At 59.5% G+C, this 113,243-nt stretch carries 109 protein-coding genes and 2 riboswitches (1 of these 111 running past the window's edge); of the genes, 46 read left to right on the forward strand and 63 right to left on the reverse strand.

Annotated elements, in window-relative coordinates; genetic code table 11:
- Window positions 1–575: 575 nt before the first annotated feature.
- Window positions 576–1,892 carry a peptidoglycan DD-metalloendopeptidase family protein gene (locus tag ABJ076_RS09330; protein WP_348187883.1) on the forward strand — a complete coding sequence of 439 codons (1,317 nt, stop codon included), beginning with the start codon at window positions 576–578 and terminating at the stop codon, window positions 1,890–1,892.
- A 48-nt stretch (window positions 1,893–1,940) separates the two neighbouring features.
- Here the strand turns inward: ABJ076_RS09330 and ABJ076_RS09335 are convergent, their stop codons facing one another.
- The gene (locus ABJ076_RS09335; RefSeq protein ID WP_348187885.1) at window positions 1,941–3,143 is read right to left on the reverse strand and encodes a hypothetical protein; all 1,203 of its coding nucleotides are present in this window, start codon (window positions 3,141–3,143) and stop codon (window positions 1,941–1,943) included.
- Window positions 3,144–3,437: 294 nt separating this feature from the next.
- Here ABJ076_RS09335 and ABJ076_RS09340 point away from each other — a divergent pair, with 294 nt between their 5' ends.
- From ABJ076_RS09340 to ABJ076_RS09350, 3 genes are read left to right on the forward strand one after another with little or no spacing between them, the layout of a single operon-like run.
- The gene (locus ABJ076_RS09340; RefSeq protein ID WP_348187887.1) at window positions 3,438–4,361 is read left to right on the forward strand and encodes a methylenetetrahydrofolate reductase; all 924 of its coding nucleotides are present in this window, start codon (window positions 3,438–3,440) and stop codon (window positions 4,359–4,361) included.
- A 37-nt stretch (window positions 4,362–4,398) separates the two neighbouring features.
- Window positions 4,399–5,304 (forward strand): methyltetrahydrofolate cobalamin methyltransferase, encoded by a 906-nt coding sequence (locus ABJ076_RS09345; RefSeq protein ID WP_348187890.1) that lies wholly within the window; start codon window positions 4,399–4,401, stop codon window positions 5,302–5,304.
- Between the two features lie 32 nt (window positions 5,305–5,336).
- Window positions 5,337–7,397, forward strand: coding sequence for an ASKHA domain-containing protein (locus tag ABJ076_RS09350; RefSeq protein ID WP_348187892.1), 2,061 nt, complete (start codon window positions 5,337–5,339; stop codon window positions 7,395–7,397).
- A gap of 192 nt (window positions 7,398–7,589) precedes the next feature.
- Here ABJ076_RS09350 and ABJ076_RS09355 read toward each other — a convergent pair whose 3' ends face one another.
- Complete coding sequence (locus ABJ076_RS09355) at window positions 7,590–8,474, reverse strand: DUF4238 domain-containing protein (protein WP_348187895.1); 885 nt, start codon at window positions 8,472–8,474, stop codon at window positions 7,590–7,592.
- A 245-nt stretch (window positions 8,475–8,719) separates the two neighbouring features.
- On the opposite strand from ABJ076_RS09355, the gene ABJ076_RS09360 reads away from it, so the two are divergent.
- Both ABJ076_RS09360 and ABJ076_RS09365 read left to right on the forward strand, forming a co-directional pair.
- Window positions 8,720–9,592, forward strand: a complete 873-nt coding sequence (locus ABJ076_RS09360) for a hypothetical protein (RefSeq protein WP_348187898.1) — start codon at window positions 8,720–8,722, stop codon at window positions 9,590–9,592.
- Between the two features lie 335 nt (window positions 9,593–9,927).
- Window positions 9,928–11,061: a M20/M25/M40 family metallo-hydrolase gene (locus ABJ076_RS09365; protein WP_348187901.1), complete on the forward strand. Its 1,134-nt coding sequence runs from the start codon at window positions 9,928–9,930 to the stop codon at window positions 11,059–11,061.
- 213 nt (window positions 11,062–11,274) lie between these two features.
- Here ABJ076_RS09365 and ABJ076_RS09370 read toward each other — a convergent pair whose 3' ends face one another.
- The 3 genes from ABJ076_RS09370 to ABJ076_RS09380 all read right to left on the reverse strand — a co-directional run bounded on the left by ABJ076_RS09370 (window position 11,275) and on the right by ABJ076_RS09380 (window position 14,120).
- A complete protein-coding gene (locus ABJ076_RS09370) occupies window positions 11,275–12,579 on the reverse strand; it encodes a Gfo/Idh/MocA family oxidoreductase (RefSeq protein WP_348187903.1) in 1,305 nt (434 codons plus the stop codon).
- Between the two features lie 6 nt (window positions 12,580–12,585).
- Window positions 12,586–13,386: a phytanoyl-CoA dioxygenase family protein gene (locus ABJ076_RS09375; protein WP_348187905.1), complete on the reverse strand. Its 801-nt coding sequence runs from the start codon at window positions 13,384–13,386 to the stop codon at window positions 12,586–12,588.
- A 71-nt stretch (window positions 13,387–13,457) separates the two neighbouring features.
- Entirely contained in the window at window positions 13,458–14,120 is a 663-nt protein-coding gene (locus ABJ076_RS09380; protein WP_348187908.1) for a GntR family transcriptional regulator, read from the reverse strand.
- 210 nt (window positions 14,121–14,330) lie between these two features.
- Between ABJ076_RS09380 and ABJ076_RS09385 the strand changes: the two genes are divergently transcribed.
- Complete coding sequence (locus ABJ076_RS09385) at window positions 14,331–15,188, forward strand: hypothetical protein (protein WP_348187910.1); 858 nt, start codon at window positions 14,331–14,333, stop codon at window positions 15,186–15,188.
- A gap of 134 nt (window positions 15,189–15,322) precedes the next feature.
- On the opposite strand, the gene ABJ076_RS09390 is transcribed toward ABJ076_RS09385, so the two are convergent.
- The 3 genes from ABJ076_RS09390 to ABJ076_RS09400 form a co-directional block, all read right to left on the reverse strand.
- Complete coding sequence (locus ABJ076_RS09390; protein ID WP_348187913.1) at window positions 15,323–16,597, reverse strand: Hsp70 family protein; 1,275 nt, start codon at window positions 16,595–16,597, stop codon at window positions 15,323–15,325.
- Between the two features lie 161 nt (window positions 16,598–16,758).
- Window positions 16,759–18,177: a serine hydrolase gene (locus tag ABJ076_RS09395; RefSeq protein ID WP_348187915.1), complete on the reverse strand. Its 1,419-nt coding sequence runs from the start codon at window positions 18,175–18,177 to the stop codon at window positions 16,759–16,761.
- A 133-nt stretch (window positions 18,178–18,310) separates the two neighbouring features.
- The gene (locus tag ABJ076_RS09400; RefSeq protein WP_348187918.1) at window positions 18,311–19,099 is read right to left on the reverse strand and encodes an amidohydrolase family protein; all 789 of its coding nucleotides are present in this window, start codon (window positions 19,097–19,099) and stop codon (window positions 18,311–18,313) included.
- Window positions 19,100–19,160: 61 nt separating this feature from the next.
- Here ABJ076_RS09400 and ABJ076_RS09405 point away from each other — a divergent pair, with 61 nt between their 5' ends.
- The 4 genes from ABJ076_RS09405 to ABJ076_RS09420 are packed head-to-tail and all read left to right on the forward strand — an operon-like array spanning window position 19,161 to window position 22,687.
- Window positions 19,161–19,898 (forward strand): GntR family transcriptional regulator, encoded by a 738-nt coding sequence (locus tag ABJ076_RS09405; protein ID WP_348187921.1) that lies wholly within the window; start codon window positions 19,161–19,163, stop codon window positions 19,896–19,898.
- 22 nt (window positions 19,899–19,920) lie between these two features.
- Entirely contained in the window at window positions 19,921–20,898 is a 978-nt protein-coding gene (locus ABJ076_RS09410) for a TRAP transporter substrate-binding protein (protein ID WP_348187923.1), read from the forward strand.
- A complete protein-coding gene (locus tag ABJ076_RS09415; RefSeq protein WP_348187926.1) occupies window positions 20,898–21,428 on the forward strand; it encodes a TRAP transporter small permease in 531 nt (176 codons plus the stop codon). Before ABJ076_RS09410 ends, ABJ076_RS09415 begins: the two co-directional genes overlap by 1 nt.
- A complete protein-coding gene (locus ABJ076_RS09420) occupies window positions 21,428–22,687 on the forward strand; it encodes a TRAP transporter large permease (protein WP_348187928.1) in 1,260 nt (419 codons plus the stop codon). Before ABJ076_RS09415 ends, ABJ076_RS09420 begins: the two co-directional genes overlap by 1 nt.
- A 224-nt stretch (window positions 22,688–22,911) precedes the next feature.
- Here the strand turns inward: ABJ076_RS09420 and ABJ076_RS09425 are convergent, their stop codons facing one another.
- Window positions 22,912–23,517 carry a peroxidase-related enzyme gene (locus ABJ076_RS09425; protein WP_348187931.1) on the reverse strand — a complete coding sequence of 202 codons (606 nt, stop codon included), beginning with the start codon at window positions 23,515–23,517 and terminating at the stop codon, window positions 22,912–22,914.
- A 163-nt stretch (window positions 23,518–23,680) separates the two neighbouring features.
- Between ABJ076_RS09425 and ABJ076_RS09430 the strand changes: the two genes are divergently transcribed.
- Complete coding sequence (locus ABJ076_RS09430; RefSeq protein ID WP_348187934.1) at window positions 23,681–24,289, forward strand: DUF1684 domain-containing protein; 609 nt, start codon at window positions 23,681–23,683, stop codon at window positions 24,287–24,289.
- 113 nt (window positions 24,290–24,402) lie between these two features.
- Here the strand turns inward: ABJ076_RS09430 and ABJ076_RS09435 are convergent, their stop codons facing one another.
- The 4 genes from ABJ076_RS09435 to ABJ076_RS09450 all read right to left on the reverse strand — a co-directional run bounded on the left by ABJ076_RS09435 (window position 24,403) and on the right by ABJ076_RS09450 (window position 27,133).
- Window positions 24,403–25,230: a metallophosphoesterase gene (locus tag ABJ076_RS09435; RefSeq protein ID WP_348187937.1), complete on the reverse strand. Its 828-nt coding sequence runs from the start codon at window positions 25,228–25,230 to the stop codon at window positions 24,403–24,405.
- A 233-nt stretch (window positions 25,231–25,463) separates the two neighbouring features.
- Window positions 25,464–25,772: a virulence factor gene (locus ABJ076_RS09440; protein WP_348187939.1), complete on the reverse strand. Its 309-nt coding sequence runs from the start codon at window positions 25,770–25,772 to the stop codon at window positions 25,464–25,466.
- Between the two features lie 12 nt (window positions 25,773–25,784).
- Window positions 25,785–26,408, reverse strand: coding sequence for a DUF1638 domain-containing protein (locus tag ABJ076_RS09445; RefSeq protein WP_348187942.1), 624 nt, complete (start codon window positions 26,406–26,408; stop codon window positions 25,785–25,787).
- Between the two features lie 11 nt (window positions 26,409–26,419).
- Complete coding sequence (locus ABJ076_RS09450; protein WP_348187945.1) at window positions 26,420–27,133, reverse strand: B12-binding domain-containing protein; 714 nt, start codon at window positions 27,131–27,133, stop codon at window positions 26,420–26,422.
- Between the two features lie 196 nt (window positions 27,134–27,329).
- Here ABJ076_RS09450 and ABJ076_RS09455 point away from each other — a divergent pair, with 196 nt between their 5' ends.
- Window positions 27,330–28,496, forward strand: a complete 1,167-nt coding sequence (locus ABJ076_RS09455) for a hypothetical protein (RefSeq protein WP_348187947.1) — start codon at window positions 27,330–27,332, stop codon at window positions 28,494–28,496.
- On the opposite strand, the gene ABJ076_RS09460 is transcribed toward ABJ076_RS09455, so the two are convergent.
- The 17 genes from ABJ076_RS09460 to ABJ076_RS09540 all read right to left on the reverse strand — a co-directional run bounded on the left by ABJ076_RS09460 (window position 28,493) and on the right by ABJ076_RS09540 (window position 45,233).
- Window positions 28,493–29,212: a DNA helicase gene (locus ABJ076_RS09460; RefSeq protein ID WP_348187949.1), complete on the reverse strand. Its 720-nt coding sequence runs from the start codon at window positions 29,210–29,212 to the stop codon at window positions 28,493–28,495. The genes ABJ076_RS09455 and ABJ076_RS09460 overlap by 4 nt on opposite strands.
- A gap of 174 nt (window positions 29,213–29,386) precedes the next feature.
- Window positions 29,387–30,190, reverse strand: a complete 804-nt coding sequence (gene thiD, locus ABJ076_RS09465; RefSeq protein WP_348187965.1) for a bifunctional hydroxymethylpyrimidine kinase/phosphomethylpyrimidine kinase — start codon at window positions 30,188–30,190, stop codon at window positions 29,387–29,389.
- A 28-nt stretch (window positions 30,191–30,218) separates the two neighbouring features.
- Entirely contained in the window at window positions 30,219–31,583 is a 1,365-nt protein-coding gene (gene glmM / locus ABJ076_RS09470) for a phosphoglucosamine mutase (RefSeq protein WP_348187952.1), read from the reverse strand.
- A gap of 44 nt (window positions 31,584–31,627) precedes the next feature.
- Window positions 31,628–32,761 (reverse strand): dihydropteroate synthase, encoded by a 1,134-nt coding sequence (gene folP / locus ABJ076_RS09475; protein WP_348187955.1) that lies wholly within the window; start codon window positions 32,759–32,761, stop codon window positions 31,628–31,630.
- A gap of 3 nt (window positions 32,762–32,764) precedes the next feature.
- Window positions 32,765–34,699: an ATP-dependent zinc metalloprotease FtsH gene (gene ftsH, locus ABJ076_RS09480; RefSeq protein WP_348187958.1), complete on the reverse strand. Its 1,935-nt coding sequence runs from the start codon at window positions 34,697–34,699 to the stop codon at window positions 32,765–32,767.
- A 46-nt stretch (window positions 34,700–34,745) separates the two neighbouring features.
- Window positions 34,746–36,131 carry a tRNA lysidine(34) synthetase TilS gene (tilS, locus tag ABJ076_RS09485; RefSeq protein ID WP_348187960.1) on the reverse strand — a complete coding sequence of 462 codons (1,386 nt, stop codon included), beginning with the start codon at window positions 36,129–36,131 and terminating at the stop codon, window positions 34,746–34,748.
- A 7-nt stretch (window positions 36,132–36,138) separates the two neighbouring features.
- Complete coding sequence (gene ybgF / locus ABJ076_RS09490) at window positions 36,139–37,224, reverse strand: tol-pal system protein YbgF (RefSeq protein WP_348198415.1); 1,086 nt, start codon at window positions 37,222–37,224, stop codon at window positions 36,139–36,141.
- A gap of 190 nt (window positions 37,225–37,414) precedes the next feature.
- Entirely contained in the window at window positions 37,415–37,933 is a 519-nt protein-coding gene (gene pal, locus ABJ076_RS09495) for a peptidoglycan-associated lipoprotein Pal (RefSeq protein ID WP_348193949.1), read from the reverse strand.
- Window positions 37,934–38,098: 165 nt separating this feature from the next.
- Window positions 38,099–39,421 (reverse strand): Tol-Pal system beta propeller repeat protein TolB, encoded by a 1,323-nt coding sequence (gene tolB, locus ABJ076_RS09500; protein ID WP_348193955.1) that lies wholly within the window; start codon window positions 39,419–39,421, stop codon window positions 38,099–38,101.
- A gap of 92 nt (window positions 39,422–39,513) precedes the next feature.
- Window positions 39,514–40,470, reverse strand: a complete 957-nt coding sequence (locus tag ABJ076_RS09505) for a cell envelope integrity protein TolA (RefSeq protein WP_348193947.1) — start codon at window positions 40,468–40,470, stop codon at window positions 39,514–39,516.
- A 4-nt stretch (window positions 40,471–40,474) separates the two neighbouring features.
- A complete protein-coding gene (tolR, locus tag ABJ076_RS09510) occupies window positions 40,475–40,918 on the reverse strand; it encodes a protein TolR (protein WP_348193945.1) in 444 nt (147 codons plus the stop codon).
- Between the two features lie 3 nt (window positions 40,919–40,921).
- Window positions 40,922–41,653, reverse strand: coding sequence for a protein TolQ (gene tolQ, locus ABJ076_RS09515; RefSeq protein ID WP_348193943.1), 732 nt, complete (start codon window positions 41,651–41,653; stop codon window positions 40,922–40,924).
- A 47-nt stretch (window positions 41,654–41,700) separates the two neighbouring features.
- A complete protein-coding gene (gene ybgC / locus ABJ076_RS09520; RefSeq protein ID WP_348193941.1) occupies window positions 41,701–42,165 on the reverse strand; it encodes a tol-pal system-associated acyl-CoA thioesterase in 465 nt (154 codons plus the stop codon).
- Entirely contained in the window at window positions 42,158–43,237 is a 1,080-nt protein-coding gene (gene ruvB, locus ABJ076_RS09525) for a Holliday junction branch migration DNA helicase RuvB (RefSeq protein ID WP_348193939.1), read from the reverse strand. Before ruvB ends, ybgC begins: the two co-directional genes overlap by 8 nt.
- Window positions 43,234–43,857, reverse strand: coding sequence for a Holliday junction branch migration protein RuvA (ruvA, locus tag ABJ076_RS09530; RefSeq protein ID WP_348193937.1), 624 nt, complete (start codon window positions 43,855–43,857; stop codon window positions 43,234–43,236). The genes ruvB and ruvA overlap by 4 nt, the downstream gene beginning before the upstream one ends.
- Window positions 43,854–44,432, reverse strand: a complete 579-nt coding sequence (gene ruvC, locus ABJ076_RS09535) for a crossover junction endodeoxyribonuclease RuvC (RefSeq protein ID WP_348193935.1) — start codon at window positions 44,430–44,432, stop codon at window positions 43,854–43,856. Before ruvC ends, ruvA begins: the two co-directional genes overlap by 4 nt.
- Window positions 44,433–44,480: 48 nt before the next feature.
- Window positions 44,481–45,233 carry a YebC/PmpR family DNA-binding transcriptional regulator gene (locus ABJ076_RS09540; protein WP_348193933.1) on the reverse strand — a complete coding sequence of 251 codons (753 nt, stop codon included), beginning with the start codon at window positions 45,231–45,233 and terminating at the stop codon, window positions 44,481–44,483.
- A 423-nt stretch (window positions 45,234–45,656) separates the two neighbouring features.
- Between ABJ076_RS09540 and ABJ076_RS09545 the strand changes: the two genes are divergently transcribed.
- Complete coding sequence (locus tag ABJ076_RS09545; protein ID WP_348193932.1) at window positions 45,657–46,187, forward strand: response regulator; 531 nt, start codon at window positions 45,657–45,659, stop codon at window positions 46,185–46,187.
- 49 nt (window positions 46,188–46,236) lie between these two features.
- On the forward strand, window positions 46,237–46,737 hold the full coding sequence (locus ABJ076_RS09550) for a hypothetical protein (RefSeq protein WP_348193930.1): 501 nt from the start codon (window positions 46,237–46,239) through the stop codon (window positions 46,735–46,737).
- Between the two features lie 22 nt (window positions 46,738–46,759).
- Here ABJ076_RS09550 and ABJ076_RS09555 read toward each other — a convergent pair whose 3' ends face one another.
- From ABJ076_RS09555 to ABJ076_RS09570, 4 genes are all read right to left on the reverse strand, one after another.
- On the reverse strand, window positions 46,760–47,200 hold the full coding sequence (locus ABJ076_RS09555) for a thioesterase family protein (RefSeq protein WP_348193928.1): 441 nt from the start codon (window positions 47,198–47,200) through the stop codon (window positions 46,760–46,762).
- Window positions 47,197–47,997, reverse strand: coding sequence for an alpha/beta hydrolase (locus ABJ076_RS09560; RefSeq protein WP_348193927.1), 801 nt, complete (start codon window positions 47,995–47,997; stop codon window positions 47,197–47,199). Before ABJ076_RS09560 ends, ABJ076_RS09555 begins: the two co-directional genes overlap by 4 nt.
- Before the next feature lie 2 nt (window positions 47,998–47,999).
- Complete coding sequence (locus ABJ076_RS09565; RefSeq protein WP_348193925.1) at window positions 48,000–49,307, reverse strand: O-acetylhomoserine aminocarboxypropyltransferase; 1,308 nt, start codon at window positions 49,305–49,307, stop codon at window positions 48,000–48,002.
- A gap of 815 nt (window positions 49,308–50,122) precedes the next feature.
- On the reverse strand, window positions 50,123–50,719 hold the full coding sequence (locus ABJ076_RS09570; protein ID WP_348193923.1) for a UbiX family flavin prenyltransferase: 597 nt from the start codon (window positions 50,717–50,719) through the stop codon (window positions 50,123–50,125).
- A 158-nt stretch (window positions 50,720–50,877) separates the two neighbouring features.
- On the opposite strand from ABJ076_RS09570, the gene ABJ076_RS09575 reads away from it, so the two are divergent.
- A complete protein-coding gene (locus tag ABJ076_RS09575; protein ID WP_348193922.1) occupies window positions 50,878–51,042 on the forward strand; it encodes a DUF465 domain-containing protein in 165 nt (54 codons plus the stop codon).
- 98 nt (window positions 51,043–51,140) lie between these two features.
- Here ABJ076_RS09575 and ABJ076_RS09580 read toward each other — a convergent pair whose 3' ends face one another.
- The 3 genes from ABJ076_RS09580 to ABJ076_RS09590 form a co-directional block, all read right to left on the reverse strand.
- Window positions 51,141–51,920, reverse strand: a complete 780-nt coding sequence (locus tag ABJ076_RS09580) for a 3-hydroxybutyrate dehydrogenase (protein ID WP_348193920.1) — start codon at window positions 51,918–51,920, stop codon at window positions 51,141–51,143.
- 108 nt (window positions 51,921–52,028) lie between these two features.
- The gene (locus tag ABJ076_RS09585) at window positions 52,029–52,808 is read right to left on the reverse strand and encodes a 3-hydroxybutyrate dehydrogenase (RefSeq protein ID WP_348193918.1); all 780 of its coding nucleotides are present in this window, start codon (window positions 52,806–52,808) and stop codon (window positions 52,029–52,031) included.
- Between the two features lie 85 nt (window positions 52,809–52,893).
- Window positions 52,894–53,076, reverse strand: coding sequence for a DUF1192 domain-containing protein (locus ABJ076_RS09590; RefSeq protein WP_348193917.1), 183 nt, complete (start codon window positions 53,074–53,076; stop codon window positions 52,894–52,896).
- A 189-nt stretch (window positions 53,077–53,265) separates the two neighbouring features.
- On the opposite strand from ABJ076_RS09590, the gene ABJ076_RS09595 reads away from it, so the two are divergent.
- Window positions 53,266–53,832, forward strand: coding sequence for a cell cycle transcriptional regulator TrcR (locus ABJ076_RS09595; RefSeq protein WP_348193915.1), 567 nt, complete (start codon window positions 53,266–53,268; stop codon window positions 53,830–53,832).
- Window positions 53,833–53,882: 50 nt separating this feature from the next.
- Here ABJ076_RS09595 and ABJ076_RS09600 read toward each other — a convergent pair whose 3' ends face one another.
- On the reverse strand, window positions 53,883–54,425 hold the full coding sequence (locus tag ABJ076_RS09600) for a TetR/AcrR family transcriptional regulator (RefSeq protein ID WP_348193914.1): 543 nt from the start codon (window positions 54,423–54,425) through the stop codon (window positions 53,883–53,885).
- 301 nt (window positions 54,426–54,726) lie between these two features.
- On the opposite strand from ABJ076_RS09600, the gene ABJ076_RS09605 reads away from it, so the two are divergent.
- Window positions 54,727–55,359 carry a YdhR family protein gene (locus tag ABJ076_RS09605; RefSeq protein ID WP_348193912.1) on the forward strand — a complete coding sequence of 211 codons (633 nt, stop codon included), beginning with the start codon at window positions 54,727–54,729 and terminating at the stop codon, window positions 55,357–55,359.
- 16 nt (window positions 55,360–55,375) lie between these two features.
- Here ABJ076_RS09605 and ABJ076_RS09610 read toward each other — a convergent pair whose 3' ends face one another.
- Complete coding sequence (locus ABJ076_RS09610) at window positions 55,376–56,032, reverse strand: ferredoxin (protein ID WP_348193910.1); 657 nt, start codon at window positions 56,030–56,032, stop codon at window positions 55,376–55,378.
- Window positions 56,033–56,249: 217 nt separating this feature from the next.
- Between ABJ076_RS09610 and ABJ076_RS09615 the strand changes: the two genes are divergently transcribed.
- The 8 genes from ABJ076_RS09615 (at window position 56,250) to ABJ076_RS09650 (ending at window position 65,886) form a co-directional block, all read left to right on the forward strand.
- Window positions 56,250–57,251, forward strand: coding sequence for a GlxA family transcriptional regulator (locus tag ABJ076_RS09615; protein ID WP_348193908.1), 1,002 nt, complete (start codon window positions 56,250–56,252; stop codon window positions 57,249–57,251).
- Between the two features lie 99 nt (window positions 57,252–57,350).
- Window positions 57,351–58,037, forward strand: a complete 687-nt coding sequence (locus ABJ076_RS09620) for an AzlC family ABC transporter permease (protein ID WP_348193906.1) — start codon at window positions 57,351–57,353, stop codon at window positions 58,035–58,037.
- Window positions 58,027–58,356: an AzlD domain-containing protein gene (locus ABJ076_RS09625; protein ID WP_348193904.1), complete on the forward strand. Its 330-nt coding sequence runs from the start codon at window positions 58,027–58,029 to the stop codon at window positions 58,354–58,356. The genes ABJ076_RS09620 and ABJ076_RS09625 overlap by 11 nt, the downstream gene beginning before the upstream one ends.
- 74 nt (window positions 58,357–58,430) lie before the next feature.
- Complete coding sequence (locus tag ABJ076_RS09630; protein WP_348193902.1) at window positions 58,431–59,657, forward strand: hypothetical protein; 1,227 nt, start codon at window positions 58,431–58,433, stop codon at window positions 59,655–59,657.
- A 120-nt stretch (window positions 59,658–59,777) separates the two neighbouring features.
- Window positions 59,778–61,670: a propionyl-CoA synthetase gene (locus tag ABJ076_RS09635; protein ID WP_348193900.1), complete on the forward strand. Its 1,893-nt coding sequence runs from the start codon at window positions 59,778–59,780 to the stop codon at window positions 61,668–61,670.
- A gap of 158 nt (window positions 61,671–61,828) precedes the next feature.
- Complete coding sequence (locus ABJ076_RS09640) at window positions 61,829–62,395, forward strand: RNA polymerase sigma factor (RefSeq protein WP_348198419.1); 567 nt, start codon at window positions 61,829–61,831, stop codon at window positions 62,393–62,395.
- 72 nt (window positions 62,396–62,467) lie between these two features.
- Entirely contained in the window at window positions 62,468–63,454 is a 987-nt protein-coding gene (locus ABJ076_RS09645) for a FecR family protein (protein ID WP_348193897.1), read from the forward strand.
- A gap of 143 nt (window positions 63,455–63,597) precedes the next feature.
- On the forward strand, window positions 63,598–65,886 hold the full coding sequence (locus ABJ076_RS09650; protein WP_348193895.1) for a TonB-dependent receptor: 2,289 nt from the start codon (window positions 63,598–63,600) through the stop codon (window positions 65,884–65,886).
- Window positions 65,887–65,993: 107 nt separating this feature from the next.
- On the opposite strand, the gene ABJ076_RS09655 is transcribed toward ABJ076_RS09650, so the two are convergent.
- The 5 genes from ABJ076_RS09655 to ABJ076_RS09675 form a co-directional block, all read right to left on the reverse strand.
- Window positions 65,994–67,094, reverse strand: coding sequence for an oligopeptide/dipeptide ABC transporter ATP-binding protein (locus ABJ076_RS09655; protein WP_348193893.1), 1,101 nt, complete (start codon window positions 67,092–67,094; stop codon window positions 65,994–65,996).
- Window positions 67,087–68,067 carry an ABC transporter ATP-binding protein gene (locus ABJ076_RS09660; protein WP_348193891.1) on the reverse strand — a complete coding sequence of 327 codons (981 nt, stop codon included), beginning with the start codon at window positions 68,065–68,067 and terminating at the stop codon, window positions 67,087–67,089. Before ABJ076_RS09660 ends, ABJ076_RS09655 begins: the two co-directional genes overlap by 8 nt.
- Window positions 68,067–69,020 (reverse strand): ABC transporter permease, encoded by a 954-nt coding sequence (locus ABJ076_RS09665; RefSeq protein WP_348193889.1) that lies wholly within the window; start codon window positions 69,018–69,020, stop codon window positions 68,067–68,069. The genes ABJ076_RS09660 and ABJ076_RS09665 overlap by 1 nt, the downstream gene beginning before the upstream one ends.
- Before the next feature lie 7 nt (window positions 69,021–69,027).
- Window positions 69,028–70,014, reverse strand: a complete 987-nt coding sequence (locus tag ABJ076_RS09670) for an ABC transporter permease (RefSeq protein ID WP_348193887.1) — start codon at window positions 70,012–70,014, stop codon at window positions 69,028–69,030.
- 86 nt (window positions 70,015–70,100) lie between these two features.
- Window positions 70,101–71,684 carry an ABC transporter substrate-binding protein gene (locus ABJ076_RS09675; protein ID WP_348193885.1) on the reverse strand — a complete coding sequence of 528 codons (1,584 nt, stop codon included), beginning with the start codon at window positions 71,682–71,684 and terminating at the stop codon, window positions 70,101–70,103.
- Window positions 71,685–72,051: 367 nt separating this feature from the next.
- Between ABJ076_RS09675 and ABJ076_RS09680 the strand changes: the two genes are divergently transcribed.
- The 8 genes from ABJ076_RS09680 (at window position 72,052) to ABJ076_RS09715 (ending at window position 82,364) form a co-directional block, all read left to right on the forward strand.
- The gene (locus ABJ076_RS09680) at window positions 72,052–73,440 is read left to right on the forward strand and encodes an aspartate aminotransferase family protein (RefSeq protein ID WP_348193883.1); all 1,389 of its coding nucleotides are present in this window, start codon (window positions 72,052–72,054) and stop codon (window positions 73,438–73,440) included.
- A 260-nt stretch (window positions 73,441–73,700) separates the two neighbouring features.
- On the forward strand, window positions 73,701–75,596 hold the full coding sequence (locus ABJ076_RS09685) for a hypothetical protein (protein ID WP_348193881.1): 1,896 nt from the start codon (window positions 73,701–73,703) through the stop codon (window positions 75,594–75,596).
- Window positions 75,597–75,603: 7 nt separating this feature from the next.
- The gene (locus ABJ076_RS09690) at window positions 75,604–76,158 is read left to right on the forward strand and encodes a hypothetical protein (RefSeq protein WP_348193879.1); all 555 of its coding nucleotides are present in this window, start codon (window positions 75,604–75,606) and stop codon (window positions 76,156–76,158) included.
- 164 nt (window positions 76,159–76,322) lie between these two features.
- Window positions 76,323–77,594 carry a sarcosine oxidase subunit beta family protein gene (locus ABJ076_RS09695; RefSeq protein WP_348193953.1) on the forward strand — a complete coding sequence of 424 codons (1,272 nt, stop codon included), beginning with the start codon at window positions 76,323–76,325 and terminating at the stop codon, window positions 77,592–77,594.
- Window positions 77,595–77,605: 11 nt separating this feature from the next.
- Window positions 77,606–77,962: a sarcosine oxidase subunit delta gene (locus ABJ076_RS09700; RefSeq protein WP_348193877.1), complete on the forward strand. Its 357-nt coding sequence runs from the start codon at window positions 77,606–77,608 to the stop codon at window positions 77,960–77,962.
- Entirely contained in the window at window positions 77,959–80,970 is a 3,012-nt protein-coding gene (locus tag ABJ076_RS09705) for a sarcosine oxidase subunit alpha (protein WP_348202557.1), read from the forward strand. Before ABJ076_RS09700 ends, ABJ076_RS09705 begins: the two co-directional genes overlap by 4 nt.
- Window positions 80,963–81,565, forward strand: a complete 603-nt coding sequence (locus ABJ076_RS09710) for a sarcosine oxidase subunit gamma family protein (RefSeq protein WP_348193873.1) — start codon at window positions 80,963–80,965, stop codon at window positions 81,563–81,565. Before ABJ076_RS09705 ends, ABJ076_RS09710 begins: the two co-directional genes overlap by 8 nt.
- A gap of 28 nt (window positions 81,566–81,593) precedes the next feature.
- Window positions 81,594–82,364 (forward strand): metallophosphoesterase family protein, encoded by a 771-nt coding sequence (locus tag ABJ076_RS09715; RefSeq protein WP_348193871.1) that lies wholly within the window; start codon window positions 81,594–81,596, stop codon window positions 82,362–82,364.
- A gap of 46 nt (window positions 82,365–82,410) precedes the next feature.
- Here ABJ076_RS09715 and ABJ076_RS09720 read toward each other — a convergent pair whose 3' ends face one another.
- From ABJ076_RS09720 to ABJ076_RS09730, 3 genes are all read right to left on the reverse strand, one after another.
- On the reverse strand, window positions 82,411–83,190 hold the full coding sequence (locus tag ABJ076_RS09720; protein ID WP_348193869.1) for a potassium channel family protein: 780 nt from the start codon (window positions 83,188–83,190) through the stop codon (window positions 82,411–82,413).
- 270 nt (window positions 83,191–83,460) lie between these two features.
- Window positions 83,461–84,081: a glutathione transferase GstA gene (gstA, locus tag ABJ076_RS09725; protein ID WP_348193867.1), complete on the reverse strand. Its 621-nt coding sequence runs from the start codon at window positions 84,079–84,081 to the stop codon at window positions 83,461–83,463.
- A 95-nt stretch (window positions 84,082–84,176) separates the two neighbouring features.
- Entirely contained in the window at window positions 84,177–85,253 is a 1,077-nt protein-coding gene (locus ABJ076_RS09730; protein ID WP_348193865.1) for a nitronate monooxygenase, read from the reverse strand.
- Window positions 85,254–85,384: 131 nt separating this feature from the next.
- On the opposite strand from ABJ076_RS09730, the gene ABJ076_RS09735 reads away from it, so the two are divergent.
- Together ABJ076_RS09735 and ABJ076_RS09740 are read left to right on the forward strand one after the other, a co-directional pair.
- The gene (locus ABJ076_RS09735) at window positions 85,385–85,744 is read left to right on the forward strand and encodes a helix-turn-helix domain-containing protein (RefSeq protein ID WP_348193863.1); all 360 of its coding nucleotides are present in this window, start codon (window positions 85,385–85,387) and stop codon (window positions 85,742–85,744) included.
- 66 nt (window positions 85,745–85,810) lie between these two features.
- Complete coding sequence (locus ABJ076_RS09740; protein ID WP_348193861.1) at window positions 85,811–86,956, forward strand: alanine racemase; 1,146 nt, start codon at window positions 85,811–85,813, stop codon at window positions 86,954–86,956.
- An 83-nt stretch (window positions 86,957–87,039) separates the two neighbouring features.
- On the opposite strand, the gene ABJ076_RS09745 is transcribed toward ABJ076_RS09740, so the two are convergent.
- Complete coding sequence (locus ABJ076_RS09745) at window positions 87,040–88,275, reverse strand: DNA cytosine methyltransferase (protein WP_348193859.1); 1,236 nt, start codon at window positions 88,273–88,275, stop codon at window positions 87,040–87,042.
- 358 nt (window positions 88,276–88,633) lie between these two features.
- Here ABJ076_RS09745 and ABJ076_RS09750 point away from each other — a divergent pair, with 358 nt between their 5' ends.
- A complete protein-coding gene (locus tag ABJ076_RS09750; protein ID WP_348193857.1) occupies window positions 88,634–89,389 on the forward strand; it encodes a type II restriction endonuclease in 756 nt (251 codons plus the stop codon).
- 110 nt (window positions 89,390–89,499) lie between these two features.
- Here ABJ076_RS09750 and ABJ076_RS09755 read toward each other — a convergent pair whose 3' ends face one another.
- Window positions 89,500–91,098, reverse strand: coding sequence for a trimethylamine methyltransferase family protein (locus ABJ076_RS09755; protein ID WP_348193855.1), 1,599 nt, complete (start codon window positions 91,096–91,098; stop codon window positions 89,500–89,502).
- A gap of 299 nt (window positions 91,099–91,397) precedes the next feature.
- Between ABJ076_RS09755 and ABJ076_RS09760 the strand changes: the two genes are divergently transcribed.
- On the forward strand, window positions 91,398–92,234 hold the full coding sequence (locus tag ABJ076_RS09760; protein WP_348193853.1) for a hypothetical protein: 837 nt from the start codon (window positions 91,398–91,400) through the stop codon (window positions 92,232–92,234).
- A 133-nt stretch (window positions 92,235–92,367) separates the two neighbouring features.
- Here ABJ076_RS09760 and ABJ076_RS09765 read toward each other — a convergent pair whose 3' ends face one another.
- The 3 genes from ABJ076_RS09765 to ABJ076_RS09775 form a co-directional block, all read right to left on the reverse strand.
- On the reverse strand, window positions 92,368–92,874 hold the full coding sequence (locus tag ABJ076_RS09765; protein WP_348193851.1) for an isoprenylcysteine carboxylmethyltransferase family protein: 507 nt from the start codon (window positions 92,872–92,874) through the stop codon (window positions 92,368–92,370).
- 5 nt (window positions 92,875–92,879) lie between these two features.
- On the reverse strand, window positions 92,880–93,929 hold the full coding sequence (locus ABJ076_RS09770) for a type III polyketide synthase (RefSeq protein WP_348193849.1): 1,050 nt from the start codon (window positions 93,927–93,929) through the stop codon (window positions 92,880–92,882).
- A gap of 105 nt (window positions 93,930–94,034) precedes the next feature.
- Window positions 94,035–94,889 (reverse strand): NAD(P)H-binding protein, encoded by an 855-nt coding sequence (locus ABJ076_RS09775; protein WP_348193847.1) that lies wholly within the window; start codon window positions 94,887–94,889, stop codon window positions 94,035–94,037.
- A gap of 110 nt (window positions 94,890–94,999) precedes the next feature.
- Between ABJ076_RS09775 and ABJ076_RS09780 the strand changes: the two genes are divergently transcribed.
- Window positions 95,000–95,662 carry a TetR/AcrR family transcriptional regulator gene (locus tag ABJ076_RS09780; protein WP_348193845.1) on the forward strand — a complete coding sequence of 221 codons (663 nt, stop codon included), beginning with the start codon at window positions 95,000–95,002 and terminating at the stop codon, window positions 95,660–95,662.
- A gap of 73 nt (window positions 95,663–95,735) precedes the next feature.
- Window positions 95,736–96,356 (forward strand): class I SAM-dependent methyltransferase, encoded by a 621-nt coding sequence (locus ABJ076_RS09785; protein WP_348193844.1) that lies wholly within the window; start codon window positions 95,736–95,738, stop codon window positions 96,354–96,356.
- A 10-nt stretch (window positions 96,357–96,366) separates the two neighbouring features.
- On the opposite strand, the gene ABJ076_RS09790 is transcribed toward ABJ076_RS09785, so the two are convergent.
- From ABJ076_RS09790 to ABJ076_RS09810, 5 genes are all read right to left on the reverse strand, one after another.
- Window positions 96,367–97,026, reverse strand: coding sequence for an RraA family protein (locus ABJ076_RS09790; protein ID WP_348193843.1), 660 nt, complete (start codon window positions 97,024–97,026; stop codon window positions 96,367–96,369).
- A 31-nt stretch (window positions 97,027–97,057) separates the two neighbouring features.
- A complete protein-coding gene (locus ABJ076_RS09795; RefSeq protein ID WP_348193841.1) occupies window positions 97,058–98,260 on the reverse strand; it encodes a UxaA family hydrolase in 1,203 nt (400 codons plus the stop codon).
- Window positions 98,257–98,553, reverse strand: a complete 297-nt coding sequence (locus ABJ076_RS09800; RefSeq protein ID WP_348193839.1) for a UxaA family hydrolase — start codon at window positions 98,551–98,553, stop codon at window positions 98,257–98,259. The genes ABJ076_RS09795 and ABJ076_RS09800 overlap by 4 nt, the downstream gene beginning before the upstream one ends.
- 117 nt (window positions 98,554–98,670) lie before the next feature.
- Window positions 98,671–99,474 carry a glucose 1-dehydrogenase gene (locus ABJ076_RS09805; RefSeq protein WP_348193837.1) on the reverse strand — a complete coding sequence of 268 codons (804 nt, stop codon included), beginning with the start codon at window positions 99,472–99,474 and terminating at the stop codon, window positions 98,671–98,673.
- 75 nt (window positions 99,475–99,549) lie between these two features.
- Entirely contained in the window at window positions 99,550–101,964 is a 2,415-nt protein-coding gene (locus ABJ076_RS09810) for an FAD-dependent oxidoreductase (protein ID WP_348193835.1), read from the reverse strand.
- Between the two features lie 281 nt (window positions 101,965–102,245).
- On the opposite strand from ABJ076_RS09810, the gene ABJ076_RS09815 reads away from it, so the two are divergent.
- Complete coding sequence (locus ABJ076_RS09815) at window positions 102,246–102,662, forward strand: SRPBCC family protein (protein WP_348198474.1); 417 nt, start codon at window positions 102,246–102,248, stop codon at window positions 102,660–102,662.
- On the opposite strand, the gene ABJ076_RS09820 is transcribed toward ABJ076_RS09815, so the two are convergent.
- The 4 genes from ABJ076_RS09820 to ispH are packed head-to-tail and all read right to left on the reverse strand — an operon-like array spanning window position 102,659 to window position 106,209.
- The gene (locus tag ABJ076_RS09820) at window positions 102,659–103,873 is read right to left on the reverse strand and encodes an MFS transporter (protein ID WP_348198478.1); all 1,215 of its coding nucleotides are present in this window, start codon (window positions 103,871–103,873) and stop codon (window positions 102,659–102,661) included. The two genes, ABJ076_RS09815 and ABJ076_RS09820, sit on opposite strands and share 4 nt — an antisense overlap.
- Window positions 103,870–104,301 (reverse strand): ribonuclease HI, encoded by a 432-nt coding sequence (gene rnhA, locus ABJ076_RS09825; protein ID WP_348193829.1) that lies wholly within the window; start codon window positions 104,299–104,301, stop codon window positions 103,870–103,872. The genes ABJ076_RS09820 and rnhA overlap by 4 nt, the downstream gene beginning before the upstream one ends.
- Entirely contained in the window at window positions 104,301–105,260 is a 960-nt protein-coding gene (gene thrB / locus ABJ076_RS09830) for a homoserine kinase (RefSeq protein ID WP_348193827.1), read from the reverse strand. The genes rnhA and thrB overlap by 1 nt, the downstream gene beginning before the upstream one ends.
- Window positions 105,261–105,264: 4 nt before the next feature.
- Window positions 105,265–106,209, reverse strand: coding sequence for a 4-hydroxy-3-methylbut-2-enyl diphosphate reductase (gene ispH, locus ABJ076_RS09835; RefSeq protein WP_348193825.1), 945 nt, complete (start codon window positions 106,207–106,209; stop codon window positions 105,265–105,267).
- 123 nt (window positions 106,210–106,332) lie between these two features.
- Here ispH and ABJ076_RS09840 point away from each other — a divergent pair, with 123 nt between their 5' ends.
- Complete coding sequence (locus ABJ076_RS09840; protein WP_348193823.1) at window positions 106,333–106,875, forward strand: hypothetical protein; 543 nt, start codon at window positions 106,333–106,335, stop codon at window positions 106,873–106,875.
- Here the strand turns inward: ABJ076_RS09840 and ABJ076_RS09845 are convergent.
- Window positions 106,872–107,759 carry a LysR substrate-binding domain-containing protein gene (locus ABJ076_RS09845; RefSeq protein ID WP_348193821.1) on the reverse strand — a complete coding sequence of 296 codons (888 nt, stop codon included), beginning with the start codon at window positions 107,757–107,759 and terminating at the stop codon, window positions 106,872–106,874. The two genes, ABJ076_RS09840 and ABJ076_RS09845, sit on opposite strands and share 4 nt — an antisense overlap.
- 145 nt (window positions 107,760–107,904) lie before the next feature.
- Window positions 107,905–109,125: a serine hydrolase gene (locus ABJ076_RS09850; protein ID WP_348193819.1), complete on the reverse strand. Its 1,221-nt coding sequence runs from the start codon at window positions 109,123–109,125 to the stop codon at window positions 107,905–107,907.
- Window positions 109,126–109,480: 355 nt separating this feature from the next.
- Between ABJ076_RS09850 and ABJ076_RS09855 the strand changes: the two genes are divergently transcribed.
- The 4 genes from ABJ076_RS09855 to gcvP all read left to right on the forward strand — a co-directional run.
- The gene (locus tag ABJ076_RS09855; RefSeq protein WP_348193817.1) at window positions 109,481–110,350 is read left to right on the forward strand and encodes a DMT family transporter; all 870 of its coding nucleotides are present in this window, start codon (window positions 109,481–109,483) and stop codon (window positions 110,348–110,350) included.
- A gap of 55 nt (window positions 110,351–110,405) precedes the next feature.
- Window positions 110,406–110,496: riboswitch (glycine riboswitch) on the forward strand.
- 2 nt (window positions 110,497–110,498) lie between these two features.
- Window positions 110,499–110,588, forward strand: a riboswitch (glycine riboswitch).
- 52 nt (window positions 110,589–110,640) lie between these two features.
- Window positions 110,641–111,738, forward strand: coding sequence for a glycine cleavage system aminomethyltransferase GcvT (gene gcvT, locus ABJ076_RS09860; protein ID WP_348193815.1), 1,098 nt, complete (start codon window positions 110,641–110,643; stop codon window positions 111,736–111,738).
- A 25-nt stretch (window positions 111,739–111,763) separates the two neighbouring features.
- Window positions 111,764–112,135 carry a glycine cleavage system protein GcvH gene (gene gcvH / locus ABJ076_RS09865; RefSeq protein ID WP_348193813.1) on the forward strand — a complete coding sequence of 124 codons (372 nt, stop codon included), beginning with the start codon at window positions 111,764–111,766 and terminating at the stop codon, window positions 112,133–112,135.
- A gap of 89 nt (window positions 112,136–112,224) precedes the next feature.
- On the forward strand, window positions 112,225–113,243 hold the beginning of the coding sequence (gcvP, locus tag ABJ076_RS09870; RefSeq protein WP_348193811.1) for an aminomethyl-transferring glycine dehydrogenase. 1,867 nt of this gene lie beyond the right edge of the window; the window shows 1,019 of its 2,886 coding nt (coding positions 1–1,019); its start codon is at window positions 112,225–112,227; its stop codon lies beyond the right edge, outside the window.

Consider the following 113,243-nt stretch of genomic DNA (forward strand, 5'->3'; position numbering starts at 1 on the left):
AACCATTCCAGAGACTTCGGCCCCCGCCGCCGCGCCCCACTCAGTGGTCCGCTCCGCAACGGGAGGCGCCTTATACGACCCACCCCAACAAACCGTCAAACACTTATTTGCAAAAAAATGACGATCATAAAAAAATAATCCAAAAACTCCCGCATTTCCGCCATTCCCCCTGTCCAGATTATCTGAGAGAGCGTTCAAGCTCGTCTTAACAGCCCGAATGGCAACCGATTAGAACAGCGACTCCCAAAAGTGCTCCCTGGCGGTAGACCATCCTGACTCCGGAGTCAGCCTTCCGGGTGCCCGGTTGGATGGACCACAAGCTCCTTGGGGACACTTAAAGAGAACCCAACATGGAAGAGCACTATATAGGGGACGCAAAACACGTGATGACGCCCCCCAGTTATACCGGCGAGCCCCCTGCAGCCTATCCGGGATTTCCCAGAGCCATGCTCACGGTTTAATTTTCCGCTTTAAGTTTGCGCATCAGGACACTGATTCAATTGTGGTTAGCCTTGACTTCGCGAACTATGCGCAACAGAATCACGCGAAACATCGTATATTTCGGGATCGCATACATGACACAGCGGGTTCGCACTCGTTCTGCCTTAGCTGCCGGCGTACTTGGCTCCCTACTCCTGGCAGGCATCGGCGGCTTCGCCATGTTTGGGACTGTCGGTGCGCCCGACACCGATCCGACAACGGCCGAGGCATCAAGCGCGAACAGTTTCGCCATTGCCTCACCCGAAGGCAGCACGCCAACGCTCGAGACCCGCGCGGTCAAAGTTGAGCGAGGCGACACACTGATGAAGCTGCTGACTAAAAACCAAGTCGACAAGCGCGAAGCGCATGCCGCCATTGAGGCTCTTAGCGAGGTTTACGACCCGCGCCGGATGCAGATCGGCCAATTGTTTGAGCTGTCTCTTGAAGATCCGGCGGACACGAAAACGTCCCCCAGTCTGGTCTCACTCTCTTTCAAGGCCGATCCGGTCCGCACCATTCAGGTGCGCTATACAGATGACGGCGCCTATACGGCCGACGTCAAGGAAAAGGCCCTGCAGCGCGGCGATGCGTTCGGCGCAGGTACAATCCGCTCCAGTCTTTATGTCGCTGCAGTCGATGCCGGTATTCCTGTCGCAGTGCTGCATGACATGATCCGAATTTTTAGCTTCGATGTCGATTTCCAGCGTGACATCCAGAAGGGCGACCGGTTTGAAGTCCTCTACGACGAGCAACGTACTGGTGACGGCACGCTTGTCAGGACCGGCGACATCACTTACGCGGCGATGACCCTCTCCGGAAAAGCACTCGCCTATTTCCGCTACACACCCAAAAACGGCGTGACAGATTACTTCGACCGCAAAGGCCAGTCCGTGCGCAAGACGCTGATGCGCACACCAGTGAACGGCGCCCGGCTGTCATCCGGCTTCGGCAAGCGCAAGCATCCGATCCTCGGCTACACCAAGATGCATCGCGGCACCGATTTCGCGGCACCGACGGGAACCCCCATCATGGCAGCCGGCGACGGCGTCATTGATTACATCGGCCGCAATGGCAGTTACGGTAAATACATCCGCATTCGCCACAACAGCACCTACAAGACGGCCTATGCCCACATGTCCGGCTACAAGCGCGGATTGACGAAGGGCTCCCGGGTGAAGCAGGGCCAGACCATCGGCTATATCGGTTCGACCGGACGCTCCACTGGCCCACACCTTCACTACGAAGTGCTGGAGAATGGCCGCCAGCGGAACCCGATGAGCGTGAAACTCCCGGCGGGCGAAAAGCTCAAAGGTAATGAGTTGAAGCGTTTCGCCGCCTTACTGCCGGCGCTGGAGCAACGCATTGCCGTTTCCCGGGACGACAACACCCTGGTTGCAGCACAAAGCGATTGATCGCCGCCGCATCTTAGAACAAACCCCATACGGAATCAGGCATCCCCGCTATTCGGCGGGAATGCCGAAGACGGCCACACCGGCGCAGAGCAGGGTGAGAAGTATCCGTCCTGCAATAGCAGAACGATCTCCGCCAGCTTTCGCCGTGACAATGGCCGCAATCGCGCATTGCAGCATGTAATAAACGGCGAATGCCCGGCTCGCGAGAGCGATCACTTCGTAGATATCGGTCTCCCACAGCACCAGCGCTGAGACGAAAACCAGCACCGGGTAGACCTGATGCCCGGTCAGCCGCCGGGTGGCGCCATGCGCGAGCCCCGCGCCTCCGATGGCATCGGCGACAGCTGCACTGAATTGACTGGCAACGGCGCCGAGCGTCAGCGCCAGCGGCAACAGCGGAGAGACCAGCAAAGCCGCATCCATCACCGCCGTCTCGCCCCTCCCTTCCATCGCCGCACTTATCAAAGGCGACAGCAGCGCGAAGAAAGCGACATAGATCCCGGTCGCGGCAAACTGAGCGTAGCGCATGGTCCGGACACGCATTTCACGGCCGAATTCCTCGCCCAGGAAGCGTGAGGTTTCGAAGCCCTGCACCATGATCAGCATACCGAGCAATACCGGCACACTACCCCAGTCCCCGCGCGGCTCCGGCGGCATGACTGACGCTCCCTCCCAGAGAAGCCCGCAGCCATAGGCGGCAAGCGCGGCCAGGAAACCGCCGATGACCGCTAGTTTCAGGGCGACCACACCGGATTCAATCTGAATCACTTTCCTGATGCCACCGGACCAACCGAGCCAGCCAATCAGGCCCAGCAATGCTGTCGCGATTAATTTCGCCATTACCGGGTCGGCGGCGCCGGTCGCCTCTTTCACGACAAAAGCGCCGAGGAGCGCTAGGTAGTAGGCAACCGAGATCACATAGGCGAAAAACAGGGTGAAAGCGCTCAGCCGTTCCAGCACCGCAACATTGCGGGGCGGCAATGCCTGCTCCAGCAGCGGCTCGACATGCAAGATATTGTAGCGGACAGCGCCGCCGATGGCCCAAGCGAAGGCGCAGAGACCGGCAATGCCCAGGATCGCAAAGCCGCCAAGCTCCCGCCCCAGCAGAGGCGCCGATACAAGAAAGCCGCTTCCGATGATTGATGCCAAAGGCGCCACCATCGCCCGCCAGACCTCTGACCGGCCGATCCGGGTGAACAGGATGGCCGTGAAGACGGCCAGGGCGGAAATCGAGAAGAAGGCTTCGATCATGACTGGTAAAGCACCGGGCAGCTGAACAGGACTGCGTAGATAATATCTGTAGGTATAAGCGCATGTTTCGTGGAGCACAAAAGTCTCGCCCGCGTGCCCCCGGTCGGGGCGTCAGGGCGGCACCCGCGGCGTGCCCGTTTACGGATATACCTCCCTGCCTCAAATGAGAGCAATTTGCGGTGCGTGTCGCAATTGGGAGAAGTTGTGACGCGGGACAGCCATTGAATTCACACATCTGCCCTTAAATCCCAAGAACAGCGCGATCAGGCGCCAAAGATATCTGAGGAGACGGCGATGACCGCGAGCATGACGGATATCCAGACTCTGGTGCGGGGCTTCTCGGTTGAGACCACGCCCGGTTCCGCCACCAAGGTGGACGATTTCGGCGCATTGTTGCCGGCCGGAACCACAGTCAATGTGACCCAGCTCCCAGGCTCCTCCATTTCGGACACGGTAGCGGTTTGCCGTAGGCTTCGAGCCGAGGGTATGGAACCCGTTCCACATATCGCAGCGCGCAACATTCAGAGCGAAGCTGAGCTTGCGGCTTACCTCGAAGGCCTGACCGACGAGGCCGGCGTGACCGACGTCCTCGTCATCGGTGGCGGAGTCAGCACCCCGGCCGGCCCCTATGCCGAGACGATGGACGTTCTGCGGAGCGGCCGTCTGGAAGCGACAGGCATCCGCAAGGTCGGCGTTGCCGGCCATCCCGAAGGCTCCCCCGACATTTCCGACGACGGTCTCGCCACCGCCCTCACCGCCAAAAACGACTGGGCTACGAAGACCGGGATCGACACATATATCGAGACCCAGTTCTGCTTTGATGCGGGCGCGATCCTGAAATGGGAAAAAAGCATCCGCGATGCAGGCAATGCGCTGCCGATCCATATTGGTGTGCCTGGCCTCGCCAGCCTGAAGACCCTGCTGAAATTCGCCCAGGTCTCCGGTATCGGCCCGTCCATGCGGGTGCTGACACGGCAGACACGGAATATTGCCCGCCTGCTCACCGTGCAGGCTCCGGACAAGCTGTTGGTCGGCCTCGCGGACGGCATCCAGGCCGATCCGGACTGCCTGATCCGGCATCTGCATTTCTATCCGTTCGGCGGCCTCGCCAAGACCGTTTCCTGGGTCGATCAGGTCGCGGCAGGCGATTTCAGCCTCAACAACAAGGGGGGCTTCGAAACGGCCCCTTTGGCCGGAAAGACGGCCGCGGCTTCCTGACCCGTCTCGTCAGCCGCATCAAGGGAGAAAAACCGGAATGACCGATACCGTCATCAGCTCGGCAACCAAGGAAATCGTGATCGGTTTCGAGCGTCCGTTCTGCGTCATCGGCGAGCGCATCAACCCGACAGGCCGCAAACTGCTGGCGGCGGAAATGGCGGCTGGCGACTATAGCCGGGTCCGCGCGGATGCTCTCGCCCAAGTCGAGGCCGGTGCGAACATGTTGGACGTCAATGCGGGCATCCCGATGGCGGACGAGCCCGCGATCCTCGCCGAGTCCATCAAGCTGGTTCAGTCCCTCACCGACACGCCGCTTTCCATCGACAGCTCCATCGTCGATGCTCTCGAAGCCGGTCTGGCCGTCTATCAGGGCAAGGCGCTGGTGAACTCGGTCACCGGCGAGGAAGAGCGGCTTGAGGCCGTTCTTCCGCTGGTAAAGAAATACGGCGCCGCCGTGGTTGCTATCTCAAATGACGAGACCGGCATCTCCGAAGACCCGAATGTACGCTACGAGGTGGCAAAGAAGATCGTCGAGCATGCCGCTGATCACGGCATCCCGCGCGAGGATATCGTCGTCGATCCGCTGATCATGCCGGTCGGCGCGATCAATCTCGCGGGCCGCTCCGCCTTTGACCTGATCGGCCGGCTCCGGAACGAGCTGAAGGTGAATACCACCTGCGGCGCTTCCAACATCTCCTTCGGGCTTCCGAACCGGCACGCCATGAACGCCGCTTTCCTCTCAATGGCGATTCATGCAGGCATGACATCGGCCATCATGAACCCTCTGCATGCGGAGGAAATGGGCGCGGTGCTGGGCGCCGACGTGATGATGGGGCATGACCCGGAATGCCGTCGCTGGATCAAGCGCTTCCGCGAACAACCGGCGGAAGGCGAAGCGGTCGGCGCGCGCGGCGGCCGTGAGCGGCGGCGGCGCAGGGCTTAGGGCTTAGGGCGGAGGCGGAATAGACATTTGGCATGAACGCAGCATCGGCGACCCAGATCGAAACTGACAGCACCCCGGAGGCTCCCGCCGAGGACGTCTATGTCGTCTTCACGCCCTCGGGACGGCGCGGTTTCGTGCCGCCCGAAACCACCGTGCTCGACGCCGCCCGCTCTCTCGGCGTCGATCTCGACTCCGTCTGCGGTGGCCGGTCCATGTGCGGGCGCTGCCAGATCCAGTTGTCGGAAGGCGAGTTCGCCAAATTCCAAATCACCTCGCGCGCCAGCAGCATCAGCGAGACAACCAAGTCCGAGCAGCGCTATGCCGAGAAACGCGGCCTGAAACCGGGCCGCCGTCTTGGCTGCAACGCCAAGGTTCTGGCCAATTGCGTGATCGACATTCCGCCGGAAAGCCAGGTCCACCGGCAGGTCGTGCGCAAGCGGGCCGAGGTCCGGGATATCGAGATCCGGCCGGTCACCCACCTGCATTATGTCGATGTCCGCGAGCCGGACTTGCATGACCAGTCGAGTGACTTCCGCCGCCTGTGCGAGAGCCTGCGCGAGCAATGGCCGAACTGGGGCATCGCCGACGATGTGAGCTGCGATTACGCGGTCATGACCAGCCTGCAGAAAGCCCTGCGCGACGGCGCATGGAAAGTCACGGTCGCGCTCCGGGGCAATGACCGGGTGGTCGGCGTCTGGCCGGGCTTCCGGGAGAAGATCTACGGCCTTGCCGTCGATATCGGCTCCACCACCATGTCCGGCCATCTCTGCGATCTGGCGACCGGCAAGGTGCTCTCCTCGGCCGGAACCATGAACCCGCAGATCCGTTTCGGCGAAGATCTGATGAGCCGGGTTTCCTATGTCATGATGAACCCCGGCGGCGACGAGGAAATGACCCGCGTCGTGCGCGAAGCTGTGAATTACCTCGCCACTCAGACGGCGGCCGAGATCGGCGCCGGATCGGACGAGATCGTCGATCTGGTCTTTGTCGGCAACCCGGTGATGCATCACCTGATGCTCGGCATCGATCCGACGGAGCTGGGCGGCGCGCCCTTCGCGCTCACCGTCGATACCGCCGTCGAGCTGACCGCCGCCGAGATGGATCTTTATCTGCATCCGGGCGCCCGGGTCTATGCCCTGCCCTGCATCGCGGGCCATGTCGGCGCGGATACAGCCGCCGTGGTGCTGTCCGAAACGCCCTACAAGCGGGACGAGATCACCCTGATCGTCGATGTGGGCACCAATGCGGAGATCGTGCTCGGCAACCGGGACCGGCTGCTTGCCTGTTCCAGCCCGACCGGCCCGGCCTTCGAGGGCGCCCAGATCTCCAGCGGCCAGCGCGCCGCGCCCGGCGCCATCGAGCGCGTGCGGATCGATCCAGAGACGCTGGAGCCGCGCTTCCAGATCATCGGCACCGACCGCTGGTCGGACGAGGACGGTTTCCAGGAAACGGTCGAGGAACTCGGCATCAGTGGCATCTGCGGCTCCGGCATCATCGAGGCCATTGGCGAGATGTTCCTGGCCGGCATGATCACCACCGACGGCATGATTGATGGCGCGCTGGCGGAAAAGTCCGACCGCGTCTTCCCGGACGGCCGCACCTTCTCCTACCGGATCAGCGACACCGTCTCGGTGACGCAGGGCGACGTCCGCGCCATCCAGCTCGCCAAGGCCGCGCTCTATGCCGGATCGCGCCTGCTGATGGACCGGCTCGGCGTGGAGTCTGTCGACCGTGTGGTGCTGGCCGGCGCCTTCGGCAGCCATATCGACCCGAAATACGCCATGGTCCTCGGCATGATCCCGGACTGCGAGCTGGAACACGTCGTCTCCGTCGGCAACGCGGCGGGTACAGGCGCCCGCATCGCCCTGCTGAACGGTCAGGCCCGCAAGGAAATCGAGTGGGTGGTGCGCACCATCGAAAAGGTGGAAACCGCCGTCGAGCCGCGCTTCCAGGAACATTTCGTCGGCGCCATGGCCCTGCCGCACAAGACGGACCCGTACCCGAAACTGTCAGCGGCGGTGAAGATGCCGGTACCGAGAGTGGCGGTGAAGTCGGGCGAAGATGGCGGACGGCGGAGACGGCGGCGGGGGTAGGTTTGCGTCCGGACGAAATACCACACGGCCGTCATCCCGGCCGGAGAGCCGGGGGCCAGCTTTTCATGGGGTAAGGGCGGCGGAGATATGGATCCCGGATCAGGTCCGGGATGAGGGATCTCTACCAATGAACTAAGCAACGTGTCCCCTTAATCCTCCGCTAACTCCTCCCTGAACTTGGTTCGTATCCCCTTAATAGCCACAGAGTCCGCCAGCATCCGCCAACATTTCGGCGGATACCTCATCTGGATGCCGCGACGAGAACATGTAGTCTATGGCATTGCGCCAAACCAGATAGTTGGCCGATGCCGGATTGTCGTTCGAGAGTGCGTAGTAAGCACCGTCCGGCTCATTGTGCCGGTTATCCAAATAGAGCAACCGAGTGGGGCTCAGAGGAAAAATAATTTTCGTTTCGGGGTCTCTGATCCCCCGAAACTCCAGAGATGGATGCACAATCGTTACAGGGTGATCAGACGTTATGAATGCAGGTTTTTTGGCGACTACTATTGCCATTCGCATGTCGAGCAACACCGGTCCGATCCCTCCGGCGATCGCTACATTGTCGTTCCAAGCAGCCTTTAAGTCTTCTTCGCTAGCCTCACGGTAGGATCGCCAGCTAGCCTGATCGACTTTTCGCGTGACGTTGCCTATAGCGACGTGGCTAGGAAGGCTGTCGAATTGCGATATTTGCTCAACAAACTGTGCGTGCATCGACTTCCAAGTCTTGAACTGGGTCGGATTGCGCTCAAAGGTCGTAGCAACAATCAGAGCCAGTAATTTTCTAACGGGCTCCCAAGTCAGATCGACTTCGCCGGTAGATATTGCCTTCCATACCGGGTCACCGAAAAATCGCTCAAGTTCGCTGAGTTTACGTTCCAGTTTGTCATCGCGCTGCCCGTTAGCACGAAGCGGCGCATATAGGTGAAACTTCACGGCTACCTTGTCGATGCGCCTTAATTCAGGATCACCGACATTCTTGCTGAACCGCCAGACCTTTCTCTTGCCTTCATCCGCTGCAAAATGACGCAAATAGGCTTGAGACACCCAATGGCAGCGCTTTGTAGTCGTCTTCACCATTAGCCGACCACTCAGAAACCCGTTGCAACTAGGCGGTGCTGCTCTAGAGCAGAATAATTGTCTGCAAAAGCCTTCCTAGTCATTAGAGCATTGCCGAATTTTTCGCACGACCAGTGACGCTCCCTTCGCGATAGGCGACGGTGTTTTCGTCGCAGGGCAGAGTTTCGATTTTTTCGCAAAAGTTGTAAACATCCCTCCAGCACAATATCGTTTGGCAATCTGCCTCATCTAATTGGTGAAATTTTATGCTGGTCAAAAGTATCTCTCTGTTTTTGCATCAAAAATCTCTCCGCCTCATAAACAAAATTGATAATGCAGCGAAATGGAGAAATATATATACGATTACAAATAATAAAATAAGCATTATATTGATCAGCATTTCCATTTTTGGATATTTTATCTTATTCAGTGAATATTTTAACGAACTAGCAATAAACAAAAGTATTTACTTAATAAATCAGACTTGGAAATTGCGATTTATATATTTTGGGAGTTTTTTTGCACTATTAGCGTTTTTACTATGCTACATTTTTTGCCCAAATATTGTTAGAAACCATGCCGATGCTGAAGATTTTTGCGCGACATTTCCAAATAGTCATTCGGACATTGCAATCGCGTTCTTTCTATCTAGGAAAAAATACTTCTGGAAGTCTATTGAAAAAATTAGAAATCGGACGATTAGCCTAAATAAGGCCAATAAGGATGTACCATACCTGTCTGCCTATATTCCAACTACCGAATTTGAGGCTCGGCGAAGCATAAAATTCTTTTCTGATCTTGTTGAAGATTACAAAATAGACGAAATTTCTATATCAACAGCAGAAGATTCACTTAAAAAAAATAAAATGGAACTGCTTCGCGCATACTATAGAATAAACAACTCTAGATTTTTCATAGCTCGATATTTAGGAATTTTATTTATTGCAATCTACATAATTTTCCTCTCAATACCGTCCATTCACACATTCAAAGTTATATCATGTTCATTTTTTCCAAATCAACACTCTATATATTTCGACGGAGAAATGTTACAGAGATTTACTTTAAATGAATATCGAAGAATACAAGGTTTTTGTGGTATTCAAGATTACGTTTCGCAATACGATCATCCGCCTTGACCTGCATTGCCAAGCTAGATGTTGAAAACCTTCTATCAATATCAACCTCTTATCCGAATTACAGACAATTACAGGGACACGCGACTTACTTCGCCCGCTAACTCCTCAGCTACATGATCCTCACTAAGTTGGGGCGTGCGTTGCTCAATTCCTCCATTTCCTCTTCGACCGTCATCCCCGCCGAAGAACTGGGATCCGGCTTTTCACAGGGCATCGACAATGGTCATATGGAATCCGAGCCAAGTCCGGCAGACGGATTCCCACCACCGAATCGAATGACCTATCCTCTCCTTCCCTTGCCCCCCGCCTCACTTCCCTAACTGCGGAGAACCACCATGGACTTCAACGCCCTGCCTTTCAACGCCGACGCCATGTGCGCCGGTCTCCGCCCGTGGATCGAATGCGAGAGTCCGACCCATGATGCGGCTTCGGTCGACCGGATGATCGACCTTGCGAGCTATGACCTCGTTGCCATGGGCGCCACGATAGAGCGCATTCCCGGGCGCATGGGCCTTGGCGGCTGCGTACGCGCCAGCTTCCCGCATCCCAGGGCGGGTGAGCCGGGCATCCTGATTGCCGGGCACATGGACACGGTGCACCCCGTCGGCACGCTGGCCCGCCTCCCCTACCGGCGCGAGGGCGGGAGGTGCTGGGGGCCCGGCATTCAGGACATGAAGGGCGGCAACTATCTGTCGCTCGAAGCGATCCGGCAGATGGCTGCCGCGCACATCGAGACGCCGCTGCCCGTCACCGTGCTGTTCACGCCGGACGAGGAGATCGGCACGCCCGCGACCCGGGAGCTGATCGAAGCCACGGCGCGGACCCAGAAATACGTGCTCGTCCCCGAGCCGGCCCGCCCCGACGGCGGGCTCGTCTGGGGCCGCTATGCCATTGCGCGTTTCAACCTCCGGACCATCGGCACCCCGATCCATGCGGGCGTCGACCCGCGCCTCGGGCGCTCGGCGGTGCGGGAAATGGCCCGGCGCATTCTCGAGATCGAGGAGATGAGCACCGATAGCTGCACCTTCTCGGTGGGCTGCGTGACCTCGGACCAGCTCCATGTGAATTGCGTGCCCTCGGGCTGCTCGGCCGAGGCGCTGTCCATGGCTAAGCGGCAGGCGGATCTGGATGCGGGCGTCGGGAAGATGCTGGCGCTGCACGATCCGGATGCTGAAGTGGGTTTTAACGTCGCGCGCGGCGTCACCCGGCCAGTCTGGGAGCCGAGCGCTGCCGACAAGGCGCTGTTCGAGCATGCAAAAAGCCTCGCCGGGGATCTGGGTTTCGAGATCACGGCCCATATGGCGGGCGGCGGCTCGGACGGCAATTTCACCGGCGCGATGGGCATCCCGACGCTCGACTCCCTCGGCCCGCGCGGCGCCGGGCTGCATACGCTGGATGAGCATATCGAGGTCGAGAGCCTCGCCGAGCGCGGCAAGCTGATGGCTGGCCTGCTGGCAACGCTGAGCTGAGACCCAAGCCACGCGCGTTGCATCATGGATGCAGCGATATCGCCGGGTCGGGCCGGATCTCCAGACAGGGAAACGCATGCGCACGGCATGTGCTCTCCGACGGTGCACCGGTCAGCTCAACCGTGTCCGAAGATGGTCAACGCCAAAAGCGTGGAGGGGGACCATGCGCGTTGGCCCGGCTCCCCTCCCTTTCTGTCCCGATAGGGTTCACCTTTAGGCGAACTGCTTCTCCATATCACGCCGAATCCGGATCGCATCGGCGGTCTCGTCCACCTCGACATCGGACCAGCGGATCATCTGGCCTTCCTGGATGCCGGATTTCAGCTTGACGTTGTGTGCCAGCCCGATTGGCAATCCGCCCTCTTTCAACGAGGTTTCAGCCGGGTAGAGCTTGCCCCAGACGGTGAACCCGCCTTCGCCGTCGAGCATCTCTCCCGCCTTCAGGTTCCGCTTTGCTGTTGCAACCACATCGCCCCTGAAACCCTGGGTCGCGCCGGTCGGTCGGTTCAGAATCGCAGCGGACAGGATCGACATGTTGAGTTCGAGACCGATGAGATGAAACGGCTTGAACATGGCGGAGTACCGGCCGGACGCGTCGGTGTTCATGCCATATTGCCGGAAACAGGCAGCGGCGTAGTCTGTCTGCGCCTCGATCACCACATAGACGCCCCAGCGCAGATCCTTGAACACAGGACGCCCGTCCCGCTCCAGGGAGGAGACCACCTCGACCTGTCCCTTGACGGCAAGTTGACCACCGTCGGATTCCGGGCGCAGGACGTGGGCGAGATCGTCCATCCCGGCAGGCGGGAACCGCAAACCGTCCGGCGGCGGGGTCAAGCCGGTCGCGTTGGCGATGGCCGCCATCTCGAGCCCCGATTTGGTGCCGTCCAGGAAGCTGTTGAACATCTGGCTGTTCATACCGGCGGCGGCGGCCTGCTCGCTGGTGAGGCCGTAAAAGTCCCAGACCGTGTCCGGTGTCGATGCATGATAGGCAGGCAGGAATTTCGTCCCCTTCCCGGCGGCAACGACCTCGAACCCCGTCGAGCGGGCCCATTCCACGAGCTCGCACGTGAGCGCGGGCTGATCGCCATAGGCCATGGAATAGACCACGCCGGCACGCCGGGCTTCTTCCGCCAGAAGCGGTCCGGCGAGCACGTCCGCCTCGACATTCACCATGACGATATGCGTCCCGTTCCGGATCGCCTCCCGCGCATGCACGAGGCCAACCGACGGAATACCGGTTGCCTCGACAATCACGTCGGCCGTGCCGGCCCTGATCATTTCCATTGAATCGTCGGCGAAGCGTGTCGCTTCCGTCAATTCTTCCGGCCAGCCGACAGACCGGCACGCAGCTCTGGCCCGGTCGGGGGCCAGATCGGCTATCCATGCGACTTCCAGCCCCGGAGTCGTCGGAACCTGCGAGAGAAACATGCTGCCGAACTTACCGGCCCCGATTAACCCCACACGCACCGGTGCACCTGCGGCGGCACGGTCAAGAAGATCCTGATAAATAAACATATTATATTACTCCGCCGCCTGGGTTTCTGTATTGATCAACGCATCGAAACAATCATCTCCCAGCGCTTCGATCGGCGTGAAATCGCGGTGTGCGATCCATTCTTCCCGGTTGAAGGCACGGATGTGATTGTCGACATGGCACAGGGACAGATAGACGATGGTCCGTCCAATGGGCGAGATGTTCGGCGGGCTTGCATGGACCAGCAGGGACGAGAACATCAGCACGCTTCCGGCCGGCCCTGTCGGCGCCACGCACCCCCCCTTGTCGGCCAGAGCCGATACGGTTTCGCGATCCAGAGTCCAGAGCGGATAGGATGTCGTCTCGAGGTCATGGCCTGCGGCGACAACTCCCTGCTTGTGACTGCCGGGAATGAACAGGAGAGGGCCGTTGGCCGCAGTCACGTCGTCTAGGAAAACCGCGATGTTCATCGCCCTAGGCTCCGGCATCTCGTCGTCACGCTGCCAGGTGCCGTAATCCTGGTGCCATTGCCAGACCTCGCCATCGAATGCGGCCTTGGCGTTGATCTTGAACTGATGCATGTAGGTCGATCCGTCGAGCACCTGCTGCACCGGCTCGATGAGACGGGGATGAGCGCCCAGTCTGCGGAATGTCTCGTTGTAGGTGTGGGCAGCGAATGCCGTCCGGGCGACGCCCGACTTCTCGCGCCAGACTTCCTTGCGCTCGGTCTGGTAGATCTTATCCGCCTCTGACTTCATCAGAGTCGCCTCCTCCGGGGTAAAACGCCCCGGGAAGAACAGATATCCGTCCTCATCGAACTTTTTCAGTTCGTCTTGTGTCAGCTTCATTGGAGCTCCCTTCCCTGCGATACTCTCGCTTTTTGCAGCCATTCGGCTTTTCTTTAAGTCTGGTTTCGGCCTTATTCCTGTTTCAAACGCCTGTATGTCATGGCCCCGGTCCGATCCGTGTGTTCGAACGCCAACCGTCCCGCCCTTTCCGAATCACCGGACAGGACGGCATCAGCGATCGCGTCATGATCATCCAGAGTGTCCGGCCATTGCACCCGGTCCTCAAGAACAACCCGCATCGACCGCACCATGTGCGGCCAGAAATTGCCGACAACCATATCGATTTCGGTATTGCCGGAGAGATCATGGATAGCGCGGTGAAAATCGAGATCCGCTTTAAGGAATGCATCAATGTCACCGATGGCGCCGGCCGCCCGCCCTTCCCGTAAGATAGGCGTTAAACGCTCGCCGGGCCGTTCGGCACGCCCAATCCGCTCTGCCGCGAGGCGAGCAGCCAGCCGGTCGATGGCGCCGCGAACCTGATACAGCCCGAGCAGACGATCAGCATCAATCGGCGCAACCATATAGCCCTTGCGTCCGCGATCAACGACCAGACCTTCGCGTCGCAAGATCGCCAGCGCATGACTGACCGGCTGGCGGCTTACCCCCAATCGCGCGGCAAGGTCCTCCTGCGCAAGTGGCGCTCCCGGCGCAAGATCCAGTGCCATGATGGCATCCCGTATGGCCTCGTGGGCAAGTGCGGTGAGATCCGGTTTGGCGGCTAACGTCTGCATATCAGTTTCGCATACTGAATTCTGAATTCAGAAAATTGAATATTGATTGAGGTCAGGAGTCAAGGATGTCGATCCGAGGTCTGACGGTTGCGAAAAGCGAACGGGCTCGTCTCGCTCTGGACCTCATCATGCGACCAGCCTAGACTCGCGCCAGGAGCAAAAAATGCAATCGCGCGGCTCTGTGGCCTGCGCCAGATCCGGAGTAAGACGATGAAACGTTTGGGGATCATTGTGGGGGCGGTTGCCGCGGTCCTGTTAGTGGCGGTGGTTGCCGTCGTGGTCTTCGTGTTTGGCAATCTCGACTCACTCGTCAAGGACGTGATCGAGGAGCAGGGCTCCCGCGTCGCCGGAGTACCAGTGACAGTCTCCGGGGTAAAAATCGAGGTGCTGGACGGTCGGGCCGCGATAAACGGGTTGGCGGTGGGTAACCCATCCGGCTTCAATAGCGATAATGCGATATCGCTCGGCGGGATAAGCGTTGCACTGGACACCGCAAGCGTCAGCGAGCCGGTGATCGTGATCAAGGAGATCGCGGTCGATGGACCGGCAGTTACCTACGAACTGGCATCTGGCGGCAACAATATCGGCACCATCTCGGACAACGTGAAAAAGAACAGCGGCGGCGGGAGCGGCTCGTCCGGTGCCTCCTCCTCTGGGGAAAGCGACGGCACGGATAAGAAGCTGATCATCGAAAGCCTCAAGATTCGCGGCGGCACCGTGACGATCGCCGCCTCATTGCTCGACCAAAGCAAAGCGCTGGAAGCCAAATTACCCGATATTACCCTTACGAATATTGGCAAGGAGTCCGGCGGGGCGACACCCGAGGAAGTAGCCGCCCAGGTCGTAGCAGCCCTGACCGACGCCGCCAGCCGAGCGGCCGCGAGCATCGGAGTTGGCAAGACACTTGAGGCGCTGAAGCAGAATCTCGGCAAGATCAATGGCGGCAAGCTGCCGACCGACGTGGAAGGCGCCAAGAAGGCCGTCGACGATGCAAAGAAAGCGGTCGAAGACACCAGCAAGGAGCTGGAGAAAGCCGGCGAAGGGCTGAAAAAACTGTTCGGTAACTGAGCCAACGCGCGGGTCACGCAATCACACACCCGAACCAACATTCCCGCGCACGCGGAGACTCAGGGGAAGAAAGGCGCCACCCTATGATCGTCAACGTCCCAGCTCTCCGGCCAGGATAAAACGATTAAAGAGGTTTACGCCGTTGGAAACACCCGATGTGCGGCCTTCGTCAGGCCCTTTGCCACTGCCGTGAAGGGATCGGACGGGACAATCTGAGCGGCGGGGACGCAGCCCGTGATGACCCGGCGCATGTCCGGCAGCAGGGTGGAGCCACCGGTCAGGACGATATGCCCGACATCCTCAGGCCGCACACCGGCCATGGCCAGTGTCTCCTCGGCGGCCTTGGCGACCTGTTGCTCCAGCGGCGCGAAATGCTGCGCCAGGGCAACCCGGTCCACCTCGATGGCGGGCAGGTCGTCGATATAGGGGAAATCAAGCACCGCCGCGTCTTTGTCGCTAAGGGCGATCTTCACCCCTTCCACAGCATTCACCAACCGGTGGCCGAGCTGCCGTTCCAGCAGCTCCAGCAACAGCTCGATCTTCTCCGGATCGACCGCCTGCCGCATGACCTCGCGGACGTCCTGCTTCATGGCGTAGGTGTAGCAGAAATGGATCTTCTGCCAGGTGGCAAGGTCGCTGTAATAGCTCGCCGGCACAGGCAACATGACGTCGGAGGTCAGCGCCTTCATCTCCGTGCCATAACCAAAAGCAGGCATGACGGCCTTCAGCGACAGCCGCTTGTCAAGATCCGTGCCGCCGATATGCACACCGTGATTGGCCAGAATCTCGAACCCGGCAACCTCTTTGGAACCGCCATCCGCTGACCGGCGCGCCAGGGTGAAATCAGAGGTGCCACCGCCAATGTCTGCAACGAGGACATAGACCGGGTCCTGCATCGCCGCTTCTGCGTCGATCAGGGCAGCGACTGGCTCAAAGACGAAATGTACCGGCCCAAAACCTGCTTCCTCCAGCACCTCACGCAGCAAGGTCTCCGCCCGTTTGTCGCGCGTCTCGTCTTCGTCGACAAAACGGACCGGCCGCCCGGCGACCAATCCGGCAATCTCACCACCGGACGCAGTCTCCACACTCTTCTTCACCGCGATCAGAAAACTGGTGAGCAGAGAACGGAACGGCCATGAACGGGCTCCCATCCGGGTCACGTCATCGGCCAGGCTGGTGCCGAGGATGCTTTTCAGCGCCCGCAAATATCGGCCTTCATGCCCCTGCAAGAAGCGTGTCTCGGCATCGTGCCCACTGACCAGCACTCCCTCTTCCTCGTCATAGAATAGGGCCGTCGGGACGGATTGGCCGCCATGTTCGAACCTGTGCAGATCAAGGGCATTGCCGGACGCGTATCCGATGGCGGAATTCGAGGTGCCGAAATCTAGCCCAGCGACAATCGGTTTCATGGGATCGGGGCTCTCTAGGATTGGAAACGTGGATTTCCGTCTCAGCGGAGCCGGTTTGTTTACAGGGAGTCACCCATGCGCGGTCAAGGCGAAACTGACGCCGAAACGAAATCGTCACGCGAGGGTGCGATCTGGAGAATGGGCATTCCAGATTAGACTGGTTAGTCGCCGACCCTCGGGACAAGGCTCCAACCGTCTTTCGCTTTTGCGATCTTGAGTCCGGTAATCTCTCCAGCCCCATTCTCGACGAATTGCGCCTCGCGCTGGAAACCCTCGATCAGAAATGAGGTCGGCCCCTGGGGCACAAGATGGAACGTGCCTTGGTTAGGATCGGAAATCGCCAGTCCGTCGCCGTCATCCGTTACACGCGCATTTATAAGATCGCTCCGGTAGGCGCCCGTCAGTCTCGCGCGTTCGTCCGCAGTCAGGGTGACGCTGGCGTGGGAGCGATCAAGCTCCGGAACAGGTACCAGCTTCGGGTCCGCCTTGGGCGGGCCGGTGCGGGCTTTCAGGATCTGCACCAGTGTATCAGCGATGGCCTTGGTGCTCATGCGATGACGATCATAGGTGTTGACCCGGTTCACATAGACGAGGCGTGCGGCCGGCACGACAATAACGGCCTGACCGCCATAGCCAAGGGCCGCATAGGTGCCCATCTCGCCAAGCTTCCTGCCAAAGGTCCACCACATATAGCCGTAGCCGCCACCCCTCTTGCGGGCCGAATAGGAGCGCGTGCTCTCCGCGACCCAACTCGCCGGAATGATCTGTTGATCGCTCCATTTTCCTTCATTCAGAAACAACAGACCGAAGCGGGCGAGATCGCGCGCCGACATGCGGAAGGGGTAGGCGGGGAATCGGGAATTTTGCGCTTCAAGATGATAATAGGTGTGGGAAAGATCGAAGTCCTGCATGCCGAGCGGGCGGGCGAGACGCGCCTCGAAATCACCGAACAGGTCCCGCCCTGTCTTTAGATTGTAGATCGCCCCCAGCGCGTTGAAATCCCAGTTGTTATAGTACCAATGGGTGCCTGGCGCATGGCTACCGCGCTCCGGCCGGCCCCGCTTCATGCTCCGAGTCTCGTAGGCCGCTGGCAGATAAACACCGGAGCGCGCCTTCAGGAGGTCGGAGACCTTCGCGCTCTTCTCCATGTCGGTCAGCGGCGTATCGTCATCAATCCCGATCTCGGCGAGGGACTCGTCAAGGTTGATGCTTCCCTCCGCCACCGCCATGCCGAAGAGCGCGCTCATTAGAGACTTCCGCACCGAATGGCACTTGAAGCGGCGCTCGGTCTCGCCCCACTCCGTCAGCACGGCACCGTCATAAAGAACGAAACCCGCCGACGAACCGTGCTCCTGTGCATAAGCCGCCGCTGCAGCGAGCCCGTCAGCGGACCAGCCCGCGTCTTCCGGCGCCTCATAACGCAGCCACGTCTCGTCGGGAAATACTTCCGGAGAGACCTCATTCCAGCCAGGCCACTGCGCCGTAATGTCGTTGGCATGTGCGCCTGAGACGACCGCGAATGATCCGATTAGGCCAAATGCGAAGGTAACTCTTTGCATGAATGCTGAGAAAGCGGCCACCTGTCCTCCCGTCTGGCTTGAGTATCCGGATTGGATATGGGGAATTTGGATGGGGCTTCAACCACACCTCGCGATTGCCGTCCCCTCCTCAACCATGGTTCTTACGCATTCAGGACGAATTTTCTGAGATTGTTCAACCCGCGAAGGCGAAGGCCCGATCGTATGTCATCTGGTCCTCGAATTGTGTAAACGGCCAATCGCTGCCCCAAACCAGTTTCGCGTGGCCAAAATGATCGAGATAGCGGGCACGAAGCTCCTTCATCGCAACGGCATCGCCGCTGCGGTCACTCCCGCGGAGAATGCGATAGGCGCCGGAGATCTTGACCCAAAGTCGATCCTTTGGCTGGGCGAAAAGAGCCTGCATTCCTGCGCAGTCACCGGCCGGCCCAACGAGGCCAAAGTGATCCACCACAACCTTTTCATGACGTGCGGTAAGCTGTGGCAAGATGGCGGGCAGATGCTCTGATTCGACATGCAGTTCAACATGCCAGCCGAGCTTTTCCGTCTCGCCGAGCACCGGAGCCCAGTCTGCATAGCGAAAGCTCTCAGCCTTGCGCAGGAAATTAAGTCGTATGCCGAGAACGCCGCGGGCTTCCATTTCCCGGAGCATACCTCGGTCAATCGGCGCCCCGGGATCGAGTACCGCAACGCCTCGGAAGGTCACTTCCGCGCTCCCGGCATAATCCTCCAGCACTTTTAACAGGTAGCTGTTGTCGGAACCGAGAAAACTCGGCTGCACAAGCAGTGCCCCATCGAGATCAAATTGCTTCAGCAGACGGCAAAAATCACCCGGCAGGGCATCATAGGCCGGCGAGTAGCGCCGCCCTCCGGCCATGGGCAGATCGGCGCGGAAGACATGCGCATGACCGTCGAACCGGCCAGCGTTCAGACCCATCAAACTATTTGCACCAATCAGGTTCATAAAGCTCTCCCTTGACATCCATAGTTCTATATAGAAGCATAGAAATCAAGGAGAGGAAAAAATGACGGCATCAGCATTGACCGGCGATGACCGGATTCCGATTTATCAGAGACTGGCAGACACCCTGCGCAAATCCGTCATTGATGGCGGATTGAAGCCGGGGGACCGGGCTCCATCGGAAAACGTACTCGCGGAAGAATTTGGCTTGGCTCCCGGAACCGTGCGCAAAGCGCTGGACGTTTTGGTCACGGAAGGCGTTTTTGAGCGCTTTCAGGGCAAGGGCACCTTCGTGCGCCAACCCAGCTTCGACACATCCCTGATGCGTTTCTTCCGCTTCCGCGGGCCGGCAGGAAAAATCACTGTTCCAGAGAGCCGCATTCTCAGGCGCGAGATTGAGCCCATACCGAGTCACGCGGCGCTCGCCCTCGAATTGCCGCCGGCGACCCCCGGCATCTCAATCTCCCGCCTCCGTCTGCATGAAGATGTGCCCGTCGTGGCGGAAGAGATCTGGCTAGAACATGAGCCTTTCAAGGCTTTTGCCGAGCTGCCCGCTGAGGACATCGGCGCCCTGATCTATCCAATCTACGACACGCTTTGCCAGAAGCGCGTCGCAAGGGCCGAGGAGGCGCTAACGATCGAGGCAGCGGCTCCTGAAATAGCCCGCCTGCTTCGGGTTGCACCCGGAACACCTATCGTGGTCATCGACCGGCTTGCCAAAGGCTACGACAACAAACCGATTGAATGGCGCCGTTCCCGCGGTCGCGCCGATCAATTCCACTACCACACCGAAATCCGCTGAAAACTCTATCAAGGAAGAAACAATGAGACTATTCACGCGCACCGCTATGGCGGTGATCGTCACTGCTGCAACCGCCACCGCTGCCTGGGCCGATGCCCGGGAAGTCCGGATTGCAAGTCATGTCTCCGAGTTCTCGCCCCTGCATGCTCAGTCCAAGCTCTTCGCCGAGGAAATCGAGAATCGGCTACCAGGCCAGTTTGTGTTCAAGCTCTACCCGAGCGGCCAGCTCGGCAAAGAGAAGGACCTGATGGCCAATGTCCAGGCCGGCGCGATCGAAATGATCAATGTTGCCTCGGGCGTGATGAAGCTCGACAGGAAGCTCGGCGTCTTCGACCTGCCATGGTTGTTCTACAACCGTGAGCATGTTCGTCGTGCCATGGCCGCCGGGCTCGAGGACGCAGTCCGCGCGCGTATCGAGGAAGTCGGCAATGTTAACGTTATCGGAGTCTACGAGAACGGTTTCCGCCATGTTCTAAACACCAAGCGCCCAATCACGGAACCTTTCGACCTGGACGGCCTGAAGATCCGTATTTCGGGCGGAAAATTCCGTCAAGGCGTGTTCCAGCAGATCGGGGCGCAACCGCAGAGCGTTTCCTGGGGCGAGACCTTCACCGCCCTGCAATCCGGTGTCGTCGATGGGGCTGAAGCGGCGATCTATGGCTTTTATGAACAGAAGCAGTTCGAGGTCGCCAAGTACCTTTCCCTGACGAGCCACGTCTACACCCCATCCTTCCTGCTCTCCTCCAAGCGTTTCATGGACAGCCTGACGGACGAGCAACGCACGGCTTTCGTCGAAGTAGGACGGGCGATCACGGATCGCGCCTATCAAATCTCCGAAGAACTGGAGCAGGAATATATTGCTGAGATGAGCACGAAAACGGAACTCAACGCCGCAGAACTCGTGAAATTCCAGGCTGCGACGGTCAAGAGCTATGATGCCTATATCGAAAGTCAGGGATACGACTACCTGAAATTCGTGCGCGAAACGGCGAAGAACTAATGTTCCGGATGATCGATAGGGCGGCCGAGGCGCTGGCGATCATCGCCTTTACCGTCTCCTCGGCCTTCGTGTTCCTGAATGTCCTGAACCGCTATCTGATTCTGGGCCTCTTCAGGGACATGGCGAAGGACTTCGAGAGCCTTCGCCCTGCCTATCTCGCTGTCCGGGACCTGCTAAGCGGGGTCGTTGTCACCGCTGACGAGGTTCCGGGCCTGCTCCTGGTCTGGGTCGCATTTCTGGGAGCCTATCTTGCCATGCGCCGCGAAGGCCATATCGCGTTCGACATGGTACTGGAACGCCTCCCGAGATTAGGGCGCAGGATCGTTGACGGGATAAACACCCTGTTGATATCCGGGTTCCTCGTCATGCTCGGCTGGCAGTCTGTTCGGATGATCCGGATTTCCGGGGCGACCGAGATCGAAACCGCTGAAATCGCGCAGGGCTGGTTCATGCTGATCCTGCCGATCGCGGCCGCGTTGATGTTGATTGCGGTGATCCGCCGCTTCTTGAGCGAAAAGGAACAAGGCTGATGGCCTGGATCGTCGTAGTTCTGCTTTTGACCTTAATCTTCTTCGGGATGCCGATCGGTTTCTCGCTAATGATCGCGGCTGCCATCGCCATGGCGGTCTCGGACATTGACCTGATCATGGCTCCCATCCAGCTTTTCTCCGGCGTCAACAAGGTCGTCCTGCTGGCGATCCCGCTCTTCATCTTCATGGGCGAGTTGATGGGGGCAACTTCAATCTCCGACAGGATCATCGCGCTTGCCCGGGCACTCGTTGGCTGGATGCGCGGCGGTCTCGCCCACGTGAACGTGGTGACTTCCATGTTCATGGCCGAGATGTCCGGCTCGGCCGTCGCCGACGCAGCGGTGATGTCGAAGATCTTCGTCCCATCGATGGAGAAACAGGGCTATCCAAAAAGCTTCGCGGCGTCGGTGACGGCTACCAGCGCCACCCTCGGCATTATCATCCCGCCCTCAATCCCCATGGTGCTCTATGGCGTCACAACGAACACATCGATCAAGGATCTGTTCGTCGCTGGCATCATCCCGGGCCTGTTGTTGGGCGCGGCGTTCATGATGACGAGCTATATCTTTGCCCGCCGGGAGAACCATCCAGTCGACGAACGCTTCGAGCTTCGGCGCCTCGGCCTCGCCTTCGTCGGCGCGGCGGTTCCCTTGCTGATTCCTGTGCTGGTGGTCGGCGGGCTTATCGGTGGTTTCGTTACTGCGACGGAAGCCTCCGCCCTCGGCGCCGCCGCTGCGCTTTTCTATGGCTGGGTCCTGCGCCGCGACCTGACAGCAAAGAAAGTCTATGAGCTGACCGCAATCACGGTCCGGCAAACTTCCGTGGTGATGATGATAATCGCCGGCTCCGCAGTACTCGGACAATATCTCGCGAACGAGCAGATCCCACAGGCCATAGCTTCCGGCCTCGGTGGGCTGACCGAGAACTTCATCCTGCGGATGCTCCTGATCAATGGCTTCCTGCTGCTGCTTGGCATGTTCCTGCATGCTTCTGCCGCCATCATCGTAGTCGTTCCAATGCTGCTACCGCTGAGCCACGAGATGGGAATAGATCCTGTGCATTTCGGGATCATCGTCTGCCTTAATCTCGGCATTGGTCAGCAAACCCCGCCGGTTGCCTCGGTGCTCCTCACTGTGTGTTCAACCACCGGACTCCGGATCGAGCAGGTCATGGGCTATTGCAAATGGTTCATACTGGCTATGTTCGTCACCCTGACACTGGTCAGTTTCCTGCCAATCACAGCCCTGGCCCTACTTTAGCGCCACAGCGAAACGCGGTGCGCCGCGTTTCGCACACATAGAGCCAGTATATTTTCGCGGCTCTCTTCGAGAGTCACCACCACTTGCGCGAAGACAACACGACAGCGTTCGGGCAGGCCATTCCGGTAAGTAGAGCTATAACCGTTCAGCGCGGAGAGGCCTTCCAACGCATCGTTCCGGATCTCGCGATCCCATTGCTCAAATGGATGGCGTATCGGCGCGTCTCACGTATGCGACCAGTTATCTGGATCATCCGACTCATTCGGTGACAGGCCGATGATATCTCCGGCCGTACTAACGCCCAGCCCGAGAACCGTTCTGTTTGCGTAACAGAAGTAACTGATAACCTGGTTCACCTCCAGAATCCGACCGTCATCGAGACCGGCCGCGCGCAAAGCCTCGATTTCAGCCTCGTTCACCATGGCCGGATCGCGAGTCAGTTTCTCTGCATAGCGGCACATTTCCAGCTCCGCTCCCTCGAAGGCCTGCTCTGGCGCGTCGGCTTCAAAAGCCGCCCGTATGGCGTCGGCACGGGCATCGTCGGCCAGCAGACGCTTCATGCCCTGGAAATGATGTTCAACGCAGTAGCCACACTGGTTGATCTGGCTGACATAGACACCGAGCGCCTCCAACATCCATTTCGGCACCTTGTTACCGGTGTGATGCAGTACGTACTTGTAAAGATGCATGTGCCCTTCCATCGAATGGGGGCGCAGGCTATGGGCCATCATGATGTTGTCGACATTGTCGTCCGGCCCCTTGACCCGGTCATAGAGCGTCTTCAGCCGGCCGGTCGCCTCTTCGTAAGGTACGGTCGCAATCCAGGTCATAGGAGTCCTCCGGTTTGATGTCTTTCGCAGACACAGCTTCGGTGCCCCTGACCAGGCGGTCAAGCCGCGCCAGGTATCGTGTCGCCACGACTTCACGCGCCCGTGAGATGCACCCAGAGACCGAATCCTCCATGTCAGTTTGGAAGAATGTTGGGGGACCGTGATGAAAACCGTTTCGCTTGCTGACTGGCGCCGCCGGATTGCCGAACTCTATACGGACATCCGCCGGGCGAACGATCCGAAGACCGGCTGGTTGCTATGGCGCAACACGCGGAACGCGCTGTTCTGCGAGCATGAGCAATCTCCCATCAACAAAGACCGCCGGGCCGATTACGGCGCCATCCCACTGTTCGATTACGATCCAGAAATGCGCTTCGAGGTCGATTTGGAAGCGCCGGGAAACGAGGACGTCCTGGCGGGTGAGATCGGCAATGACGGTCACATCTCACTCCGCCCGGCCGCCCGCACACGGGGGCTGGCATCGAATCTCGGCCGCGAGCTGACCATCTACTGGATCGAGGGCTATGGCGGCGGCACCTTCCTGCCCTTCACCGACGCCACCAGCGGCAGCGAAACCTATGGCGGCGGACGCTACCTGCTGGACAGCATCAAGAGCGCCGATCTGGGCCAGACGCCGGACGGCAAGCTGATCCTCGATTTCAACTTCGCCTATCACCCGTCCTGCTATCACTCGCCAGACTGGGTTTGCCCGCTCGCCCCACCGGAAAACCGGCTGCCGGAGCCAGTGCGGGCTGGCGAACGAATGGGGTAAGCCGGCCCCGCTCCTCATCACTCACTGAGTGAGCAGGTAAATCAGAAGCGCCATCTTTTGTTCGTTGAAATAATTTGATGGGATGCGGTTGTGACTCGGCCAAGCGCTTCCCATCATTCCTCCATTTGGCCGGGATGAGGCTCAGGCAGTGACGTCATTGGCGCTCCCAAAGAATACTCGCAGAACTGCATGTATTGCAGGTTCAGGTCTCCATTCTCGATCGTGATAATACCGAGATTCGGAGCTTCCCTACTTGGTGTAAAACTGTCCCAGTCCCACGCAGGCACTGGCGGCGGCGCCTGATACAGAACCGCACGCATCGAAGCAAACGGGATGCCTCGCACCGTGCCAGCTATCGGACGGTGAACATGCCCCATCAGAAGATGCTTGACCTCCGGGAACGCCGAAACAAAGTCCAGGAACGCATCTCCATCTTGCATATTGTCCGGATCCAGCATCGGCAGGCCTAGCCGCATCGGCGGATGGTGCATGAATAAATAGACTGATGTGCCCTTGGCAGCTTCCAGCACTCCCTTGAGCCAGGATGTCCGCTCGGCGCAAAATTCTCCTGCATCGGAGCCCGCCTTCTGCGTATCGAGACAAACCATCAGGCCATCTGGCGTAGGAATGGAAAACTGAATGAACTCCGCCATGCAATTCTTCGGAAGCAGCAGATTGGAGCGAACAAGATCGCGATTGTCATGGTTCCCGACCATCGGAAAGACGGGCATTTCAATCTGTGCCAAAAATTCCGCGAGATGCGCGTAGTCTGGTGCGGTCGCCCGGTCCGCCAAGTCACCGGAGATGATACAAAAGGAGCAATCTCGATAGTGCCGATTGACGAAGTCTACCAACGCCCGCATTCGGGACCGTGGATCGTGTCCCTGCACGTCACCCTGAGTGACAAAGTGCAAATCTGACAGCCAGACGATTTTGACCATACACAATACCTCTAGAGATCGTGAACCAGGGAAACGGTCCTAACAGCCGCCAGTTTCCATTAGTTCATAGCGAGGGAGAGGTATGCATTCTAGACGCTGAATGACAGATGACGGAAGTGTGCCGAGAGAGAATCTGAAACGGTCACAGTCATCACCACGGATTGCCAGTTGCGGTCGCGGTGTTCTTAAATAATCATTCATGAAGAGCGTCGGCGAACGCGAGAAATAGAGGCTTAAATGTTGCCACCATTGGCGATCAGCGCTTTCAGTTTCGCGCCGCCATACTCTGCTTCCAGCTTATCTGCCGCCGCCTGAGCCTCGGCTTCAAGATCGTCGCCGCACTCGACCGGATCGGCCCGGCGCCAGCCTTCGAGATAGGCGCCCTCGTCTTCGGAGCCGTCCCGCATCGCCGCCATGTCGATGGCGTGGGTGAAGCGCACGGGCAGCTCGACCTTGGCCTGCTCGCGCTTGCGCCCCCGGCCCCGCTCGGCGATGACCTGGGCCGGGATGTCGCGCCAGTAAACGATGATGAGTTGGGCCATACTGATGCTCTGCTAATGTCCAATGTGTGCGGGGTGTGCGGTTTCCATGAAGCTCTGCAGCTCGCCATAGCCGCGATAGCGATACTCGAAGGCGAGGCCGAGCCGTTCGGCAGCCTGTTTCGCCTTCGCCGTCAGACGCGGGTCTTCGGTTTGGGCGACATAAACGAGTGCCGTGTAATTACCGAAATACATGTCACGCAATTCCGGAAACCGGTCGAGCCCCAGCCCCTTGAAGATCAACCGGTCAAAATGCCGGACCAGATAATCAGTCAGGAAGAAGCAGGCCGGGTCCGCGTCCGTCAGCGCCGTGAATTCGTCCGTTCCCATGAAGAACTGGTAGCAGTGCGGCCCGGCGATACGCTCAACGCCGAACTCCTTGATCACCTGATCGACAGCGCCGCCGGTACCGCAATCACCATAGGCGACGAACACTTGTTCATAACCTTTGGCCGCCTCCAGCTTGCGCCGGAGGCCGGGGGCGATCTTTTCCGGGTGATTGTGCCAGATGGCCGGCAGACAGGTAATCTCTAGCGTATCCCAGCCGGTGCGCCGCTTCAGTGCAACCAGCTCCCGGCCAAGGGCACCGCAGGCGACCACAAGTGCCCGCGGTCTCTCTGCATCGGCAGAGGCGGCCATCGCCGCCCCGCTCAACTGACGCCCATGGCCGCCGAATTGGAGCCCGCGCGCTCGGCGATCATCTTTTTCGCGGTTTCGACGGCAACTGCGGCATCCCGGCAATAGGCGTCAGCGCCGACGCTCTCCGCAAAGGCCTCGTTCAGCGGCGCACCGCCGACCAGAACGATGTAATCATCGCGGATGCCCTTCTCCTTCATGGTGTCGATGACGACCTTCATGTAGGGCATCGTGGTGGTCAGCAAGGCGGACATGCCGAGGATGTCCGGCTTGTGCTCCTCGATCGCGGCCAGATAGTTCTCGACCGGGTTGTTGATCCCGATATCGATTACTTCATAGCCCGCGCCTTCCATCATCATGGAGACGAGGTTCTTGCCGATATCGTGGATATCGCCCTTCACCGTACCGATCACCATCTTGCCCATGCGCGGCGCACCGGTCTCGGCGAGCAGCGGGCGCAGGATAATCATGCCGGCTTTCATGGAGTTGGCTGCCATCAGTACTTCGGGCACGAACAGAATACCGTCGCGGAAATCCACGCCAACAATACGCATGCCTTCGACAAGCGCCTCGGTCAGAACCCTGTACGGGGTCCAGCCGCGGCCTAGCAGAATATTGACGCCCTCTTCGACCTCGTCTTTGAGACCGTCATAGAGATCGTCGTGCATTTGCTGAACGAGTTCCTCATCGTCCAGTTCGGACAGAACGATATCGTCTTCCTCGGCCATGTCGCCTCCAAAAGAAAAGCGCTTGAATTCTTTTTCTATCACAACACTTACGCGGGACCCGTCTGAACTCCATGCCCCGGGCGACATCAAGTATCGGCAGTACGACGAAAAAACGACATTCGGAAGCTGGCCGCATTCGCCGCCAGGCTATACTAAAGATAGAAACTCTCCCCACAACTTGCTCTTGGAGGCTGCCATGCTGCTCGTAACCGCTGTTGACGGACCGGAAACTGCGGAAGTCGGCTCAGTCGCCCATTATCAGGCGTCGGCGTTCAATCAAGCCAACCCCGACCCGGCGGACCTGGCACAAATCAACTGGGAAGTCCGCTGCGACGGTGTCCGCGTTTCGCGGTCCATGGCGGCCGGCCCGACACTCGATGTCAGCATCGCGCCGGACTATGCAGGGCGCACCCTCCTCGTCATGCCCTTCGCCAACAGTCCGACCGAACGGGTCTCCGCCAAAACAGCCATCTCCGGTCCCGAGCAGCAGATCGTCGAGCCGGCGACCGTATCTATCAGCGTCGACGGACAGCGCTATTCGGCACAGATCAATAACGGTCCTGCATTCTTTGTCGGCAACGACGTCAGCTATCAGAGCCTCAGGGGCCTGATGAACACCACACCCGGCACCGACATCTTCACGCCGGAGGACTACCAGGAGCAATTCGGGATCTGGGCCAATCTTATTGCCCCTACCGCAATGTGCGAAAGCAAGGGCAGTTTCCATTGCCTCAACACTTACGACCGTGCCGCCTTCACATTCGGCTTCATGCAGGATGCCGCCCACGAGCCCGATGAAAACTTCGTCCTGCTGTTGCGCCGGTTCCTGCTGCTGAAAGACGCGCAATTCTATTTCCCCGACCTGATCCTGCAAAATGCCCACATCTCCCAAAAAACACCGGGAGGCGCTGTCCAGCTCGAAAACGACACCAGCAGCCAGGGGCTGATGAGTTATCTCAATCCTGATCCGGATGCTGTCTGTCAGCAAGAGGCCGAGGTCGCGGCGAAGTTTGTGCACTGGGCAGAGAATAATCCGGAAAACCGGGCAACTCAGGTTGCTTTCACAATCGAGCAACAACGCCAAAAATATGCGAGCTACGCCCGGCGCTACAATCTGAACGGAACGAAGGATTCCGTCTGTATCGTGGTCGCCGACATCCGCCATCAGGGCCGGGCGAAAAGCAGCGTGATCGAACAGGCCCTCAAGGCAAGCGATCCCCTGAACGCCCTGCTCGATATCGGCAGCACGACATACGCGTCCCGCATCGAGACATTGCGTCAGGAGATCGAAAAAATGACGGCGGCCGGCATTCTCGGCAAGCACGTCTATAACCTGGAAAAACAGGATTTCGTGGCCGCCTAACCCCGGGCCACAGCGTCGAGCCGAACCTCCCCATCATGAAGGAAACAGCTCTTGGTGAAGAGTGTCAGGTCCACGGGATTGGGCAGGCGGACATCGGACAAGTCCGGGAGCGGCTTCTCTTCCGGGTCGTAAGCCCGGTCTATCTGGGAGATCAGGACAACGATGTGGCCGATCGTCTGTGCAAAAGTTCTCAGGGCCGCCACCTGTTCGGCGAGTTCGGGGTTCCGGCGTTTCTGATCCAGCAACTGCAGATAATCGACCACGGCGATGCTGCGCGGTGGAGCAGTGTCCATTTCGGCGATGATGTGATCGGCGCAAATGCCGTCGGATGTATCCAGCGTCACCCGTGAGGAGATCGCACCAGGTTCGATGCCGAGCGCGCGAACACGGTCGACAACATCGGCGTCGCTGTAGTCCAGCGTAAAGAAGAAACCGTGCCGCCCGGCCTTCGCAGCTTCCGCAAGCAGTTCAAGCCCAAGTAATGTCTTGCCGTGACCCGGCCGCGCGCCAAGCAGGACGAGATCGCCGGGAGCAAGTTGCGCCAATAACGCGCCGGCCGGCCTTCCGGTCTCTGCATTGGCGGCGAGATGGCCCCAGCTTTTATAGCCTTCCCCGGCGGCAATACGGTCGAGTGCCTTGTTCAGCGGGATACCGTCCTTGCGAGACAGCAGACGGGCCTGACGTTTGAGACGGAAAACGGGATGAGAGAATCTCATCGGGAACCTCCTGATGCGAGCGTGTGTCGCAATCCCTCCTTATGCGCATGCCCGAACAGTGGGTTCGAAAAGATCAAAGCCCAACATGTCGAATGCTTTCCCAGCGGAGGGGGGAGGCTCGGGCGTGCCTGTCAGGACAGACTAGGCAGCGCCGGAGAAAAACTCAAGCTCAGCTCACGCGTCCGCCCGCACTGTATGGGCATGGTTCAGCGGTCCGTGCCCATGGCCATAACCCGGTGCACTCAGGATCGCCTTGCGCACATAGTCTCGCGCCCGGCTGACCGCCTCTACGACGGAAAGCCCCTGGGCGAGCCCGGCAGCGATGGCCGAGGCCGTCGAACAGCCGGTACCATGGGTGTGGACGGTGTCGATCCTCTCCGAGCTGAATACGACCGGCTCCGCGTCCACGGATACCAGGATATCCAACAGCTCGTCGCCCTCCATGTGCCCGCCCTTCATCAGAACGTATTTCGGGCCAAGCTTAAGCAAGGCTTCGCCAACCCGGAGCATATCGTCACGGTCCGCGATCTTCCGTGCCGTCAGCAACTCCGCTTCCGGAATGTTCGGGGTCAGGATGGTCGCCCGCGCCACCATCCGGCGCTTCATTGCTTCCAGCGCCTGCGGCTCCAGCAGCGAATGCCCGCCCTTGGCCACCATGACAGGGTCGACCACCAGCGGGGTATCCGGCGCCAGCTCGGCCAACGCCTTGTTTACGGTCTCGATCACCGGGATGGAATGCAACATGCCTGTCTTGATGCAGTCGGCGCCGAGATCCTTCAATACGACCTCGATCTGCTTGGCGATAAATTCCTCATGCACGTCATAGACGTCATGCACACCCTCGGTATTCTGAGCCGTCAGCGCGGTTATCGCCGTCATGGCGAAACCGCCAAGGCCGGTGACCGCCTTGATGTCAGCCTGGATACCTGCGCCGCCGCCGGAATCGGAACCGGCGCAGATCAAGACTCGTCCGTTCATCGGACGCATGTCACCGGAGCCTGTTGCGTCAACCTGCGGCACGTTCGATCTCCCGCACAATATCATTCACCACATCAGCGACGAGGTTTTCGTCCGCGCCTTCCGCCATGACCCGGATCAGCGGCTCGGTGCCCGACTTTCGGATCAACACCCGGCCACTTCCAGCCAGACGCGCCTCGCCGTCACTGATCGCCATCTTGACGGATTCCGTATCCAGCGGCGGCTCGCCCGTGTAGCGCACATTTTTCAGCAATTGCGGCAAGGGCATGAAAACCGAGGCAACCTCGCTCATCGGCTTTCCGGAGGAGATTAAAACCGCCAGCACCTGAAGCGCTGCGATCAGACCGTCACCTGTGGTCGCGTGATCGCTCATGATCATGTGGCCGGACTGCTCACCGCCGAGATTGAAATCGCCGGAGCGCATGTGTTCCAGCACATAACGATCACCAACCTTGGTCCGGTGCATGGAAACACCGATGCCTTCGAGATATTGCTCCAGCCCGAGATTGCTCATTACAGTCGTGATCAGCGCCTTGCCGCGCAACAGGCCTGCTTCCGCCCAGGACGCAGCGATCAAGCCCATGATCTGGTCGCCGTCGATAATCCGTCCACTCTCATCAGCCATAATCAGCCGGTCGGCGTCACCGTCCAGAGCAATACCGAGATGCGCGCCATGCTCCGTCACCGCGCGACACATGGCGTCAGGAGCAGTCGCCCCGCACCCGGCATTGATATTGGTCCCGTTCGGTGTGACACCGATCTCGATCACCTCAGCACCAAGCTCGAACAGAACGCGCGGCGCAACCTTGTAGGCGGCACCGTTGGCACAATCGACCACCAGTTTCAGCCCGTCGAGCCGCATACCCTTCGGGAAAGTGTTCTTGGCAATCTCGATATAGCGGCCCTGGGCGTCTTCAAGCCGACGAACCTTGCCTAGTCGGTCGGCTGGCGCCCGATCTTCTGCACCAAGCCTGTCAATCCTGCTCTCGACTTCGTGCTCCACGTCGTCCGACAGCTTGAAACCATCAGGACCAAAGAGCTTGATGCCATTATCCTGATACGGATTGTGCGAAGCAGAGAGCATGACACCGAGATCGGCGCGCAGGGAGCGTGTAAGGCTCGCCACGGCCGGGGTGGGCAGCGGGCCGAGCAGCACCACGTCCATCCCGATCGAGGTGAACCCCGCTACCATCGCCGGCTCCAGCATGTAGCCGGAGAGTCTCGTATCCTTGCCGATCACAGCAAGCGGACGATGACCGGTTTTCGGGCGGCCATTGCTGTGTACGAAGTGACGGCCAGCGGCCATCGCAACCCGAAGCGCCGTTTCGGCTGTCATCGGCTCGGCATTTGCGGTGCCTCTGATGCCGTCGGTTCCGAATAGATTTCTGGTCATAAGACTCCACGCATTTTCGCGGTCACTGATGAGCTACAGGCAGTTTACCGCTGTGCGGCGATCCCCGCCCACACTTTTAGCGCCTGCACGGTCTCGGCGACATCGTGCACGCGGAGGATCTGTACACCCTGCTCCACGCCGGCAATGGCGATGGCAAGCGAGCCCGGCATCCGTTCCTTCGCAGGCTCGTCCCGGCTGAGATTGCCGATCATCTTCTTACGCGAGGCGCCAAGAAGAACGGTGCAGCCGAACCCATGCATCAGGCCAAGCCGTGCCAGCACTTCAAGGTTCTGATCAGTGTTCTTCGCGAATCCGATACCCGGATCAACCACGATACGGTCACGGGGGATGCCGGCCTGCTCGGCCTCGAACACGCGCTGCTCCAGCTCCTCAACCATCTGCAGAGGTGTGAAATCGTACTGTGCCTCCCCCAGCATGGTCTGCGGCTCGCCGCGCATATGCATCAGCATAGCGGGCACCCTGGCTTCGGCGACGATCCGACGACTTTCGGGATCAGCCAGCCCGGTCACATCGTTGACGATGTCCGCTCCGGCCGCGAGCGCGGCCCGCATCACGTCCGGACGCCGCGTATCGACGCTGATCACCGGTCTTTTCGCCCCGGCCCGGTGACGGATACCCTCGATCACGGGAACCACCCGTCGGAGTTCTTCCACGACTGGCACCGGAACGGCGCCGGGCCGGGTCGACTCCCCACCGATATCCAGAATATCCGCACCCTGCATCAACAGCTCAAAGGCGTGGTCCACAGCGTCCTTGGTTGCCGCAAAATCGCCACCGTCCGAAAAACTGTCGGGCGTCACATTGACGATACCCATCACCAGAGGTCGGTCAGATGGCAGCCCGGCAAATACCGGACGCGGCTTGCTTATAAGATCGATCTGTTGATCGAAAACAGCGCCCAACCCTTCGCCCGCAGCCCAAGTCGCAGCGGCATCGAGTGGCGCCGGCCCGAGCACGTGAATGGCATCGGCGGTACGGGCAACAATCTCAACCGCAGAGAATGCAGCGGGGCCGCCCGCCAATGGAAATGCAAGCCCAGTCTGTAGAAGCCGGTCCGCTGTCTCGCCCCAGAAGATCCCCGAAGGGGCGAGGCGAATACTGGTCCCGGATGGCAAAAGGCCGCGCATAAGCGCGGCCTTTTTCAGAATGTCAGTCATAAATTACTCGCCGGGCTGCGGATCGGGCTCAAGGCCGCCACCGGACTTGCCGGAGCCTTCAGCCCCGCCGGTAGGCACAGACGAACGGCGCCCGGCACCAGGCTTCGGACCGTCTTCCTTGTTGTCTTTCACAAGGCTTTCACCCGCGAGCAGAGCCTTAATCTCGTCGCCCGAAAGGGTCTCGTATTCGAGCAGCCCCTTGGCCAGAGTTTCCAGCTCGTTATTATTCTCTTCAAGGATACGGCGTGCGTCCTTGTATGCGCCATCCACAATCCTGCGGATTTCCTCGTCGATCACCTTGGCGGTCGCATCGGAAACGTTCTTCTGTTGTGTCACGGAATGACCGAGGAAGACTTCCTGCTGATCCTGGGAATAGGCCAGAAAGCCCAACTTGTCGCTCAGGCCCCACTCGGTGACCATACGGCGGGCCATGTCGGAGACCATCCGGATATCGGAGGATGCACCGGTTGTGACCCGCTCTTCACCGAAAACGAGCTCCTCGGCAAGCCGGCCGCCGCAGGCAACCTGAAGATCCGCATAGAGCTTGGCGCGGGAGAGCGAGATACGGTCGCCTTCCGGCAGACGCATGACCATACCGAGAGCACGACCGCGCGGAATGATCGTCGCCTTGTGGATCGGATCGCTGTCCGGGCAATGCAGCGCAACCACGGCGTGGCCGGCTTCATGATAGGCGGTCAGCGCCTTTTCCTCGTCGGTCATAACCATGGAGCGGCGTTCAGCCCCCATCATGACCTTGTCTTTGGCTTCCTCGAACTCTGCCATGCCGACCACACGCTTGCCCTTCCGGGCGGCGAGCAGGGCGGCTTCGTTCACGAGGTTCGCGAGATCGGCACCGGAGAAGCCCGGAGTACCGCGCGCAATAACCTTGGCATCCACGTCCGGACCCAGCGGAACCTTACGCATATGCACTTTCAGGATGCGCTCGCGGCCCAGGATATCCGGGTTCGGCACCACGACCTGACGGTCGAAGCGGCCGGGACGCAGCAGCGCCGGGTCAAGAACATCGGGACGGTTGGTGGCGGCGATCAGGATCACGCCCTCATTCGCCTCGAAACCGTCCATCTCGACCAGAAGCTGGTTCAAGGTCTGCTCGCGCTCGTCATTGCCGCCGCCGAGACCGGCGCCACGATGACGTCCGACCGCGTCGATCTCGTCGATGAAGATGATGCAGGGAGCGTTCTTCTTGCCCTGCTCGAACATGTCGCGGACACGGCTGGCGCCGACGCCGACAAACATCTCGACGAAGTCAGAACCGGAAATGGTGAAGAACGGCACATTGGCTTCGCCGGCGATTGCACGGGCCAGCAGTGTCTTACCGGTACCCGGAGGGCCCACCAGAAGACAACCCTTGGGGATCTTGCCGCCGAGACGCTGGAAGCGCTGCGGGTCTTTCAGAAACTCGACGATCTCTTCAAGCTCGGTCTTGGCTTCGTCAATACCAGCAACATCGTCGAACGTGACCCGTCCGACTTTCTCGGTCAGCAGGCGGGCACGGCTCTTGCCGAAGCCCATAGCCTTGCCGCCACCGCCCTGCATCTGGCGCATGAAGAATATCCACACACCGATGAACAGCAGCATCGGGAACCAGGAGATCAGGATGCCGAGCAGGCCCGACATGCCCTCTTCCGGAGGCGCCGCCGAAATTCGCACGCCCCCTTCCTTGAGCCGGTCCACCAGTCCCGGATCATTCGGAGCATAGGTCGCAAAGGAGCGCCCATCGCTGAAGTGACCCTTGATGGTGTTACCCTGGATCACGACGTCGGTAACCCGACCGGACTCAACGGAGCTTAGGAAATCCGAAAATGCGAAATTCGGATATCCACCAGGTTTGTTCGAACTTTGGAATAGATTGAACAGCGCCACGAGCAGGACGCCTACGATAATCCAGAGTGCGAGATTCTTGCCGAAATTGTTCACGCCGATTATGCCTCGGTAGGGTTCTTATTCAGCCGGACGCCCATTCTTAGTCATTCGTCGCGACCCTGTCATCCCTGCTCGCCCGGAAAGCATCAGCTACCCATGGCACGGCGGGGCGGAATTCAATGTGGAACAGGTCAGCTTCCAAGGGCCGCTGACTCGTCCATGTATCGGGAAAGTGGGGGGCAAACAGACGCCCGTCAAGGTCAGTTACAGCAGGAAGTGACGCGCGAACGCTGGCTGGCACCACGGTGAAGCTTCCCCCGACGGTACCAGTCAGCCGTAATCGGCGCTCGCCCTTGCGTGTCAGCATGTGGATCCAGGCCGGTTGAGCACCTGCCCAGGTGACATCAAAACGACCGTCCCAGCGGCTCAATTGCTGGCCGCACAGCACTTTCCGGCCGATTTCCCTCGGAGTTTCCCTGGCAACCCAGAGCCTGTCCGCCCGGCCGCGCCAGACAAGGCAGCCTCCGAGGGTGACCCGATCATCAGCGCCGTCATCCAGCCATCTCAAAAAACGCTGCATGCGCTCCGCACGCGGCGGATAATCCAGCCCGCCAATCGATTGCAAGAGTCCTGAGAAGAGTTTGGCACGCAACGGGGGCAGCAATCCGAAAACAGCGGAAAGGTCGATCGCTGCGAATCCGCGCGGGTCCAGATCGCCTGCCTCCAAAAGGAAACTGGTCAGTCTGGTTTCGCTCCAGTCCCGCAACCGGCCGAATGCCTGCGCGAGACGATCAAGATCGGAGGCGCCCAAACCGGACTCCCTCATCTCCTTCGCCTGCTGCCTGATCCGGACCCGTTCGAAACGCGTGTCCCGATTACTCGGATCATCGATCCAGACCTGCCCCTCGGTGAGGCAATGAGCTTTGAGCCGTTCCGGTAACAGTGGAAGCAACGGCCGCAGGACGGGAACGCCATCACGGATCTGCCGGGACCGAATGCCAGCCAGCCCGTCGGGACCGCTGCCTCTTGCCAGACGCATCGCCATGGTTTCGGCCTGATCCTCCATATGATGAGCGAGAAATAATCCAGCCGCTCCCAACGAAGCCGCCCGGTCGATCAAAAGCGTGAACCGCGCCGAGCGAGCCGCTGCCTGCAGGCCAGTGGCCGGTTTCACCCCGCGCCAGCTTAGGGTTTCGTGCTCGATGCCGCGCGCCGCCATCCAAGCCGCCACCCGTCCCGCCTCAGCAGCGGAGTCCGAGCGCAATCCGTGATCGACAGTGACGGCAATGAAGCGGTGTCCATGAGTGCGGCACCAGCACGCCAGCATAAGGCAGAGAGCCATGCTGTCCGCACCGCCAGACACTCCGGCGAGAAAAACCGACGGCGGGGCTGAAGCAAGAGCAGGATCGACGCCCTCAAGAAGCGTCTCGAACTCGCAGTCCGAAACGGGCTTGACCTCAGACAGTCGTTCTCTCCCGTGTTCCAAAGCCGGGTTAGCAGCCGATCCGTTGCCGTTCAGTCGCCGCGCGGCGCTTGATATTGGCGGAAGCGTTCGGGAAGTCGGCCTTCAACTGATCGAAAGTGACGCAGGCATCTTCCTTCCGGCCCATGCGGGCTAGAGAGAAGCCGAGCTTCAACAGGTTGTCGGCGGTCTTGGAGCTGCCAGAATACTCCGTATAGCCCGTTGCGAAGGTCTTCGCCGCATTGGCAAAATCCTTCCGAACGTAATAGGTCTCACCCAGCCAATACATCGCATTGCCCGCCAGCGGGCTCTTCGGATGGCGCTCAAGGAATGTGCTTAGCGCCTGTTCGGCGGACGCAAAATCCTGCTTCTGCAAATACGTAAAGGCGTGCTTGTACTGCTCTTCAGGAGTGCCATCGGGCAGGATCTGCTGAAGGTTGGTGCCAGATGAACTGGCCGGGGCCGGGGAAGTGCCCGGCGAGGATGCATTCGCAACGGTGGCGGCTGGGGCGCCTGCCGCCGAGGCGGGCGCATTGTCGAGAGCCTGAGCCTCCGACTGCTTCAGATAGCCCAGGACACCCTGGCCCTGCCCTGCAACCGGCGTCTCCGCCGGTGTTTGCGCGGCCGCAGCATTATTCGGGGTGCCCAGCGCCGATCCGGTCTGTACAGGAACTCCACCGCGCTCAAGAGCCTGAAGTCTGAAATCTATGTCGCGCACCAGCCGGTCAAGACGGCCGGAATTCTGCTCCACATTGAACTCGACTTCCTCGATCTTGCCGGTGAGGGAACGGATCAGGGTTTCGAGCTGTTGCAGACGGACTTCAACCCGTGCGGCATAGCTTGTATCGAAGCCGTTGCCCTGGCCGCCCGCAGCAGCCGACGTCGTCGATGTGCCAGATGTGATCGGCGCCGGTGTTACGGGCGTCGCCGTGATCCCTGCACTGCCGCCGCGATAGAGCTGGCGCTGCAGATCCTGCATGTCGCGCTCCATACGGTCGAGACGGTTCAGCAAATTCTGGACGTCCTGCGCGGCTGCGGGCAGTGCCGCCACCGAGAAGAACATCAAGGCCGCAACGCCAACCGCGCGTGCGCCGCCAAATACGAACCGGCTCGTCATCTCTCGAACTCCCAGTCTCACGTTCGTCGCGTCTCACAATTGTCTCGACCACCAAATCTAGATGGCCAATCGAGCAGGATTAAGGCATGCCCGCCAACGGAGCGTCGTCAATTGCGCCTCCACAAACGACAACGCGCCGGTCTGGCTAACCAGACCGGCGCGGTCTAACTCAGGCGGTCAGGCAGAAGCCTTAGTTGATGGTGGTCACACCACGACGGTTCTGGCTCCATGCTTCGTCGTTGCTGCCGAAAGCAACCGGACGCTCTTTACCGTAGCTGATGGTGCTGACGCGGCTGGCATCAATGCCGAGCGCAATCAGATAATCTTTTGCTGCACTGGCGCGGCGTTCGCCGAGGGCCAGGTTGTACTCCCGAGTGCCGCGCTCATCGCAATGTCCTTCGATGGTCACGGTTGAGCTCGGGTACTTGCGCAGCCAGAAAGCCTGACGCTCAAGCGTCGTGCGGGCTTCAGGCGTCAGGTCGTATTTATCGAAACCGAAGAAAACCCGGTCGCCAACCTCGGCGACGAACTCTTCACGCGATCCCGGAGCAGCTGTTACAGCCCCCGTAGAGGCTGACGAGGTCGAGGGCTGGTTCGCAGCCGGAACTGTCGATCCTGCGCCGCCCGACTGGGACGCGGTTTCTTGGTCAGTCGAGCACGCAGCAACGAGCAAACCCGCAGCCACGATGGAAAGAAACTTCATTGCCATTCTTTAACCCCCACAGAAGTGAGCCTTCGATCCAAGTTTTCGGTCGTGCCCCTTAGACTCTAACCGGACGCGCCAATCCTTTGTGTTCTCTAACAGATTTCTACGGATGGCGATAGCCGCTCATTACCGGAGAAGGCTTGTCGGGCGAAATATATTTCTATGACGCTAAGGAATCAAGGGAGACCATGCGGGATCGGACGCATCAACAGGCGTGACAATCTCGCGCTCGTTATATCCTGTGAGGTCAATGGAGTAGAGTTTGGTTTTGCCCCCTCGACCGGAAGAGTCCGATGGGAACTGTTTGAAATATATAAGAACTCGCCCATTCGGCGCCCATGTTGGCGACTCCACGAGGTAGCCCTGGGAGAGCAGCCGCTCGCCGGTTCCGTCCGGCCGCATGACCCCGATATAAAACTGTCCGCCAACAATTTTAGTGAAGGCGATCAGGTCCCCGCGTGGCGACCAAACCGGCGTGGCATAGCGCCCTTTTCCGAAACTGATGCGCTTCACATTGCTGCCATTCGCATCCATCACGTAAATTTGCTGGCTGCCGCCCCGGTCGGAGTTGAAGGTGATCTGACCACCATCCGGTGCGAAAGTCGGCGAAGTATCGATCGACGGGCTCTCCGTCAGGCGGCGCACGCGACGGGTGGCCAGATCCATCGTGTAAATATCGGTGATACCGTTGCGGGCAAGGCTCATGATCACCCGGTTACCATCCGGCGAGAAACGCGGCGCGAATGTCATGCCTGGGAAATCGCCCAGTACTTCCTGTTGGCCGGTCTCGATGTTGAAGATATAGACTCGCGGCTTGTTGTTATAATACGCGAGATAGGTGATCTCCTGCAGCGTCGGTGAGAACCGCGGTGTCAGCACCAGGTCCTTGCCGTCGGTCAGGAAGCGGTGATTTGCGCCGTCCTGGTCCATGATCGCCAAACGCTTGGTACGCCGGTCCGGCGGGCCGCTTTCGGCGATATAAACGACACGGGTATCGAAATAGCCGGATTCACCAGTCATCCGCTGGTAAATCGCGTCCGAGATGATATGGGCGACTCGGCGCCAGTTCGCAGGCACCGTGGTATAGGCATTTGCCACCATCTGCTGTTCGGCAAAGACGTCCCAGAGACGAAACTCGACCTTCACAGCACCGCTCGCTTCGAAACTCACCGCACCGTGCACCAGTGCCTGCGAATTGATCAGACGCCAGTCACCAAAGCGCGGTAACGCGCTCAAAGACACATTGCGCTGGATAAAGGCGGCATTGTTGATCGGGGCGAAAAGACCGGAGCGCTCTAGGTTGGCAGCGATCACGGCAGCGATGTCCCGGCCGATCTGCGCACTTTCGGCATTGTTCCCGGTAAACTCGGAGACCGCCACGGGCAGCGGGTCGACCTTGCCTTGGGTAATGTCGATCCTCAGCTCGGCCCGGGCCGAACCGGTTGCAAGAAGAACCAGCAGCAGAGCAGGCAACACCCACTGCAAAAGCATTGCAACAGGTGAAAACTTCATAGTGCCCATAGTGTGGGACGGTCCAGCGAACCTCATGATCGGCCTCTCAAGTCGGTCGTGATCGCGGATCTTCACAGCAGATCCCTCGGATTGAAAGTCATGGTGATGTTTTTCCATGACTCATATTTTTCAGGCGGCAACGGAAGCTTTCCGCAGCTCAGCACCGCTCGCCGCGCACTTTCGGCAGCACTTCGGAAAAAACCGTCCCGGGACAGCCGTGCCTGATCGACAATCCGCGCATCGCGCACGGTGCCGTCAGCTCCCATCTGCAAAGCGATCTCGATGAAGAGATTTTCCGCATCCTTAGCGCCTGCAGGCACGTTCCAGCATTGTGCGATCTGACGGCGCACCGCGTCGATCTCGCTGATGGAGACCTTATTCTCCGGATCGAAGGCCTTGTCGGAGCGGCTTCGAGCGGGTGCCTGTAATTTGGCGAGCACGTCCTTCAAGGGATCGGTATTTTTCTTCGGCTTTTCTTCTTGCGGTTTCACCGGCTGAGCGGGCTCCGTCTTCTCAAGCGTCTTCAGCAAGCGCGAGAAATCGAGTTTCTTGTCATCTTTTTTCGGCTTCTTCTCCGCCTCTTTCGGCGTCGGTTCCGGCGCGCGCGGCTTCGGCCGCGGTTTCGGTGCGGGCGTCGGGGCCTGCGCAACCTTCTTAGGCTCCGGAGCCTTCTCAGGCGCTGGCTTCGGGATCGGCGCAGGTTCCGGCTCGGGCACCTCGGCAACCGGCTCAGGCGCAGGTTCCGGTGTCGAAGTTGGCGGCGGAGGAGGAGACGGTGCTGCTGCCTCTGGTGGTGGTGGCGCGGGCTTCGGAGCTTCGGGATTCGGCTCCTTCGGTTTAGGCTTTTCCATTGTCTCGGGCTCGACCGCCGCCGTCGGCGTATTGGTTATTTCCGAGATGTCCACCATGTCGACAATGACCAACTGCTCCGGAAGAATATCGTCATTCCGGAGTTCAGGCAGGCCGAACCATGCAAAGGCGAAAACCGCAACATGGATGCCAACGGATATGGAGAGCCCCGTGCGCATGGCGTCAGCGCGTCCCCTTACTGTCCGGAATTTCGGCCAGAAGCGCGACCTTCTTGAAACCCGCAGAGCTGATTAGCCCCATGACCTCCATCACCGTTCCGTACTGGATCGTCTTGTCCCCGCGCACAAAGATTCGTACGTCCGGGCGCTGCCCAGTTACAGCGTTCAGCCGAGGCACCAAATTCTCCCGTGGCACTTCGGTTTCCTGCAGATAGATCACACCATCCGCATTCACCGAAACAACAAGTGGCTCGACTTCGTCCGTCAGTTGAGCGGCTTCTGTCTTGGGCAGGTCCACCGGCACACCGACGGTTAGCAGCGGTGCGGTGACCATAAAGACAATAAGAAGCACAAGCATGACGTCGACCAGCGGTGTCACGTTGATTTCACTCAGCGGACGATAGCGCCCCCGCGCCCCGCGCCCGTTCCCTATCAAGGAGCCGGCCATGCCTCAGCCTCCCTCGTCAAGCTGACGGGACAGGATGGAGGCGAACTCGCTGGAGAAGGTCTCCAGGCGCCCCGCATAGCGGCCAAGGTCGGTAGAAATCTTGTTATAGGCAATCACCGCCGGGATGGCTGCAATCAAGCCGAGGGCCGTCGCGAAAAGAGCCTCGGCGATACCCGGCGCCACCACCGCGAGAGAGGTGTTCTTGGTCGCCGCAATGGACTGGAAGCTGTTCATAATGCCCCATACGGTCCCGAACAGCCCAACAAACGGAGCAACGGAGCCAACCGAGGCTAGGAAAGTCATGTGTTTTTCAAGACGATCCAGCTCCCGGGTAATCGAGAGCTGCATGACCTGTTCAATGCGCTGACGCAGGCTGGCTCGAATTTCAGAGCCTTTCGTGGTCAGCCCCTTGGCGGCCGACCGGCGCCATTCCCGCATCGCCGCCGCGAATACACCGGTCATCGGATCACCCGGCTGCCCACCAATCCTGTCATAAAGGTCCTCTAGCGAGCCGCCGGACCAGAATGCTTCCTCAAACTGCGTCGCGGCCTTCGAAAGCCGGCGCATCTTCAGAACCTTGTCGACGATGATCGCCCAGCTCCAGATCGACGCGCCGATCAGGACGATCATCACGGTCTTAACAATCCAGTCCGCGGCCATGAACAATCCCCAGATGCTCATGTCCATGGCGGCGGCGCCTCCAAGCGTCACGGTATCGACTACTGTTTGATCCATTTAGATACTCTTCCCCGACCTCTGTCCTTTGGCTTGAGCGACGATCATCACAATCCCCCTCCGTCGTGCCGGTCCAGTTTCGATTTGACCGATTGCGGCACCCGCACCGGGCGCCCCTTCCGGTCCACACAGGCGATAGTGCTGACCACCTTCACAAGATACCCGTCCACACCCGTCTTTGAGATGTTTTGCTCAACCAGAAAGGACGCACCCTTAATCCCGGCAATCACCGTCTGGATTTCAAGCGCGTCGTCGAGCCGGGCGGGCAGGCGAAAATCGATCTCACTGCGCCTGACAACGAAGTAAACGCCTTCCGCGTCAGAAAGTTCCGACTGAGAGACACCGACATCGCGGAGGTATTCCGTGCGGCCACGTTCGGCGAAACGCAGATAGTTGGCGTGATAGACGACGCCACCTGCATCCGTGTCCTCGTAATAGACGCGGGCGCGTAGCATATGTGTACCGTCCGCCGTGAACACCGTCACCGCAGGCTGCAGCAGCCGCTCAGACATCCTCATCCTCGGCATTATTGTCGAGAAGGGTCATTTGCGCGGCTTCAGCGGGCGTCCTGTTCGGCATGGCAAGGCCGAGATAGCGGTAGCCGGATTCGGACAGAAGCCGCCCTCGCGGCGTGCGCTGAAGCAAGCCCTGTTGCAACAGATAAGGCTCGATCACTTCCTCGATAACGTCGCGTTGCTCGGCCAGTGCCGCCGCGAGGGTCTCCGCCCCGACCGGTCCACCACCATAATTGTCTGCGATACAGCGCAGATAGCGTCGGTCCATTGCATCCAGCCCGCGCTTGTCGATATCGAGACGGTTCAGCGCGCCGTCAGCGGCCTTCTGATCGATTTCATCGACACCTGCAACCGCAGCAAAATCCCGCACCCGGCGCAACAGGCGCCCGGCCACGCGCGGTGTCCCGCGTGAGCGGCTGGCGACTTCCGCAGCCCCTTCAGGCAATAGATTCATTCCGAGCAGGGAGGCACCGCGCATGACGATGCTCTGCAGCTCCTCCGGTGTGTAAAATTGCAGCCGCAACGGAATGCCGAAGCGCTCCCGCAAAGGCGTCGTGATCAGACCGGACCGTGTCGTCGCCGCCACCAGGGTAAAGGGCGACAAGTCGATCCGGATTGACCGGGCCGCCGGGCCTTCACCGATAATGAGGTCGAGCTGAAAATCCTCCATAGCCGGATAAAGCACTTCCTCTACGGCAGGATTAAGGCGATGGATCTCATCGATGAAGAGAACGTCGCGCGCCTGAAGGTTGGTCAGCAGGGCCGCAAGGTCTCCAGCCTTGGCGATCACCGGGCCTGATGTGGCGCGGAAATTCACCCCGAGCTCGCGGGCGACGATCTGGGCCAGCGTGGTCTTGCCGAGGCCGGGCGGTCCGAAGAAAAGCGCGTGGTCCATCGCCTCTTCACGAGTCTTCGCAGCCTCGATGAAGACTTTGAGATTCTCCCGCATCTGCTTCTGGCCGACGAAATCATCAAGAGTAACCGGACGCAGCGCCCGCTCGGGCGTGTCCTCAGTCGACCGTTCGCCGTCGACGATCCGGCCCTCTTCGCCATCATCCCAGTCGCTCACGAAGCGAGCTCCTTCAGCCCGCCGGTGATCAACTGGTTAAGGTCCGCATCAGGTCCGATCGCTTTGATAGCGGCATGAACAGCGCCATAGGCAATGCTGCGGTCATAGCCGAGATTCACCAGGGCGGAGATCGCATCGGCGACAGCGGCGGATTCTCCCGCCGGTGCGGCCGTGCCGCCCGCAGGTGCCGGCATTGAGGCATCGGCGCCGAGCGAGATGTTCACCGCCTTGTCTTTCAGCTCGTTCACGATCCGGCCGGCCAGCTTGGGGCCGACGCCGTCCGCCCGGGTCAGCATCTTGGCATCCCCGGCGGCAACAGACCTCAGGACCTCGTCAGGCGCCAACGCGGACAGGATGGAAAGTGCCGCCTTGGCCCCTACGCCCTGCACTGTCTGCAGGATCCTGAACATCTCCTGCTCCGCCTTGTCAGCGAAACCATAGAGATGAATGTGGTCCTCGCGAACATGGGTTTCGACATGAACAGAGACATTCCCGCCCTTGTCCCCCAGTTTCGCAAGTGTCCGGCTGGACGCGAAAATCAGATACCCGACGCCGCCGACATCGATCACAGCGCTGCCGTCACCGAAGGAATCGAGAACACCCCGCAACTTGGCGATCACTGGCCCATCTCCTTACGCAGAGCCGCCTGGATCGCGCGCTCGTACCCACCGGTTGCAGATTGTTGTTTGATCCGGGACACGCCCACCGTCTCGCCGAAGGCATGCCGACTCTGGGCGAAATGCGCATGGCAGATCGCCACGGCAAGCGCATCCGCCGCATCCGCAGAATCGAAAACAGCCTCGGGCAGCAGCTTCGACACCATGATCTGGACCTGGTCCTTGTTGGCGTGACCGGCCCCGACAACGGTCTTCTTTACCCGGTTCGGCGCGTATTCCGTCACCCGCAGCCCCTGCTTGGCAGGCGCCAGCAGAACAGCGCCGCGGGCCAGACCAAGCTTCAGAGTTGATTCCGGATTCTTGTTGACGAAAGTCTCTTCGACCGCTGCCTCACCGGGAGTGTGACGGCTGAGGATTTCCAGAACGCCGTCGTGCAATTCCAGGAGCCGTTCCGCGATGGAGCGACTTGCCGTAGATTTCAAAGTCCCATTGGCAACATGTCGCAGCCGATGGCCATCCACATCAATCACACCCCAGCCGGTAAAGCGGAGGCCGGGGTCGAGACCGAGAAGCCTCATCGCGGTTGCATCTCCCCAATTGGGTTTCGGCAAAACTCCCGCATTGGGTCAGGCAGCCGCCGTCAGTTTCCGCATGACATCGTCCGGGATCTCGAAATTTGCCGAGACGGACTGGACGTCGTCGAGGTCTTCCAGAGCGCCCAGCAGTTTCATGATGGTCTCGGCATGACTTTCGTCCACCGGCACCGTGTTCTGAGGCTTCCACGACAGCTCCGCCTCTTCGGGAGCCCCGAACTGCTCTGAGAGCGCTTCACGAACAGCGCTCAGATCATCGGGCGCGCAGGTTATGACATGCCCGTCCTCGGAGGATTCGACATTTTCGGCGCCCGCTTCCAGCGCAGCCTCGAACATGGCATCGGCCTCTGCCTTTTCAGCCGGATAGGAAATCTGGCCAACCCGATCGAACATGAAGCTGACCGAGTTGGTCTCGCCAAGGGCGCCACCGTATTTGGAAAAAGTGGAGCGCACTTCGGAAGCCGTGCGATTGCGATTGTCCGTCAATGCCTCGACGATCATGGCGACACCGCCGGACGCATAGCCCTCGTAGCGAATATCCTCATAATTGTCGTCAGCGCCGCCGCCTTCGGCCTTCTTCAGCACCCGGTCGATATTGTCCTTCGGCATGTTGGCCTCGCGGGCCGCCTGAATTGCCGACCGCAGGCGCGGGTTGGCGCTCGCATCAGTACTCGCCTTCGCCGCGACGGCGATTTCTCGGATCAACCGGGTAAACAGCTTCGCGCGCTTTTTGTCCTGCGCACCCTTGCGGTACATGATGTTCTTAAATTGGGAATGCCCTGCCATTTCCTTACAATCCTCATGGAGCCCAGGCTCGTTCGAAATGCCGCTCGGGGCGCGACGAAGCGCACCAAGCGGCCCGGAGGCTGGATCAATCGGCGAATCGGGCATCAAGTCAAGAGCAACGGGCAAACCTGTTTGCCGCCACGCCGCAGTTTCCTGCCGTTCGCAACTGAATACAGCCTAGTTAAAACTGACTTGAACTATACCAGATATTGTATGAAGACGCACCAGAAGAGGCGGATTTCCGGGCTTGGGCGACGTTTTCAGCATGTGCAAATGGACACATTTGCAATGCCACCCTGAATTGAGAAGCGCGCAATCCGGCTATAGCCTTACCCACCGGAAGTCGACTAAACTCCAGTTAAGGATAACAAATTGTTAAGATTCTACGGTTCCGGCATGCTGGACCCGGGGAAGTCGTGGTGAATGTCTCAAAGTCCGACCAACGAAGCCCGTTTTCAGCGTCTCACAGTGATGATCGTCGAAGACAGCCAACCCATGCGAGAAGTGCTGCGGGCGATGCTGCAGGCAGTCGGTGTCAAAAACATCATCGACGCCCGTGACGGGCAGCACGCTATCCGCAAACTCAGCGAATATCAGGTCGATCTGATCATCACCGACTGGGTGATGGAAGAGATGGATGGCATAGAATTAACCCGCTGGATCCGGAACGATCCGGTCAGCCCGGATGAATTCTTGCCGATAATCATGGTCAGCGGTCACACCGAATCAAACCGGATCGAGATGGCCCGCGATGCCGGCGTGACCGAATTCATTGCCAAGCCTCTTACGGGTGTTGGCCTTATCCAGCGGCTTGTCGCCGTTGTGGAATACCCCCGCCCCTTCGTTCGGACCGATGATTATTTCGGGCCCGACCGTCGCCGAAAGGTAGAATCCTTTACAGGAGAAGAACGGCGCGCTGCCGAATTGCGCGACCGGGACGCACGCAGCGCCTAATCGGCCAGAAACACACCAGACGAGCAAACCGGCTTACGAGAGGATAGAAATGGCCCAGCCCCCGAAAGGTACGTACGAGGTCATTCATCAGCCCAACAAGCTGAAAGATCTGGTCGGCGGACCCGCGCGCATGGATGAGCGTCTGATCGCAAAAACCGAAGCCGCGCTGGCGGAGGCCGTATCAAAGATCGACCTCTCGGAAACCGCTAAGGACAGCATCGTCAAATTGGACGAGGCCGTTGAGAGACTACAGGAGGAAGACGCCGAGGCTGCCGGCCCCGAACGCACGATCTATACGGTGATGCACGATCTTCGATCCCAGGGGGCCAGCTTCGGCTACCCAATGGTTGAGAAAATCGCGACCTCGATGAACCGCTATCTGGAGCTGGGTGAGCCCGGCCAGCGCGGGCACAACGATGCGGACGCCATCAAAGCCCATGTGGATGCCTTGAAAGCCGTGGTCGCAACAAAAATGAAGGGCGAGGCCGGCACCATAGGCCAGCAGATCGTCGCCGGTCTCTACAGAATTTCCCGCACCAAGACAAAATAGGCAGCCGTCCTAACCAACGGGCCTACTCGAGGCGGAGCTTCTCCATCTCGGCACGCATATCCTGCGGGATTGGCGCCGGAGTCTGCGTGGACCGGTCGACATAGACATGCACGAAATGACCGAGTGCGGCGATTTCATCGTCGCCTTCACGGAACAGCGCGGTTGCATACGTCACGCTCGACCGGCCGAGACGATCCACCCGGATCCCTGCATCAATGCGATCCGGAAAAACCAGTGATTTCTTGAACTGGCAACGGGTCTCCACGACCAGTCCGACGATGGGACTGTTATGGATATCCAGCCCGGCTTCACGGATCAGATGCGTGTTCACGGCCGTATCGAAATAGGAATAATACTGGACGTTGTTGACGTGCCCGTAGACGTCATTGTCCATCCAGCGGGTCGGAAGCTCCAGCCACCAGCGAAACCGGTCGCGGGTCTCGGGTACGCTCTCCGCACTCACCTAAGCGCCCCAAAAAACTCAGCCAACACATCCAGCGTCTCGTCCGGTTGCTCGATCATCATCATGTGACCCGCTTTCGGGAGAATAACGGTTCGAGCATTCGGCAAAGCCTCCACTAGCGGCTGGGCCAGTTTAGCCGGGGTCATCTTGTCGTCGGAGCCGGAAAGCACCATTGCCGGACACGTGACCGCAGCGGCAGCTTTCAACGCCCCGTCATAAGCATCGCAGGCAGCAAGATCGGTCGCCAGCACCGCATAGTCGCCTGCTTCCAGCAAACGCATGCTCGCACCACAGACCCAGGCTCCCGGCGCTCTGTGACCACCGATTTGCGCGCGCTTGCCTACGCCCCAGCCAACCATGGTCTCAAGCGCCATGTGGTTGCCTGTTCGGGCAGCGTTCAGAAGATCCGGATGCACCTTCATTTCCGGCACCGAGCCGAGCAAGGCCAGAGCTTTTGCGCGAGCACCCAGACGAGAAGCAACCTCAAGTGCGATGAGCGAGCCCATGGAATGCCCCATGACCACCACATCTCCGGCGCCGACCGCATCCAGCGCGGTCAGACACCAGTCAGCGAAAGCCGGGATACTCTCCGGCACCGCCCCGGCGCTACGGCTATGCCCCGGCAGATCGACTGCAAGGACGGAAAAACCGTGATGCGCAAAGTAACGGGCCTGCATGGACCAGACCGTATGGTCCATCCCGGCACCATGCAGCATCAGGATCGTGGTCTTGCTACCGTCAAATGGACGGCCGCCCGTCGCCGCAAATGCCTCGTTCCGCCCTACATCAAACTTCATTTCTAACCCGCCTTGCGCACAGTTGCGGCACGCAGCGCCTGTTTCAGATCGCCAATCAGGTCGTCCACATCCTCAAGCCCGACTGAAAGCCGAACCAGATCCTCGGAAAGTCCCGCCGCCTTCATCATCTCCGCGTCCATCTGCTGGTGCGTTGTGCTGGCCGGATGGATAACCAGTGATTTAGCATCGCCGACATTGGCGAGGTGCGACCAGACGCCGAGCCGATCGATGAAGGTCCGTCCAGCCTCGCGTCCGCCCTTGATCCCGAAAGCGATCATCGATCCCGCGCCTTTCGGCATCATCCTTGCGGCAAGCTCCTTATCCGGGTGGCTGTCCAGTTCTGGATAGAGCACCCATTCAACCGCCTCGGATGCTTCAAGGAAGGCTGCAACCTTGCGCGCGTTGGCAACATGCCGATCCATCCGCAGCGGCAAGGTCTCAATGCCCTGCATGAGATGGAACGCGTTAGTCGGCGACATGCAGGCACCAAAATCCCGCAACCCCTCGGCCCGAGCCCGCATGCAAAGGGCCTGCGGGCCGAATTCCTCGGCAAAATCGAGGCCGTGATACCCCCCATAGGGCTCCGTCAGCGTCGGGAATTTTCCGGACGCCTCCCAATCGAACCGGCCGCCATCGACCAGAACGCCGCCAATGGCGACGCCATGCCCGCCCAGCCACTTGGTGGCGGAATGCATGATGAGGTCGGCGCCGTGGTCGAACGGCCGGCAGAGATAGGGCGTCGTGAAGGTCGAATCGATCATCAACGGTATACCGGCTTGATGCGCAACTTCAGCCAACGCGGCGATATCCAGCACTTCAAGGCCGGGGTTCCCGATAGTCTCGGCGAAGACGAGACGGGTCTCCGGCTTGATCGCCTTGCGGAAGCCCTCGATATCTCGTGGATGAACCTTGGTGGTCTCAATGCCGAATCGCGGTAGCGTGTGACTGAAAAGATTGTGGCTACCGCCATAGAGCGCGCTGGAGGCAACAATATGCGAGCCCGCCCCCATAAGCGTTACAATCGCGAGATGCAGAGCCGCGTGACCGCTGGCAGTCGCCACCGCGCCGACGCCGCCTTCGAGCGCCGCGATACGTTCTTCCAGCACTGCTACGGTCGGGTTCGAGATCCGCGAATAGATGTGCCCGGCCCGCTCCAGGTTGAACAGCGAGGCCGCATGCTCGGAGTCCCGGAACACATAGGACGTGGTCTGGTAGATCGGCACCGCCCGTGCGCCAGTATCGCTGTCCGGCTGCTGTCCGGCATGCAGTGCGAGCGTATCGAAACCAAATAGATTTCCGTCTGAAGCCATGTTCTGCACCTCCATCCTGCGCTTTGGTCAGGTTCGGCGCGATCTTTAACGGATGGGAGATTGGACGCAAGCGCGATAGCGCAATCGGGGAAATATTTTCGAGACCCGGCTCCGCTCTGCAGAGTCGTCCGAACCCTCGGCTCAGAATCAAAGGACCGCGCAAAAGCGCGGCCCCTTTTTTATTCTTTTTAGAGTTTGAGCACCCTGTTCAACTTGCCCGAGGCAGACGGTAATGCGCCCACCAGAAATGTCAAGTCGGAGTCAGCGCGGCGACAAAAATGTGACATCAAACAGCTCAAAAGAACACCCCAGCCACCCCCGGAAAGGCGCTTGGCAGAGGCAAGACCATGTGTTGCAATGGAACGCTAACGCCCTAAAAAACAAGCCTTACTGGCTTCAACCCTCAAACTGAGAATCCGAAACTGCCATAAAGCGCACGCGCCGGATCGGCATTGATCGAGATACTCAAATGAATGTGAGTGACACCATCGAATGTTCCCGGATAAGCATCGCGGTTTCCATTGAGGCGCGACTGCGCCAAGCCCCCTCACAACCGATGCGACATAAACAATCCGCATAAAAATCTTATGCCGTGTTTTCCGTTTATGCTCCCGGTAAAGTTCCCGTAGACGACATCGGCATTCGGTCGCGCGAACAACTGACGAACGTCTTCTTCGAACTGCAGGAAATCATCTTAGAGGACTGCTGCAAAAAATGCTGTGCACCCAGCCAGCGCCTCTCACCGCAAAGCAAGGAACGCAGCTTCATCTCCATGACCAGGTGCGCGGACGGAAAAGGCTGCTTCCCTCCCCGGGTCACGGCGCAGCGTCTTCCTTCCAGCGGCGAACCGTGCCGCTGTCGATATCGAAAAGATCCAGCACCCGGCCAACGGAGTGATCAACCATATCCGCGATGGATTCCGGCTTCGCGTAGAAGGCTGGAACCGGCGGCGCAATGATCGCGCCCATGTCTGACAATGACAGCATGTTTCGCAGGTGCCCGGAATGCAGCGGCGTCTCCCGTACCATGCAGACCAGCCGACGGCGCTCCTTCAGGATCACGTCGGCCGCGCGCGAAAGCAGCGTATCGGTGACGCCCGTTGCAATCTCCGCCAAACTCTTCATCGAGCACGGGGCAATGATCATCCCCATCGTCCGGAATGACCCGGAAGCGACGGCAGCACCAATGTCCTTGTTGGCATGCACCACGTCAGCAAGTTTCTCGACATCCCGCACCTTGAGGTCCGTCTCATGTGCGAGCGTGACTTCCGCCGCTCGGCTCATAATCAGGTGCGTCTCAATTTTCTGCTCGACCGGCAGAGCCTTCAGCATTTCCAGCAGCCGAACGCCATAGACGATTCCAGAAGCACCGCTAATCGCGATGATCAGCCTGTTTTTTGCAGGGTTTCTCATGAAAAAATTTACCTCGGGAATCCAGCACGTTGCAGTGCTTTCGCCAAAAAACCGCGCACCCTGCCCGAGGTGCGCTCATTGCACAAGCCCCTAAAGATACCTATTCTCAAAAATGTAGTAATCGACAGCACACGTTGATCCGAAAGGAGAGCATCGGCATGGCCCAATCACAGCGTATCGAGTCGCTGAAGCAACGCCACCAAACTCTGGAGCGCAACCTTGATCAGGAACGTACCAGACCCATGCCAGACACTGCCGCTATCGCGGAAATAAAACGTATGAAGCTTGCGATCAAGGATGAGATGGAGAATCTCGGAGCCTAGCAGGGCACCCCCTACACATAACGGCTTTCATCAGAGAGCCATTTCACACCCGCCGGATTTTCGGCGGGTGTTTGTTTTTTGGCTCCGATGAATTCGGCTTAAGTAGCCATCCAGCCACCATCGAGCGTTATCGTCGTCCCGGTCATATTGTCGGCGGCACTGCTGCAAAGAAACAGGGCGGTTTCGGCCAGTTGTTCGAACGTAGTGAACCTGCCGGACGGCTGCTGATCGATCAGCAGATCATAAGTCGCCTGCTCGATACTGGTTCCGTCCCTTTTGGCGCGGTCTTCGATTTGCACGTCGACCAATGGCGTCTTTACCCAGCCGGGGCAGATGGCATTACAGGTCACACCGCTCTGGGCATTCTCCAGCCCGGTGACTTTGGTCAGGCCAACAACGCCATGTTTCGCCGCGACATAGGCAGACTTGCGAACAGAGCCGCCAAGCCCCGCATTGGACGCAATATTGACAATTCGTCCCCAGCCACGCCTCTTCATGCCGGGCAAAACAGCCCGCGTCGCATGAAACGGAGCCGAGAGATTTATGCCGATCAGCGCGTCCCAGCGCTCTGTCGGGAATACCTCGATCACTTCGGTGTACTGGACACCTGCATTGTTCACCAGAACATCGACGCCGCCGAAATGCCCCTCCGCCGCACGGACCAGAGCTTCGATTTCGTCCGGCCGGGCCATATTGGCACCGTGATAGATAACCTCAACGCCATGAGCCGCCGCCAGGGCCGCACGCGCAGCCTCGATCAGACCAGCATCGCCCAAACCGTTCAGCACTATATTCGCGCCCTCGGCAGCGAATCCCCCAGCCAATGCCGCGCCGATCCCGCTCGTCGAGCCGGTTACGATAACTGTCTTGCCTTTCACGGGTGTCCTTTCCATGAAGCAGAACGATATGCGGGTAACCGTTGGAACACGGAACTCACCGAAGACTTGAGCCCTGGGGAAAAGGCTCGGAGGGAGCGGGCTTAGCCGCTATTGCGCAGTCCAGCCGCCGTCTAGCGTAACTGTTGTACCCGTCATGTTACTGGCAGCATCGCCGCACAGAAAGACCGCGGCACCCGCGAGTTGCTCGACCGTGGTGAATTGCCCCGACGGCTGCTTTTCCAGCAACAATGCCTGGGTCTCGTGCTCGACACTGGTACCGTTGGCCTCGGCCCGTGCCTCGATCTGAGCAATGACTAACGGCGTCTTCACCCAGCCCGGGCAAATCGCGTTGCACGTCACACCGCTCTGGGCATTTTCCAGAGCCGCGACCTTAGTAAGGCCGACAATGCCGTGCTTGGCGGCTACATAGGCAGACTTGTTCACCGAGGCGACCAGACCATGCGCCGAGGCCACATTGATGATCCGTCCCCAGCCACGCTTTTGCATACCGGGCAGAACGGCTCGCATACCGTGAAAAGCGGCTGAAAGATTGATGGCAATTACCGCGTTCCACTTGTCCACCGGGAATTCCTCGATGGGAGCGGTATGCTGGATGCCCGCATTGTTCACGAGAATATCGACGGAGCCAAACTGGCCTGCAGCTGTCCGGATCAGATCCTCGATCTCATCCGGCTTGGTCATATCGGCGCCATGATAGATAACCGGGACGCCATATTCCGCTTCGAGAGAGGCGCGTCCTTTCTCGATATCCGCAATATCGCCCAGGCCATTGATGACGATGTTCGCGCCCTCGGCAGCGAATGCCGCCGCCATGGCTGCGCCGATCCCGCTGGTCGACCCAGTGACGACTGCCGTCTTGCCCTTCATGCCCCTGTCCCCATATCCATCCGTTTTGTCTATCCCGTGCGATACAGAGAATAATCCTCTGCCGCAAGGTCCGGCAGACTGATGCCTACCGCTTGAAAAGCGACTCAGCCGCCGAGGAAACTGACTGCTTCTCGACAATCATCGCTTCCGCACGCTGAATTTCAGTCTTCATATTCGCGATATAGCCTTCAAGGTCCTCGATATTCCAGGTCGAAAGATCGACCGGTTTGCGGGTCACGTTCTTCGGTTCAAGATCTTCGAACGTCATCTGCCTTCTCCCGATAGCCGGTTTCGCCGCGATCCATCTTGATGCCTCATGCATTTTGACGACGACTTATGATTGGATCGTTCCGTATCTTGCTCTATATAACCATTATTCAGAACATTTCAGACAACCAAGAAAGAACGGATCCGCAGTCCGAGTGGTATGCGGATAACGCGCTTCAAAGGAGATATCATGGCGAATCCGCTGATGCCGAAAGCGACGGCCGTCTGGCTGATCGACAATACGGCGTTGTCGTTCGAACAGATCGCCGATTTCTGCGGCCTTCATCCCCTCGAAGTTCAGGCCATCGCCGATGGCGAGGTCAGCTCGGGTATTCAGGGGATTGACCCGCTGCAGAATGGGCAGCTGGCCCGTGGCGAGATCGAGAAGGCCCAGGAAGACTCATCTTATCGGATGAAAATACTGGTGAGCACTCTGCCGGCGCCGAAAGCCCGCTCAAAGGGGCCGAAATACGTTCCGGTTTCCAAGCGCGGCGACAAGCCGGATGCAATCGCCTGGCTGGTCAAGCACCATCCGGAGCTGAAGGACGCCCAGGTCGCCAAACTGGTCGGCACGACCAAGGACACGATAGACAAAGTCCGCGACCGCACGCACTGGAACTCCCAGAACATCACGGCCCGTCACCCGGTCCTGCTCGGCCTCTGCTCGCAGATCGACCTGGATCAGGCCGTAACCAAAGCTGGCGGCACCGTCGCTCCGCCGGAAGCCCAACTCGAATCGATTTCCGAAGTGCCCTGATTCAAATCCATCCGAACAACAAACGGCCGGTCAAATGACCGGCCGTTTTGCTATCTGGCTGGTCCCGCAGCCACAAGGGCAGCACTACGCACCGCAGCGGCAATCTCTTCCGCCGGTCCATCTTCCCCGACCGCCCGTGCCATCGTCAGCCCGCCGATCAAGCCGGTCAGGAAAGCCCAGGCCCGCGCACGCCGGCCGACATAGTCACCGCCGGCCAGTCCATCCGCGATCCGGTCCACAATCTGGTTCATCCTGTCTGCATAGGCCTGATGCAGGTCCCCCTGTCCTCTCGCCACCTCCGGCGACAGACTTGCCATGGCACAGCCGCAGGAGAGGTCTGCGCGATGCGGCTTTCCAAGGTAATAGTTGGCGAACGCCTCCAGCCATTTAGCTCCATGCTCACCTCTGAACAGCCGGATGCCATCCAGAACCTCGTCCAGACCAATTTCCAACGCTGCGGCGAAAGCAAGGTCTTTCGACTTTAAGTGTGCATAAAACGCCCCGGACGTGACCCCGGCTGCGTTCGCAATTCCATCAACCCCGATCCCGGCATAGCCATGCGCCCTAAACCCGGCACTTGCCGCGGTTAGCATCTTTTTCCTCGTCTCGTCCCTACGCGTATTCATGCCGTAATCCCTAAAAATAGCGATCGTTATATAATTTGTTGACTCGCTGCGATCTCCGCCATAAGTAACATCACGACCGTTATATAACGATCGTTATTTAAAGGGGATGTATATGGACGAAAACCAACCACCAAGATCCGAACGGCATCCATCACGGCGCGAAATTCTTGCTGGCGGCATGGCTGCGACAGCGACGGCGCCCCTCATCGTCAGCGCAATATTGCGGTCTGGGACCGGGCACGCCCAATCATCAACATCGGAGATCAAAATGCCCCCAGAAGCCTTCGTTTACACAGAACTCCAGATTTCAGTACCGTTCGACCAGGGGCCATGGCGCCAAGTCAATCCAGTCATCCGGCAACAACCCGGCTTCCTAAGCAAGACTTGGCTATTCGGTCTCGGCACGCAATCGCTCGGCGGATTCTACAGCTTCGATTCTGTCGAGAATGCCAAGAAATTCGTAACCGGGTACTTCCCGACGGAGACACGTCGGTTTGGCGTCACCCATACAACCCGGGTATTTGATGCGGAGGGTGTTGCCGAAGCGAGCACAGATATGGGGTCGCCCTATTTCGGTGGGATCACCGAGCAAGCACCCGGCGCCTATGTCTACACGGAGTTGCAGCTCAGTGTTCCGTTCGAACGAGCCCCATGGCAAAAGCGTAACCCCATCCTGAAGAACCAGCCGGGGTTGCTGAACAAGACCTGGCTGAGCGGATTAAACAACAACAGTATCGGCGGATTCTACGCCTTCGAAACCGTCGAGCATGCACAACGGTTCGCTCTCGAGGATTTTCCAGCCGAAACAGCGCGTCTTGATACAGCCTATTACGCACGAGTCTTCGAGGCACCGCCAGCCGCTGACGCAAGCCGCGACCTGAATTCACCCTACTACAGCTAGCATTGAGCTTGAGGCGCTACACAAAGGCCGCCATGTGAAAGACCGCCTGACCTGCTCCGTAGGCATAATCACGGCCAACGGGGCAGGCCTGGCGTGCCAGGCAAGAGCCGTCGAGACAATAATCCCCCGCACCCGAACGCAGATGCCTACGGCATGCCTGCACATCATACCCCCGCTCTGAGAACGCCCCGACAGGGCAAGTCGAGAGGCAGGGCCGCGCGGTACAACTGTCACAAGGGTTCGCCGACAGATCCTTGTCCGGCAGATCCAGCATCCGCTCGAACAACAAAGCGCCCCGATATCCGTGCCAAAGACCATAGACCGGATGGATAAGGATACCGATCGGGGACGGGAAAACCGGCTCGGCCCGCATCGCCCATTGCTGGAACGGCCGAAAGGGCGGGCCGTCGGACGGCAACACGGCCTCTGCACCAAACGATCCGGCGACCTCATCCAGCACCTCTCTGCTCCAGCGGTCGAGCGGGTTTGCGCCAGCAGGCCGGTTTGCGGAAAACTCTCTCCACATTCCTGGTCCAGCATTTCCGACGAGAAGAACAGTGCCAGCCGATTCGCCACCAGAAAGCTTGATTTCATCGACTTCCGGATGAAATCCGCTGCGCAACAGTAGTCCATAGCGTTCGAGAGCAACCGCAATCGTGCCGCAGTCGGTCATCGCCCCCTTCTCCGGTCATGCAAAACCATAATCAAAATCGCCTATTACCGACCCAGTGTCCCGCTGCCGACATAGCTAGAGCCAGAGCCACTCGAAAACATATATCAACGCCTTATTTTCATTGCTCCGGGGCACAGACTTGGTTTTATCCTTTTACCGACAAAAAAGACGGGGCACGAAATAAGCAAGCTCCGTGCGGTGGAGAGTATGGCCAAATATGTTCGACGACCCAAATGACGCTCCGCTTACAATCGATTTTTTCCTGACGCCGAATTTCTCGCTGCTGCCTTTTACTGCGGCTGTAGAACCCCTGCGCTCCGCCAATCGAATGGCTGGGAAAACCCTCTATCACTGGCGCGTGCTCAGCGAAGATGGCAATCCCGTTCAGGCCAGCAACGGCGTCGAAGTTAATACCGTCGGAACACTCTATGATCTCAAGAATTCCGACGCAGTCATCGTCGCCGCCGGAATCGACGCCCAGCACTATCGTAACGACCGTGTATTAGGCGCCCTTCGTCGGCTATCCCGTCAGGGCGCCGCCATCGGTTCGGTCTGCACCGGCGCCCATGTCCTGGCCCGGGCTGGCTTGCTGGAAGACCGGCGCTGCACCATCCACTGGGAAAACCTTGGCGGCTTTACCGAAGAATTTCCCGAGATCGAGGTAACGTCGGACCTGTTCGAGATCGATCGGGACCGCTTCACCTGCTCAGGCGGTACCGCCGCGCTCGACATGATGTTGCACCTGATCGCCAAGCAGCACGGCTTCAAGCTGGCGAACGAGGTCTCCGAGCAATTCATCCATGACCGCATCCGCGAGCCACATGATCATCAGCGCATGGAGCTACGGGCCCGCCTTGGCGTGAGCCATCCGAAACTGATCAACGTGATCGCCGAGATGGAGGCCAACCTGGAAGAGCCGCTGAGCCAGACCGCGCTGGCGGACAAAGCCGGGCTTTCCACCCGGCAACTGGAGAGGCTGTTCAGGAAATATCTCTCCAGCACGCCAACACGCTATTACCTCAATCTTCGTCTGCAACGTGCCCGCCAGCTGCTGGCCCAGACCAGCATGTCGATCCTGTCGGTCGCACTTGCGTGCGGTTTCGTCTCCGCCAGCCACTTCTCGAAATGCTACCGGGAATGTTTCGGCCGGACCCCCCGTGCCGAGCGCGCGGTCAGGCACGATGCGCCAACGCTGGTCATGCAGAAGCTCGCCGGCTGAGTTCAACAGGTTACCTCGCCTAATTGCATCGCAACAAAATCTCGTTTGACCTGCACCGCCGCCGGACGCACACCTAGCCGGTAAGGAGCGGGATTTACGATGACCACGACCACATTCTCTTCAACCGGCATGCGCACAGGCGCGTTCCAGATCTGGCCAATCGCCATCAGCGGCTTCTTCTTTGCCGTCGCGGTTGGCGTGATCAGCCGCAATGTGGGGATGACCTGGCTGGAGGCCGTCACCATGAGTGGCGTCGTGTTCGCCGGTGCCTCTCAGGTCGCGATCATCGACCTCTGGCAGGACCCGCTTCCGCTGCTTGTTATCGCCATCACGACTCTCGGCATCAATTCCCGCATGCTGCTGATGGGCGCGTCGATCCGCGAATGGTTCGAACCGCTGCCCCGCCACCTCACCTGGATCAGCCTGTTCTTCCTGACTGATGCGAACTGGGCCGTCGCGATTTCAGAGCGCCGGAAAGGCGCGACGGATGCCGGAATTCTCCTCGGCTCGGGTATAGCACTCTGGTTTAGCTGGGTATTCGGCACCGGACTCGGGCATGCGCTCGGCGCCGCGCTCGACCCGAAGGCACTGGCCTTCGACGTGCTGCTGCCGGCCTTCTTCGTCATCATGATCAAACCGATCTGGACCGGCAGGAAACAAATTCTACCCTGGGCCGTGGCTGCCGCCGGCGCGATCCTGGCCAATGAGTTCGTTCCGGGCGAAGCCCATGTTGTCATCGGCGGCATCGCCGGCTCTCTGGTTGGAGGCCTGCTCCGTGAACGCTGATTTTCTTGCCCCTTACCTCGCGTTCGATGGAACTGCGCTGATTGCCATCCTGCTCATGGGAGCGGTGACCTACTTCACCCGGATCGGCGGCTTCCTGATGATGCGCTGGGTCCCGGAGGGCGGATTCGTATCGCGCTGGCTCGCCGCCATCCCGGGGGCTGTACTGGTCGCGATCCTGGCACCGACGATCTGGCATACCGGCTGGCTGGAACGTGCGGCCTTGGTCATTGTCGCCGCGCTCTCGCTGCTTGGCGCCAATCCGCTCATTGCGGTTGCCGTCGGCACCGCGAGTGTCGCGGTGGCGCGCGCCCTGTTCTAGCCGAACAGCCAAGATTGCCTTGCATCGCATAGATCAGGCAAACTCCCGGCACCATGAACTGGATGGAAGCCCGCATGCAGACCGAAGAAGCGGAGCTGCTGGCTCTGACGGAAGACACCTCGGCCAACAAAGCTGATCTCACGGCCATCCTAATCGACCTGTCTTCCATTCCACATATCGACGATCCGATTTTTTTCAGGACGTTAATCGCGCGCATTGACGCGGTCCCGAAAGATGGTAAGTCCCGGATGTACCGGCTTTCGCACCATTTCCTCGCCATCGTCACCCCGGACGACCAGACCGACCTCGCCGTTCAGGCCGTCAACCGGCTTGATGCGTTCCTAAAGCGCAGCGGACGCGGCTCCGCACCGCATCAAGAATTCCACCTCTCGACCGAGTCCAGCAAGGTTGCGAAGATCTGCCGGAAGCTGATGTCCGAAATTGACCGGACACGAGATGCCAACAGCGATAGCGGCGAACTACAGAGCTTTATGCGGTTGTTCGAATCGCTCCGGAATGCCGATATCTCGAATTTGGTGCGCGAGCAGACGATCTGGGATCTTACCGATCTGCATAAGCCGATCTCCCTTGCCAGTGCACTCACAGTATCCATCGACGCCCTCGACGATATGTTCGGGCAGGATATCCGTGCAAACCCTTGGCTTTTCGAAAAGGTGATCGAAGTCGTCGATATCCGCATGCTCGACCACCTGGTTGAAGACCGCCTGAAAGCCGACAAGACCTACACAGTAAACGTGAACAGCACTGTGGTTTTAGAGAAAGAGCTGGACGAGGCCTTCGCCGACATTCCGATAAGCACCCGAAAGCGAATTACTCTCGAAGTGCCCTACGTCGAGGCACTGCATGAACGAGACGAGTTCGACCGCATGGTGAACGAACTCGAGCACGAGAAGTTCCCAATCGCACTAGACGGCGTCCGCTGGACATCCCTGACGAAACTCGAAGTCCCACCAGAGCGTTTCATCTATCTAAAAGTCATGTGGGACCGCCACTTGACCCCCGGCAACGAAACCGAATGGGCTACCTTCACGGAACGTGTGGAGAAGCTCGGCCCCGCGCGCTTCATCCTCTATAACTGCGTGGACGAGGCGGCGATCCCGGATCTGACCGCACTCGGCATCACCCTATTCCAAGGTCGCGGTGTCGAGAACTTCATTCGCCGCGATCGGGTCGAACTCCTGCATGCGAACGAAGCTGACCTGCAGCAAGAGCGGCTCGCTGACGAGACCAGTAAAATCGCTGGCAAGAAAGGAATTTTCGGCAAAACCCTCGGCAGATAGCGTCGACAGTCCGACATCACCACCACTGCGGCAATCTGGGACTTGATTTGCATCCCACGCCCGCCGACCATATCGGTGGATAACAAGTAAAAAGAACACCATCTAAGGGAGGCTCGGAATATGGGCCAGTTTGACGACGTCTATCGGCATTCGCTCGACGACCCGGAAGCTTTTTGGGGCGCAGCGGCCGATGACATTTTCTGGTTCAAGCGCTGGGACAAGGTCCTCGACGAAAGCAATCCGCCATTCTACCGCTGGTTCGCCGGCGGTACGACGAACACCTGCTACAACGCACTTGACCGGCATGTCGAAGAAGGCCGGGGCGACCAAGCGGCCCTGATCTATGACAGCCCGGTCACCAACACCAAGCAGAGTTTCTCCTACAGCGAGTTGACCGACAAGGTCGCCGCCTTTGCCGGCGTGCTCTCGAAATACGGTCTCGGCTATGGCGACCGGGTCATCATCTATATGCCGATGATCCCCGAAGCTGTGATCGCAATGCTGGCCGCCACCCGGATCGGCGCAGTGCATTCCGTCGTGTTCGGCGGCTTCGCCTCGAACGAGCTGGCGAAGCGGATCGACGATTGTGAGCCGAAGCTGATCGTCAGTGCTTCCTGCGGCATCGAGCCGGGCCGAACGGTCGCCTACATGCCGCTTCTCGACGGCGCCATCGAGATGGCGTCTCATAAGCCGGACCATTGTATCATCCATCAACGCCCGATGGCGGAAGCCACACTGACACCGGGCCGGGACATAGAGTGGAACGCCGCCCATGACGGCGTGGAGCCTGCGCCCTGTGCCGAAGTACTGGCCACCGACCCCGCCTACATCCTCTACACTTCTGGCACGACTGGCGTTCCCAAGGGTGTGGTACGTGCCACCGGCGGCCATATCGTTGCCCTCAAATGGTCGATGAAGAACATCTACGGTGTTGATCCGGGAGAAGTCTTCTGGGCAGCGTCAGACGTCGGCTGGGTCGTCGGACATTCCTATATTGTCTATGCGCCGCTTTTCCATGGCTGCACCACGATGCTGTACGAGGGCAAACCGGTCGGCACGCCGGATGCCGGTGCCTTCTGGAGAGTGATCTCCGAGCACAAGGTAAGCGCCATGTTCACCGCCCCGACCGCGATCCGGGCGATCAAGAAGGAAGATCCCGACGGCAAGCTTCTCCTAGATTACGACCTCAGCCACTACAAGGCCCAGTTCCTGGCAGGCGAGCGGTGCGATCCGGACACGCTGCACTGGTGCGAGGAGAAGCTGAAGGTCCCTGTGGTGGACCACTGGTGGCAGACCGAAACCGGCTGGCCGATCGCCTCAAACTGCCTCGGCATCGAGCAGCTTCCGGTGAAGGCGGGCTCACCCACACGGGCCGTGCCCGGCTGGGACGTGCAAATCCTGGATGAGGCGAACAACGAGATGAAACGCGGCGACATCGGCGCTATTTCCATCAAGTTGCCCATGCCGCCCGGCTCCCTGCCGACGCTCTGGCAGAACGACGATCGCTTCGTTGAGAGCTACCTCGCGGATTATCCCGGCTACTACAAGACCGGGGATGCAGGCTACATGGATGAGGACGGCTATCTCTATGTGATGAGCCGGACAGACGACATCATCAACGTCGCCGGACACCGGCTCTCCACCGGCGGCATGGAAGAGGTTCTGGCAGGCCATCCCGCCGTTGCCGAGTGCGCCGTGATCGGTGTCGCCGACCAGCTCAAGGGTCAGGTACCGCTCGGCTTTGTCGTCCTGAAGGACGGCGTGAACACGCCGAATGAGCAGATCCTGAAAGAGCTGGTGCAGATGGTACGGGACAAGATTGGCCCGGTGGCTGCCTTCAAGCAGGCCACCATCGTCAATCGCCTGCCGAAAACCCGCTCCGGCAAGATCCTGCGCGGCACCATGCAGAAAATCGCCGACGGACAGGACTATCCGATGCCCGCCACTATCGACGATGCATCGATCCTGCCCGAGATCAAAGGAGCACTTGAAGACATCGGTTACGCGAAATAGAAGCACCCTCAAATCTAAACCATGACCATACTTATTTGCGAATGACTCGCAATACAAATATAGTCATGGTTCAGCTGGGTGCCCGACTGTGCATTGGACTTTTGTTCGTGAACGGTACCGGCAGCGCGCGGGCCATCGTAAACGAATTGAATTGCACAATGTTAGAGTCGGTTCTGTTCAAAGCATTTCGCGAACACGAGAGCTCCTTGCTCCGTTTCCTCTGCAGCCGGATCGACTCTCCAACCATTGCAGCCGATATTCTCTACGATCTGCGTCTGAAACTTGCCGACGGCATAGATCAGACAAACGTGCGTGATCCTCGGGCGTATCTCTTTTCGATGGCCGCGAACCTGGCGACTGATCACCAGAGAGTGGAGCGCCGCCGACGCGAGATCCTGAAAGACGCATACGGGCCATCCTGGCAACAATCGGACGAGTTCACCCCTGAACGACATGCCATGGCCCGCGCCGAACTGGCCCACCTCGAGACTGTCATCAGAGACTTCCCAGCCCGGCGCCGGAAAATTCTCTATCTCTGCCGCTTCGACGGTATGAGTCAGAAAGAGATCGCGGATGAAATGGGATTAGGCATCACGACGGTCTACAAGGAATTGAAAACAGCAATGCTGCTCCTTCTAGATGCCCGAAAGCGGTTCCAATCCGGAAATACCGGCACCGACAATGACGCCTTCGCTCGTCAATCATCTGAGGGCGTCAACAAATAGGCGGAATAACCGGGCGGTTCCCGCGCGGACGTTCAACAATCAAGTAACCAGACCAGCAAGAGCATCGAACCCATGTCGGAAATGATCGACGAACAAGCGACCGATTGGCTGCTGCGACTGAATGAAGCGGATGCGACAGCGCAGGATTTCGACGCTTTCAATGCCTGGTGTGCAGACGATCCGAAGCACCGAGATGCCTATAACAAGATTGCCAGCCTTTGGTCCGATCTGGAGAGCATGGAACCCGCTATCGCCGGGTCCGATTCGGATCATATCCTTGCATTTCCGGCCAATCACGGGACCAGGGAACGGTCCGCAGCGGCCAAGCCCCAATTTGGCCGTGCGGGTTGGATTGGCGCGATTGCCGCCAGTATCGCCTGCCTCGTTGTCTTCTCCTCACTCAAAGCACCGCTATACTTCGCTGACCACAGCACAGCGACCGGCCAGCAATCGGTCATCCATCTTGAGGATGGCACTGTCGGTTATCTCAATACGGATACGGCAATCGATGTTTCCTTTGGCGCGGTAGGACGGCGGATAGAGCTTCTGAAAGGCGAAGCCCTATTCGAAGTCGCAAAAGATCCGGAGCGACCGTTCGAGATCACCGCGGGCAATGGGCGTTCCGTGGCGCTAGGAACCGCCTATGCCGTTCGTACTGACTTCCCTCGCTCCGGCGCGACCGCGGTGACGGTCGAGGAAGGTATCGTGTCCATCCGCACGGGATACGGCGAAGACACCACCTCTGTCGTCAATGCCGGCCAGCAAGTCAGCTATTCAGATGATGGTACGATCGCACCCGTTGCGAATGTTGATGTTTCGGATGCCCTTGCCTGGAAGCGCGGCCTCATATTATTCGACAACCTCTCTCTTCAGGATGCACTCGCCGAAGTGAATCGCTACACGCCCGGGCGGATTGTGTTGCTTGCAGAAAACCGCGCCTCGAAACGCGTGACCGCAACGCTGTCGATCAAGACTCTGGATGAAGGCCTCGAAGCTCTAGCATCGACCCAAAACCTAACAGTCCACAAAGTCTCTACCTATCTGACTCTGTTGTATTGATCCCGCAGTTTCACGACCCGCTTCACGAAAACCCAATTTTTCAGATTTTCTTGCACCGGCTCCCGACACCTCACTCGTCCCTTTAATGAGAGTAATGAGAATAGTTCCTATTTTCATTGCGCGCGCAACCAGGGGGATTTTAAGTGCGTTTGAAAACTGACCGAAGCCGGCGGCATGTCCGCTCGGCTGCCATGACCGGTGCCATGATGGGCGCCGTTATCGCAAGCTTTGCTAATACGGCATCCTTCGCAGCAACCGGAACCACACCGGACGGGCAAGTAACGCTGGCACAGGCAGGGGCCGCGTATGATTTCTCAATCCAGCCGCAATCGCTGACGACAGCGCTTGATCTCTTTGCCGCGCAAACCGGCATTTCCTTCGCCTACGGAACCGCAGAACTGGCCAGCATCGCTTCGGCTGGTCTGAGCGGAAACCACACCGTCGAGCAGGGCCTGAAACTCCTGCTGGGCGGGACGGGCATATCCTACCGGTTCACTGGCTCAACAACAGTCAGCCTGAAGGCTAAGGTACGGTCCAACTCGGACAGCGCCGTGCTGGAGCCGATCAGGGTCGTTGACACCCCCGGCCGCGGGGTCGGCCTCGGGCGGCACCCCTATGCGGCCGACGGCGCCAACTCTATCGAGATCGGTCCGGAAGACATTGCACGCCGGAATCCCGTTAATCTCCGCGACCTCTATGCCGGCGATTCAGCGGTCTCCGTCGGAGGCGGCGTTCCAGCCGCGCAGAAGGTCTATGTCAACGGCATCGAGGAAACGCAGCTCGCCGTAACGATTGACGGCAACCGGCAGAACAACAAGGTGTTCCACCATAATGGCACCAACCTGATTGACCCCAGTCTGCTGAAATCCGTGCGGGTCGATCCGGGCGTTGCTCCTGCAGATGCAGGCCCGGGCGCCCTTGGCGGCTCCATCGCCTACGAGACCGCGGATGTCTCGGATCTTCTCGAACCGGGCCGGGACTACGGAGGATTCGCAACGGGGAGTTACGAGACCAACGGGGACACCTTCATCAGCAGCCTTTCAGCCTACGGCAAGTCGAATGGCTTCGAAGCCCTAGGATATTTCAAACGAGGCACCGGGGACGATTATGAAGACGGTGCCGGGAATACCCTTAACGGCTCTGAGACCGATATCATGAGCTTTCTGGTCAAGGGCGGTTATGAATCCACAACCGGCCACCGGCTTGAACTCAGTGCGCAGGAATACCGCGACGATGCGCCTCGGCCATATCGCGCCAATATCGGCAGCCTAACCAACAGGCCCACGCAGACAACACGCAACTACGAGCTCAAGACCAAAAACTATGTACTGAATTACAGCCTCACAAACCCGACGGACCTGATTGACCCAATCATAACACTCGGGTTTTCCGAGGCTGAAATCAACGTCGCGGAGCCTTTCGACAGCGAAGGCCGGACAGGTGGCTGGACCGGCAAAATCGAGAACGATTTCCGGTTCGCCGACGTCAATGTGCTCACGGCTGGCGCGGACTTCTATCATAACTGGGCAAAATACGAAGATCCGAGCACGCCCGAGCTGGAAGAGAAGGCAACGAATTACGGTCTCTATGCACAGTTCCGGACACGGCCAATCGACAAGCTTTCCATCTCCGCCGGCGTGCGCGGGGACTATCAGGAGTTCGAAGGTGTCGGCGGGCGGAAATTCAATAATTCCGGCCTCAGCGGAAACATATCCGCCGAAGTTTTCGCGACCGATTACCTGAGCTTCAACGCGGGCTATTCGAATGCCTGGGGTGGTATCGATCTCCAGGAAACATACATCTTCAACCCATCCTGGGACTATGACGGCATCGAACCTGCCCGCTCGAACAGCTACACGGCTGGCCTGAAACTATCGCATGCCGGTTTCTTCGCCGATGCGGGGGTCTTTAAGACCGAAATCGAAGAAGCACGCGAGGCTACCTATAGCGGCGGACCCTACATCCCGTTCGACTTCTCCAGCAAAGGCTTCACACTGGGAGCGGGTTATAACTGGGGTGCCGGCTTCGTCCGGATGTCTTATATCGATGCCGATGTCGAAATCGATGGCGTCGCTGGGGATTCGGACACATTGCAATATTTCGGAACGCCGCTTGGCCGCGTTATCAATCTGGAAGCCGCTCACACGGTCGAGCAGTTCGCCCTAAGGGTCGGCGGTAATATCGAACTTGCATTGAAGAACGAAGATCTCGTCAGCCAGGGAAACCAGGCACTCGAAGCCTATGAAGTTGTGAATCTCTTCGCCGAACACTCCCCGGAATTCGCGGAGTTCCTAACCCTCAGGCTAGAAGCGAACAATGTTCTCGACGAAGACTATGCGGACCGCACGACATACGGACAGGAATTCTCCAATGTCGCACCAATGAACGAGCCCGGTCGCTCCTTCATGCTCTACGCGAAAGCGAAGTTCTAGGCACGCGACCGCCGTACAATGTAAACGTTCAGCGAGAAAGCTCTCTTACGAGTCTTTCTCGCTGAACCAATTCTGATTGAATAGATTTTTTCCAGAGAGCAAACGGATCAGGCGTTAAGCCCTTCCGGCACCTCCGGCTTACCCATGATTGGCACGTCCGGAATGCGGCCTTCCTCGATACCGTGGCAGGCAACAAGGGCCCCGTCATCGGTCGCTACCGGCTCCGGCCGCTCACTCAAGCAGCGGTCGTCCGCGAACGGACAGCGCGGGTGGAAGGCACAGCCTGAGGGCGGATTGATCGGGTTCGGGACTTCGCCCGCCACCGGCATCCGGTCGCGGCCGGACATCTCCAGATCCGGGATGGTGTCCAGTAGTAGCCGCGTATAGGGATGGCGCGGCTTGCTGAACAGTACATCCGACGGTGCGACTTCAGCCAAACGGCCGAGATACATTACCCCGACACGGTCGGAGACGTGGCAGACCACCGCGAGGTTGTGGCTGATGAAGAGATAGGTCAGCCCCAGTTCCTTCTGCAGTTCCCGCATCAGGTTGAGGATCTGGGCCTGCACCGACACGTCAAGTGCCGAGGTCGGCTCATCGCAAACCAGGAAGTCCGGCTCGCTCGCGAGGGCACGGGCGATGGACAGACGCTGACGCTGTCCGCCGGAGAATTCGTGCGGGTATTTATCGCCGTCTGCCGGCGCCAGGCCAACCTGGGTCAACAGCTTTCCAACGCGCTCCAGAACCTCGTCTGGACTGTCCGCTAGGTCGAAGGCGCGGATCGGCTCGGCAATGATATCACGGACCTTCCAGCGCGGATTGAGGCTGGCATAAGGATCCTGGAAGATCATCTGCAGGCGGCGTCTGATCGGCGCCATCTCCTTGCGCGAGCGGCCGGCAATATCCATGCCTTCGAACTCGATTGAGCCGCTGCTCGGCCCATGCAGGCCAACGATCAACTTTGCCACGGTAGATTTGCCGCAGCCGGATTCCCCGACGAGGCTGAAGGTCTCGCCCGCCTTGATCTCGAAATCGATGCCGTCGACAGCCTTCAGGATCTGTTTCGGCTGTCCTTCGAGCACCCTGTTGAGCCAAGGGGCGGAAACATCGAAATACCGCTTAAGCCCTTTGACCTCAAGGATCGGAACGCCGGGCTTCAGTTCATCGTGCGGAGCGGTTTCATGCGTTGCGGTCGCTGTCTCAGACATGGGCCGCCTCCTTGTCATAGAGCCAGCAGGCAACCTCTGTTCCATCGACATCAATCGGATCCGGCCGCTCCCTGAAGCAACGATCAATCGTTTTCGGGCAACGCGGATTGAAAGCACACCCTGTCGGTATGTTTGTCAGACGTGGCATTGAGCCCTCGATCTGGCGCAGTTTTTCATCGGTGTGCCCAATTACAGGAATCGACCCCATCAGGCCCTCTGTATAGGGATGCTTGGCTTGCTTCACGACCTGGCGCACAGGGCCGATCTCGGCAATGCGTCCGGCGTACATCACGGCCACCCGATCCGCCGTTTCAGCAATGACACCCATATCGTGCGTCACCAGCATGACCGCAGTCCCGTGATCCCGGCAGAGCTTCTTAAGCAGTGCGATGATCTGCGCCTGGATAGAAACGTCGAGCGCCGTCGTCGGCTCGTCCGCCACGACCAGCTTCGGGTTGACGCAGAGCGCAAGCGCGATGACGACGCGTTGGCGCATACCGCCCGAGAACTGGTGCGGATACTGATCGACCCGCTTTTCCGGTGCCGGGATACCGACCTCGGTCAGCAGCTCGATGGCACGCTCCCGGGCTTTCGTCGGAGTCATGTCCGTGTGGGTCATGATCGTCTCGGTAAGCTGCCGGCCGACCGTATAGAGCGGGTTGAGACTGGTCAGCGGGTCCTGAAAGATCGCTCCGATCTCGCGGCCGCGGATCTTGCGCATCTCTTCGTAGCCGAGATTATCGATCCGCCGTCCATTCATGACGATCTCGCCGCCAGCGACTCGTCCCGGCGGTTCCAGAAGGCCGATGATGGCTGCTCCGGTGAGGGATTTTCCGGCGCCGGATTCCCCGACCACGCCAAGCACTTCGCCTTCGTCGATGTGGAAAGACACATCGTCGATGGCCGTCAGCAAGCCCTTCCGCGTCGGAAACTCAATACGGAGGTTGTTGACTTCAAGAAGATGTTTCGACATCAGCGCAGCTTCGGGTTGAGGGCGTCGCGGAGCCAATCCCCGAGGAGATTGACGGCGAGCACGAGGACCGCCAGCGTCATTCCAGGGAAGATCGAGATCCACCAGAGGCCAGAGAACAGGAAATCGTTACCAATCTGGATCAGGGTGCCAAGCGATGGCTCGGTCGGCGGCATGCCAACGCCAAGAAAGGAGAGGGTCGCTTCCGTCAGGATCGCGAAGGCAAGCCCCAGCGTCGCGATGACAAGCACCGGCCCCATCACGTTCGGCAATACGTGCCTGATCATGATCAGGACAGGGTGAAGGCCAATGATTCGGGCCGCCTGGACATATTCCTTGTTCCGTTCAACCAGGGTAGAGCCGCGGACGGTACGGGCATACTGCACCCAGTTGGAAATGCCGATAGAGAGCACCAGAACCGGAATGATCATCGCTTCATGCTGCTCCCGATCCAGAATGCCGCGCATGATTCCGTCGATCAGAAGGGCAATCAGGATGGTTGGGAAAGAAAGCTGGATATCGGCGATCCGCATGATCACTGCGTCGACCTTGCCACCGATATACCCGGCAGCGAGACCGGCAGCGATCCCGATCACCGCGGACAGCACAACACTGGCGAAACCGACCAGCAGTGAGATCCTCATGCCGTAAAGAATGGTTGAGTAGATATCGCGGCCGAGATTATCCGTTCCAAGCAGGAAGCGGGCTTCTCCGTCCTCTGCCCAGGCCGGCGGCAGCTCGGAATCCATCAGGTCGATAGATGCCAGATCGAAAGGATTGTGTGGCGCGATGACCCCGGCGAACACCGCCGACAGGATAAGCAACAGTGTGACTACTGCCGCCGCCACTGTAAGAGGAGAATTCCGGAAGCTGTAGCAAAGCTCGTGATCCCAGATCCGATAGAGCAGGCTCGGCTTCGCGGAGGAGAGTTTGGGTGAGGTTGTATCAGTCATCATCCGGCCCTCAATGTCCGCCGCCGTGGCCTTCAACGCGCAAGCGCGGATCCACGACGTAGTAGAGAATATCGACAACCAGATTCAGAACGACGAAGAGGAAGGAAATCATCACCAGATAAGCAGACATCACGGGCAGGTCGACTTCCTGAATGGACTGCAAGAACAGGCGTCCCATGCCGGGCCACTGGAACACACTCTCGGTAATGATCGCAAAAGCGATCAAATTACCGAGCAACAGGCCGGTCACCGTGATCACTGGTACCAGCGTATTCTTCAGGGCGTGACCGAAATTCACCGCGCGGTTCGTAAGCCCGCGTGCCCGTGCGAACTTGATATAGTCCGTCCGCAGCACTTCCAGCATTTCCGCGCGGATCAGCCGCATGATCAGAGTCAAGGTGAACAAGCCAAGTGTCAGTGCTGGAAGAATGATCGCCTTCAAACCACTGACCGTCAGGAGACCCGTCGTCCAGCCGCCTGGCAGCGTGACGACATCGCCTCGCCCGAAGGAAGGCAGCCAGCCAAGCACAACGGCAAAGAGATAAATGAAAAGAATACCGATCAGGAAGGTCGGCACGGATATTCCGACCAGCGACAGGGTCAGCATCGCCTTGCTGCTCCACCGGTTCCTGTAGAGCCCTGTATAAACTCCTGCCGGCAGGGCGAGCGCAAAGGCAATCACGGCGGAAACCATGCTGAGCTCTATGGTTGCAGGCAACCGTTCAAGCAGCAGGTCGGTAACCGGTGATTTGTGCTGGTAGGACAAGCCAAATTCGAGCTGCGCGGCGTTCACGACGAACTTCCCGAAACGAATGATCAGCGGATCATTCAGGCCGAGCCGCTCTCGCAGGGCTTCGCGCTCCGCTATCGGCGTGTCAATCCCGACCATCTGGTTCACGGGATCGCCGAGAAATTGGAACATGAAAAAGGCGACGAGGCCGACCACCAGCATCACAAGGACGGATTGGGCCAGCCGACGAAGAATGAATGCAACCATAAACGGTCACGCTTTCCGACAGGTTAGCAGATCTCTCAAAAGGCAGGGGCCGGTCCTGAGACCGGCCCTCACCAGGCGTCCGTGAATTACTTCACGTTTACGTAGTAGAAGCGGAACTGATTGTCAGCACGCTGCCTCAGTTCGACTTTATCGTTCTTGCCCCAGGCGAGCGCCTGCTGGTGCAGCGGAACGGTGGCAACTTCGGATGTCGAGATCTTGAAGGCTTCCTCGATCATCGCATCGCGCTTTGCCTTGTCCGTTTCGACACCGATCATATCGGTCAACTCGTCGACCCGTGCATTGCTGTAGCCAGAGTAGTTATACGGGCCACGGCCTTCTTCCGGCGTCGGCGTGTTCAGCAGGTTGAACAGAACGTTCCAGGAGTCGAAGCTGCCCGGCGTCCAACCCAGCAGGCCGAACGCGTAATCGCTGCCGCCCTTCGGATTGATAGCCGCGAAATACTTCGCCTTTGGCTGCGCTACCAGGGAAGACTTGATACCGACCTTGGCAAGCATGGAGACGATAGCCTGACAGATCTGCTCGTCGTTGACATAGCGGTCGTTCGGGCAATCCATCCGGGTTTCGAACCCGTCCGGATAACCGGCCTCGGCCAATAGAGCCTTAGCTTTGTTCCGATCGTACGGCAGACGCTGGAAGCCTTCGGACTTATCGAACAGCTTCGGCGAGATCATGATCGCGGACGGATCAGAGAGACCACGCATGATCTTCTTCTTGATCGCCTCGATATCGATCGCGTGATACACGGCTTGACGGACCTTAAGGTCCTTGAACGGGTTCTTGCCCTTGACGTTGGAATAGAGCAACTCGTCACGGAACATATCGAAGAACAGGAAGATGGTGCGCAGCTCCGGGCCGACCAGCACGCTGGTGCCGTCGTTGCTGTTCACCCGCTTGATGTCCTGCACCGGCACCGGATAGACCATGTCGACTTCGCCGGACAGCAGTGCTGCGACGCGGGTCGCGTCCTGGCCGATCGGGGTCATGATGACTTCGGTCAGGTTGTGCTGCGGCTTGTCCCACCAGTCCTTGAACGGCACCATGACGGTTTTCACGTCGGTCTGACGTTCCGTGATGGTGAACGCACCGGTACCGTTTTCGTGGTGAGCCGCGTAGCTCTCGACACCCGTGGACGTGTTCGTCGGGGTGGTCGCGCCATTGGCCTCTGACCACTCCTTGTCCATGATGAACCATGTGTCCCACTCGTAATAGATAATGGGATTCGGCTTCGCGGTGATGAAATCAACGGTGTGGTCGTCAACCTTGATGACTTCGGTGATACCGACAACGCGGCCGCGCAGGTTCGCGTCCTCGTTGTTCGTCCGCTCGAAAGAGAACAGGACGTCGTCCGCGTTGAAGTCATTTCCGTTGTGGAACTTGACGCCTTTGCGGAGATGGAACCGCCAGCGGGTCGGCTCAAGGTTTTCCCACTTGGTCGCAAGACCCGGCTCGAACTTGAGATCCGCGTCACGACGGACCAGGCCCTCGTAGATGTTTCCGAGGAAACCGAGGGAAAAGGTCACGTTGTGGGCATGTGGATCAAGAGTTGTCGTATCTGTTTGGAATCCCCATTTAAAGGTCTTCGCCTCGGCGAAACCTCCGGAAGCGACAACAGCTGCCGCGACCGCAAGGGCGGTGAATGCTTTACGCATGAAAAGCTCCCCAATGATGCCTCTGTCGCGCCCGATGCAGACCCTTCTGTAACTTTCGAGATCTCGATAAGGGCGCGGCCCGGCAGAAACGAGTGGCCGGGATCAATGCATAAAACCCTCTCGCTTTGGTGGCGTCAATGACATTGATGCCTAGGGAACCCTTAGAAAAACAGCGCCGAAACGCACAACGCGAAATAGCATAGCTCGCATATTACCTATGCTTCAGTGCAGTGCAGCATAGGTAATAGAGTTCGCCGATTCGTTTCCTGTTACGGATCGCGGACTGGCTTTTCAAGCCAAATTGGCGTGCTATGCTGCTCTTCAGTCCCCACGGCCTGTTCAGCGCCGTTCCCGAAGGAGAATCGCTATGACTTTTCAGCCGAATTCACCGGCGGCGCGCGACGTCGCTTATGTGCTTCACCCCTACACGAACTTCGAGGCTCATGAAGAAAAGGGCCCGATGATCATCGAACGCGGGGAAGGCATCTACGTCTATGATGATGCCGGCAAGAAATATATCGAAGGCATGGCTGGCCTCTGGTCGACCTCCCTCGGCTTCAATTCAGAGCGCCTGAAACAGGCTGCCATGAAGCAGTTCGATACCCTGCCCTACTATCATACCTTTGCGCACAAGGCGCACCTGCCGAGCATCGACCTCGCTGAGAAGCTGATCTCCAAGATGCCTGTGCCGATGTCCAAGGTGTTCTTCAACAATTCCGGCTCGGAAGCGAACGACACCGCGATCAAGATCGTCTGGTATTTCAACAATGCACTCGGCCGGCATCACAAGAAGAAGATCATCGGTCGTGTGAACGGCTATCACGGGATCACGCTGGCGGCAGCAAGCCTGACCGGCCGCTCGATGAACCATCGCGGCTTCGACGCGCCACTTGAAAACTTCATCCATACGGACGAGCCGCACCATTATTCACAATGCAAGCCGGGTGAGAGCGAGGAAGACTTCGCGACCCGTCTCGCTGAGAACCTTGAGAACCTGATCGTCGAAGAAGGCCCGGACACAGTAGCCGCCTTCTGGGCAGAGCCCGTGATGGGTGCTGGCGGCGTCATCGTTCCGCCGAAAACCTATTTCGAGAAGATCCAGAAGGTCCTCAACAAGTACGACATTCTGTTCGTTGCCGACGAAGTGATCTGCGGGTTCGGACGGACCGGCAATTACTGGGGTTCCGAGACCTTCGACATGAAACCGGACATTCTGGTCTGCGCGAAGGCCTTGTCTTCCAGCTACCTGCCGATCTCCGCGACCATCATCAACGACAAAGTCTACGAGCCGGTGAAGAAAGCCAGCGCCGAACTCGGCGCCTTCGGCCATGGCTACACCTATTCCGGCCACCCGGTCTGTGCCGCCGTCGCCCTCGAGACGATGAAGATCTACGACGAGGAAAACATCGTCGGCAAGGTGCAGGATGTTGCCCCTCACTTCCAGAAGGGCATCCGTTCTTTCGCCGACCATCCGCTGGTTGGCGAAGCCCGCGGTGTAGGCCTTCTCGGTGCCATCCAGGTGATGCAGGACAAGAGCACGAAGAAGCCGTTCGAAGCATCCGCCGGCGTCGGCCCGATGATCGCCAATCTGGCGACCGAGGAAGGCCTGATGCTCCGAGCCGTCGGCGACAGCATCGCCTTCTGCCCGCCATTGATCATCACCGAACCCCAGATCGACGAAATGTTCGCATGCTTCAGGCGCGGCCTTGACCGTGCGCTCGACCATCTGCGCAAGGAAGGCCAGGCCGTCGCCTGACGTTAAGCGAAAGATCAATTGGAAAGGGCTGGCTTTTTGCCGGCCCTTTTTCTTGTTTTTCCAAGACTTCTATCATTCAAACTCCGTCACCCTCGACAGCCGCGTATGGTAACGTATTGGTGGCTGCCACATTCGCGACCAACAAGCACTACCGGAAGCGCCCAAGCCAGCCGGTCATTCGCCAAGCATCCCAACAAGTTGCTATTTCCCGCTATTTTCGCTTATCGTCGCTTCAAGCGTTTTGCATTTGGAGTTTCAATATGTCGGCACCTGACAATCCCGACGGTAAGAAGAATCCCAAAAAGACGTCAAACGCCAACCAACCGGAAACTACAGCTTCTGAGAGCGAAGACGCCAACGCGTCCGAGGAAAAGAAGCCTGTTGCAGCAAGCAAAGAAGCTGCATCAGAAACCGGCAGCAACAAAGAACAACCGCCCAAGCCAGAGCTTTCCGCCACGAAGGACCCGTCGGCCAACAGGTCGGCCGACGGGTCCAAACCGCAACAGCGCTCGAAGCGTGCGTTACGCGGAGTCGCAGCCGCAATCGCGGTGCTCCTGGTGGGCGGTCCAGCGCTGTTCGCATGGTGCTTGTCGGAAACATCCCCGACCCTCGGTATCACTGTCGTGCCTAGCGGTGGATCTGTAGCCTGCCCGGAGATAGCCGGACACTTCGAGGATTGCTATCTCTCCGAAGAGGTAACCGTTTCGGCCCCTGCCGCAGCAGAGAAAACCGGGATTGCAAAGTTCTGCTGTGATTTTGTGGTCGACCGGACACTGGCGATTGCCGCCACGTACATGGATACCTCCGGCAATCTGCCCGGAACGCTGACTGCAGACAGTAGCGCATTGTCGCTGCGGGATGGCACCCGGCTCACTGGTGATCCGGTCCTTCTTGTCGGCGGCAAAATTCCTTCGCGCTCCATGACCGTGTCCGCAGAGCCCGTATTCTCCATGCCCCTGCTTGAACACGTAGAAACGCTTCTGGGTCAATCGACCGGGATTTCGGTTGCGGGACTGGCAGCCGCCATCTCCCCTCAATCCGCCGAAACCTCACGCAGCGAGAATGATATCCCGTTGACAGAAGGCGGCACGATGGTCCGGGTTTCCAGCGGTTCATCTGATTTTCAGCAGCTCAGCATCCGGGCGCGAACCTCCGCCTCCCTGCTCTTCTCCGACGTCCTTTCACGTGGCAAGAATGCCGGACAGATACTCACTGCCCCCGGCGCTTTGCCAGCCGATTCAGGCGGATGGCTGATACGCAGAATCGACTCTGTCGGGCCGTCCGACGCAACCGGCATTCGGGCTGCCCATGACGCCCTGCAGTCGCAATCGGTAGCACGTCAGGAAACAAGCGAAGAAGCCGTCGCCGCACAACAGCAGGCAGGCCGCGCCTGCATCGCATTCTATGGCGCTCTACGTCAGAACTTCAGCCGCTTTGATGCGGCGGTTGCCACCTATTTAACGGCCAGACCGACCGGCCTGTTGACCGCACTTTCACCGGTTGACCGAGACGGCTGTAAGGATCCCGACGCCATCCCGCTTTCCGAGGAGCTTGCCGCCGACTGGCAGGCTCTGGATGCTCCAGTGGTCGACCTTGTGATGGTGCCCGATTCCGAGCCGAAAATGGAGTTGGACACGACCGATCATGAGATCGTCAAGAAACTGCTGCTGGACTTTGCTTCGGCCGCCAAGAGCGGCGCCCGGCTTCAGGACATCGAGGCCGCCATCAACGATCCTGTCGCTATCCGCTTCGGCCGCACTGGCGAGGCGGCATCCGGGTCGCGTGACTCCGTCTTGCGTATGCTGCATCAGCAGTGGACCCATGTCGGGTGCTGGATCTACGCGGCGCCTAACGGCAACGGCGGGATGGCGATGATGCTGGCGGAAGCGCAATATCCTTATCTCAATCGCATCGTGCTCGGCTTTGACGCTGGCGGCCTGGTTCAAAAGGTCGAGGTAACCGGCGTCACATTCGATGATATCCTGCGCTTCAAGGCCGCCAACCGCGGCCACGGTTGCCAGGAATTCCTGAACCCTGTCCGACTTGCCGATTATCGGGACTGGTACGCGGATAACCCGGTGGGTGTAGCAACGCCTTCTGACCATGCTGAACGGCTTTTCCATGAGGGCCTGAAGCGAAAGTTTCGTCTGAACTAACCAATTGATGGATATGTCTGATGAAGACCGTCTCGTCCCGAACCTAGATGGCACGAGGCGCGGCGGGTTGATATCCGCTATCGAGCTTTCGCGCGACACTCCCGCGGTGCGGCCAGCCCTTCACATGCTGGAGCGCTGGGAAAGCTGGACCGGAGAGGGGCTGCCTTTGCGTGCACACTTTCCGCCGGAGAGTTTCGGTACGCTGATGGGCCGCATTTCTCTGCTGGATCCTGTCGATGATTGTGCTGATTTCATCTACCGGATTTATGCGGTTATTGCCGCGAACAAGGGAGGCACGGATCTTACAGGCACGCGGATCGGCGACATGCCTTATCGGGATTATGCCACCGCTCTGATTCAGCAAAGTCGGCAATGTCTGACGTCAGGAAAACCCACAATTCATGAGAACCGTTTCATCTGGCGCAATCGGACATACGGAATTTGCTGCCTCCGTCTGCCAATTCGCGACAAAATCGACGGGCATGACATGCTGATGGTGATCGACCTGCATTCTAATCCAGACAAGCGACCGGACACAGCGGATTACATTCCGAATCTCTGAACATCCCGGCTCTGGAGTAAAAGAACCCGTCCGGCCTGTTCCAGTGGCGTCACCGCAGGTCGGGCCGGAACAACAGGGGCTGGACAGCTGCGATTACCGTCCGGATCATTCTGGCATTATTTAGGTCCTATGGGGGCATGGCGATGAAAGGTTCCGCGAACGGCATGCGGGCACTGAGGGGCGGGTCGTCCCGCTACTCGATCTTCGCACTGGCGCGCAACGCGCTCAGCTATCACGAGAACTGGCAAAAGGCCTGGCGTTCGCCGGAACCGAAGCCCGAGTACGACGTGATCATTGTCGGCGGCGGTGGCCATGGCCTCGCGACCGCCTACTACCTCGCCTCCGTACACGGCATCAAGAATATCGCCGTGGTCGAAAAGGGCTGGGTCGGCGGCGGCAATACCGGCCGGAACACCACCATCATCCGTTCCAACTATCTCTGGGACGAAAGCGCGGGAATCTATGAGCACGCGCTGAAGCTCTGGGAAGGCATGAGCCAGGAGCTGAATTTCAACGTCATGTTCTCCCAGCGCGGCGTGCTGACGCTAGCGCATTCGGAACATGAGCTGAAGGAAATGCGCCGCCGGGTAGAGGCCATCCGCCTGAACGGCATCGACAGCGAAGTGATGAGCCCGGCCCAGATCAAGCAACTGGTGCCAATCATCGATACCAATCCCGGCATTCGCTACCCGGTGATGGGCGGCTTCATCCAGCGCCGAGGCGGGACAGCCCGGCACGATGCCGTGGCCTGGGGCTATGCCCGTGCGGCCGACGATCTCGGCGTCGACATCATCCAGAATTGCGAGGTCACCGGTATCCTGCGCGACGGCGGCAAGGTTACCGGCATCGAGACCAGTCGCGGTACCATCAAGGCGAAGAAGGTCGGTGTTGTTACCGCCGGTCATTCCGGTGTCGTCGCCTCCATGGCCGGGCTGAACCTGCCGATCGACTCCCGCCCGTTGCAGGCGCTTGTCTCCGAGCCGATCAAGCCTTGCATCGACACGGTCGTGATGTCGAACGCCGTGCATATGTATATCAGCCAGTCCGACAAGGGCGAGCTGGTGTTTGGTGCGGGTGTCGATGCCTACAACTCCTACAGCCAGCGCGGCAGCATTCCGACGGTGGAAAGCCTGCTGGCGGCTGCGGTTGAGCTGTATCCCATCGTCTCGCGTCTGCGGGTGCTGCGGACCTGGGGCGGCATCGTCGACACCTGCCCGGACGCCTCACCGATCATTTCAAAGACGCCCGTCGACGGTCTCTATTTCAATTGCGGCTGGGGTACCGGCGGCTTCAAGGCAACGCCGGGTTCCGGCCATGTCTTCGCCGACCTGATCGCCAAGGACGCGCCTAACGCCATCGCCGCGCCATTTAGCCTGAAACGGTTCGAGACCGGCTACCTGATAGACGAGCACGGTGCCGCCGGCGTCGCGCACTAGGGAGACACAACATGCTGAAGATCACCTGTCCCTGGTGCGGACCGCGCGACGACAACGAGTTCCACTATGGCGGCGAAGCGCACATCCTGCGCCCGGCCGCGCCGGAAAAGTTGAACGACGCGGAATGGGCGGAGTATCTGTTCCTGAAGCAAAACGCCAAGGGACCATTCCTGGAGCGCTGGTCCCACAGCGCCGGGTGCCGGCAGTGGTTCAACGTGGTGCGGAACACTGCCACCGACGAGATCATCGAGGTCTATCCGATGGGCGAGCTGCCGAAGAGCCCTGAGGGCATCAAGGCCTATGAAGAGAGCTGGCGCCGTAAAAGCGCGGCTGAGAAGAACGCCAAAGCCGGAGTATCAGGCATATGAGCGGGCAGTCTTTCCGAATCCGCGACAAGGGTCGTATCGACCGCTCCAAGCCGGTCCGTTTCACCTTCGACGGCAAGAGTTACGAGGGATATGAGGGCGATACGCTCGCCTCCGCCCTGATCGCCAACGGCGTCCACCTGATCGGCCGCAGCTTCAAATATCACCGTCCGCGCGGCATCCTCGCCGCCGGGTCGGAAGAGCCCAATGCCTTGACCCAGCTCGGAACCGGCAACAAGTCAGAGCCGAACCTGCGGGCAACGCAGATCGAGATCTTCGACGGCCTGGAAGCCGCCAGCCAGAACCGCTGGCCGAACCTGAAATTCGATGTCGGCGCCATCAACTCCGTCTTCCACCGGCTGTTCCCGGCGGGCTTCTATTACAAGACCTTCATGTGGCCGGCCTCTCTCTGGCTGAAATACGAGCATGTGATCCGGCATGCCGCCGGTCTCGGCAAAGCGCCGCCGGATCGCGATCCCGACCGCTACGAGAAAGTCCATGCCCACGCCGACGTTCTGATCGTCGGCGGCGGTCCCGCTGGTCTCGCGGCAGCACTTGCAGCAGGCAAGACCGGCGCCCGAGTAATCCTGGCGGACGAGACGGCGGACTGGGGCGGCTCACTGCTGTCCGAGACCGACTGCGAAATCGACGGCAAGGAGCCAGCACGCTGGGTCGAAGAGACCGTGGCGGAGCTGGAAGCGATGCCGGAGGTCACTCTGGTCAGACGCTGCACCATCACCGGCTATTATGATCACAACTACCTGACCGGCCTTGAGCGGGTCAGCGACCATCTTGGCGCGGCGCCGGAACACACCCCGCGCCAACGGCTGTGGAAAATCCGGGCGAAACGCGTGGTACTGGCGACCGGCGCCCTCGAACGGCCGCTGGTCTTCACGGACAATGACCGGCCGGGCGTCATGCTGTCCTCTGCTGTGCGCACATACGTTAACCGGTACGGCGTGCTGCCGGGTCGCAAGGCGGTGATCTTCACCAATAACGACGATGCCTACCGCACCGCCCTCGCCCTTGAAGAGGGGCACGGCCGGGTCGCAGCCATCGTCGATGTCCGCAAATCCGTCACCGGCCCTCTGGCCGATGCGGTCCGGGCCAAGGGCATCACCGTCTACGAAAATCACGGCATCGTCTCAGTGCAGGGCACGCAAAAGGTGTCCGGTGTGGAGGTCATGCAGCTTGATGCGGATGGAACCAGTGTCACCGGCGCGGCCAAATCGCTCAGTTGCGACCTGATCGCCATGTCCGGCGGCTGGAATCCGACGGTTCATCTGTTCTCCCAGTCCAAAGGCAAGCTGACCTGGGAGCCGGAGATGGCGGCGTTTATCCCCGGCACGGCAAGCCAGGCTCTGGCCAGCGCCGGTGCCTGCAACGGCACCATGGGTCTCACCGACAGCTTGAAAGAAGGCCTCAAGCTCGGCGCCGAAGCCGCACGTGAAGCTGGTCAGAAAGGCCGCGCACCAGCCGCTCCGAAAGCCACCGAGCCGGAACAGGGCAGTCTGCGCCCGCTCTGGATCGCACCTGGCAAGGCCAAACTTGGCCGCAAGGGCAAGCATTTCGTCGATTTCCAGAACGATGTGACCGCTGCCGATGTGCAGCTCGCCGCCCGCGAGGGTTATCGATCGGTCGAGCATCTGAAGCGCTACACCACCACCGGCATGGGCACTGATCAGGGCAAGACCTCCAACGTCAACGCGCTGGCTATTCTATCCGACGTGTTGGCATCCGACATTCCCGCGGTCGGCACCACGACCTTCCGCCCGCCCTACACGCCAGCGACCATTGGCGCCTATACGGGCCGGAATGTGGGCAAACTGTTCGAGCCGATCCGCAAAACCCGGATCGACGAATGGGCACGTGCCAACGGCGCGAAATTCGAGCATGTCGGCCAGTGGATGCGGGCCTGGTATTTCCCGAAGCAGGGAGAGACCTTCCGGCAAGCCATTGACCGCGAGGTCAAGGCTGTGCGCGACGGCTGCGGCATCCTCGACGCCTCCACACTCGGCAAGATCGACATCCAGGGTCCGGACGCCGCCGAGTTCCTCAACCGCATCTACACCAACGCCTGGCTCAAGCTCGGTGTCGGCCGCTGCCGTTACGGGTTGATGCTGAAGGAAGACGGTATGGTCATGGATGACGGCGTCACCACCTGTGTCGGCGAAAACCACTATCACATGACCACCACCACCGGCGGCGCGGCGAACGTGCTGTCCTGGCTGGAGGAATGGCACCAGACTGAATGGCCGGACCTGAAGGTCTTCTTCTCCAGCGTGACCGAACAATGGTCCGTGGTGGCGATCAACGGACCAAAAAGCCGGGCCGTCATGCAGAAGCTCTGCGAGGACGTCGATTTCTCCGCCGAGGCCTTCCCTTTCATGTCGATGAAGGAAGGCACCGTCGCGGGCATCCCGGCGCGGCTCTACCGGATCTCTTTCACCGGCGAGCTGTCCTTCGAGATCAACGTGCCGGCCCGCTACGGGCTGGCGCTCTGGGAAGCGCTGATGGAGGCCGGCAAGGAGTTCGACATCACGCCCTACGGCACCGAGACCATGCACGTGCTGCGGGCCGAGAAGGGTTTCATCATCGTCGGACAGGAAACCGACGGGACGGTGAACCCGCTCGATCTCGGTATGGACTGGATCGTCTCCAAGAAGAAGCCGGACTTTGTCGGCAAGCGCTCGCTTGAGCGTGAGTCGATGTCCTCACCGGAACGCAAGCAACTGGTCGGCCTGTTGACGGAAGATCCGCAGACCGTGTTGCCTGAAGGCGGCCATGTGGTGGAGAAACTGAAACCGCAGCCGCCGATGGAAATGCTCGGCCATGTCACGTCGAGCTATTACAGCCCGAATTGCGGCCGTTCCATCGCCATGGCCCTGATCAAGGGCGGCCATGCCCGGCACGGCCAGACCCTGCATGTCCCGCTTGAGGACAAGGTCGTGAAGGTCACGGTGACCGAACCCCGGTTCTTTGATCTGGAAGGAGAGCGGATCAATGGCTGATCTTGAAACCCTAACCGCGCGCACCGCGCTCGACCCGTTGGATATCGTCATCGGCGGCCCGTCGGATGCGGGCGTCACGCTGACCGAAATCCCGTACCAGACAAAACTGGTGCTGCGCGGCCAGCCGTCCGACAAGAAATTCACAGCCGCCGTCAAGAAAGCGCTCGGTGTCGAGCCGCCCGCGAAGCCCGGCACCGTCGCCAGTTCGAAGACAGCCCGCGTGCTGTGGACCAGCCCGAACGAATGGATGGTCTATAGCGACGATGCGGAGCTTGCCGCCACACTGACGAAGGCCGTCGCCGGGCAGCATGCCGCCGTCACGGAGGTGACCGAGCATTACACGCTGATCCGGCTCTCCGGCAGGCATGCCCGCGATGTGATGACAAAGGGCTGCGCCATCGACCTGCATCCCCGCGAATTCGGCCCCGGCCAGTGCGTGCAAAGCCATCTCGGCCGCATCACGGTGCTGTTCGACCAGACCGACGAGACGCCGACCTACGACGTCCTCGTCCGCGCCAGCTTTGCCGAATATCTCTGGATGTATCTGGAAGATGCTGGGTTGGAATTCGGGGTCCGGATAGAAAGCCTAGGCTGATTCATTCAAGGTGCGATACAATCACACCATGAAATTCGCCGCCATCGCCGATATCCATGGAAACAGCCTCGCCCTTGAAGCGGTCCTCGCCGACATTGCTGCCGAGGGGATCTCAGACGTCGTCAATCTCGGGGATTTCTTCAGCGGACCGCTGGATGCAGAAGGAACAGCGGAATTGCTGCGTGGCATTAACGCTGTCTCGGTCCGCGGCAACCACGACCGTTATCTCGTTGACCTGTTACCAGAGGATATGGGGACGTCGGACCGCATCGCCTATGATCAACTCGCAACGGAAACGCTCGACTGGATACGGGAGCTTCCGGCAACCATGGTCTGGCGCGACGAAATATTTCTCTGCCACGGTACGCCGGAAGACGATAACACTTACTGGCTGGAACAGGTGACCCAGGAGGGGAGAACCCGCAGCGCGACACTCACCGACATCGAAGCGCGCGCGCAAGGCATCACACAGCCGCTAATCCTCTGCGCCCATACGCATCTGCCCCGGACAGTGACCCTCCCGGACGGCCGCCTGATCGTCAATCCCGGCTCTGTTGGCTGCCCCGCCTATATCGACGTGGAACCGCTCCCCCACAAGGTTCAGGCTGGCAATCCGAAAGCCACTTACGCGATTCTGGAAAAGCGCGGCACCGGTTGGGTCGTCGCCCACCGCCACGTTCCTTACGCACATCTGGACATGTCGACTCTCGCCATGGAGCGCGGCCGCCCGGACTGGGCAGAAGGTCTCGCCACCGGATGGATCAGCAACGAGACCTTCGAAGATATCATTAGCGGCTAGCCGGCTGACCGCACCGGAAACCAGCGTTGGCGATCCATGGGACGGCCTATTCGCTGCCTTCTGTTTCGATCTTCAGAGATTCTCCGCAATGCTTGCAGTGAATTGCATCTTTCTCATGCCGCTTCAGGCCGCATGACGGACAGGTGTAGGACACTTTCTGCGGCCGGAAAATTGCTTGAGCCAGACGCAGGAACAAAGCAACGCCGACAACCATGATGACGACCGCAAGCAGTCGACCTTCTGTTCCGGTCAGGACGATATCGCCGAACCCTGTCGTGGTCAGCGCGGATACGGTGAAGTAGAGCGCGGCAATGAAATCATCAATTCCCGGATTAGCGCCAAACTGCAGCACGAACACCAGCGACGTCACAAAAAAGACGAATACGCCGAGATTGACGGAACCAAGGATGACGTCCTCATTTCGGCGGAAAAAAGGGGTTTCGGATCGAAGGTCGCGCAGAACGTGATAGGAATGCAGCAGCCGAAGCGCCCTGAGAATGCGCAGGAATGCGAAGCTCTGGCTGAAGATCGGTGCCAGCAGTAGTGACAGGATCACGAAAATATCTGCAATCGTGTAGATTTGCCGCAGCATGCGAACCTTATTCGGCGCAATCCAGAGCCGGGCCATGAAATCACCGAAGATCAGCAATCCGACCGCAATATCGATCAGGAATATCTTTGTCGACGGCGTCATCGGGATTGTGATGATAAAAAAGCCGATCGTGAAAACATCAAACACGATGAGCGCATACCGGAACAGCTCCGCCCTGCGGCTCCGTCCGGTGTAAAGCAGTCTTATCGCTTCCTTGAGTTTCGTCTCAGCCATGGATTTGAGTTTCCGCCCTTATCCGCACGCATTTCCCAGACTGCATTCACGGGCTTGTTTCCACGCCTTCCGAACGATCTTACGTCAATTCTCATTCGCGGAATCCGGAAGGCCTAACCCGATCCCGTAAAACCCATATCATACTGGACTGAAAACAAAACTCCGTAGATGGCATCACCTAAAATAGAGCGCGGACGCCCCGATTGCGCGGAAGGTCTCGCCACCGGATGGATCAGCAACGAGACCTTCGCAATTGTTCCTCAAGGCTGATCAGGCGGCCTTGTTGATCAGACCTTCTGCCAGCAAAGCTGCCTGCACAGACGGACGCTCGGCGACGCGGCCCACATAGGCAATCAGGTTAGGCCGCTCGCCAAGACCGAGACCGGTCGGCTTGGTCCAATTGGCAACAGTGAAAAGATAGGCGTCGGCAATCGAGAAGTCCTCACCGAGGAAGAAAGCGCGGCCGTCAGACAATTCAGCTTCCACGTCATCCAGGCGCAACGCGACCTTTTTGCGTGCTGCAGTCTTCTCGTCCTCGGTTGAGTCCTTCTTGAACAGCGGGCTGAAGGACTTGTGCAGTTCCGTGCTGATGAAATTCAGCCCCGACTGAAGCTTCGCACGAGCAATGCTGCCGAGAGACGGAGACAAGGAAGTCTTGCCGGAATTGTCGGCGATGAATTGCATAATCGAAGGCCCTTCGGTCAGCAATTCGCCATCCTCAAGCCGCAGCGCCGGCACGTAGCCTTTGCTATGAACCTTGTAGAAGTCGGCGCCGGTCTCTGTTGTATGGGTAGCGCCGTCAACCCGTTCGATCTCGAAAGTCGCGCCGGTTTCGTGCAGCACGATATGAGAGGCGAGTGAGCAGGCGCCGGGTATGTAATAGAGCTTCATTATCTTCATCTCCTGTGAATAAAGGGCCGCCAGACCAGTACCGCACAGTGGCGTGGTTTGTGAAACGGTCCGGCAGTGGTTACGTCCTGCACAATTCAAGCAGCGCGGACGGATTCGAGATCACCGGTCAACTCATCCATCAACGCGATGGCCGAGCGGTGTTTCAGGTTCGGTGCAGACTGGCCGGCATAGAGCGAGACCAGATCGTCGCGCCCTGCCTTCAGCGCCGCCGCCTTGATCGCCCCAAAGAACCAGCTCTGCACCGGAAACGGCGGGAGTTCGGCCTCCCGCTCCGCCATCTCGTTGATCCAGCGATTGCGGATGCCCCGGGCCAAGCGGCCAGTATAGGAACGTGTGAGAGCGGTATCCCGTGCGGCGTCGGTAAAGAGAATATCGCGGTGCGCCTGATTGGTGCCGGATTCAGCACAGGCAAGGAAAGCGGTGCCTATCTGTGCCGCGCCGGCGCCAAGCATAAGCGCCGCGCGGACTCCGCATCCGTCAACAATGCCGCCTGCAGCGATCACAGGCGCCTCGACATGGGATGCAGCGATCTGCGTAAGCGAGAAAGTGCCGGTCAGGCTTTGTTCTGAGGATTTCAGGAAAGACACACGGTGCCCACCGGCCTCAAGCCCCGTGGCGACGATCAGATCGACGTCGGCCGCATCCAGCGCTTCCGCTTCCGCAAGCGTCGTGGCGGCGCCCATGGTCAGAATGCCGAGGCGACGGCATTCCTCCAGAACGTTGCGGGATGGAATACCGAAAACAAAACTGAACACCGGGGGACGTGCTTCCAGCAACGCTTCAATCTGGTCCTCGAAGCGGTGGTGGAAACGTTCCGGCGGGGTCGGTTTGGCAAGGCCGAGTTCTTCGAAATAGGGTGCGAAGACCGGATAGACTTCCTCGAACGCCTCATCGGTCAGATGCTCCCCGCCCGGATCGTGGTCCGAAACCCAGAGATTGAGCGCAAAAGGCGCGTCGGTGGCATCCGCAAGTTCCCGGGTGAGTGTCCCTATTTCTTCCGGTGCGGTGATATGCGCTCCGTAGGATCCAAGCCCGCCCATGTTGGAAACCGTCGCCGCAAGCTCGACGGTCGAAAGACCTCCGCCGAACGGCCCCTGGATGATTGGGTGTCGAATGCCCAGGCGGGCAGTGGCGTCTTGGGTGAAGGTCATTCTGCGCTCCTTCTGCTGCGATGACGCTCATCACGTAAGGATACTGATAACAATTGTAAATCAAGTTACTTTTGGTAAGTTCATTATTCTGTTACGGCTTGGTAACCAGCACACCGGAAGGTAATCCCGCCATGGCCCTGAAAATGCGGAAGAACACGGTCGCCCTGCCTCCAGAGGAGTGCCCACTCGGAACCTGCCTCAGCATTATCTCCAGCGCTTGGGCGCCAAACGTGATCTGGTACCTCAGCAAGGCCCCACGCCGCTTCAGCGAGTTGAAGGCGGATATCCCCGAAGTCTCGTCAAAAATGCTGACGGCACGGCTGAAGGATCTGCAGCAGCACGGCGTCATCTCCCGCACGGTGAAGCCGACCTCCCCGCCGTCCGTCGAATACGCGCTGACGGATCTTGGCCTGGAACTGGTTCCTGCGATCCACGCCATCGTCGAGGTTGGGCATAAACTGAAGAAACGCAAAGACGCAGCCGCTGCATAGGCTTGCCGCACGACCAGCTCGGGCACTAGGGTGCCCCTCCGCCGACACCAACCTCCGCGAGCCAGAATGAAACTCTCCGATCTCCAGACCCCTTGCCTGATCCTTGATAAGAGCCGGGTGGAGCGCAATTGCGCCCGCATGAGCGCCCGTGCCGCCGCACTTGGCATCGCCCTGCGCCCGCACATGAAGACCGGAAAATCGGCGGAGATCGCCAAGATCGCAACGGCGGGCCAGACTGATCAGACGGGCAAGACCGGCGGCGTTACGGTCTCGACGCTGGCCGAGGCGGAGTATCTGTTCGAACACGGCTTTGCCGACATCGTCTATGCGGTCATCATCCCGCCCTCGAAACTGGACCGCGCCGCCGCGCTGACCGCCCAGGGCGCCGACCTGAAGATCCTGATCGACAGTGTGGAGGTAGCGGAGGCCATCGCCGCCCATCCGGGCAGCCACGCGGCTCTGATCGAGATTGATTGCGGCGAGCACCGGACCGGTGTGGACCAGGACAATGACCGGCTCATCGCCATCGCCCGCATTCTCGACAGGTCCCCGCGTTCCCGCCTCGCCGGCGTGATGACCCATGCCGGCCATTCCTATCACGGCCGCGCGCCGGAAGACATGCAAGCCGTCGCCAGTGCCGAGCGGGACGCAGCCGTCGCGGCAGCGGAGCTGATCCGGTCGGACGGCATCGACTGCCCCATCGTCAGCGTCGGCTCGACACCGACAGCGCTTTATGCCGACCATCTGGAAGGCGTCACCGAAATGCGCCCCGGCGTCTATACCCTCGGCGATCTGTTTCAGGCCGGTATCGGCAGCCACGGCATGGACGACATTGCCGCCTCCGTCGTCGCCAGCGTGATCTCCCACAACAAGGCACGCGGCACCCTGATCCTTGATGCAGGCGGCATCGCCCTCTCCAAGGACCGCTCGACCGAAGCCCTCGGCAAGGATGGCGATATGGGTTTCGGCCTGCTGTCGGATCTGGAGACCGGCAAACCGCTGCACGGCCTCACCATCCGGGGCACGCATCAGGAGCACGGCGAAGTCCACCTGCCCGACCCGGCGCTGTACGAAACGCTCCCCATCGGCGCCCGCGTCCGCGTCCTGCCGAACCATGTCTGCATGACGGTTGCGGCGTATGAAAATTACGAAGTGTTTGAGGAAGGCTCGGACGAGATCATCGCCCGGTGGGACCGGCGGAATGGGTGGTAATCAATCTGGATTGCTTATCCAACTGATGACATGGTGTCCATCAAGAACGAATTATGTGGGAGCCCCCAACTTCAAAATCCAAATTAAATGCCAGTAACGGCTTGGGAGTTTTGAAGCGCTCGGACCCCCTTTCCCTCCCCAGGGTGATCAGCATGATTCCCAATTAGCGAAGAATATTTTTCTTGCACAAACGCCAAAGGCTCTGGAGAGGGACAAAACGGCCTAACTGGTGGCAATAGAGATATCGAGTGCTCGCTCTTGGCATTCGCCAACAGCTGTTCCCGAATCGCCAATCCAAGTACTTCGCCAACTAGAGATGGGACAGCGTTACCCAACATTTTTTGGATATCGGTCCGACCACAATCAAATTTTATTCCGTCGGGAAAAGTCTGCAGTCGACAAAGCTCCGCTGAGGTTAGCTTTCGATTTCTCCAATGGAACGGCCCAATTGCTGAACCGGGCTGCGCTTGGATCGTCCAAGAAGGTTTATTCTTAGCTAACTTGAGTAAGAAACTCCAATATCGAGTCCGCCAACCGAACAGCGGCTCTCCACCGCCCCGAGGAGTGTGCCAAAGATAATTTTCCCCTTCTGGTATTGTAGGCAGTAAGTCAGCCCATTTCCCTCCAACCGAAACAGTCGAATCGTTCGGCTCAGCAGGCAAATCGCCTATCGCATCCCATGAGGTTCGGAAAGGTTCTCGAGAATCAGAATTGTCTGTAATTTGGTCGATCGGGCCATGTGTCGCGTTAGGAAAGTTGAACGAGACACCATCGCGGCTTCCGACAAGGAAAACGCGCTCTCTTAACTGCGGAACACCATAATGAGCCGCATTAATAACCTTCCATTCCACCACATAATTTGAACCAGTTTCTCGATTAATTTTTTGAATGCCAGAAAGCAGGTAGCGTAATCCTTCGTCTTTCGACTTAAATGCCAGCCCATGAACATTTTCCAGTAGAAACGCACGGGGCAATGTATCCTTCAAAACACGGAGATAAGCTTCCAGTGTTCCTGATCGCGGATCATCCAAACGTCGTGCATCACCACTGATCCAATAAGACGATTTAGAAAAAGGCTGACATGGGGGCCCCCCCACCAAAATATCAGCCTCTTTGGGCCTCAAATTGGCAACCTCCAATATCTCAGCCGATGTAATTCCGTGAATATCGCCCTCAAGAACGGGCCAATCCCGATTGAACCTGAGCGTTCGACACGCGACGGCATCCATCTCGACAGCGACCGCCGTTCGAAACCCAGCAGCTTCCAATCCAAAGTCGAGGCCACCTACACCTGTATATAAGCTGATTGCACGAAGCATCTTGACCTCTTAGAATTCTATATAAAGCGGCACATTAATATCATGCGACAATATGTAGATACTAGAGAGAGAAAATTGTACTGTCAATACAATTCACTATGGCTGTGATCCGAGTCAGATTACGCGAAGCAATTAATGCGTACACCGTAAGAACGGGAAATCGCATCACCTATGGTCAAATCGCAGCACTTAGTGGAATCTCTCTATCGACCATTCAAAGCATTGGCGCACGCCCAGACTACAACCCAACCTTGGACGTCATTGACCGACTATGCGAGGTTTTGGACTGTAATCCTGGGGACATTCTGGAGAGAACCGAATTGTCTGAAAAAACTTCAAAATCAGCAGGCTCGGCAAAATGACGGCCTCAATTTCCCCAGTTGACTGGCTCGCCAAAGAATGCGCAGCCTATGAACTTGAACCGATTGCAGTTTATAGGACTGGCTCATCGAAGCAATGGCCACTCACCGCTAACACCGAATCTGAACTAATAGATAAGCTTGAGCGGAGTGGACACTTCCTCCCATTGCCTACAGAACCTGCGGCACTAGCAAACGTGCTTGAGGTATCAATTGTTGACTTTCTGCTGAACAAAGTAGCCAAGCTGAGCGAGGCTGAGGCTCAGCGCGGTTCAGAACGCGGCTATCCTGATATTGAGCTATCAGGACCAGTTTTTGGTGACGAGTTTTACGCCGTTGACATAAAGGTTGCGCGACGCGCGAATAGCAAAAAACAAACAAAAAGCCGAATAACACTATTTACAGGAAATACTTACTTCAGATATCCAACATTAAAGTGGCCCGGCACGTTTCGACCTTTCAATGATTACGCAAAGCACATAGATATAATTGCAATATACACGCTCAACAAAGAATCTTTATCTCGAATCGATGATTTAGAAATCATTGTAACTGAATCATGGAAAATCGGATCAAAGAAACGCTCGTCGACAACGAGAGAATACATTGGCGCAGTGATGAGCATCGACGATTTAAAAATGGGCAACGGAAAGTTCCAAACCGAAACTCAATTTTATGATTACTGGAGAAAATTTCCTTTTAAAATCGGGCGCGCCGTCCAACAGCAACTGGACAAAATTCTAAAAACTAAGTGATCAAGTAAGCGATTAAGGTCCCATATTTTTCTTACGCGCAAAGTTCAGGTGAACCTCGCCTCAAGTATCAGCGCAACGGCTTGTGAGCCGCCGCGCCGCTTTCAATCAGATCACACCATCGAGTCCGGAAACTCCGCTTTCCGCTTTGCCATGAACTCGATCAGCGCCTCGTCCACCGCCGGATCGATTTCCGGCGCCTGGTATACAGCAAGCATGGTCTTCACCCGGTCGCCCGTGCGCTGGTAGGCGTCGCGGCAGCCTTCGGCGGACCATTGCTCGTAGGTGTTGTTGTCGGCCACCTGCGAGCGGAAGAAAGCGGTTTCGAAATTCGCCTGGGTATGGGCGCAGCCGAGGAAATGCTTGCCGGGGCCGACTTCGCGGATCGCGTCCATGGCCTGGCCGTTTTCGGTCAGGTCCACACCGCCGAGAAGCGTCGGCATCATGGCGAGTTGGTCGGCATCCATCAGCAACTTCTCGTAAGAGGCCACCAGACCGCCTTCAAGCCAGCCGGCGCTGTGCAGCACGAAATTCACGCCGCCCATCACAGTCGGGTTCAGGGTTTGCGCGGACTCATAGGCGGCCTGCGCATCCGGGGTCTTGGAGCCACAGAGTGAGCCGCCGGAGCGGAACGGGACGCCGAGGCGCCGGGCGAGCTGGGCGCAGCCATAGAGCACCATGGCGGGCTCCGGCGTGCCGAAGGTCGGGGCGCCTGACTGCATGGAGATGGAGCTGGCGAAGGAGCCGAAGATCACCGGCGCACCCGGGCGCACGAGCTGGGCGAAGGCGATCCCGGCCATGGCTTCCGCCAGGGTCTGGGCCAACGTGCCCGCCACCGTCACCGGCGACATGGCGCCCGCGAGGATGAAAGGCGTGGTGATGACAGCCTGATTGTTGCGGGCATAGGTCTTGAGAGCGCCGAGCATGGTGCCGTCCCAGACCATCGGCGAGTTGGCGTTGATCAGGCTGGTGCAGACCGTGTTGTTCTCGACGAACTCGGACCCGAACAGGATCTTCGCCATGTCTAACGTGTCCTGCGCCCGCTCCGGCGCGGTGACAGAGCCCATGAACGGCTTGTCGCTGTATTTCATGTGGGCATAGACCATGTCGAAATGCCGCTTGTTCACGGGCAGATCGACCGGCTCGCACACAGTGCCGCCGGAATGATGAAGCGACGGCAGCATGTAGGTCAGCTTCACGAAATTCTGGAAGTCCTCAATCGTCGCGTAGCGGCGGCCACCATCGACATCGCTGACGAAGGGCGGGCCATAGACCGGCGCGAAGATCGTGTTCTTGCCGCCTATCTCGACCGACCGGGCCGGGTTGCGGGCATGCTGTGTGAAGGTGGAGGGCGCCGTCGCACAGAGTGTGCGGGCGAGGCCGCGCGGGATATGCACCCGCGTGCCCTGCACGTCCGCACCGGCATCGCGCCACAGGGCAAGGGCTTCCTCGTCATCCTGAAACTCGATGCCGACTTCTTCCATGATGGTCTCGGCATTGGCCTCGATGATCTCGAGACCTTCCTCGCTGAGCACTTCATAGACGGGCACGTTGCGGGTGATATAGGGCGCCTGAGCCTGCGCGGGCTTGGACCGGGAGGCCCGACGCGCTTCACGGCCACCGCCGCTGCGACCGCGACGGCCACGCGCTTCGCCGGAAGCAGCATCAATACCGTTACCGGCTCCTTCGAGATCCCGAGCTTCTGCGGTCATCTCGTGTCCTCCACAATTTTGTTCGCTCGACTGATATGAGCACGATTGAAAGAGCGAACTTTCAAATGCGCGTCATCTGTTGTCGCCCTTGAGCCAGATTTTGATCTGGCGCAATCCCTTGCTGAGCCTGCGACACAGCCTGCACCCGGTAACCGGTACAGGCTTCCCATCCGCGTGAGCAGACAATTCGAAGATTGAACCTATGCGCGCCCGGTGAGATGCTTTCCTCAACGCATAAAGCCGGACGTCCCGGCCTTGATGGTTGCGGGACAGACCGGCCAGCTCCGGAGGAGATAGCCATGTTCCGACACCTTGCGTCTTTTGGCCTCTGTCTCAGCTTTTCCGCCGGCCTAGCAGTCGGCCCGGTCAGCGGCAAAGCGGAGGCCAGTGCGCCCCAATCAGAATTGCCCCAGGTTCTCGGCCTTGTCGCCACCAAGCTCCCGGTCCCGCTCAATTGCGAGGACGGTACCTGCACCGGGTTTTTCTCCGCATTCTGCCTGCAGGAGCATCGCCCGAAACCGAATGCCGGCCACGTTTATGATGTCGCCGGAAAGGGCGATATCACCATGGTGGTGGTGAAGAACGATGGCAGCACAGCCGAATTCTCGGCCACCGACCTGCTGCATTTCGAAAGCACCGGCGCCTATACCTCGGTCCAGATTTCCATGGATGCCGACCGGCTCGCCGCACTGGATGCCGCCTCGGTATCCCTGAACGTGCCGCACAGGGTCTCCCTGCTGCCGCGCTCGGAGCCAACCGTCGCGGCCCTCCCCAGTGCAGAAGATCTGGACGCCGCCCTCGGCGAGAAGCGGATGCTAGCTGAGGGCTATTTCGAGAATGGCTCCCCGCGCGCAGATAGCGGCGCGCTGATCTCCCGGATGATCAACCTGCTGCCAGCGGACGGGTTCGCGGTAAAATCTCTGCGCAGCGGTGTCTGGGATAAAGCGACCACTCCAGCGACTCTCCGGCAATTCGCGCCGAAAGGGATCGAAGCTGCGCGCGATGCCTACGCGCGCTGCAAAGCCTATGGCGACCAGGGCTACAAGGTTCGTCTGCGCGGCTGTCTGGAGAAGAGCCACGACAAGCTGATGCGGAACCTGAACGACAAATACTGGGAAGGCGATGCCGGGTTCTGAGGGCCGCGCAACTCCTTTCCCTAATCGTCATCCCGGACCTGATCCGGGGCCTCCCTAAGCAGGGCTCCGCCTTATGATCGAAGAGGTCCCGGATCGGGGTCCGGGATGACGATTTTTCTGGGAGTGGAGGGAGCTAAAGCATCCGCCGCTCTTCAAGCACCGCTTCCTCGACATGTACCCGGTAGGCCAGCAGAGCCATATTGGCGAGGCCGAACAGGAGCGCGATGTCCCAGGCACCGAAGGCGAACGGCAGCAGCGGGATTTCGACCGCGACCATCAGATAGTTCGGGTGCCGGATGAAGCGATAGGGACCGCGCCGGACCAGAGGCGCGTCCGGCAGTGTGATGATCCGCGTGGTCCAGTACGGTCCGAGGCTTGCGATGATCCAGACGCGGATGACCTGCAAAGCAGCGAAGAGGGCGAGCAGTGGCAGGCTCGGCTCCACCGCCTCATGCACCAGAAAGAACAGGGCCAGCTGCCAGCTTCCATGCAGCAGGACGAACAGTGGATAGTGCCGCGCGCCGTGCTCCTGGCCTCCCCGCGCAATAAGCCGCATCAGATTGCGCCGAGCATAGACCAGTTCGGCCAGGCGCAGGCCCACAACGGCCAGCGCCGTCCATTGCGCCCATCCCAATTCCATCCCGCTTACCCTTCCAGCAGCGCAAAACCGGCGGTGAAACCGGGACCGAGCGCCTGAACCAGCACGCGCCTGCCCTCTATTCCATCCGCCCGCATCCGCTCCAACACAAAGAACACGGTTGCCGCCGACATGTTTCCATAGTCCCGCAGCACCGACCGGGAATGCTCCAGCCCGCCCTCGGGCAAATCGAAGGCTTCCTCCAGAGCGGCCGCGACCTTGGCGCCCCCGGGATGGCAGGCGAACAGGTCAATGTCGGACAAGCTCAGTTTGTGCCGGGCGAGAAACCGGTCTACCTCGCTCCGCATGCCGGCACGGACGATTTCAGGAATGCGCGGGCTGAAGATCACGCCGAAACCGTCCTCCTCCACCGACCAGCCCATGACATCAAGGGAATCGGGCCAAGTGTGTTCGCCCCAAGCGGAGACAGCCGTGCCCGCCTCGCCTTCTCCGCCGCGTAAAACCACCGCCGCCGCTCCGTCGCCGAAAATTGCGGTCGCCACTTGGTTGGATTTACCGGTATCGGACCAGCGGAAGGTCAGGCTGCACAGCTCGACCACCAGCAACAGAACCGTCTCCCCCTCGCCGCTCGCCGCAAACTGAGCCGCCCGGCCAAGACCAAGCACACCGCCAGCGCACCCGAGCCCGAACAGCGGCACTCTCTTCACATCTTCACGAAAACCCAGCCGTCGCAGCAGCCGGGCATCAAGACTCGGTGTTGCAATGCCGGTGCTGGAGACGACAATCAGCGTGTCCACATCCGAGGCCGCGACACCAGCCTGTTCAAGTGCCTGGCGGGCCGCATCGGCCAGCAGCTCCTCAGCAGTCTGTAAATAGATCCGGTTCGCCTCGGCCCAGTTGCGCGGCGAGGCAAACCAGTCGAGCGGTACGGACAGATACCGGTTCTCGACCCCTGCATTGCCGTAAACGGGTGCCAGCCGAGCAAAGGCTGGCACCCGCTCCTCGAATATCTGACGCGCATGGGCCAGGGCGTCGGATTGCGACAGGCGATGACGGGGCACGGCCGTGGCAACACTCATAAGGCGCGGTTTGATCATGCAAACGAATGTGCGCCCGATTTTTCGCACAACAAATGAAAATTCCGCGAGGCCTTGCAGCGCAGGGTTTTCTCTAGGGATCCCTCCGCTTGCACGGACAGCCCCTCAAACCGCCAAAGGCGTTTCAACGCTCCAGACGCCTGCCTCAGCAGTCAGCTGCGCATAGTCGGCAAAACGGCGTGGCGGACGGCCAAGTGCCCGGCTGACGCCATCGGTCACATTGGCGTTCCGTCCATCCAGGACGGTAGTGAAGAGATAGAGGACCAGCGAAATCATGTCTTGCGGCACACCTGCCTGCTCCATCGCAGCCTTGTAATCCACCGCCGGGATCTGCCGATAGCGGATCGGCCTTCCGGTCGCCGCGGCAATTGAGGCAACAGCCTCGGAGAAGTTCAACAGCTCCGGGCCGGTGACTTCATAAAGCTTGCCGATATGCGCCGGGTCGATCAGGGCGGCGGCGGCGACCTCCGCGATATCGTCGACATCGATAAACGGCTCCTTCACATCGCCGATCGGCAGTGCGACCTCACCGGAATTGACGGCTTCGGCCAGGAAGGTCTCGCTGAAATTCTGGAAGAACCAACTGGCCCGGACGATGGTCCAGTCCGCTCCCGAAGCAATCAGCATCTGTTCCGTCTGCTCGGCCTCTTCCTCGCCCCGGCCCGACAGCAGAACCATCCGCTTCACACCCACACGCAGAGCCGTATCAACGAAAGCGCTAACCGTCTCGAGAGCCCCCGGCACCGCAAGGTCCGGGTAATAAGCGATATAGATGGCGCGCGTTCCCTCAATCGCCGGTGCCCAGGTCTCCGGCGCGTCCCAATCGAACGGCAGCACTGCGGAACGGGAGCCGACCCGGACCGTTGCTCCCTCCTCGATCAGCCGTTTCACCACCCTTTGCCCGGTCTTGCCGGTGCCGCCCAGAACCAGGATTGGGGCATCGTCAGAATGTGCAGTCATCGTCTTCTCCTTAAATGTGAGGGATGCTCATATTTGAAAATCTGATAAACTCTCACATTTACGAAGTCAACGAAATTTGCTCATATGCGATCCGAGTTCACGGAGTGGTCATGTCGAAAGAACTGCCGGATATGTCGCACGTCGCGCTGGAGCACATCTCGCTCCGGCGCATGCCCAATCAGGAACGCAGCCGCGCGCGCGTCGAGCACATGCTGAACTGCGCTATCACGGTGATCGCCGAGAAGGGCAGCGAGGCGATGACGATGAGCGAGGTGGCGCGGCGCGCGGACGTGTCCATCGGCTCGCTCTACCAGTATTTTCCGGACAAGAGCGCGATCATCCGGGCGCTCGCGGAGCATTACGGCGGGGAATGTCTCAAATGCATCAAGGATGGCTTATCGGGAGCAGACACGCTCAACGCGCTCTGCGACGCGCTGAATGAGCTGATCGACGTCTATTACGCTCTCTTCCTGGCGGAACCGGTCATTCGCGACATCTATTCCGGGATAGGAGCCGACAAGACCCTGAGAGACATGGGGATCGCGGAAAGCCGCAAAAGCGGCGCCGTGCTTTCAGAAGCACTCTGCCGCATCGCCCCGGACCGGGACCCGGCGCGCGCCGCGTCGGACTGTTTCCTGATCATGCATCTCGGCGAAGCAACAATGCGCCTCGCCATTTCCCTGGAGCAATCGGAAGGCAAGGCGCTGGTCGAGACCTACAAACATATGGCCGAGACCGAACTACGCCGCTTGGCGTCTCTCACCCACGGGTGACCATTTCGGTCGCTCCGCGTATCGACCTGCACGAGGAATAGCGGCAGATCACCGCCGCCGAAGGAGATTACGAATGGCAAACATTGCCCGGTTCTGGGACAGACATGCGGCTGGTTACGCCAAGCGGGCGGTCAGCGATCCGGAGGCCTACCAGCATAAGCTGGAATTGACACAGCGGCTTCTGAAACCGGACATGCGCGTGCTTGAATTCGGCTGCGGAACCGGAACGACGGCGCTCCATCACGCCCCATATGTGAAATCAATTCGGGCCATAGATGTCTCGGCTAAGATGCTGGAGATCGCGCGGGCAAAGGCAGAAGAGGCCGGCATCGCAAATGTCAGCTTCGAGCAGAGCGACATCGAAGGTCTCTCCGCAGAAGACGGGAGCTACGACCTCGTCATGGGTCATAGCATCCTGCACCTTCTCGAGGATCGCCACGCTGTCATCGCAAAAGTCTGGCGCCTGCTGAAAGCGGACGGCCTGTTCGTCACGTCGACCGCTTGTATCGGAGGAACCATGCCGTGGCTCAAGCTTATCCTGCCTGTCGGGAATGCACTGGGGCTCCTGCCGAAAGTCGCGTTCATTCGACCGGACGAACTTGTCGGCGAGTTCGAGACTGCCGGGTTCCGGATCGAACAAAGCTGGCAGCCAGGCCCCAGCAAAGGATTGTTCATCATCGCCCGAAAGGCGTGAGACGACGTCTCTAGAACTTTCCGTATTTCAGGTAGGCCTGCTGGGGATCAGTCCCGCCCAGAATCGCGGTGCGGACCTTGTTCTCGGTTGTGATCGCAGCCTCGGCCTTCTCAATCACCTCCTCGATGATCGCGGACGGGACACGGATAAGTCCGTCCCGGTCACCCAGCATGTAATCGCCCGGCTCGATCACCACGTCGCCGATCCGGATATCGACATCGGTCGCCGCCGGCAGCCACCAGCCGACGATATCCCGGGGCGTGAAGCCCCGCGACCAGGATTGAAAACCGATCTCCAGCAGAAAATTCACATCCCGCACAAACCCATCGGCAACGCAGCCACGCACCCCTTTGTCTTTGAGCGTCTCGGCTGATAGCTCGCCCATATGGGCAACAACCCGATCGTTCGGCTGACTGACCCAGACGGAACCCGCCGGCGCCTTCGACAGCAGCCCCGTCCAGGCGAGCAACGTCTCGTGCGCGTCCGCTGTCGGGTCGACCTTGCCAAGAATGGTAAAGGCGGGGCCTGCCATAGGCTTTTCCGGCATGATCGGGCGCAGTTCCGGCGGCAGAGTGAAGTCCCGGAGGCCCATCCCCCGCATCACGTCATGGACGACGCCCGTATAGCATTTCTCCAATCGCTCCGTGATCGACATTGTCTCGACCGACATGGTTCCCTCCCCCAGTTTTTCGTTTCTTGTTTTACTCCGCCGCCGGCAGGCATGCGGGCCCGATCGGCTCGAACGACTTGTATGTCAGGATGAACTCCTGATGGCCCAGATCCTCGGACCGGGTCAGCGCCCCTCCCGCGACGGTCAGCACCAGGTCGCGGATCTCGACACCGACGTCATCCAGCTCCGCCGTCCCCTCAAGAATGCGCCCCGCATCCACGTCCATGTCGTCCGCCATGCGCCTATAGGTTTCCGGATTGGCACAGATCTTAATGACAGGAGAAATGACCGAGCCGACGACCGAACCGCGTCCGGTGACGAACAGATTGATATGGGCGCCGCACGCCATCAACTCGGCGATCTCGGCATTGTCGTTGATATTAGGAAATCCGAAACGGACTTCTCCATCGGGCACCACGTCGAGGAGATAGAGCCCGCCGGTCGGCGGCACGTCGCCAGGCTTCAGAAGTCCGACAATCGGCGAGGCGCCCGACTTGGCATAAGCGCCCATCGATTTCTCCTCAATGGTCGTCAGCCCGCCCGTGGCATTGCCCGCAGCGAAGGACCCGTAACCGAGGGTCGCGTAATAGCGCGCCGCCTTGGCCACGCTTTCTTCCAGTACGGCGGCGAGCGCAGGCGTGGCGGCGCGCGCAGCCATGATGTGCTCGCAACCAATCAGCTCACCAGATTCCTCGAAAATGCAGGCCGCACCGTCGCCGATCAGCATATCGAATGCCCGGCCCGCCGCCGGGTTCCCGGTAATCCCGGATGTACCGTCCGAGCCGCCGCAAATCGTGCCGATCACCAGCTCGTCCACTCCCATCGGAACGCGTTCCGCACGTTCCAGTGCCGGCAGATGTTCTGCGATGAAAGACATGCCTTCCGCAATCGCCGACCGGGTACCTCCGACTTGCTGGATGGTGATCGCCTTCACCGGCCGGCCGGTCGCTTCGATCTGCTCGCGCAACAGCCGGTTATTGAAGGACTCGCAACCGAGCGAGACCAGAAGCGCCCCGCCAACATTCGGATGGGTGCAGAGCGCCTCCATCATCCGCTGCGCATACTCGTTCGGATAACAGCCCGGAAATCCGATAAGATGAACGTCGTGATTTCGGAACTCGAGCGTGATCTGCCGCGCGACGTGATGGGCGCACTCGACCAGATAGGCCACGACGAAAACATTACGGATGCCCTTGCGCCCGTCGCTCCTGGGATACCCGCCAAAGCCGCTCATCGCGTCTCCTCCGGCAGGCTGTAAGTCGGCGTGTAGTTGCTGCGGACATTATGCACATGGACATGTCCGCCTGCTGCGATCGGCGCGGTAGCAACACCGATCACGGCACCGTATTTCAGAATTTCCTCGCCTTCCGAAATAGACCGGCGGGCAAGCTTGTGACCGAGATTGAGACTACGGTCGGTTTTAGCTTCCCCCGCCCCGATATCGATCCGCTCGCCTGCGGCGATGCCCTTGCGCAGCACCAGAACATTGTCATCTTCATTCAAAAGCAGCAGGCGACGGTCGATCATCGGTCAGTCTCAAATTGCGAGACCGAAAGCCTGGGCCCAGCCAGAAGAGCGAGTCAACATCCATACCGGGATTTTCCACGGATGCGCCGAGAAACCCGGCCCGTCGAGGCGCGGTTTTTAGAGCCCGACCGGTGTCCCGCCGCTGATCGGCATAGCGACCCCCGTGATGTATTCGGCGCGCGGACCAGCCAGAAAAGCGACAGCCTCGGCCACCTCTTCCGGCTCGCCCGCCCGGCGCATCGCCACCGTCTTATAGCGCTCCTGCTTCACATCATCGACCGGACGGCCACTTTCGCGCGCCAGACGCTCGTTCGCTGCTGTATGCATGTCCGTTGCGATAAAGCCCGGGCAGACGACGTTGCAGCGGATGCCGTCCACGCCGAATTCCGCCGCGACCGTTTTGGTCAAGCCAACCAGCCCGTGTTTCATGGCGTTATAGGCGCCAAACCCGGCTTCGGCGCCGAGGCTACCGGTTGAGCCGATATTGACGATGCTGCCACCGCCCGACTTCCGCATTTCCGGAATCACTGCCTGGGTGAACATGGCCGGACCAAGCAGGTTGACCCGGAAACTTGTCTCCCATTGCTCCGGCACGGTCTCCAGCAGGTTCGCGGAACCGGCAAGCGATCCGGCATTGTTCACCAGAATATCGATCCGGCCGAAATGCTCTTTAGCCAGACGCACAGCGGTCTCGATATCGGATTTTCTGGTAACGTCTACTGACACAGCCAATGCCGTTCCCCCGGCCGCCGTAATCTCGGAGACGATATCCGCGAGCCTGCTTGACGCCTCGGGTGTCGCGATGTCACTGACGATGACGGACGCACCCTCCGCCGCAAGCCGAAGGGCGACGGCCCGCCCGATACCACGTGTCGCAGAAGCGCCGGTGACAATTGCCACCTTCCCGTCAAGTTCAGCCATGATCGTCCCCGATTGATCGTCCCAATAAACAGCAGACGTGGGAGCCACATCGCCGACTGTCAATCGGCGATATGACTATCCCCGCATCAGGGCGCCATTCGGATCATGCAGCGGGGCGCCGATCCGGTGCGCCTTCAGCATCTTGCCGAGAATCTCGACCTCGAAGCCGTCCGTCTTGTTGGCGAATTCCTTCGGAACGTAACCGATGGCAATGCTCTTCGCCGTCGTGTGGCCATAGCCGCCGGAGGTCACCCAGCCGATGGCCTTGCCGTCATGGAAGATCGGCTCGTCGGCGATGGGATCGATATCCTCGACATCGATGGTCAGCGTGATCAGCCGGTAGGACCCGCCAGTCTCTTTCTCCACCACCAGCGCGTCGCGGCCGATGAAGCTGTTTTTCGACATATCGACGAAGCGGTCCAGCCCGGCCTCGAAAGGCGAATAATCCGGAGTGAACTCCGCCCGGAAGCCACCGAAGCTCTTTTCCAGACGCAGGGAATTGAGCGCCCGGCCGCCGAAATGCTTCAGCCCGTACTCCGCACCTGCTTCGACCAGCATGTCGTAGAGCGTGATCAGATAATCCGGTTTCACCCAGATCTCATACCCGCGCTCGCCGGTGAAGGAAACTCGGCCGACCATGGCGTGCAGCATGCCGAGATTCATCTCCCGGAAGGACATGAACGGCATCGCCTCGGTCGAGACATCTTCGTGCGTCAGCGTGGCCAGCAGATCGGCCGATTTCGGCCCGGCGATGGAAAGCCCGACCATTTCCTGGCAACGGCTCTGGATCTTGACGCCGGTCTCCGGCAGATGATCCCAGAACCAGCGCAGATGGAACATTTCCGCGATACCGGAGCCGAAGATCATGAACCGGTTTTCCGCCAGCTTGGCGATGGTGAAATCGCCGATGATCTTGCCCTGGCGATTGAGCATCGGCGTGAGCACCATGCGTCCGGTACGCGGCATCTTGTTCGTCATCAGCTCCGACAGCCAGGCTTCCGCACCTTCGCCTGTCACCTCGTATTTGGCGAAGCTGGAAATCTCGATCATGCCGACGCCTGTGCGCACGGCCTTGCACTCTTCGGCCACCGGACGGAAAGCGTTGGAGCGGCCGAAGGTCACATCCTCCACCGGCTCCATGCCCTCGGGTGCGAACCAGAGGGCATGTTCAAGCCCGTAGGAAGCGCCAAATACAGCGTTCTGCGCCGCAAGCCGGTCATAGATCGCCGTCTTGCGCAGCGGACGGCCCGCGGGCAGCTCCTCGTTCGGGAAGGTAATGGAGAAGCGGCGGGAATAGTTTTCCTTCACCTTCTCGTAAGCGTACCCCTTGGTCGCGTAGGAGCCGAAGCGGGCGCAGTCCATGGCATAAATATCCATGTCCGGCTCACCTTCGATCATCCATTGCGCCAGCGCCAGACCAACGCCGCCGCCCTGACTGAACCCGGCCATCACACCGCAGGCGAGATACATGTTCTTGAGGCCCGGCACCGGGCCGACCAGCGGGTTACCGTCGGGCGCAAAGGTAAACGGCCCGTTGATCATCGACTTCACGCCAGCATTCGCCAGAAACGGGAAGTGCTGATAGGCGATATCGAGGGACGGCGCGATCCGGTCGAGGTCCGGTTGCAGCAGCTCGTGTCCGAAATCCCACGGCGTCTGGTGCGGGGACCAGGGCACGCAGGCCTTCTCGTAAGTGCCAAGCAGAAAACTCTGGCCTTCCTGACGGGTATAGATCTCGGCCTCGAAATCGATCAGGTGCGGCAGCTCGGCATCCAGCGCCTTGATCTCGTCCAGCGACTCCGTGATCAGGTAATGGTGCTCCATCGCCAGCACGGGCAACTCCAGCCCGACCATGCGGCCAATCTCGCGGGCCCAGAGGCCGCCCGCATTCACCACTTTCTCGCAACGGATGGTGCCCTTGTCGGTAACCACCGACCAGGTACCATCCTTCTCCGCCACCAGTTCCTCAACCTTGGTATGGCGGTAGATCTCCGCCCCGCCCTTGCGGGCCGAGATGGCATAGGCGTTGGTCACGCCGGACGGATCGACATGGCCCTCGTTCGGATCGTAGACGGCGCCGGTGAAATGGCTGGCATCGACCAGCGGATGCAGGCGTTGCGCTTCATCGAGGGAGATGAAGTCGATGTCGAGGCCCATATATTTGCCCTTGGCGACCATCGTCTTCAGATAGTCGAGCCGCTCGGGCGTTCCTGCGGCCATGATCCCGCCGGAGAGATGCACGCCGGTCGCCTGGCCGGAAATCTCCTCGATCTCCTTGTAAAGATCGATGGTGTATTTCTGCAGTTTGGTGACGTTCGGGTCGCTGTTCAGCGTGTGCATGCCGCCCGCCGCATGCCAGGTGGAGCCCGATGTCAGCTCGCTGCGCTCCACCAGGACCACGTCTTTCCAGCCCAGTTTGGTCAGGTGATAGAGAACGCTGCAGCCAACGACGCCCCCGCCGATAACAACGACTTGCGCATGCGATTTCATTGATCTGCCCCCCTTCGCCACCAGCGCACCCGATGGCCTTTAACCCAACACTAGTGCATCAGCCCCGCCGATATGAAGCGCGCCGGGTGGCGACATGGAGTCCGGCGGTTTCGTCGGAAATTGAGCATTGGGCCTTTGGGCTTGACGCTTTGGTCATCCGGGTCCCGTCGCCTGCACCCCCAATATCTTTTCCCGCTGACCTTTCCGCAAATCGATCAGGGACTTTGCCTTATCTTATTCAGGGTTTACCCTGTTTCATCTTGGTTAGAGGGAGGACGATGATGGCGACTGTGGACATGAGCGTGAAGTTGGCAGCATCGGCTGCGGAAGTCTGGGAAGTCGTCGGCGACTTCCTCAACCTCGATAAATGGCACCCAGCCGTCGAGAAAAGCGAGACCATTGGCGAAGGCGGCATCCGGCGCCTGACCTCAGGCGGTGGCGGGCCAACCTTCGACGAAGTGCAGCTTGAGCGCGACGAGGACAGCCGAAGGATGCGCTATGCCATCCTCGGCAAGCCGTTCCCGCTGGAGAATTATTCATCCTGGCTGTCTGTCGAGGATACAGACGGCGGCTGCGTTGTCCGCTGGCGCTCGGCCTTTTCTCCGGACCAGGGCAGCGAGACGAAGGCGAACGGCATCGTTCAGTTTATCTACAAGGGCGGCTTCGATGCGCTGGTGGCACGATTCGGCGCCGCCTAGCGGTCCCGGTCCACACGCTTGATCCAAAAAACCAGCGCGATCCCCAACAGGCCGAGTCCGATCATCGGCAGATGCCCGTTCGACCAACCCCCGAAATAGGTCACCACCGTCGCGAAGATCGGCGCCGCCAGCAGGTTGCCAAGGTTGGAGCCGTGCACCACCACGCCGCTGCAGGTCGCGACCTCGGAAGCGGTGCGCGCATGCGCAGGCGCACCCGCAAGGCAGGCGGCAGGCAGAACACCGGATATACAGGACATGGCGATCGCGGCGGGCACCCGGAGGCTATCCGGAGCCCCACCCGCAAAGACGAACCAGGCCGTTCCCATGATTCCAAGAAAGCTGATGGCGATGATGAGCCAGCGCGGCACCTGCCGGTGCATCAGCCAGGCCGCACCAAGATTTCCAACAATGTTGATCAGCACCACAGCCGCGCCGATCAGAGCGGCGCCTTCGAGGGAATATCCCATCTGCTCGATCAAGAAGGTCGGCATCCAGGTCATCAGCGCGAAGATCGCGCAGGCATACAGAAAGAACGCCGTTGAGAAAAGATAAGGCCCCGGCAAGCGCAATGTCCCGAGCACTTGCTTGAAACCGCGCTCCCGGCTGGGCCGAGGCACACCAGGCCAGCGCGACGGCGCCGTCAGAAAAACCAGAACAACGGCGAAGAGAACACAGATGGCTGCATCCACAAGCCAGAGCCCGCGCCATCCGGCTGCGTTCATCAACACCGGCGCAACCACCATCGCGATGGCGGCGCCAATGGGGAAATAGGCAGACCAGAAACCAAGCGCCAGAGAGCGATGCATTGGCCTAGCGGCAGCAACGATCAGGGTCGGCGCGGCAATCGAGGTTGCAACAAAGCCAAGACTTTCCAGCGCCCGCCCGGCGAACAAGACAAACATGGAGCTGGACGTTGCGCCGAGCGCCGAGCCAACCGCGATGACAAGCATCGCCGCAACCAACAGGCGGGCCGGCCCAATCCGATCCGTGGCCATGCTGATCAGAATGGCGAACAGGGCCGCGAAAAGATGCAGCAGCGAGGCGAGCCAGCCGCCATCGACCAAGGAAAGATTCAGATCGGCCCTCAGGGCCGGAAGGGCGGGCGGGACTTTACCGACCTGAAGAGCTGCGACCACGCCCGCGCCGACGGCGAGAGCGACGATATCCCAACGAGTCCGGTCGTCAACAGCCGCTCCGCCGCCGTCGCTCACGGTACGGCCAGACGCGCCAGCTCGTCTGCTCGCTCGTTTTCCGGATGACCGGCATGGCCCTTGACCCAGTGCCATTCGATCTCGTGCCGCTCGACCGCTGCCTCAAGGCGCTGCCAGAGTTCCATATTCTTCACCGGCTTCTTGTCGGCAGTGCGCCAGCCCCGCTTTTTCCAGCCGTGGATCCATTTGGTGATGCCGTCGCGGACGTAGGTGCTGTCTGTATAGAGATCCACATGCATTGGCCGGGTCAGGGTTTCCAGCGATGTGATCGCCGCCATCATTTCCATGCGGTTGTTGGTGGTCTCTTTGTCGCCGCCGGAGAGTTCTTTCTCAGTATCGCCATAGCGCAGGATCGCGCCCCAGCCGCCGGGGCCGGGATTACCGCTGCAGGCGCCGTCCGTATAGATCTCAACCCGTTTCTTGGTCATCAGATGCCATAACCCGCACTGGAGGTGACGTTCTGGTGAAAGCTCAGCTTGCGATAATATTCCATAGGATCTTTTGGTTTCACAAACGCCCCCTCCGGGTGGTTCAACCAGTCATAAAGACGTGTCAGCAGAAAGCGGGTGGCAGCACCGCGAGCGAGCACCGGCAGCGCGGCAAGCTCGGCGTCGGAGAGTGCGCGAACGTCCTCATAGGCCGTGATCATCAGCCGGGCCTTGGTAATGTTGAAGCTGCTGTCGCTCTCGAAACACCAGGCGTTCAGGCAGATGGCAAGGTCGTAGGCCAGCATGTCGGTGCAGGCGAAATAGAAGTCGATGAAGCCGGACAGGACGTCTCCGAGAAAGAAGACATTATCCTGAAACAAGTCCGCGTGAACCACACCGCGCGGCAGGTCCGCAGGCCAGTTTTCCTCCAGAAAACCGATTTCGGCCTCTAGAAAGGCATAGAGACCGGGCTTCACGCTATCAGCCTTTGTACCGCAAGATTCAAGCAACGGCCGCCAGGACGCCACCGAGAGGCTGTTCTCCCGGACCATTCCGAAATCGGCCCCCATCTGATGCATCCGTGCCATTTCAGTACCGAGTGCCCGGCAGTGGACCGGCATGATCTTCCGGTGCCAGATCCCATCAAGGAATGTGACGACTGCCGCCGGACGCCCGTTCAGCATGCCCAGCGTCTCGCCGGATTTATCCGGAACCGGGCGCGGACAGGACAGCCCCTTGCCCGCAAGATGGTTCATCAGATTGAGGAAAAACGGCAGATCGTCCGGGTTCACCCGTTTCTCGTAAAGCGTCAGAATGTAGGTGCCGGTCGTCGTCCGGACCATGAAGTTGGAATTCTCCACCCCTTCGGCAATGCCGGAGAAGGACAGCGGGTCGCCGATATCATAACCGGAAAGAAAGGACGCGAGGTCCTCATCGGAAATAGACGTGTAAACGGCCAAGGACTTAACTCGCCAACTCGCGGGGCAGCTTGAAATGAACATCCTCGCGAGCAACCGTCACCTCTTCAATTGTGACAGTACGATGAGCCCGGCAGGCCTCGATCACCTCGTCGACAAGAATTTCAGGCGCGGAAGCTCCGGCGGTAATGCCAAGCACCGTGACATCGGCCATCCAGTCCCAGTCGATATCGACGGCACGCTGGATCAGCAGCGCCTTGTCGCAGCCGCGCCCCTTGGCGACCTCCACCAGACGCTTGGAGTTGGAGGAGTTCGGCGCACCGATGACGACCATACCGTCGCAGCGCTCCGCGATCGCCTTGACCGCTTCCTGACGGTTCGTCGTGGCGTAGCAGATGTCTTCCTTGGCTGGCCCGACCATCTTCGGAAACCGGCTCTGCAGCACCGAAACAATCTCAGCCGTATCGTCCACCGACAGCGTGGTCTGCGTGATGAAGGCGAGATCCGGATCGCCCTCGAAGCTGACCGTCTCGGCATCCGCGCGGGTTTCCACCAGGGTGATCGCACCGTCCGGCACCTGCCCCATGGTGCCGACCACTTCAGGGTGGCCGGCATGGCCGATCAGGATGATGTGGCTGCCCTTCTTCAGGTGCCGCTCGGCTTCCAGATGCACTTTGCTGACCAGCGGACAGGTGGCATCAAGATACACCATGTTGCGCCGCTCCGCCTCGGCCGGAACGGATTTCGGCACGCCATGCGCGCTGAACACCACCGGCGCGTCTGGCGGCACCTGGTCCAGTTCCTCGACGAAGATCGCGCCCTTTTTTTCCAGACCCTCGACCACAAAGCGGTTATGCACGATCTCGTGCCGGACATAGACCGGCGCGCCGTACTTCTCGAGGCTGCGCTCGACGATCTGGATTGCTCGGTCAACGCCCGCACAGAATCCACGCGGCGTGGCCAGCAGAATGGTGAGATCGGATTTGCTCATGCCCGCGATGTAGTCCCTTGGTAAAAACTTGTCCATAGAAGACAGAAGCGCGCCATGCCCATTTGCGGGTCTGGTATCTAACGAGTAGTGTGTGCGCCGACTGAACCCTAGCAGAGCTGAGCCATGTTTTCTCAATCGCGTTTCCGCTTTCCGACCCGCGCCTTGCTGCCGCTCGTGCTGCTAGCGTTCGTGGCTGCCTGCTCCAGTGACGAGGGCCCGCCCCCGGGCTGCCCGGTGACCAATTTCGTGAACGATCTAGATCATGTGACGGTCTTTACCGACAACACTGTTGGCGATCTCACCGACGTCCGATTCGACGCTCAACTGACCAGCCTCAGCGCGACCTGCAACTTCGAGAGCGATGAGCTGGCGTTGGATATCGCATTCCAGATCATCGCGGCCCGCGGCCCAGCCAAAAAGGATAGTCAAGCGGCGGTGACCTACTTCATTGCCATCGCGGACGAGACCGGTGCGGTCATCGCCAAACAGACCTTCGACAACACCCTGCCTTTCAAGGGCAATCTCCGCCGCGTTGCCATCAAGGACGAATTCGAGCCGACGATCCCCTATCCAGCGGACAGGAACATTCTGAACGACTACCGAGTGCTGATCGGCTTCCAGCTCACCCCGGAACAGCTCACCTACAATCGGTCGCGCCGGCGTTAGGTTGGCTCTGGTGTGTCCTTCACCTCCGCCATTAACCAGCGGATGAAGTCACGAACCGCCTTGCTGTTGTCCTTATGGGTCTGGACATAGTATCCGCCCATCGAGACTGGCCTGTATCCTCTAATTGGAACCAGCGTCCCATAACGAAGCTCACGCGCGATCATCGCCGCCGGAGCCAGGGTCATGCCATATCCGGCCACGGCGCCATGAAGCGCTGCATCGTCAATTTCGAAACCGTCGGCGAGGATGAGTTCGTCGAACCGGAGTCCAACCGCGTTCGACCACAACTTCCAGTCCCAGTTGTCAGTGGAGCATTGCAGTGCTGGGATCAAGGCAAGACTGTTCTCTTCCCCGTCAACTGATCGCAGCAGCCCGGGGGAGGCAACCGGCACACAATCGTCCCGGAGCAGCAGTTCGGCTTCCGGTGTTGGGTCGTCGATCCGATGATAGGTGATCGCCAGATCGATTCCATATTCCAAGCGAAATCGATTGTGGTGCGATGTCTCAACGCGCACCTGTGTTTCCGGATGGTTCGCCTTGAACCGCTCCAGCGCCGGGATCAGCCAGCGGATGGCAAATGACAGCGGCGCCCGAACCACGACCTGCCACGCATCCCGCGTGAGAGCGGCGACCGCGCGGTCGATTTCCTCAATCGCGCCCGCCGCGCCCCGGAAGAGACGCTCACCCTGCGCCGTCGGCGTGATCGAATTGTTGCCGCGCTCGAACAGCGGCAGACCTATTTCCAGTTCGAGTTTGCGGAGTTGGTGGCTTACCGCGCTCGGCGTCACATGGAGCTCTTCGGCCGCTCCGGTGATGGCGCGGTGGCGCACGACGGCAGCGAACACTCTGATGGCATTCAAGGAAATCCGGCTCTGATGCTGCATGACTTTTCCTCAACCAAAAGACATTTTCATCCTTTGATATCAGATACACTAACTGAGCGGAAATCGGGTGCATCGCAAACAAGACAAGCGACCGGAGTCCTGGCCACGCGGCAAGGCCCTACCGGAAGCGGAAAGCAGAACGCCGCTAGCCGCGCGCGCCCACGATCAAGTCGATCAGCCGGTTGAACTCCCGCCTGCCGGTGAACCGGTGCTCCTGACAGAATGCGCTGTTCAGACCAGCCTTCGCGTAGCAATCCACCACAATTTTCTCCAGCGCCGCGTTACCGTCCATGCCCTCCCTCTGGATCGACAGCCACCTTTTCAGGAATTCCGAGGTATCGGACTGGTGGACGATCACGGTTTTCCAGGCGGGAATGACGAACACCGTCTGCTGGCCTAGCCCCCAGGCGAAGAAGCTTCCCTCGGGCAACCCGGTGTCGCGCGACGGAATCCACCAGAGATAGCCATGCCCGGCGCGCAACCCCTCGATCCCCGTCTCCGTGTAGTCCGCCGTGATGCGATCAACCCAGGATGCCGGCATGACGGAACGGCCATCCATGACGCCCCGGTCGACAAAGAGCTGCCCAAAACGGGCGAGATCACGCGCCGAGAGCCAGAACATGGCCGCCCGGTGCCGGGACAGATCCGGTGCCTCGCTATATGAGGCCGAGTCCAAGGTGAAGTCCTGCATGCCCAGCGGTTCGGCGATGCCGTCACGAAACGCTTCGGCGACCGAAAGGCCCGTGCGCCGCTCGAAGATCGTCGTCAGGGCGTTGTAGTCCCAGTTGTTATATGCCCAGATCGTGCCCGGCTGGTTTTCCCCCTTGCCAAGCCGGCGTTCCTTTTCCGCGGTCAAACCGCCTTCCGCAGCGGCGGGGTGATTGATCCCGGACACGCTCTTCAGAAGATGCAGCACCGTTGCCTGCCGCTGTAGCGGGGTGAGCGGCCCCGGGCCGTCGTCAATGCCGAGTTCCGCGAGCGTCGCATCCAGCGGGATCTCGTTCGGCCCATCGCCCACATGCTGCCCGACGACGGCACTGAGGATCGCCTTGCGGGCGGAGTGGATGCTGTACGGCACCGTCAGGTCGCCGAGCGACGCGACGATCTCCCCTTCGGTCACGACGATGAACGAATCGACACTAAGCCGGGTCAGATAGTCGAGGGTCCGGTCCAGCCCCTCCGACGACCAGCCGAGAGCACCGGCGCGGTCCGGATCCAACCGGCTGGTCGGAACATCGCGCGGCGCAAAGGGCGACAACGGACGGCCGGACGAAAGCCCACTTTCGCCCGTGGCGACGAGATATCCGAGGATCACGGCGGGCACCAGTAGCAGGGCTGCGATTATCGAGAGGCGACGGCGGGTCATGCTGCTCATCCCAGTAGCTGGAAGAAGACGCTTTGTCGGATTTCGTCTAATACGGGTGTTGCGCGCCGATCAGGACGCAAAAATGATCACGCAGGAAAGCGAATAACGTCAATTCTGATGTAGCCGGGAGCTTCATCAGGCATCCCCTAAATATTATGTGGACGCCAGTGCACTTGATCAAGTGACATGTGGATTGTAGCGCATCCCGCGTAGGAGCGGCGACAGCGGCCAATGAAACGCAGCCCTGACGCTGCATGAATTTTTCTCAATCAAAATCCATTTTCATCATTTGATGTCAGATACATTTCTTGGGCAAAAACCGGGTGTATCGCAAACAAGACAAGCGCCCAATGCCATGCATTCCCGATCCAATGCCCTCGCAATCGCCGCTATTGCCTGCTCGACAGGAATCTGGGCGTTTATCTTCGCCTCGGCCAGGTTCGTCGACGGCGCAGCAACCGCACCACAGATCTGTCTCCTGAGATATATCGGCGGCGCGATTACACTCCTGATCATGGCACTATCCTCTCGGCAGCGGCTGTCAACCTATCGCAGCCCGTCCGTAAAAGGACATCTGGCGCGCGCCCTTTGCGGCTGCTTCGGCGCGCTCGCGATCATCTATGCATCGGCCGCAATGCCGGTCGTGGACGCAAGCGGAATCGGACTGCTGTATGTCGTGATCATGATCGCGCTCAGCGTTTTCATTTTCGGGGACCGTATCAACGGGTGGCGAGCCGCTGGCATCGCCCTTTGTTGCGCAGGTGCCTTTGCAATGCTCTGGTCCCGGGGCAGTTTCCGGTCTCTTGATCTCGCTTATATTGGTCCGGCTTCCATCGCGCTTCTCGGCGCACTCCTGCTCGCCCTCGAAGGCATCCTGATCAAAGGGCTCTCGCAGAACGACAGCGCTGTGACGGTCATGCTTCATGTGAATGTCTTCGGTCTGGTGATGATGGCGATCCCGGCGGCGGTCACCTGGCATCCCCTCGGGATCTCTGACATCACCATGCTGCTTTTGCTCGGACCGCTCGCCATTCTCGGCCAGTTCCTGACGATACTCGCTTACCGGCACGCCGATCTGTCTCTTGTCGGGCCTTTTGAATACAGCTGGCTAATCTTTGCTGCCCTGATCGGTTTTGCTTTCGGGGAAATCCCGCCTACCGGAGTGTTTCTCGGCGGCGCCCTGATGATAGCGGGCGGGGTCGTTCTGTCAGGTCGGCGCGCCTGATTGCCAAGGCCCCTTTCCTTTTTCAGCGACGACGACTATTGTCTCGCGACTACCGACGACCCTCAAGGGAGAGACCGGCCACATGGTCGGCGCCGAAGGAGCAACCGCCCCCGGAAACTCTCAGGCAAAAGGACCTTGAGGCGAGGAACCTCTGGAAAGCAGGCGGGAAACCGCCTCACCCACGGTGAAAGCCCGGCACAGAGTTCGCCGGGTGAATCTCTCAGGTTAGCGACAGAGGGGGCAGGTTCCGGCGTTTTGCCGGGGTGCCTTTACGCTGACCGGAGAGTGCCATGACGCAACAAACCCTTCTCAAGACTCCCCTGCACGGACTGCATGTCGAGCTCGGCGCCAAGATGGTGCCGTTCGCCGGCTATGACATGCCTGTTCAGTACCCCGCCGGCGTCAAGGCAGAGCATCTGCATACCCGCGCCAAGGCCGGGCTGTTCGACGTCTCCCATATGGGGCAGGTTAAACTCTCCGGAGCCGTTGCGGCGCGCGATCTGGAACGGCTGGTGCCAGGCGATCTCGATGGGCTCTCGGTCGGCCAGATGCGCTACAGCATGTTCACAAACGATGCTGGTGGTATTCTCGACGACCTGATGGTCTGCCGGATCGAGGACGGGTTGATGGTCGTCGTCAACGCAGCCTGCAAGGACGCCGATATCGCCCATATGCGGGCGCACCTTTCCTCCGAAATTACCGTTCTTGAAGACCGGGCTTTGATCGCGCTGCAGGGCCCCGGCGCCGAAATGGCGCTGTCAGCCCTTGCCCCCGCTGCCGCGACGCTTAGCTTCATGACCGGCGCGGAGATGGATGTGGACGGGGCCGCCTGCTTCGTCACCCGCTCCGGCTATACCGGCGAGGACGGCTACGAGATTTCCGTACCCGGCGATCAGGCCGACGCACTTGCCCGCAAGTTGTTGGCCCAGAACGACGTGGAAGCCATCGGACTTGGCGCCCGGGATTCCCTGCGCCTCGAAGCAGGCCTTTGCCTGTACGGTCACGATATCGACGAGACGACAACACCAGTCGAGGCTGCGCTTACCTGGTCGATCGGCAAGCGCCGGCGCGAGGAAGGCAGCTTTCCCGGAGCCGACATCATTCTCGATCAGATCAAGAACGGCGCCCCGCGCAAGCGGGTCGGCATCCTGCCGGACGGACGGGCACCCGCCCGCGAAGGCACCGAAATCCAGGCGCCCGACGGCACCAGCATCGGCACCATAACCAGTGGCGGCTTCGGGCCGAGCCTGGAGGCTCCGCTGGCCATGGGATACGTCACCACCGGGCACGCAGCCGCCGGTAGCGCTGTAAATGTTGTCGTTCGGGGCAAAGCTCTGCCCGCCGCGACCGCCAAAATGCCATTCGTCCCGAATGGCTACAAACGTTAAAACAAAGCACCAGAGGGGATCAAAAATGAGCGAACGTCGCTTTACCGAAGACCATGAATGGATCGATCTTGACGGCGAGATCGGCACCGTGGGGATTACCGGATTCGCCCAGGAACAGCTTGGCGAAGTCGTATTCGTGGAAGTCCCGGATGTCGGCAAGACCGTCTCCAAGGGGGATGAAACCGCCGTCGTCGAATCCGTGAAAGCCGCAAGCGAGCTTTACGCACCAGTCACAGGCGAAGTGGTCGAGGCCAATGCGGCATTGGCCGACACGCCGGACCTGGTGAACAGCGATCCCGAGGGCGCTGCCTGGTTTTACAAGATCAAGATTTCCGACAAGGCCGAGTTCGACGCCCTGATGGACGCCGACGCCTACAAGGCGCACGCGGAGGCCTGAGGCCGGGCGCCAGACCAGCATTCGGTCTGTGGCGCCCCCTCCCACTTAAAGAAAGACGTACGGCCCTCGGGCCGGAAGGAGCAGAAGAGATGATGGACAACAGATTGGCCTTCGCCGAACAGGAAGAAAGCGAAGAGTTCATTCGTCGTCATATCGGCCCTGGCCCGGAAGATCAGGGAACCATGCTGAAGGCGCTCGGCTATGAGAGTCTCGGCGCCCTGATCGATGCCGCCGTTCCGGCAAAGATCCGTGTCCGCGAGCCGCTCGACCTGCCGCCCGCCCAGACCGAAAGTGCGGTGCTGCAGAAGCTCCGGCAATATGCCAACACCAATACAGTGAACCGCACCCTGATTGGCATGGGCTATTACGGCACCCGCGTACCGGCCGTTATTCAGCGCAACATTCTGGAAAATCCGGCCTGGTATACGGCCTATACGCCGTACCAGCCGGAGATCAGCCAGGGCCGTCTGGAAATGCTGCTGAACTTCCAAACCATGATCGGCGACCTGACCGGCCTGGAAATCGCCAACGCCTCTCTGCTCGATGAGGGTACGGCAGCTGCGGAAGCCATGGCTTTCTGTCACAAGGCGGCGAAGAACAAGGGCAATGTGTTCTTTGTCTCGCGAAACTGCCACCCGCAGACCATCGACATTCTTCAAACCCGCGCCGCACCGGCCGGGTTGACCGTGATGGTCGGTGACGAGAACGAGCCTCTGCCGGAAGATGCCTTCGCTGTCCTGCTGCAATATCCAGACACGAACGGCGCCGTGCATGATTACGCCGCCATCGTCGAGAAGGCCCACGCACAGGGTGCGCTTGCAGTGGTCGCGGCGGACCTGCTGGCCCTGACCCACCTCACCCCTCCGGGCGAGTTCGGTGCGGATGTCGCCATCGGCACCAGCCAGCGCTTCGGCGTGCCGCTCGGCTTCGGCGGCCCGCACGCCGCCTATTTCGCAACCAAGGACGCATACAAGCGCTCGATCCCGGGCCGGATCGTCGGCGTTTCGGTGGATAAGAATGGCGACCCTGCCTACCGGCTCGCCCTGCAAACCCGCGAGCAGCATATCCGCCGTGAGAAGGCGACCAGCAACATCTGCACCGCCCAGGT

Source organism: Nisaea sp. (assembly GCF_039990255.1).
GTDB lineage: Bacteria > Pseudomonadota > Alphaproteobacteria > Thalassobaculales > Thalassobaculaceae > Nisaea.

Bases quoted from the DNA above. Each gene is read 5' to 3' on its own strand.
- ABJ076_RS09330 (WP_348187883.1), top strand. From the start codon at position 576: ATGACACAGCGGGTTCGCACTCGTTCTGCCTTAGCTGCCGGCGTACTT.
- ABJ076_RS09335 (WP_348187885.1), bottom strand. From the start codon at position 3,143: ATGATCGAAGCCTTCTTCTCGATTTCCGCCCTGGCCGTCTTCACGGCC.
- ABJ076_RS09340 (WP_348187887.1), top strand. From the start codon at position 3,438: ATGACCGCGAGCATGACGGATATCCAGACTCTGGTGCGGGGCTTCTCG.
- ABJ076_RS09345 (WP_348187890.1), top strand. From the start codon at position 4,399: ATGACCGATACCGTCATCAGCTCGGCAACCAAGGAAATCGTGATCGGT.
- ABJ076_RS09350 (WP_348187892.1), top strand. From the start codon at position 5,337: ATGAACGCAGCATCGGCGACCCAGATCGAAACTGACAGCACCCCGGAG.
- ABJ076_RS09355 (WP_348187895.1), bottom strand. From the start codon at position 8,474: ATGGTGAAGACGACTACAAAGCGCTGCCATTGGGTGTCTCAAGCCTAT.
- ABJ076_RS09360 (WP_348187898.1), top strand. From the start codon at position 8,720: ATGCTGGTCAAAAGTATCTCTCTGTTTTTGCATCAAAAATCTCTCCGC.
- ABJ076_RS09365 (WP_348187901.1), top strand. From the start codon at position 9,928: ATGGACTTCAACGCCCTGCCTTTCAACGCCGACGCCATGTGCGCCGGT.
- ABJ076_RS09370 (WP_348187903.1), bottom strand. From the start codon at position 12,579: ATGTTTATTTATCAGGATCTTCTTGACCGTGCCGCCGCAGGTGCACCG.
- ABJ076_RS09375 (WP_348187905.1), bottom strand. From the start codon at position 13,386: ATGAAGCTGACACAAGACGAACTGAAAAAGTTCGATGAGGACGGATAT.
- ABJ076_RS09380 (WP_348187908.1), bottom strand. From the start codon at position 14,120: ATGCAGACGTTAGCCGCCAAACCGGATCTCACCGCACTTGCCCACGAG.
- ABJ076_RS09385 (WP_348187910.1), top strand. From the start codon at position 14,331: ATGAAACGTTTGGGGATCATTGTGGGGGCGGTTGCCGCGGTCCTGTTA.
- ABJ076_RS09390 (WP_348187913.1), bottom strand. From the start codon at position 16,597: ATGAAACCGATTGTCGCTGGGCTAGATTTCGGCACCTCGAATTCCGCC.
- ABJ076_RS09400 (WP_348187918.1), bottom strand. From the start codon at position 19,099: ATGAACCTGATTGGTGCAAATAGTTTGATGGGTCTGAACGCTGGCCGG.
- ABJ076_RS09405 (WP_348187921.1), top strand. From the start codon at position 19,161: ATGACGGCATCAGCATTGACCGGCGATGACCGGATTCCGATTTATCAG.
- ABJ076_RS09410 (WP_348187923.1), top strand. From the start codon at position 19,921: ATGAGACTATTCACGCGCACCGCTATGGCGGTGATCGTCACTGCTGCA.
- ABJ076_RS09415 (WP_348187926.1), top strand. From the start codon at position 20,898: ATGTTCCGGATGATCGATAGGGCGGCCGAGGCGCTGGCGATCATCGCC.
- ABJ076_RS09420 (WP_348187928.1), top strand. From the start codon at position 21,428: ATGGCCTGGATCGTCGTAGTTCTGCTTTTGACCTTAATCTTCTTCGGG.
- ABJ076_RS09425 (WP_348187931.1), bottom strand. From the start codon at position 23,517: ATGACCTGGATTGCGACCGTACCTTACGAAGAGGCGACCGGCCGGCTG.
- ABJ076_RS09430 (WP_348187934.1), top strand. From the start codon at position 23,681: ATGAAAACCGTTTCGCTTGCTGACTGGCGCCGCCGGATTGCCGAACTC.
- ABJ076_RS09435 (WP_348187937.1), bottom strand. From the start codon at position 25,230: ATGGTCAAAATCGTCTGGCTGTCAGATTTGCACTTTGTCACTCAGGGT.
- ABJ076_RS09440 (WP_348187939.1), bottom strand. From the start codon at position 25,772: ATGGCCCAACTCATCATCGTTTACTGGCGCGACATCCCGGCCCAGGTC.
- ABJ076_RS09445 (WP_348187942.1), bottom strand. From the start codon at position 26,408: ATGGCCGCCTCTGCCGATGCAGAGAGACCGCGGGCACTTGTGGTCGCC.
- ABJ076_RS09450 (WP_348187945.1), bottom strand. From the start codon at position 27,133: ATGGCCGAGGAAGACGATATCGTTCTGTCCGAACTGGACGATGAGGAA.
- ABJ076_RS09455 (WP_348187947.1), top strand. From the start codon at position 27,330: ATGCTGCTCGTAACCGCTGTTGACGGACCGGAAACTGCGGAAGTCGGC.
- ABJ076_RS09460 (WP_348187949.1), bottom strand. From the start codon at position 29,212: ATGAGATTCTCTCATCCCGTTTTCCGTCTCAAACGTCAGGCCCGTCTG.
- thiD (WP_348187965.1), bottom strand. From the start codon at position 30,190: ATGAACGGACGAGTCTTGATCTGCGCCGGTTCCGATTCCGGCGGCGGC.
- glmM (WP_348187952.1), bottom strand. From the start codon at position 31,583: ATGACCAGAAATCTATTCGGAACCGACGGCATCAGAGGCACCGCAAAT.
- folP (WP_348187955.1), bottom strand. From the start codon at position 32,761: ATGACTGACATTCTGAAAAAGGCCGCGCTTATGCGCGGCCTTTTGCCA.
- ybgF (WP_348198415.1), bottom strand. From the start codon at position 37,224: ATGACGAGCCGGTTCGTATTTGGCGGCGCACGCGCGGTTGGCGTTGCG.
- pal (WP_348193949.1), bottom strand. From the start codon at position 37,933: ATGGCAATGAAGTTTCTTTCCATCGTGGCTGCGGGTTTGCTCGTTGCT.
- tolB (WP_348193955.1), bottom strand. From the start codon at position 39,421: ATGCTTTTGCAGTGGGTGTTGCCTGCTCTGCTGCTGGTTCTTCTTGCA.
- ABJ076_RS09505 (WP_348193947.1), bottom strand. From the start codon at position 40,470: ATGCGCACGGGGCTCTCCATATCCGTTGGCATCCATGTTGCGGTTTTC.
- tolR (WP_348193945.1), bottom strand. From the start codon at position 40,918: ATGGCCGGCTCCTTGATAGGGAACGGGCGCGGGGCGCGGGGGCGCTAT.
- tolQ (WP_348193943.1), bottom strand. From the start codon at position 41,653: ATGGATCAAACAGTAGTCGATACCGTGACGCTTGGAGGCGCCGCCGCC.
- ybgC (WP_348193941.1), bottom strand. From the start codon at position 42,165: ATGTCTGAGCGGCTGCTGCAGCCTGCGGTGACGGTGTTCACGGCGGAC.
- ruvC (WP_348193935.1), bottom strand. From the start codon at position 44,432: ATGAGGCTTCTCGGTCTCGACCCCGGCCTCCGCTTTACCGGCTGGGGT.
- ABJ076_RS09540 (WP_348193933.1), bottom strand. From the start codon at position 45,233: ATGGCAGGGCATTCCCAATTTAAGAACATCATGTACCGCAAGGGTGCG.
- ABJ076_RS09545 (WP_348193932.1), top strand. From the start codon at position 45,657: ATGTCTCAAAGTCCGACCAACGAAGCCCGTTTTCAGCGTCTCACAGTG.
- ABJ076_RS09550 (WP_348193930.1), top strand. From the start codon at position 46,237: ATGGCCCAGCCCCCGAAAGGTACGTACGAGGTCATTCATCAGCCCAAC.
- ABJ076_RS09560 (WP_348193927.1), bottom strand. From the start codon at position 47,997: ATGAAGTTTGATGTAGGGCGGAACGAGGCATTTGCGGCGACGGGCGGC.
- ABJ076_RS09565 (WP_348193925.1), bottom strand. From the start codon at position 49,307: ATGGCTTCAGACGGAAATCTATTTGGTTTCGATACGCTCGCACTGCAT.
- ABJ076_RS09570 (WP_348193923.1), bottom strand. From the start codon at position 50,719: ATGAGAAACCCTGCAAAAAACAGGCTGATCATCGCGATTAGCGGTGCT.
- ABJ076_RS09575 (WP_348193922.1), top strand. From the start codon at position 50,878: ATGGCCCAATCACAGCGTATCGAGTCGCTGAAGCAACGCCACCAAACT.
- ABJ076_RS09585 (WP_348193918.1), bottom strand. From the start codon at position 52,808: ATGAAGGGCAAGACGGCAGTCGTCACTGGGTCGACCAGCGGGATCGGC.
- ABJ076_RS09590 (WP_348193917.1), bottom strand. From the start codon at position 53,076: ATGACGTTCGAAGATCTTGAACCGAAGAACGTGACCCGCAAACCGGTC.
- ABJ076_RS09595 (WP_348193915.1), top strand. From the start codon at position 53,266: ATGGCGAATCCGCTGATGCCGAAAGCGACGGCCGTCTGGCTGATCGAC.
- ABJ076_RS09600 (WP_348193914.1), bottom strand. From the start codon at position 54,425: ATGCTAACCGCGGCAAGTGCCGGGTTTAGGGCGCATGGCTATGCCGGG.
- ABJ076_RS09605 (WP_348193912.1), top strand. From the start codon at position 54,727: ATGCCCCCAGAAGCCTTCGTTTACACAGAACTCCAGATTTCAGTACCG.
- ABJ076_RS09610 (WP_348193910.1), bottom strand. From the start codon at position 56,032: ATGACCGACTGCGGCACGATTGCGGTTGCTCTCGAACGCTATGGACTA.
- ABJ076_RS09615 (WP_348193908.1), top strand. From the start codon at position 56,250: ATGTTCGACGACCCAAATGACGCTCCGCTTACAATCGATTTTTTCCTG.
- ABJ076_RS09620 (WP_348193906.1), top strand. From the start codon at position 57,351: ATGACCACGACCACATTCTCTTCAACCGGCATGCGCACAGGCGCGTTC.
- ABJ076_RS09630 (WP_348193902.1), top strand. From the start codon at position 58,431: ATGCAGACCGAAGAAGCGGAGCTGCTGGCTCTGACGGAAGACACCTCG.
- ABJ076_RS09635 (WP_348193900.1), top strand. From the start codon at position 59,778: ATGGGCCAGTTTGACGACGTCTATCGGCATTCGCTCGACGACCCGGAA.
- ABJ076_RS09640 (WP_348198419.1), top strand. From the start codon at position 61,829: ATGTTAGAGTCGGTTCTGTTCAAAGCATTTCGCGAACACGAGAGCTCC.
- ABJ076_RS09645 (WP_348193897.1), top strand. From the start codon at position 62,468: ATGTCGGAAATGATCGACGAACAAGCGACCGATTGGCTGCTGCGACTG.
- ABJ076_RS09655 (WP_348193893.1), bottom strand. From the start codon at position 67,094: ATGTCTGAGACAGCGACCGCAACGCATGAAACCGCTCCGCACGATGAA.
- ABJ076_RS09660 (WP_348193891.1), bottom strand. From the start codon at position 68,067: ATGTCGAAACATCTTCTTGAAGTCAACAACCTCCGTATTGAGTTTCCG.
- ABJ076_RS09665 (WP_348193889.1), bottom strand. From the start codon at position 69,020: ATGATGACTGATACAACCTCACCCAAACTCTCCTCCGCGAAGCCGAGC.
- ABJ076_RS09670 (WP_348193887.1), bottom strand. From the start codon at position 70,014: ATGGTTGCATTCATTCTTCGTCGGCTGGCCCAATCCGTCCTTGTGATG.
- ABJ076_RS09675 (WP_348193885.1), bottom strand. From the start codon at position 71,684: ATGCGTAAAGCATTCACCGCCCTTGCGGTCGCGGCAGCTGTTGTCGCT.
- ABJ076_RS09680 (WP_348193883.1), top strand. From the start codon at position 72,052: ATGACTTTTCAGCCGAATTCACCGGCGGCGCGCGACGTCGCTTATGTG.
- ABJ076_RS09685 (WP_348193881.1), top strand. From the start codon at position 73,701: ATGTCGGCACCTGACAATCCCGACGGTAAGAAGAATCCCAAAAAGACG.
- ABJ076_RS09690 (WP_348193879.1), top strand. From the start codon at position 75,604: ATGGATATGTCTGATGAAGACCGTCTCGTCCCGAACCTAGATGGCACG.
- ABJ076_RS09695 (WP_348193953.1), top strand. From the start codon at position 76,323: ATGCGGGCACTGAGGGGCGGGTCGTCCCGCTACTCGATCTTCGCACTG.
- ABJ076_RS09700 (WP_348193877.1), top strand. From the start codon at position 77,606: ATGCTGAAGATCACCTGTCCCTGGTGCGGACCGCGCGACGACAACGAG.
- ABJ076_RS09705 (WP_348202557.1), top strand. From the start codon at position 77,959: ATGAGCGGGCAGTCTTTCCGAATCCGCGACAAGGGTCGTATCGACCGC.
- ABJ076_RS09710 (WP_348193873.1), top strand. From the start codon at position 80,963: ATGGCTGATCTTGAAACCCTAACCGCGCGCACCGCGCTCGACCCGTTG.
- ABJ076_RS09715 (WP_348193871.1), top strand. From the start codon at position 81,594: ATGAAATTCGCCGCCATCGCCGATATCCATGGAAACAGCCTCGCCCTT.
- ABJ076_RS09720 (WP_348193869.1), bottom strand. From the start codon at position 83,190: ATGGCTGAGACGAAACTCAAGGAAGCGATAAGACTGCTTTACACCGGA.
- gstA (WP_348193867.1), bottom strand. From the start codon at position 84,081: ATGAAGCTCTATTACATACCCGGCGCCTGCTCACTCGCCTCTCATATC.
- ABJ076_RS09730 (WP_348193865.1), bottom strand. From the start codon at position 85,253: ATGACCTTCACCCAAGACGCCACTGCCCGCCTGGGCATTCGACACCCA.
- ABJ076_RS09735 (WP_348193863.1), top strand. From the start codon at position 85,385: ATGGCCCTGAAAATGCGGAAGAACACGGTCGCCCTGCCTCCAGAGGAG.
- ABJ076_RS09740 (WP_348193861.1), top strand. From the start codon at position 85,811: ATGAAACTCTCCGATCTCCAGACCCCTTGCCTGATCCTTGATAAGAGC.
- ABJ076_RS09745 (WP_348193859.1), bottom strand. From the start codon at position 88,275: ATGCTTCGTGCAATCAGCTTATATACAGGTGTAGGTGGCCTCGACTTT.
- ABJ076_RS09750 (WP_348193857.1), top strand. From the start codon at position 88,634: ATGACGGCCTCAATTTCCCCAGTTGACTGGCTCGCCAAAGAATGCGCA.
- ABJ076_RS09755 (WP_348193855.1), bottom strand. From the start codon at position 91,098: ATGACCGCAGAAGCTCGGGATCTCGAAGGAGCCGGTAACGGTATTGAT.
- ABJ076_RS09760 (WP_348193853.1), top strand. From the start codon at position 91,398: ATGTTCCGACACCTTGCGTCTTTTGGCCTCTGTCTCAGCTTTTCCGCC.
- ABJ076_RS09765 (WP_348193851.1), bottom strand. From the start codon at position 92,874: ATGGAATTGGGATGGGCGCAATGGACGGCGCTGGCCGTTGTGGGCCTG.
- ABJ076_RS09770 (WP_348193849.1), bottom strand. From the start codon at position 93,929: ATGATCAAACCGCGCCTTATGAGTGTTGCCACGGCCGTGCCCCGTCAT.
- ABJ076_RS09775 (WP_348193847.1), bottom strand. From the start codon at position 94,889: ATGACTGCACATTCTGACGATGCCCCAATCCTGGTTCTGGGCGGCACC.
- ABJ076_RS09780 (WP_348193845.1), top strand. From the start codon at position 95,000: ATGTCGAAAGAACTGCCGGATATGTCGCACGTCGCGCTGGAGCACATC.
- ABJ076_RS09785 (WP_348193844.1), top strand. From the start codon at position 95,736: ATGGCAAACATTGCCCGGTTCTGGGACAGACATGCGGCTGGTTACGCC.
- ABJ076_RS09790 (WP_348193843.1), bottom strand. From the start codon at position 97,026: ATGTCGGTCGAGACAATGTCGATCACGGAGCGATTGGAGAAATGCTAT.
- ABJ076_RS09795 (WP_348193841.1), bottom strand. From the start codon at position 98,260: ATGAGCGGCTTTGGCGGGTATCCCAGGAGCGACGGGCGCAAGGGCATC.
- ABJ076_RS09800 (WP_348193839.1), bottom strand. From the start codon at position 98,553: ATGATCGACCGTCGCCTGCTGCTTTTGAATGAAGATGACAATGTTCTG.
- ABJ076_RS09805 (WP_348193837.1), bottom strand. From the start codon at position 99,474: ATGGCTGAACTTGACGGGAAGGTGGCAATTGTCACCGGCGCTTCTGCG.
- ABJ076_RS09810 (WP_348193835.1), bottom strand. From the start codon at position 101,964: ATGAAATCGCATGCGCAAGTCGTTGTTATCGGCGGGGGCGTCGTTGGC.
- ABJ076_RS09815 (WP_348198474.1), top strand. From the start codon at position 102,246: ATGGCGACTGTGGACATGAGCGTGAAGTTGGCAGCATCGGCTGCGGAA.
- rnhA (WP_348193829.1), bottom strand. From the start codon at position 104,301: ATGACCAAGAAACGGGTTGAGATCTATACGGACGGCGCCTGCAGCGGT.
- ispH (WP_348193825.1), bottom strand. From the start codon at position 106,209: ATGAGCAAATCCGATCTCACCATTCTGCTGGCCACGCCGCGTGGATTC.
- ABJ076_RS09840 (WP_348193823.1), top strand. From the start codon at position 106,333: ATGTTTTCTCAATCGCGTTTCCGCTTTCCGACCCGCGCCTTGCTGCCG.
- ABJ076_RS09845 (WP_348193821.1), bottom strand. From the start codon at position 107,759: ATGCAGCATCAGAGCCGGATTTCCTTGAATGCCATCAGAGTGTTCGCT.
- ABJ076_RS09850 (WP_348193819.1), bottom strand. From the start codon at position 109,125: ATGACCCGCCGTCGCCTCTCGATAATCGCAGCCCTGCTACTGGTGCCC.
- ABJ076_RS09855 (WP_348193817.1), top strand. From the start codon at position 109,481: ATGCATTCCCGATCCAATGCCCTCGCAATCGCCGCTATTGCCTGCTCG.
- gcvT (WP_348193815.1), top strand. From the start codon at position 110,641: ATGACGCAACAAACCCTTCTCAAGACTCCCCTGCACGGACTGCATGTC.
- gcvH (WP_348193813.1), top strand. From the start codon at position 111,764: ATGAGCGAACGTCGCTTTACCGAAGACCATGAATGGATCGATCTTGAC.